Below are 114,586 nucleotides of genomic sequence, written 5' to 3' on the forward strand. Positions count from 1 at the left end.
ACCGCCATGCCGAGGACTACGACCTCTGGTTGCGCCTGTCCGAAGCCGGATCGATGGCCAACCTGCCCGATCGCCTTGTCGACTACCGCATCTATCCGGATCAGGTCAGCAGCCGCCATGTTGTCGAACAGATGCGCAATACCGCGATCGCGTGGCTTGCGCACCGTGCCCGCTCCGCCGGCCTGCCCGATCCCACCGAACACATCGCGACGATGCCACCGCTGGAAGAACTCGATGCGTGGTTCGGCGAAGGCGCGGCGCGCTATGTCCGCCGCCGCATCCTCGACCGCGTGATCTATTCGCCCGAAGCTCTCTCCGGAGACGGATGGACGGCGCTGCGCGATCATGTGCGCCGCGACGGCGCGCGCGGTTCCCGCCTGTGGCGGGCGGCGGCGCGGCTTGTTCGTGCCGGGCATCCGATCAAGGCATCGACCATCGCCGCCGGCCTGATCGGCGTGCCTCGCATGAGCAGCGGTGCATGAGCACGGCCGCCGACACCCCGCCGCAGGTGCCCCAACCGCAGATGCCCCCGCCTCAGATGTCCGTGCGCACCGCCGCCGCCTGGGCGCTGGTATCGCAATATACCTCGTTCGCGATCCAGTTCCTGACCAGCGTGGTGCTGGCGCGCTGGTTCATCACGCCGGCGGAACTCGGGCTGTTCTCGATCGCCTTCGCGGCGGTCACCATCGTCGCCTTCCTCCAGGATTTCGGCGTGACCCGCTATGTCAACGGCGAACGCGACCTGACACCCGAAAAGCTCCACATGGCGTTCACCGTCTCGGTGGCTTTCGCCTGGGGCATCGCGATCCTGACGATCCTTTCGGCCAAGCCGATCGCCCTGTTCTACGGCGATCCGCGCCTGCTGCCCATCACGCTGGTGATCGCCTGTTCCTATCTGGCGGTGCCGCTGGCCATCGTGCCGCAGGCAACCTGCCAGCGGCGCATGGACTACAAGTCCAACACGATGATCGAGGTCGGCTCCTCCATCGCCAACGCCGCCACGGCAGTCACCCTGGCGGTGCTGGGCTATGGCGCGCTAGCGCTGGCCTGGGGCGCGTTCGCGCAACAAGCGGCGCGGCTCGTGGTCAGCCAGTGGCGTGCGGGGCTGATGCTGCCCTGGCCGATGCGCCTGAAGGGCGCCGCGCCAGTGCTCAAGCTGGGCGGCACCAATTCCGTGCTGGCAACGTGCTATTCGATCACGGGTCGCGCGCCCGAGCTGGTCATCGGCCGGCTGATCGACAACACCGCCGTCGGCCTGTTCACCCGTGCCTCGGGGCTGGCGCTGCAACTGCGTCTGCTGGTGGCCGGCGCGGTGACCGGCGTGTTCTACCCGGCCTTCCGCCAGGTGCGCGACAGTGGCCAGCCGCTCGGCCCGCCCTATCTGCGCGTCGTCGCCGCCTATACCGGTGTCACCTGGCCCGCGATGGCGGGCATCGCCGTGCTGTCGGAACCGCTGGTCAACCTGCTGTACGGGCCGAGATGGCTGGCGGCGGCCCCCTTGCTGGGCTGGGTCGCGCTGTCGCAGCTGTGCTATGTCTCGCTGCCGCTGAACGGCGATCTGCCGCTGCTGCTCGATCGCATGAAGGGCCTGATCCACCGCAACATCGTGGAAACGGTGATGTCGGTCCTGCTGATCGCGCTCACCGCGCCGTTCGGCCTGATCTGGGTTGCCATCTCGCGTTTCGCCCACGGGCTGTTCTGGGTAATGATCTACGCACCGTTCATGCGCGGGATGCTCGATTTCCGCTGGCGCGACCTTTTCCAGATTTACGCGCGCAGCCTGCTGGCCACGCTGGCGGCGGTCGGCCCGCTGCTTGCCAGCTATGTCTTGTGGCACGGTCCGGCGGAAACCGGCTTCGGGCAGGCGGCGAGCATGGTGAGCGCCGGCATCGCACTATGGCTGGCGACGCTGTGGGCGATCGGTCATCCCCTGTTCGCGGAAATGACGGCGATGCTGGGCGAGATTCTGGCGGCGCTGCCGCTTCGACGGAAGACGCCCCTTCCCCGATAAACACCATGGCTCCGGCGCCCGAACAGGCGTATGCTGCCAGGCGGAGAGAGAAGCCATGGCACTATATCCGCTATTCGCGGCGGGCGCGTTGCTGCCCCTGTTCACCGCCTACCCCATCGCCGTAGCGCAGGACGGCACGGCCCAGGCCGGTTCGGTCGACATCGTGACGATCACGCCCGATCTGCAGGCCCGCATGACCGTGCCGGTGCATATCGGCGTCGAGAACGCGCAAACGGGCAGCAAACGGGCTGGTCCCTACCGCTTCATGATCGATACCGGCGCGGAACGCACGATCCTGTCGCGCGATATAGCCCGGCAGCTTGGCCTGGCCAGCGCCGGACAGGCGCTGCTGGTGGGCGTGGCGGGCACGCAGGAAGTGGATCTGGTGGAAGTGGAGGAGATCAACCTCGGCCGCCGCAGCTTCTATGGCCTCACCGCCCCGCTGCTCGACGGGCGCTGGATCGGCGCGGACGGGATCATCGGGCTGGACAGCCTGCAGGACCAGCGCGTCCTGCTCGATTTCGACAAGAAGGTCATGGCGATCGGCGATGCCCGGCAACTGGGCGGCAACAGCGGCTTCGAAATCACGGTGCAGGCGCGGCGCCGGTCGGGCCAGCTGATCATGACCAACGCCATGGTCGATGGCGTCCGTACCGATATCATCATCGATACCGGCTCGGATACTTCGATCGGCAATCCCCCGCTGCAAAGGGCCTTGGCACGCCGTCATGCGCAGGAACAGACCTCGCTCATATCGGTGACCGGGCAATCGATCTCCGCCGACGTGGGGCTGGCGCGCACGCTGGTGCTGGGCGGGTTGACGATGTCGAACACCCCGCTCGTGTTCGCCGATGCGCCGCCGTTCAAGGCGCTCAAGCTGGACAAGCGCCCGGCGATGCTGCTCGGCATGGACCAGTTGCGCCTGTTCCGCCGCGTGGCGATCGACTTTTCGAGCCGGAGCATCCTGTTCGACATGCCACGGGGCCTGCCGATGCAGTTCGGGATGAACTGAACGCAAGGGACGCCAGCAGCGACACGGGCGCGGATAATCCACCCGATCGGGCAACGGGGCTGGCGGATCGGCGCAAAGCGCCTATGTGAAGGCCCATGCCGCCCGAAACCGCCACCGACCGCAACGCCCGCCACGATGGATGGCACACGCTCCGGCGCTTCCTTCCCTATCTCTGGCCCGCCGACAACAAGGCGCTGCGCTGGCGCATCGTTTTCGCCAGCCTGTTCATCCTGGCCTCCACCGGCACACAGCTTGTCCTGCCCTATCTGCTGAAGTGGGCGGTGGACGCGATGAACGTGTCCGGCCCCCGCCTGATGCGGTTCGCCATGCTGATGGTGCTGGGCTACGCGGCCGGGCGCTTCGCCGGCGTCGCCTTCGACAACTTGCGCAATATCGTGTTCGAACGGGTGGGGCAGGATGCGACGCGCGCGCTGGCCGAAAACGTGTTCGCGCGCCTGCACCGCCTGTCGCTGCGCTTCCACCTCGCCCGCCGCACGGGCGAAGTAACCAAGGTGATCGAACGCGGCACCAAGAGCATCGACACGATGCTCTACTTCATGCTGTTCAACATCGCGCCCACCGTGCTGCAGCTCGCGATCGTGGCGGTGATCTTCTACTTCACCTTCGGCTGGGGCCTTGTCGCGGCGACGGCGGTGGCGATCGCGGGCTATATCTGGGTTACGCGCACCATCACCGAATGGCGCACCCATCTGCGGGAAAAGATGAACCGGCTCGATGGGCAGGCGCTTTCCCGCGCGGTCGATTCGCTGCTCAACTACGAGACGGTGAAATACTTCGGCGCGGAGGCGCGCGAGGAAGCCCGCTATGCGCAGGCGACGCGTGCCTATGCCGATGCCGCGGTAAAAAGCGAGAACAGCCTGGGCCTGCTCAACATCGCGCAGGCGGTCGTGGTCAACCTGCTGATGGCCGGGGCGATGGCGTGGACGGTCGTCGGCTGGGCCAAGGGCCAGTACACCGCTGGCCAGCTGGTGTTCGTGCAGACCTACCTCACCCAGCTTTTCCGCCCGCTCGACATGCTCGGCATGGTCTATCGCACGATCCGGCAGGGGCTGATCGACATGGCGGAAATGTTCCGCCTGATCGATACGCACGTGGAAGTCGCCGATGCACCCGGCGCGCCGGCGCTGATCGTGCGGCGGCCCTCGGTGGTCTTCGACAACGTGGTGTTCGGCTACGATCCCGACCGCACGATCCTGCACGGCCTTTCGTTCGATGTGCCGGCCGGCAGCCGCGTCGCCATCGTCGGCCCTTCGGGCGCGGGCAAGTCCACCATCGCGCGCCTGCTGTTCCGCTTCTACGATCCGGGATCGGGCCGCATTCTGATCGACGGGCAGGACATCGCCGGCGTCACGCAGGCGTCCCTGCGCGCCGCGATCGGCATCGTGCCGCAGGATTCGGTGCTGTTCAACGACACCATCGGCTACAACATCGCCTATGGCCGCGAAGGCGCGACACAGGCCGACGTGGACGCCGCCGCGCGCGGGGCCGCCATTTCCGATTTCATTGCCCGCCTGCCGCAAGGCCTCGATACCGAAGTCGGCGAACGCGGCCTCAAGCTTTCGGGCGGCGAAAAGCAGCGCGTGGCCATCGCCCGCACGCTGGTCAAGAACCCGCCGATCCTGCTGTTCGACGAAGCGACCAGCGCGCTCGACACCCGGACCGAGCAGGACATCCTGGGCACGCTGCGCATGGTCGCCGCCAACCGGACCACGATCTCGATCGCGCACCGCCTGTCGACGATCGCGGACTCAGACCGCATCCTCGTGCTGGATCAGGGACGGCTGGCGGAAAGCGGCAGCCACCTGGAACTGCTGCGCCGCGACGGTCTCTACGCCGAGATGTGGGCGCGCCAGGCGGCGGAAAGCGAAGAGGTGAGCGAGGCGGCAGAGTAATCCGCCGGCCTGCTCCGGCGTTCACTTCACCACATCGGCTTCATGCCACACGACCGCCTGCGCCGCCTTCATGCAGCTATTCTCGATATCCCACGCGAGCGAGGGCGAGCCATAGAGCCGCCAGCCCTGCGCCAGCGCCTCTGACACGCGCTCGCAGAAGGCACGGTCGTCCTGGCCGGTGAGCAGGCGGTAGATCGGACGGTCTTCGGGGGTCTGGTAGTTCATCGCATGGCCCTACCAGATCCTCCCCAGGATGGGGAGGGGGACCACCCGAAGGGTGGTGGAGGGGGCTTGGCCTTGCGGCCCATCCTCACCGAGACTGCCACCCAGCCGAGAAGCCCCCTCCACCGTCCTGCGCACGGTCCCCCTCCCCGCATCGGGGAGGATTTTTACAGGATATACTTCGACAGGTCCGCGTTGCCGGCAAGGCTCGCCAGCTTGTCCGCCACATAGGCTTCGTCGATCGTCACTGTGGAGCCCACGCGGTCCTCGGCGTCGAAGCTCACTTCCTCCAGCAGCTTTTCCATCACCGTCTGCAGCCGCCGCGCGCCGATGTTCTCGACGCTTTCGTTGACTTGCGCGGCGGTGCGGGCGATCGCCCGAACGGCTTCCGGCGTGAAGTCCAAAGTCACCTGTTCGGTCCCCAGCAGGGCGCGGTACTGTTCGACCAGATTGGCACGCGTTTCCGACAGGATGCGCACGAAATCGTCCTCGCTCAGCGCCTTCAGCTCCACACGGATCGGCAGGCGGCCCTGCAGTTCGGGCAGCATGTCGCTGGGCTTGGCCACATGGAACGCGCCGCTGGCGATGAACAGCACGTGGTCGGTCTTCATCGGGCCGTACTTGGTGGCGACGGTCGTACCCTCGATCAGCGGCAGCAGATCGCGCTGGACGCCTTCGCGGCTGACCGAGCCGCCGCGCACATCACTGACCGCGATCTTGTCGATCTCGTCGAGGAAGACGATGCCGTTGGTCTCCGCGTTCTGCAGCGCGACGCGGGCCACGTCGTCCTGGTCCATGCGCTTTTCGGATTCCTCGTCCACCAGCTTGTCCCAGGCATCGGCGACGCGCAGCTTGCGACGCTTCATGCGCTGACCGCCGAACGCCTTGCCCATCATGTCGGACAGGTTGATCATGCCGATGTTGCCGCCCATGCCCGGCAGCTCCATCGGCATCGAAGGCGCGTCCTCCACCTCGATCTCGACCTCGACATCGTTCATCGAGCCGTCCGCCAGGCGCTGCCGGAAGCTTTCGCGCGTCGCCTCGCTGGCGCCATCGCCGACCAGCGCCTTGAGCAGCCGATCCATCGCCGCCTTGCTCGCCGCATCGCGCACCGCGTCGCGCCGGCGGTCCTTCTCCAGCCGGATCGCCTCTTCCGCCAGATCGCGCGCGATCTGTTCCACGTCGCGGCCGACATAGCCGACCTCGGTGAACTTGGTCGCCTCCACCTTAACGAACGGCGCGTCGGCCAGCTTCGCCAGGCGACGGCTGATCTCGGTCTTGCCGCAGCCGGTCGGCCCGATCATCAGGATGTTCTTTGGGCTGACCTCGTCACGCAGGTCAGCCGAGAGATGCTGCCGCCGCCAACGGTTGCGCAGCGCCACGGCGACCGCGCGCTTGGCGTCCTGCTGCCCGACGATATGTTCGTCCAGCGCGCGGACGATGGCCTTGGGGGTAAGGTTGTCTTTCATTCTGAAGCTCCCCCCTCCCGCTTGCGGGAGGGGATGGGGGTGGGTCTTTGGGGTGTAGCGTCTTGGACCGCCCACCCCTGGCCCCTCCCGCAAGCGGGAGGGGGGATGATGCCTATATGGTTTCCACCGTCACGCGATCGTTGGTGAACACGCAGATATCGGCCGCCACCTGCATCGCGCGGCGGGCGATCGTCTCGGCGTCGTCCTCGTAGTCGGTGATCGCCCGCGCGGCGCTCAGCGCATAATTGCCGCCAGAGCCGATCGCGGCAATGATCGCGTCGTTCTTGGCTTCAGGCTCCAGCACATCGCCGTTGCCGGTCAGCACCAGCAGCGTCTCCGCGTCGGCCACGATCATCAGCGCTTCCAGATTGCGCAGGTACTTGTCGGTGCGCCAGTCCTTGGCGAGTTCCACCGCCGCGCGCATCAGCTGGCCGCGGTGCTGCTCCAGCTTGCGCTCCAGCCGTTCGAACAGGGTAAAGGCATCGGCGGTCGCTCCGGCGAAACCGGCGATCACGTTGCCGTCGCCGATCCTGCGGACCTTGCGGGCGTTCGGCTTCATCACCGTGTTGCCCATGGAAACCTGACCGTCGCCGGCAATCACCGTGCGCCCGTTCTTCTTCACCCCGATGATGGTGGTGCCGTGCCACTGGATCAGGCCGTGGCTCGCCCTGCTGTCGTCCATGACCGCGATATGGGGAATGCTCCCGGCTGTTCAAGCTGGCGCCGGTTCAAGTTGGCGGCGGTTCAAGCCGGCCGGGAACGACCGGAATCAGCTTCCGTTCGGACCGGACCCGCCCGGACGGCCGCTCTGGCCCGTCGCGCCCGGCACGGCGCCAACCGCGCCGATATTGCCGAACAGATCCTCGAAGAAGCTGCGGTCGCGGCCCAGTGTCGGCGTCTTGTCGCGATCGGGATTGATCCGCACGACCTTTTCCATGCCGCCCCGTTCGACGCTGGCGACATTGCCCGCCGCATCGAAGTTCACCTTCATGATGAACTCGGCATTGGTGCGCGGCCGGGTGAACGGCCTCTGCTTGGTGTCGATCGACACGTAGTACCAGGTCGGCTTGCCGAACTGGCTCTTGAAGGTCGGCTGCCCCAGCGCCTTTTCCACGGAAAGGCGGTTGTCCACGCCCGGCTGCACCGAATCGGTCAGCGCGGGATCGATCAGATAGCCGCGATGGTCGCGAATGCTCGAACATCCGCCGGCCAGCACCGCAAGCGTCACCGCCGCAACGCCCCGCACCATCAGCCGATTATCGCGCATTCCCGAACTCCGCTTCTCGATCCGGGCCTCAGGCCCGGCTATGGCAGGCATCCCGTTTGCCTTCGCGCCCGGGTTCCCTATATCGCGCAAGCCTTAGGGGCCAAACGGCGGAACCGCAATGGACAGCGCGATGCCACGTGGCCACAGGCGATTTAATCGGTCCTGAACGAATCCCGCAAGCCGTGCGGGCAGGACCGCAGGGAAGGAAGTTCCGATGTCGTTTCTAGCCCGGCTGTTCGGCCCCGGCCGCGATGACCGCGCCACCGTGCGGCCGTTGTGGCATGCCGTGGTCGCCGCCTCGCGCGGGAAGGCGTGGTACGCGGAATACGGGATCGCCGATACGCTGCCCGGGCGGTTCGACGCGATCACGCTGGTGCTCAGCCTGGTGCTGCTGCGCATGGAACGCGAACCGGCGCTGGTGGAACCGTCGGTGCGGCTGACCGAACTGTTCGTCGATGACATGGACGGGCAGCTGCGCGAAAGCGGCGTGGGCGACATGGTGGTGGGCAAGCACATGGGGCGGCTGATGAGCACGCTGGGCGGCCGGCTGGGCGCCTATCGCGATGCGCTGGCGACGGCGGACGACAGCGCGCTGAGCGAGGCGATCACCCGCAATGTCACGCTGGTCGAAGGTCTGGTGGGCGAAGGCCAGGCGGACGAAGGTACGGGGCCGCAGGCGCTCGTCGGCCGGGTCCGCGCGCTCGCTGGCGCGCTGGACGCCGTCCCGGCCGAACGCCTGCTTGCCGGGGAGATCCCCGCATGACCGGCACCCCCGAACTCAGCCGGATGATCGACATCCGCCAGATCACCGGCGCCCCCGTGGTGGTCGAACCCGGTGCGGACGAGCGCCGCCGCCTGGCCGGCCGCTTTGGCATCAGCGCGATCGACGCGATGCGCGCGGACATCCGGCTTTCGGTCGAAGGCGAAACCGTGCTGGCGCGAGGCCGGCTGACCGCGTCAATCATCCAGCCCTGCGCCATTTCAGGCGAGGATTTCCCGGTAGCGATCGACGAGCCGGTCCTGCTCCGTTTCGTGCATCCCGGAGCGGAAGGGGCGTCCGAAGACGAAATCGAGATCACCGCGGACGATTGCGACGAGATCGAATACGAGGGGATGACGTTCGATCTGGGCGAGGCCGTGGCGCAAAGCCTCGGTCTGGCGATCGATCCTTTCGCGGAAGGCCCCGAAGCGGACGCCGCGCGCCAGAAGCACGGCCTTGCCGGAGAGGAAGCCTCCGGCCCCTTTGCCGCCTTGGCCGCGTTGAAGGCCGGAAAATCCGACCGGAACGATTGAGGAAAGCACTGGTGACCGATCCCGCCGCTTCACCGCCAGCGATGGCGCAGCCCTCAGCTTCGCGCCCGGCAGCACCCGGCGGCCATCGTGATCTGACCAAGGGTCCGATCCTGCGCACGCTGCTGCTGTTTTCCGCGCCAACGCTGGCCGCCAACATTCTCCAGTCGCTCAACGGATCGGTCAATTCGGTCTGGGTCGGGCGGCTGCTGGGCGAAAGCGCGCTGGCGGCAACGGCCAACGCCAACGTGGTGATGTTCCTGGTCTTCGCCGCGGTGTTCGGCTTCGGCATGGCGGCGACGGTAAAGGTCGGCCAGGCGTTCGGCGCGCGGAACATCGACGCGGCACGGCGCACCTTCGGCACGGCGCTCGGGTTCTGCCTCGGGCTTTCGCTGTGCGTCGCCACGGCCGGCTGGATATTCGCGCCGGCGCTGCTGCACGCGATGGCCACGCCCGGCGAAACCTATCATTTCGCGCTGACCTATCTGCGCGTGATCTTCGTGGCCATGCCGGCCTCGATGATCACGGTCATGCTGGGCATGGGCCTGCGCGGATCGGGCGATGCGCAGACGCCGCTCAAGTTCATGATCCTGTCGGTCGTGCTCGACATCGCGCTGAACCCGCTGCTGATCGCGGGCATCGGCCCGTTTCCCCGCCTGGGCATCGCCGGGGCGGCCACGGCCACGGCTACGGCGTCCTACGTCTCGATGCTGGCCATGGTGACCTGGGTCTATGCCCGTGACCTGCCGCTGCGGTTGCGCGGAGCGGAGCTGGCCTATCTGATCCCGCAACGATCCGAACTGGGCTATATCGTGCGCAAGGGCCTGCCGATGGGCGCGCAGATGCTGCTGATCTCGGCCGCCGGGATCATTATGATCGGGCTGGTCAACCGCGAAGGCGTGCTGATCAGCGCGGCTTATGGCGCGTCGCTACAACTGTGGACCTACCTGCAGATGCCGGCGATGGCGATCTCGGCGGCGGTCAGCGCCATGGCCGCGCAGGCCATCGGCGCCGGGCTGCTGCACCGGCTGGGGCAGATCACCCGTTCGGGCGTGCTGCTGAACTTCGCGATGACCGGGGCGATGACGGTGATTCTGCTGCTGTTCGATCGCGGTTCGCTGGAACTGTTCCTCGGCCCGAACAGCCCGGCGGTGGACGCCGCGCGGCACATCCAGTTCCTGGCGAGCTGGAGCTATGTGCTGTTCGGCGTCACCATCGTCCTGTTCGGCACGATGCGCGCCGGCGGCGTGGTGATCGCGCCACTGATCGTGCTGGCCATCGCGATGTATCCGGGACGCCTGGGCTTCTACTACCTGGCCTATCCCCACATCGGGGCGGACGCGCTGTGGCTGGCCATGCCGTTCGGATCGGTCATCGCTACTTCGCTGGCCCTCTACGTGTACAGCCGCTCTGGCTGGCGCACGCGCAGCCGCGCAATTTCCGAACTGGAAGCGGAGGAGGAAACCTGCGTCGATGGCGATGTGGCAGGCCGGATGACGCCCACGCTGTAGGCGCTGCCGCGCTTCGACTTAGGGTCAGGACCCATTACTGGCGCGGTCGAGGCGTCCAAATGGCGAACATATCGGGCCGAAAGGCGCGCCGCGAAGGCTGGTTGCCTTTGCAAGCGCCTTTAGGTTCGAGATGGAAGCCATTTGGACGTCCCGCAGGGATTTGACGCAAAATGGCCCAGCGCTGCGTCGGAGCGGCTTGAAATATCGACATATTCCTGCGCCCCTCCTCCTTGCGCCGGGCCATTTTGCCTCAAACCTCGACCGCGCCAGTAATGGGTCCTGACCCTAGCGGCTTTGCGATCGCCAACGCTGCACCGTGCGCTGCACGGCCATATCCTCGCCGCCCGAACGCGCCCAGAGTTCGGAGAACGAAGGGTCGGCGGAAGCAGGACGCCGCGCCTCTTCGAGATCGTCGAACGACAGCCGCACCGGGATCGAAACGCCTTCGCCGCAGATGATGCATTCGCGATTGCGCAGCGCCGGGATGGCATCGAGGAAGCCCCGCGCGCCTTCGGGCATGGCCGCGCGCACGAACGCTTGGTCGCGCTCGTTGTTGAGGCGCATCGAGATGATCGTGCCGCACTGCGACAGCACGCCTTCGGCAAGGTCGGACGGACGCTGCGTGATCAGCCCCAGCGAGACGCCGTACTTTCGCCCTTCCTTGGCGATCCGCGACAGCACTTTCGCCGCCGACGAATTGCTCGCCACGCGTTCGTTGGGCACGTAGCGGTGCGCTTCCTCGCAGACCAGGAGGATCGGCTGCGTCTCTTCGTCGCGCGACCATATCGCATAGTCGAACACCAGCCGGCTCAGCACCGCGACCACGGTCGAGGTGATTTCCGAGGGGATGCCCGAAACGTCGATGATGGTGATCGGCTTGCCGCTGGCCGGCAGGCGGAACACCTTGGACAGGAAGTCGACCATCGTATCGCCGACCAGCATCCCCGAGAACATGAACTGGTAGCGCGGATCGCCCTTGATCTCGTCGACCTTGGCCTTGATCCGCATGTAGGGGATCGCTCCGTGGCCCTTGTCGAGCTTGCCCATCTCGTTCTGGAGCACCAGCAGCAGGTCCGAGAGCAAATAGGGTATCGGCGAATCCACGGTGATCCGGCCGACCTGTTCGGCCAGGCGGTTCTTCATCCGGGCCTGCAACAGGCACTTGGCGAGGATGTCGGCATCCAGTTGCCGCTCGGCGCCCTGCGTGGTCAGGAACACCTCGCAATGTTCCTCGAAATTCATCAGCCAGTACGGCATCTGCAGGTTCGTCACGTCCAGCAATTGCCCGGTGTGGCGGAACGCCTGTGCATATTCGCCATGCGGATCGATCATCACGATATGGCCATCGGGCGCCATCTCGCAGATGCGGTGCAGGATCAGCGCGGCGCTGGTCGACTTACCGGTGCCGGTCGATCCCAGCAGCGCGAAGTGCTTGCCCAGCAGCGCGTCGATGTAGACACCCGCGCGGATGTCGCGCGTGGGGAACACGGTGCCGATGACGATGCTGGACCGGCCATCGCTGGCATAGACCTGCCGCAAGTCTGCGCTGGTCGCCGGATAGACCAGCGCGCCCGGCACCGGAAAGCGCGTCACGCCACGCCGGAAGCCGTAAAGCCGCCCGGTCAGGCGTTCCTCGTCGCCTTCGCCCAGGAAATCGATCTGCGCGATCACGCCGCCTTCGAACGCCGCATCCTGCCGCTGGTTGCGCACCGTGGCCAGAAGCCACGAATTGCCCACGCGGATCTTCACCGGACAGCCGACCTGGCCCGACAGCGCGACGGAAGCGTCGTCATCGCCCATGCATTCCTTCAGCCGCGCCAGATCGATGCCGATCACGCCACCGGACCCCGAGACATCGGCGACGAAGCCGATCGGCTTGCGCGCATTTTCGTGGCTGTTCGCACGAAGATCGGCGGGCTGGGCGGGCGACCCGGTTTCGAAACCCTGCATGCTCATTTCCGACATCACCCAATACCTCGAGCCGATCACGCGTGACCGTCGGGAGGTAATCCAGCTCGGTTAAAATGAGGCTAATGAAGGAGATGGCGCGGTTCTTGACACCGCCAACGCCCGCCTAGGGTCCTGACCCTAGACCAGTGCGAACAGGCGGCCGGCGATCCAGCCCATCGCCACCGACACCAGCACCGCGAACAGGCCATAGAGCAGCCCGTTGCGCTGGGCATTGACCGCCACGAACCGCTCGAACCCCTCCTTGGTCACCTCGACCCGGGTAATGGCCGACGCGACGACCCTGCCGTCACGCACCGCGAAGGTTTCGGCGGTGTAGGTTCCGGTCAGAACGCTCGAAGGCAGGGCGATGCGGGCCTGGTACAGCACCTGCCCGCTGATCTTCACCGCGCCTTCGTCCTGCCGGTACAGCCCCTGCCGCTGCATCAGGTCCACAAGCCCCGCGGAAAAGCGCTTCTGTTCGGCGGGATCGATCACCCCGATCGGCGAAAGCTGCAACCACTTGAGCCCCAGTTCGTAGATAGCCGCCGTCTTGTCGTCCACGATCCGCGCGATCGGGCGAGACGAGGCGATCGCGTAATAGCTGGGGGCGGAGCGGAACTCGGTGCTGGCGGCATTGATCCACATGCCGGCGACCTTCTGCTTCTCGCGCAGCACGATCGACCGCACCGGCCCTTCCAGCACCACGATGATATCGTAATCCTGCGCCGCGCGCGTGCCTTCCGGGCTGAGGATCGCACCGAACAGCAGCAAGTCGGCCCCGGTAAAGCCCTGCCGCACCTGCACTTCGTGCTGCGAGATTTCCGGCACCAGAATCGGATCACGCGCACCGCCGAGCAGAAGCAGGCAAAGTACCAACAGGGCGGACCGCAGCGCGATCACAACGGGATCACCGTGTAGATTTCGTCCGGCCGGTAGCCGAGCCCTAGCGCCATCCGCAGCGCCACCCCCAACACGATCACCGCCAGGATCAGGCGGAGTTGTTCGGGCTTCGCCTTCTGCGCGAACTGCGCGCCGATCTGCGCGCCCGACACCGATCCCACCAGCAGCAGCACCGCCAGCACGATATCGACGGCGCGCGTCGTCAGGGCGTGCATCATCGTCGTCGCCATGGTCACGAACAGGATCTGGAACAGCGATGTGCCGACCACCACGCCCACGCTCATGCCCAGGATGTAGAGCATCGCGGGCACGAGGATGAACCCGCCACCGATCCCCATCAGCATGGTGAGAATGCCCGTGGCCATGCCGAGCAGCAGCGGCGCCAGCGGCGAGATGTACAGGCCCGAGCGGTAGAAGCGCCAGCGCCACGGCAGGCTGGCCACCAGCGGATGGTGCCGTCGCTTGCGCGCGGGAAGCGCGATGCCAGCCTTCTGCGCGCGCAACGCCGTGATGCTTTCGTGCGCCATCAGTCCGCCGATGCCGCCCAGCAGCAGCACGTAAAGGATGTTGATGACGGTATCGATCTGCCCCAGCGACTGGAGCAGACGGAACAGCAACGCGCCCAGCCCGGTGCCGATCACGCCCCCGGCCACGAGCACCGCGCCCATCTGATAATCGATGCCACCGCGCCGCGCGTGCGCGAACGCCCCCGAAACGCTGGCGCCCGTCACCTGGCTGGCGGCCGATGCGGCGGCGACCGTGGGCGGCACGCCATAGAAGATCAGCAAGGGTGTGGTCAGGAAACCGCCGCCCACCCCGAACATGCCGGACAGCAGGCCCGTCAGCGCGCCCAGCGCGACGATGACCAGACCGTTGACCGACAGGTTGGCGATCGGAAGATAGACGTCCATTACTGTCACGGCGTAGCGCAGCGCGACCGGCTTGGGAACGGCGGGCGCGCCTCTTTCCGAACAGTTTTCAGCCTTGTTCTGTCAGAACCCCGTGGCCAGGGTCAGCGCCGGTCCCGATCCCGGCGCCGCTTGGCCGGCCACGCGGAAGCGCCAGTCAGCGGAAAGACGCAGGGGAAACCGGCCACGTTGCACCACCAGGCCCGCGCGCGGGCCAAGGTCAAGCCGGACCGCGCCCTTCTGCCCCCCGCTCCACACTCCGCCGCCTGCGCGCAGATCGATCCCCCGCGCCAGCGGAACCAGGGCGCGGTCCACCACCGCCTGCGCGTCGAAGAAGGGTGTCGCCCCGGCACCGCCGACCCATCCCGCCTGGGCGTAGACATCGCTCCTCAAGCCCAGCGGAAGGGTGATCGGAGGCAGTTCGGTGACCGCCGCGATCGATGGCCGCAGCCGGGTGGCAAAGCTGCCCTGCTGCAATCTTCCCTCCACCAGCAGGGAAACCGGCATGGTCGGAACGGGTCGTGCCGAAAGCCCCAGCGCCAGTTGCCGGTCATCCACGTCGGACCGCACCGCCCCTGTAGCGCGAAGATAGGCCGTCAGCCGGTGCCGTTCCTGCGGCATGATGCGATAGCGCAGGACGCCGCCGGCCTGGCTGCCGCCATAGGCGGGCAGGCCGGCGGCAAGTGCTGTCCCGCTGCTGCCACGGCGCAGGAGGAACCATGCATCGCCAGACCAGCGCGCGGGCGGCGCGGGCGGCGCCCCGGCAGGCACCGCATAGGCTGCCGGCAAGGGTTCGGTCCGCGTCGCGACGGCGGGGGCCCGCCGGACGTCGTCGCGTCCGTGCGATGCCTCGCCCGGTGGCAAGGACCATCCCCAACCGCTTGCCCTGCTGGACCCTGCGAAGGCTGCATCGGCCGCGCCTGCCCCCTGGCCAACCAGCCATGGCCGCCGTTCCGCTTCCCGCACGGGAGCCATCCCGCCTGACGGCTGCAGCCACATCGAGACGAACGGAACCGACATCGGCGCAGACGACGCGACAGCCGCTTCCGTGGGAACCATCGGCGCCATCTTCCCCGGCGGCGCCAGCGTTTCGGGAGAGGGCAAGGCCAGCGCCATGGTGCGCAGCGCAATCCAGCCAGCCAGCACGAGGGCAAGCGACAGTACCGGCGATCCTCTCCTTCGCGATCCGGTTTCTGCGCCCCCGGTATGGACGCCTGCACCTGCCGGAGCCATCGTCATATCCGGGTTGCCAGCGCGGGATGGTCATGATGGCTGGTGTGATCCCACGCCGTCTGGCCGTGCCGGAGCGACGCCAGATAGGCCATCAACGCCCGCCGCCCGGCCATGATCGCGATCACGTTGGAAACCGGCGCTCTCAACACCGCCCTCACGCCTTCCGCCAGATCGTATTCGCGAGCCGTGAAAACGCCGCGTACCAGCAAACGCCAGCCGAGAAGAAACGCATTCACGCCGATCAGCCAGCGCAAGACATGCCCCAGCGGCACGGGCTCATAGTAGCCCAGAGCCCGCCCGATCATCAGGACCGGCGCCAACACGAGCAGAACATAGGCGGCAAGAAGCACCAGCGCATCCAGCGGCCCGCGCCGATCGCGCAAGCGCATCCACAGTTCGGCCGGCCGCAACCGCCAGCCCAGACGGTCCCACCCCTGAAACGCGATGCCATGCATCCAGCGCGTCTTCTGGCGCACGGCCTGGTCCAGCCGCGCCGGGAAGAATTCGCGCGTGGCGACAAGGTCCCCGCGCGCATCCCGGACCCGCAGGAAGCGGGAGCGTCCGCCTTCCTCCCCGATCAACAAGCCGCATTCATAGTCTTCGGTCAGGCATTCGGGCGCGAACGGCTGGCTCGCGCCGCGCCGCGCCGCCACGGTTTCCAGAGCCGTGCGGGAAAACGCGCACCCCACGCCGGCCGCCGGCAGCCCCGCGCCCAGCCAGTCGCGCACGACCATGACCTTGCCATGCGCCTCGGCGAATTCATCGCAGTAATGCCCTCCGATCCAGCGCGATGTGCGCTGCGGCTCCGGCCTCACGGGCAACTGGACGAAGTCCGCCTCGTCCAGCGCGCTATCCAGCAGCGAAAGCGCCGCCGGGTGCACCATGTCCTCGGCATCGTGCAGGATCACGCTGCGCACGCGGAAGCGGCCGCGCCGCTCGTCTTCGCACATCGCTTCGTAAAGCCGGTTGAGACAGTCTGCCTTGGTGGTGGGGCCATCGCGATCGTGGACGACGATCCGAAGGCGATCGTCGCGGGTGGAAGCGATCGCGGCGGCCAGCGTCGCCGGATCGTTGCGATAGCATCCGACGTAGAAGCGCATTTCCGCATGGGGCCATGCATCCAGGCTGTGCTGGATCATGGCTCCCACGACGTCCTGCTCACGCCAGGCCGGGACCAGCACCGCCGCAATTCCGCGCAAGGGCTGATCCGCCGGCCCTTCCAGCCTCCCCGTGCGGGCGCGGCCCGAGAGACGCAGCCACAGCCACAGCATGTCTATGCCAAGATCGTCGGCAGCGCCGATGACGAACCAAACCGCCGCGAACAGCAGCAATTCACGCTCGACAAGCCCGAGCGCGTACAGCGTTGCTTCCATCGGCATCCATCCCCCGCCTGCTGCATGGGCCAATGCGAAAAATTCGGAACAATATCGCTATGTGGCGATCAGACTAGGTCCACATGGCACCGCTGACAATGCATCCGAACCGGATGGATGCCTCGGATTTGGCGGAAATGCTGGACTTTTTAGAGGTGGCAATGCGCTTGCACGGTTTTTTCAACACGCTGAAATAATTACCAAAACCAAAATAACCTCAGGCTTTTATCGACGCGATCGATCATCGTTACGCGCATTTCCCGTGAAACAAACGGCGCTGGGAAGCGTATACGGATGCCATCAACATCCAACCGCAGGAAAGGGATTCCCATGCCGGGCGACAATGCGAAGAAGGCGCTGATCGACAGCCTGAACGGCCTTCTTGCCGATTACTTCACGCTCTATCTCAAGACCAAGAACTTCCACTGGCACGTCTCCGGCCCGCACTTCCGCGATCTGCACCTGCTGTTCGACGAACAGTCTGCCGAAATCTTCGCGCTGACCGACATCATCGCCGAACGGGTACGCAAGAACGGCGGGGCGACGCTGACCTCGATCGGCGCGATCGCCGGCAAAGCCTCGATCAAGGATGACGACCGCGCCAAGGTCGACGCCATGAACATGGTCAAGGTGCTGCGCGACGACAACGCCAAGCTGGTCGAGGCGATCCGTGGCGTGAAGGCGGCGGCCACCGAAGCCGGCGACAACGCAACCGAAGGCATGGCCGACGACTGGACCGACCAGGCCGAACGCCGCGTGTGGTTCCTGACCGAAGTGCTCGCCTGAAGAATACCGGCCTGAAGAATACTGGCCTGAAGAATACTGGCCTGAAGCAGGCGGTCAGAACGTTCCGCCGGTCCGGAAGCCGATGCCGCCGGGCCGGGCGGAAAAGCCCTCATCCACCAGAGGGCCGCTGATCTCCACGGGCAAGCCCGCGAGCGAGAGATCGGCGGTCCACCCGCCGGTGCCTGCCACCTTGAGCAGCAAGTGGGCCATGCCGCCACTATCGGCCATCGGCACGACCAGCGCGCCATCCTGGCAGCGTGCCTTACCCGTAAGCGGTAGCGGCCTGGGCATCAGCGCGCTCACCGGCGCCAGCGTCACCGTCAGCGTGCCGGATGCGGACCGGCACCGCCCGTCGGCGAAATCGACCGCGAACTGATCAAAGCCGATCGTGCTGGCTGGCAATTGGCCGAGGCCTTCGGGCAAGGGCAGGGAACCGGTGGCATCGGCCAAACGCAGCCCGCCCGCGCCGCCTCCGATCCGCGCGCGCAAGGGCGCTTGCCCGGTCCCCGCTGGCCGTTCAAGCCACGTCTCCGCCCGGCCGATCAGCAGCGGCAAGGGGCGCAAACCCGCATCGACGGTCCCCACCGGCACCGGGCCAATCCGCAGGTCATAAGCCCGGCCCCACCAGACCGGCCCGTCGACATAGCGCGCCGACAAGGCCCCGCCGGCCCACCCCAGCACGATCCGCAGAGGCATCAGCACGACCAGCGCGGCGAGGAACACCGCGATCAGCACCGGCACCGCGCGGCGCGGCATCGCAGACGTCTTGCTGACCACAGTCATATGCCACTCCGGCGCAAGGTGGCATTCACCGCTACCGATCCGTCGGGCGCGGGCGTGACGGTCAGCGTATCGACAATCACGCCCGTGCCCGCCAACGCATCAAGCCAGGCGAACACTGCGGCGGGCCGCGCCGAAGCGATGACGATCGCGGTCGTGTCGCTGCCGCGCGGCTGGTTGGATTGCAGCACAAACCCGGCCTGTTCGGCACTGGCGGCGACCGCCTGTTCGACCGGCCCCGTCCCTGTACGCGAGGCCGGACCGGCGGGCCGGGCATCGAGCAGCCGCAGCGCCGCCATCAGCCGTTCCGTGCGCTGCACCGACGCCACATGGCGCGCATCGGCAGCGTCGAAGGCGCGCCCCACGGGCAGCACGATGCCGTAGATCAGCACGATCAGGCCAGCGAGCGCGCCGGCAATCGTCACGAGCGTCCGTTCGCGCGTGGTCAGCCCCGTGTACCAGGCTTGCACCCGCGCGATCATGGCGCCCGCACCGTAATGGCAACCACCGTCGCCCCGGTCGGATCGGAGGCCAGCGACGGCGGCACGGTCACTTTCCAGCCCGCGTTCTGCAAGGCAATCAGCACGGCGTTGACATCCTCCGCGCGCGGCGCCGCCGCCGTGAACCGCAGCGTGCCATCCGCGCTGTAGCCCAGATCGCGCAGCCGGATCGACGGCACCGGCTGCATCGCCGCCAGCACCGCCGCCATCGGCGCGGTGAAGTTCGCCGCGCCCTGCCCGCGCTTTGCCATGTCCGCCGCCACCAGCCGCTCGGCGCTATCGAGATCGCTCGCAGCCGGAAACCGGCGTTGCACCAGCGCCAGTGCGTCGCGCTCGCGCGCCGACGCCGCCAGCTCCCACTTGGCGATCCACACCAGCATGAGCACCAGCACCAGCAGCGCCACGACCGCCGCCATCCGCGCCAACTGCCCCCCTTGCATCCCGCTCAGGAAACCCGGCCCGCGTGGCGCGTAAACACCCTGCCGCAAGTTCACCGGCGGCGCGCGATGGATAGCCAGCAAGCGCGCGTCGAGCGTTTCGGCAGCGAGCGCCACCGTTCCCGCGCCATCGGCAAGAAGGCCGATCAGGGCGGGTTCGCCGGCGAAAGCCGCAGCGGGCGTGCGCGCCAGCGGCTCGTCGCCCAGTTCCGCCACCACCATTCCGGCATCGGGGCGCGGCAGCACCAGCGCGGCCGGAACCAGCGCCGCCGCATCGAGCCCCGCTTCGGCCAGTTCCGCCAGCCAGCGGTCCATGTCATCCGCATCGACCGTCACGCACAACAGGCGGCCTTCCGCTCTGGCGGCGGCGGCATGGCGGCGCGCGGAACCGATCCCCTGCGCTTCGGCCTCTAGTCTGGCGGCGGCGATCGCCTGTGCCGGCGGCATGTCGGGCATCGGGTGATCGCGCACCGGCGCCCGCGCGGCCGGCACCAGCGCCGTCACCACGCTGCCTTCCGCCAGCCGCCCCCATGGCGCTGTTTCGGCATCGACCATGAACGACCGTTCGCGGCCCAGACCGCCCTGTTCCACGCGCCACCAGCGCCAGCCGCCGCCAGAGCGGGCCGGCAGCAGCACGATCAGGCCGTCCGGCGGCCCGTCGGGCACGGAAAAGGCGCTTGCCGCATCCATCGCGGATCAGGTCTTCCCCGCGTGGATATCGGCGTTCAGGTCGCTGCCGCCGGGCTGCCCGTCCGCGCCCAGCGAGAAGATATCGAAGGGCTTGCCGTCGTTCCCCGGCACCTGGAACTGATAGGGATGCCCCCACGGATCGTTCGGCAGATCCTTCACATAGCCGCCGCTGCGATAGTTCTGCGGCAGCGCAAGATTGGCGGGCGGGGTCTTCAGCGCGGCCAGCCCCTCGCCCGGTCCCGGATAAGTGCCCATGTCGAGCCGGTACATCTCCATCGCCTGATCCAGCGTGGCGATGTCGCTCTGCGCCTTCACCACGCGCGCCTTGTCGGTGCTGGGCAGAACGTTGATCAGCACCACCGTCGCCAGCAGGCCGATGATGAACAGCACCACCATCAGCTCCACGAGCGAGAAGCCGTTGGGCGCGGGCAAGCTGCGTTGGTTTCGCATCGTTCCTAAAGTCCGGTCAGGTTCTGAAGCTGCAGGATCGGCAGCAGGATCGCAAGAATGATGAGCGCGACCAGCGCGCCCATGACCACGATGATGGCGGGTTCCAGCAAGGCCATCGCCGCGCTGGTGAAGCTTTCGAACTCGCGCTCGAGATATTCCGCCGCGCGTTCCAGCATGGGGCCAAGTTGCCCGGCCGCCTCGCCGCTCGCCGCCAGATAGACCAGCAGCGGCGGGAACGTGTCCGCCTCGCGCAGCGCGGTGGACAGCGAACCGCCCGCGCGCACCTTTTCGGTGATCGCTTCCAGCGCCTGCCGGTGGACGGTGTTGCGCACCGTGCGCGTGGCCAGCTTCAGGCCATCGACCAGCGGCAGCTTGGCCTCGATCATCGTCGCCAGCGTGCGGGCGAGGCCCGCCGCGTGCACATCGCGCAGCAGCCGCCCGGCGAACGGCAGGCGCAGCAGCAGGCTGTCGCAGCGGTAGCGGAACGCCGGCCGCCGCAGCGCGCGGGCAAAGCCGAACGCCGCCAGCGCAACCACGATCAGCAAGGCCCACCACCACTGCGCCAGGAACTGCGAAACCGCGATGACCACGCGCGTCAGCAGGGGCAGTTGCCGGCTGGCGTTGTCGAACTGTTCGACCACGCGCGGCACCACCGAGATCATCAGCCCGGTCACCACCAGCAGCGCGACCAGCGACAGCACCACCGGATAGGCCAGCGCCGCCACGATTCTCCCCCGCACTTGCGCCTGCCGTTCCAGCAGGTCGGCCAGCCGGTTGGCGATGGCGGGCAGCGTGCCGGAGTTTTCCCCCGCCGCGACCATCGCGCGATAGACCGGGGGAAAGCTGGGCTCCTCGTGCCGCATCGCCTCGGCCAGCGGCAGCCCTTCCACCACTCCGGCATGGACGCTGGACAGGATCGCGCGGGCGCGCGGCTGCTCGGTCTGCCGGGCGATCGTGCGCAGCGCTTCCTCCAGCGGGCTGACCGTCATCAGCGAGGCGATCTGGCGGGTGAACAGCGCCAGTTGCTTGGCCGAGAGGCGCGGCGCGAACAGGGCGATGCCGCTGGTGGAAATCGCCGCGCGGCGGGCCGAGGCGGCGGCGTCCGGCCCGATCCGCACGACATGCCAGGATCGCGCGGCCAGCTTCTCCAGCGCCTGCCGTTCGCCCGCCGCTTCGATCGCGCCGCGCCGCTCGTGGCCCTTTGGGTCGATGGCGAGATAGGTGAAACGCGGCATCACCCGTCCTCGCGCCGCATGATCCGCGCCGCTTCTTCCGGACTGGTCACGCCGTCGCGCACCAGACGGCGCACCGCCTTGGCCAGACGCGGCGAATCCGCGAAGGCGTGCCGCGCGATCTCCGCCTCGTCGGCATTGTCGTGGATCATCCGGCGGATGGTCTCATCCACCCGCAGCGCCTCGAACACGCCGATCCGGCCGACGTAGCCGGTCTGCGCGCATTCCGCGCAACCGCGCGCGAGATAGACGGTGCGGCCCGGTTTCACCCCGATCAGCGCGTGCAGCGCCGCGTCGCTTTCGTGCGGTTCCCGGCAATGCGGGCACAGCCGCCGGACCAGCCGCTGTGCGATCACCGCGCGCAGCGTGGACGCGAGCAGGAACGGCTCCACGCCCATGTCGCGCATCCGCGTGATCGCGCCGGCGGCATCGTTGGTGTGGACGGTGGACAGCACGAGATGCCCGGTCAGCGAGGCCTGCACCGCGATGTCCGCCGTTTCGCGATCGCGGATTTCGCCGACCATGACCACGTCCGGGTCCTGCCGCAGAATGGCGCGCAGGCCGGCGGCGAAGGTCAGCCCCACGCGCGCGTTGACTTGCGTCTGCCCCACGCCGTCGACAGCGTATTCCACCGGGTCTTCCACCGTCAGGATGTTGCGCGCGCCGTCATTGAGCTGGCGCAGCGCGGCATAGAGCGTGGTGGTCTTGCCCGATCCGGTGGGGCCGGTGACCAGCACGATGCCGTTGGGTTCGGCCAGCGCGCGGCGCAGCACTTCTTCCGCCCGCTCGTCGAGCCCCAGATGGGCCAGATCCAGCCCGGCGTTCTCCTTGTCCAGCAGGCGCAGCACCACGCGTTCGCCCACGCGGCTGGGGAGCGTGGACACGCGCACGTCGACCAGCTTGCCGCCCAGGCTCAGGCTGATGCGCCCGTCCTGCGGCACGCGGCGTTCGGCGATGTCGAGCCGCGCCATGACCTTGATTCGGCTGACCAGCACCGGCGCGACATGCGGCGGCATCCGCAGCTTTTCCGCCAGCACGCCGTCCACGCGCATCCGCACGACCAGCGCCTGTTCGTAAGGTTCCACGTGGATGTCCGACACGCCCTGGCGCAGCCCTTCGGCGATCAGGCCGTTGATCAGCCGGATCGCCGGCGCATCGTCCGCGCTGTCGAGCAGGTCTTCCGCCGTGGGCAGGCCGAGCGCCAGCGGATCGAGCCCCTCGCCACCGATGCCCATGTCGCCCGCCACCGCCGCCGCGCCGTCCATGGCGTAGCGTTCGGCCAGCAGCTTCTCGTAGTCCGGCGGCGCGACCTTGCGCAGCGATACCGGCCGGCCGAGCGCGCGGCGCAAGTCCAGCAGCACGAACGGGTCCGCGCCCTCGCGCATCGCCACGGCAACGCCGTCCGCATCCTCGCGCTCCACCAGATAGCCGGCGTCGCGCGCGAAGCCATAAGGCAGCGCCGTCGGCGGGTTCGGGCTGGCGAGGACGGGCGGCTGGTCCATGGCTCAGGGCCGGGCGGGTTGCGCCGCGTCGGCCGGCAACGCTTCCGTCGACGGCAATTCGCCCGCCGCATTCGGGGCGATCACGGTATCCCCCGGCGCGACCGCGACGGCCTTGCCCGGCGCGACCGGCGGTGTGGCGCCGAGATAGTCCTCAACCAGGTCGTCGATGCCCGGCTCGCGCCCCGGCTCGAACGCGCGCTGCGCGTTGCGCACCACGCCATAGCGCCGCGCGGTCAATTCCTGCCGATCGTTGGCGTTGCGCATGATCGTGGGGCGGATGAAGACCATCAGGTTGGTCTTCACATGGCTGCGCCCGCGCGACTTGAACAGTTCGCCCAGCACCGGCACGTCACCCAGCAGCGGCACCTTCTGCAAGGTGCGCTGCTCGTTGTCGTCGAGCAGCCCGCCGAGCGCCACGATCTCGCGATCGCCCACGGTCACCGTGGTCTTGATCTCGCGCTTGTTGACGATGATGTCGTCCGACCGGCTGGAAACCGTGCCCGCGATCGAGCTGACTTCCTGCCGCAGGTCCAGCCGCACCTGGTCGCCCGCGTTGATCTGCGGCGTCACGTCCAGCTCGATGCCCACGTTCTGGCGCGAGATGGTGCGGAAGGTGTTGTTGAAATTGGCGGAAGACAACGCCTCGCCCGTCGCCACCGGGATTTCCTTGCCGAACAGGATCGAGGCGGGGACGTTGTTGTTGGTGGTGATGTGCGGCGTGGACAGGATGTTGGAATTCTTGTCGGTCGCGACCGCGTTGATCAGCGCGCCCAGATAGGTGTTGTTGCCCAGCTGGGTGAGAAAGCCCGAATAGCCGCCGGACGCCGCCAGGATCTTGCTTGCCGCGTTCTGCTTGAGCAGATCGCCCGCCGTGCTGTTGGTCGTGGTGGTGACGGTCGATCCGTTGACCACGGTGGTCGTCTGGTCGAGCTTGTTGGCCAGCAACCCGCCGGCGACATCGATGATGTTGGGCGAGGAATTGCCGAAATTGGTGACGGCGAACGGCTTGTCCTTGCCACCGAACAGGAACTGCACGCCCAGCTCGCGCGCCACGTCGTTGGAAATCTCCACGATGATCGCTTCCACCAGCACCTGTTCCTGCGGAATGTCGAGCTGGCGGACGAGCTCGGTCAGGCGGCGCTGGTCGTCGGCCGGCGCGGCGATGATGATCGCGTTGGCGCCGGGATAGCGCGTGATCGTGGCCGTGCCGCGCCCGTTGGCGAGCTTGATCGCGCCGCTGCCGAGGCCACCGGCGGTCGCCCCGGTGGGGTTGACGCTGGCCTTGCTGCCCGATCCCGCTCCGGTGCCCGCCGCCGCGCCGGCCCCGGGGGTGGTACCGCCCAGCGTGCTGGCGTTCGAGGTCTGGCTGCTGCCCACGCCCCCCAGCGAAACCGGGGCCTGCGATCCCGAGGCCACTTCCGTACCGCCCTGACCGCCCACCAGCCGTTCCAGCACCGGCACCAGCACCGCCGCATCGGCATAGTCGAGCCACAGCACCTTGATCTCGCCGCCCGTCGCCGCCTTGGCATCGAGCTGGCGCGCCATCGCCGCCAACCGCGCCAGCGTATCGCGCTCGCCGCGCATCAGCACGGCATTGGCGCTGTCCACCGCGACCACCGTGGCCAGCGCGCGGCCGCCCTCGCCGCCCGCCGGGATCAGCTGGGTCAGCGCCGTCGCGATTTCGCGCGCGCCGGCGTGTTCCAGCAGGATCGTCTGGGTAGAGGCGTTGTCGCGATCGATCTGCGCCACCAGCGCGCGAATGCGCGCCATGTTGTCGGCATAGTCGACGATCACCAGCGAATTGCCGGACTTGTTGGCAGTGATCGCGCCTTCCTTGCTGACCAGCGGGCGCAGCGTTTCCACCGCCTGCGCCGCGTCGATCGCGCGCAGGCGCACGATCTCGGTGATCATCTGGTTGCGCGCCGCACCCTTGCTGCCGATGCGCGTGGGCTGGCTGGCCGCGCCTTCGGCCGGCTGCACGCGAAACGCGCCGTTGCCGGTCGGCACCGCCACCAGCCCGTTGGCGCGCAGGGTGGACAGGAACACCTCGAAGTATTCGGAGCGCGACAGCGGCCGTTCCGACACGACGCTGACCTTCCCCTGCACGCGCGCATCGACGATGAACGTGCGGCCGGTCACTTCCGCCGCATCGGCCACGAAGGCGCGGATGTCCGCCTCGCGCACGTTGAGCGTGTATTGCGCCATCGCCACCTGCGGCACGGCAATCGCCAGCATGGCCGCAGCGGCGAGAAAAGACCTGAAACGGGATCGGCGGAATCGGGAGGATCGATGCTTCATGGTGCCAATGTTATCGCCAGCGGAAGTTGGCGGTCACCGCGACGCACGGTGACCGAAACGGAGGCGCCGGGGCGCAGCGCGCCGGCCAGCATCGCGCCGTCGCCGGCGCCGGTGATCGGCTTGCCATCCACGGCGGTCACGACATCGCCGGGCTGGAAACCGGCACCACGGAACGCGGAGCCGTCGCCGGTGGGAAGCACTTCGAGCCCTACGATGCGCCCGCTTTCCGCGCGCGGGCCGAAATTGATCCCGCGCCGCGCCGCATCGACGGTAAGGGCGCCTGCCCCTCCGGCCGGCGCGTTGAGGGCAGCTCCGCCAGGCGAGGGAACGGGATTGGCCGCGACCATCCCCTGCGCGCTCGGCGCCTTACCCGACTGGTCGATATAGAGCAGCTCCTTGGCGCCGTTGCGCAGCAGCGCGACGTGATCGAAGGCCACTTCGGCCAGGGTGACGCCAGGTACCACTTCATCGCCCGCGCGATAGACCTGCTGCACGCCGTCCTCGCCGGCGATGATCGCGCTGCCCCCGCCGCCGGGCAAGCCACGCGTTCCAAACAGCACCAGCGTCAGCGACGTCACCGTGCCGCCGGCCTGTGAGCCCGGCGCCGCCATGGCGGGGCCGCGATTGAAGGGATCGACCGCGGCATAGAGCGTCTTGCGCAACGGTGTGGGCAGCACCTTGGCGCTGTCCGGTCGCCAATCGCCCAGCGGAGATACCGGCGTGACGATCGCCCAGACGACCGCCGCCAGGAGCACGGCGATGGCGATCGCGAGCAGCCACCACACCGTGCGCTGCAGCCCCGCCCCGATGCTCCAAATCCCGCCGTTTGCCGCCACGAATCGCACCCCCGTGCGTCTCCACCCTAACCCCGCGCAGAACGGATGTGCCCGGTCGCGCCCACGTTGTCCACCAACGCCGGCCGATGCCATGATACGCGTCACACCTCCCGCGCAATTCTCCGTCCGATATCGGGACTTACGCTGGTTGTCCCGGCAGCGGGATAGCGCCCGGCGCCGCATCGGCCGGGGGTTGATCGGAAGGAGGAAGATCGAGCGGGGCGTCATCGCCGAACGGACTGTCGAGACGGTTGCACGCCTCGAGCGGCCCGCCCAGAATGCCCTCCAGCGCATCGTCCGCGCGGGAGGCGGCAATGCGGTCGGATATATCGCGCGACGCCCGGTTGAAGTCGGCAAAGGCGCCGTCTTCACCCGTGACGGACAGGCTCACCGCCTGCCCCAGCCAGGCCTCGGCAATCTGCTGGAAATCGTCGGCCTGCGCCTGCTCCTCCTCGGTGGGCGACCCCGACTGGAGAATGCCGGCCGCCACGGCGTTCGCCGCCGCGCAACCAATCGCCTCGTCATACCGCGCCGGCTGCGCCAGCGCAGCGCCCGGCCCCGTTGCTACCAGCAAGAGGGCCAACGGCCAGCACGGCATCATCCGGGTCGTCCGCCATCGCCTTGTCCGGACGCCGACGGCGATCCACGATCCCATATGCAAAGCCCCCGCGATCACGATCGATCGCCCCACCCTTGCCACCACGGCCCCATCGGGCGCAAGACGGAGGCCATGCTCTCCTTCCTGCCCGCTTCGCTTCATCGGCTGGCCCTGCGCTGCGCCCATGTGGTGCGGCTGCGCCTGTGGGGAGCGCTGCGTCTGGAAGTGCGCGGCTGCGCCGTGCTGGCGTTCGATCGCGACGGGCGGCTTCTGCTGGTGCGCCACAGCTACCAGCAGCCGGATCTGTGGATGCTGCCCGGCGGCGGTCTTGCGCGTGGCGAGGACGCGGCTGTGGCAGCCATGCGCGAGCTGGCGGAGGAGACCGGGTGTCGCCTTGTTCAGCCTGTCTGGTTCGGTTCCGACCGGATCGCCATGCCCGGCGGGTGGCGCAACCGCATCGAAATGGTGACTGGCCAGACCGACGACGCGCCCAGGGCGGACGGACGGGAAATCGCGGAAGCGCGCTTCTTCGCGCTCGAGACCCTTCCCGCCAGCATCAGCGCGGCGGTCCATCGCCGGGTCGCGCTCTGGCGCGAATGGCGCGAAACGTGAAGGCGGCGGGGTATTGAACTAACTCGCCGCGCGGTCTTCTCCGGGCCTAACACCCGTCATCCTGCGATAGAAGCGCGAGAAATACGAAGGATCGTCGAACCCCAGTTCCGCCGCCACCTGCACCGCGCTGGCGTTGGTGTAGCGAAGCAGGCGCCGGGCCTCGAGCGCGAGGCGCCGGTGGACGACTTCCATGGGCGAACAATCGAGGCCCGCGGCCGTCAACCGGGAGAGCGTGCGCCGCGTCATCCCCAGCGCACCGGCATAGAAATCCAGCGGACGGTGTTCGCGATAGTGCAGTTCCACCAGGTGCCGGAAACGGTGCAGCCGCCGGTCCGCCAGCGCCCCCGCATCCTGATCGCGATCGGCATGGGTCAGCGTCCGCACCAATGCCTCGGCCAGCGCCAGGAACAGCGGATCGCGCTCGCGCCATTCGCGCTGGAGTTCCAGTATCTCCTCCGCCAGCCAGAAGGCCCGCGTGGCCGGCCGCGCGTCCATCGTGCCGGCGCCGCCCTGCGCCAGCGCCGCCAGCAGGCCATCCGCCGGCCCCGTGGCGCGCGCGGCAAAATCGGTCGAAAGCGTCAGGACATAGCCCGACGTGCCGTGCCGGAAACGGAACCCGTGGACCATGCGCGGCGGCGCGATCACCCGGCATGGCCCGTCCAGCGACCGTTCCGTGCCATCCAGCGTCAGCAGCACATGCCCATCGAGCACCAGCAGCACCTGGACGAAATCGTCATGCCGATGCGGCGCGATTTCCCAATCATGCAACGCGCTGCGCGCCGCGATCGTCTCGATATGCGCGAAGCCGCCGGCAACGTGCGCGCCAGTCTCGCCGTAAAGCGCGTAGGTAGGGATGAGCGCAGGGTCAGCCATGTCCCGATAATACCAATTCTTTGTCCGCCCTCTCCCTTTCCTCCCGGCCGGGTTTTGTCAACCTTGGGCCGGCAGCCGTCCAGGGCTGCATGCGTGGGAGAAGTCGATGCGTACCCAGGTCGCCATCATTGGCGCCGGCCCGGCCGGCCTGTTGCTCGGACATCTGTTGAAGGCCGAAGGCATCGACTGCGTGGTTCTCGAACGGCAGACCCCCGACTATGTGCTGGGCCGCATCCGCGCCGGCGTGCTCGAACAGATCACCGTCTCGCTGATGGAACGCCTGGGCCTCGATGCCCGGCTCAAGGCGGAAGGGCTGGTCGAGGAAGGGTTCAACCTGGCCGATGGCGAACGGCTGATCCGTATCGACGTGGCCAACCTCACCGGCAAGACCGTGACGGTCTATGGCCAGACCGAAATCACGCGCGATCTGATGGATGCCGCACCCGATCGCGGGCTGCCGGTGATCTACGGCGCCGAGGACGTGGCGCTGCACGCGATCGAAAGCGACGCGCCCTATGTCACCTTCCGCAAGGATGGCGCGGACCAGCACATCAATGCACGCTTCATCGCCGGCTGCGATGGCTTCCACGGCCCGTCGCGCAAGGCAATCCCGGTCTCTGCCGCGCGCGAATTCGAGCGGGTCTATCCGTTCGGCTGGCTGGGCATCCTGGCCGACGTGCCGCCGTGCAACCACGAACTGATCTACGCCAACCACGAACGCGGCTTCGCGCTCGCCTCGATGCGCAGCCACACGCGCAGCCGCTATTACGTGGACGTGCCGCTGACCGAGAAGATCGAGGACTGGAGCGACGAACGCGTGTGGGACGAACTGGCGATCCGCCTCGGCCCCGATGCCGCGGCGAACATCACGCGCGGGCCGGCGATCGAGAAATCGATCGCGCCGCTGCGCTCCTACGTGTTCGAGCCGATGCGCCATGGCAGCCTGCTGCTGTGCGGCGACGCCGCCCATATCGTGCCGCCCACCGGTGCCAAGGGCCTGAACCTCGCCGCCAGCGACGTGCATTACGCGGCCGAAGCCCTGACCGGCTTCTTCCGGCGCGCCGATACCGATGCCATCGCCGGCTATTCGGCCAAGGCGCTGGCGCGGGTGTGGAAATCGGAACGGTTCAGCTGGTCTCTGACCAAGCTGATGCACCGCTTCCCCGATGACGGCCCGTTCGAGCGCGCGATGCAGGTGGCGGAACTGGACTACATTTCCTCCAGCACGGCGGCGCAGACCAGCATCGCGGAAAACTACGTCGGCCTGCCGGTGTGAGCGGCGCGACCCGGGCGGTGGCGCTGCGCCAATAAGGCGCCGGTTTTCGTCATATCGTCACTCAGCCGTCACATAGCTGCATCAGATAGGCGCCATCCATAGCGGATGGGGCCAATGCGTCAGATCGACATCCTCCTCACCGGCACGCTCGCCGGCGGACACGACAGCTTCCTGCACGACGATCTGCGGGTCGTTTTCCACGCGTGGAAATGGTCGTCCCCGCCGCCGCTGCTCGATGGGCGCCCGTGGGCCTTCGTGGACTGGGTGCTGCCCGAGATGTCGGGCCTGGAGCTGTGCCGCCGGCTGCGCGCCGATCCGCAGACCGAAGCCGCGCATGTCACGATGATCCTGGAGGAAGACGATGCCGAGGCCAAGCGCCGCGCGTTGCGCGCCGGCGCGGACGATTACATCGTCGCCCCGATCGACCGGAACACCGTGCTCGATCGCGTGCTGTCGGTCCAGTTGCCGGACCACGAGGCCCCGGCCCGCACGCTGAAGCTGGGCGACCTGACGCTGGACCTGGCGGCCTTGCAGGTGCGCTGGAAGGACAAGCCCGTCCAGCTCATGCCCAACGAGTTCCGCCTGCTGCGCTACCTGATGGAACAGCCTGGCCACGTCTTTTCCCGCACGCAGCTGATCGCCGCGCTGGGCAAGCATGGCCAGCCTATCGACGAACGCACCGTGGACGCCTGGGTCAGCCGCCTGCGCCGCGCCCTGCGCGAAGTGGGCGCGGGCTATCCGCTGCGGACCGTCCGTTCGATGGGCTACGTCCTCGACCGGCCGTGAGGCTCGTCTCCCCGTAAAAAAACGGGCCGCTCCCGAAGAAGCGGCCCGCCCTTTTTCCGGATCGTCAGGCCCGGTCAGGCCATCAGAACTTGGCCCCGGCGCGCAGACCGATGGTGCGCGGCGTGGTGGGGACGATGTAGGGGCGCTGCCCGCAGCTTCCGCAGGCCTCGAAGCGCGAGAGCTCGCCCCGCTCATCGAACACGTTGGAGACATAGATTTCGAGCGAGAATGCATCCCATTCGGCGCCCGCCGCCAGGTTCATCTGGCCATAAGCCTTCAACCGGCCAAGCTGCGCTGAGGGGTTGATGACATTGCCGGAAAAGGTCTCATAGGTCGCCGTCCGCAGGTCCGACGCCGCCGAACTCTGGTAGGTTCCGTTGACCTGGCCATAGACCTTTGCCGCCCCCATGGGCACCGTATACCGCAGCGTGCCGCTACCCTTGAACTGGGGGGTCACCGGCAGGCGCGTGCCTTTCGGTGCCGACACGAGGTTCGCCTGTCCATTGGGCCCCGACGCCGTACAGGTAAACGTGGGATCGTCGAAAAGGCAAAGATTCTGTCGCGTCTTCGCGTCGGCGTAAGCCGCAGCCATCGTCAACGTGAGCGGACCGCGACCAACCCCGACGTCGATATCGACGCCGCGGATACGGGCATTGGGGCCGTTGTGAATCTCCGTAAAGCTGTTCGCACCCAGATAGGCGAACTGGAACCGCTTCCAATCCTGCTGATAGATCGCGCCATTGAGACGGATCAGACCATCCGCCAGCGTCGTCTTGAAGCCGAGTTCGTAGTTGGTGAGGTAATCAGGCTCATAATTCGCCACATCAGCGCGGCGATTGATGCCGCCCGGACGGAACCCGCGTGACCAGGTGGCGTAAAACATCAGGTCCTTGCTCGGCTTCCACGTCGCATTGAAACGGTAGGTGCCGCCACTGCCCTTGGCATGGACGGGATTCACCGATCCCGTGCTGTAGTTGTAAACCCCGAGGTTGGTGCAGGGGCTGCCATCGACGGCGGCGGGCAGCAACGATGGCGTGGGATTGCCGGCAAGTTGCGCGTCACGCAGGCGCAGCCCGCCTGGCGTGAAGCAACCAGCGACGCCGGTCCGTGTCGAATATACCGCGTTCGGCGGCACCGAATTGCTGCTGGATGCCTGATCGAAGGCCGGGTTACGACCAAATCCGAAGAAGCCGATCAGCGAATTGTCGTACATGAATGCACGACCGCCCGCGGTCAGCGTAACGTTGGACGCGATATCATAGCTCAGTTCGCCAAACGCAGCGAGATCCCGATCCACGCGGTACTGCTGGGTCAGCCACAGAGTGCCCGGCATACCGTTGACCGACAGGTCCGGGGCAAGACCGTTGACCTGGTAGTCCTGGTGAATCTGGTTGGACTGCCGTTGATAGAAAAGCCCCGCCACCACGCGCACCGGCTCGCTACTGGGCGAGGCGAGGCGCAATTCATGGCTCATCTTCTTGAAGTGGTCGGTCCCCACAATCCGCTGACGTGGGTCGATGGTTTTCCCGGTGCTATCCTGGAAAAAGAAATAGCCCGCGTTGCCCCCTACCGAGGAGTAAAGCGAGTCATACGCTTCGGCGTAATCGGTGTAGTCGCTCGACTGGATATCCTTCCGGTCCAGATAGGCGCCAGCATAGGTCACATCCCAGTTGCCGAGCTTGCCTTCGATCGTCAGCGCGGCCTGGATGAATTTGTCGCTGCGATACTCCGGCAGAAAATGCTGCACCTGAAGATCGCCCACGCGCGGATCGAAGCCATACGAGCCGTGGCTCTTGGTTTCCTGGTACATGACGGCGGGCGTTACCGTCCAGTTGTCGTCCAGATCAACCTTCAACGCCGCGCGCCCACCATAGACCTCGGTATCGTTGTAGTTCTTTTTGACGAACTGCTTGTTGTCCACCGCAATGCCGCCATTCTTGGCGGGCGGGCAGCCAAACGGATTGGTTTCCGGCAGGAAAGAGCGGCAGCCTGCCACGTTATCGATGAAACCGGCATCGCGCTCGTAGAAGCCGACCACACGCAGCGCAGCGCGTTGCGAAAGCGGCAGGTTCAGCATGCCTTCGATCTTGCCGCCCTGGCCGCCCTTGTGAACGGTGTTCACCTCCCCATCGATGCTACCATAGAAGCCGCTGGTATCTGGCTTGTTGGTGATGATGCGGATCGTGCCCGCTTCCGACGAAGCACCATAGAGCGTGCCCTGGGGACCGGACAGGCTTTCAATACGGGCGATGTCATAGATGTGAACGTCGAGGTTGCCGCCGATCGTCGTCACCGGCTGTTCGTCGAGATAGACGCCGACCGAGGGCAGCGATCCCGAATGGTTGCCGTCCCCGCCCGAAGCCACGCCGCGCATGTATACCACGTTGGTGCCCGGCGTGCCGCCCAGCGCCTGGAACGTCACCGACGGCAATTGCTGCACATAATCGGTGAACTTGGTGACGTTGAGCTGCTCCAGCTTCTGCGTGCCCAGTGCCTGGATCGCGATCGGCACGTTCTGGAGATTTTCGCTGCGCTTCTGCGCGGTCACGATGATGACGTTGGGATCGCTGTTTTCGGCCGCGGACTGCGGTGTTTCCTGCGCAAAAACAGAGGAGGATGCGAGAGCCGATCCGGCCAGAAGCGCGAGCCGGGAGAAGCTACGAAAACCTGCACTCATGATGGAACCGCCCTGATCTGATGCGTTATGACTGCGGTTTGTGACGCGCAGCAACATAACGTCAAGATCGTTGCAATTCGCAACTATCGTTCGTTACCGACCGTGGCCAAATTGCAACGATGCCGGCACTTGCGGATAACGCGTGAGAACATCCCCCAGCGCGTCCCGCAACGGCGCCAGAAACGGCTCGAACGGCTTCCATGCCTCGGTGCCGTCACGATAGATGGGCTGGCGCACCTGCTCCGAACTGGCCGTCCGCACGGGGCGCGCGGTTTCGTGAAAGGCCAGGCAGGCTTCCTCGAAAGGCAGGCCGCAGGCCGCCAGAAGCGCACGCACCTCGGCTTCGGTATCGTCGACCATGCGTTCGTAGATCACGCGGTGGACATGCCCCGGCAGCACCCGATCGATATGCGCCATCAGCCGCACATAGTCGCGATAATAGCGCCCCATGTCGGCAAGATCGTAGCTGAAGCCCTGACCGCGCGCGAAATGCTGCTTGAAGTTGGAGAAGCAGCAACCGAGTGGATGCCGCCGCGCATCGATGATGCGGGCACGGGGCAATATCAGCCGTATCAGCGGCACATGCACCCAGTTGTTAGGCATCTTGTCGATGAAGATCGGCCGGGCCGTATGCCGCTGGACGCGCGTCCGCTCGATATACTGTTCGCCCATCTCGCGCAGTTGCGCGGCGGGCAGCGCGGACAGCCCTTCCGGATAATCCGCGACATCCCGCGCCAGCAGCGCAATATCGGGCAGCTCGCTGGTCCCCTCCACCTGGCTGTGGCTGGCGAGAATCTGCTCGACCAGCGTGGAGCCGGAACGCGGCATGCCCACGACGAAGATGGGATCGGCCGCTTCCGCCCCCGCGCCGTCAAATGCCGCGAACAGGGCCGGCGTGGCGGTCGCGATCATGGCGTCCACCTTTCGCTCGGTCTCGTCGGCGCGATAGGGAATACGCGCGCGCCGCCGCGCGTTTCCCGCAGCATAGCTTGCGAAGGCCGCTTCCACCTCACCCCGGTCTTCGAGAGCCTTGCCCAGCGCGAATTCGAGGTGCCACGCATCCTCCTCGGCGATGCCCGGCGTTTCACGCGCCGCCCGCATCGTGGCGATGTCCTGATCGGTGAAGCGTACGGTCTTGAGGTTGGCGAGGCTCCACCACGCTTCGCCGAGCGTGGGTGAAAAGTCGAGCGCACGCCGGTAGGCGGCGATACCGTCCGCCTGACGTCCTACCGTCTTGAGCATGTGGCCATAGCTCATCCATACGCGCGGCTGGTCGGGCGCCTGCTTCAGCACCAGTTCGTAAAGCGCCAGCGCCTCGTCGAATTCGCCGATGCGACCGAACGCCGCGGCCTGCAGATTGGCGTGCCCGGGATTGTCGGGGTCGTCCGCTGTCACGCGCTGCAGTTCGTCCAGCGCCTCGGCAGCGCGGTTGGTCCGGTACAGTACCAGCGCCAGATTTGCGCGCGCGGGCGTGAAATCCGGCGCCAGTTCAATCGCCCGGCGCAAGAGGTTTTCCGCGTCGGTGTAGCGTCCGATCCGCCCCGCCAGTTCCGCGAACATGCGGATGGCGCGGACGTCGAACGGATCTTCCTTCAGCAGCGCGCGCAACAGCGGTTCGGCTTCGTGCAGCCGGTTCTCGTTCATCGCGGCCGCCGCCGCGATCAGCCGCGGATCGTAAGGCGCGGCGGGCGCGCGGCGGGAAGAAATGCCAACATTCGTCATCGCCGCATCACAAACATGCTGACGCCGCGCAATCAAGCGATAGTCTGCATTGAAACGATCTTGAGGGAATCACGGATGGGCAAGCCCGCGCGGGGGTTGGGGTTCTGGATGACGCTGGCGCTGGTCGTCGGCAACATGATCGGATCGGGTATCTATCTGCTGCCGGCAACGCTCGCGCCGCTGGGCATGAACCAGCTGGCGGGCTGGGGCGTGACGCTGGCCGGCGCGCTGTGCCTGGCCGGGGCCTTCGCGCGGCTGGGCGCGCGGATGCCGCTGGCCGGCGGCCCCTATGCCTATGCCCAGGCCGCTTTCGGCCCGGCCACGGGCTTCATCACCGCCTGGAGCTACTGGACTATGATCTGGGCCGGAAACGGTGCGATCGCGGTGGCCGTGGTCAGCAATCTCAGCCTGATCTTTCCGTGGATCGGCCAGACGCCGGGCCTGCCCGCACTGCTCGCGGTCGGCTGTGTCTGGCTGCTCACGCTGGTCAACATCAGCAGCACGCGCGCCGTGGGCGATCTCTCGATCGTGACCACCACGCTGAAGCTGGTGCCGCTCGTCGCGCTGATTGGCCTGGCGCTGTGGTGGTTTGCCACCGGTGCCCCGCGCGCCGCGCAACCACCGGTGCCGATCTCGCCCGGCGCGATCGCCAGCGCGGCCGGCCTCACCTTCTGGGGTTTCCTGGGCCTCGAATCCGCCACCGTGCCGGCCGACAAGGTGGAAAACGCCGACCGCGTCGTCCCCCGCGCGACGCTGATCGGCGTGGCTCTGACCGGCCTTGTCTACATGGGCATTTCGCTGGCCTTCGCCGCCTATATGCCCGCGCCCGAAGCCGCCGCGTCTCCCGCGCCGGTGGCTGACCTGCTGCGCAAGGCGTTCGGCGGCGGGGTGGCCGAAGTGGTGGCGCTGTTCGCGGCGATCAGCGCCTTCGGCACGCTCAACGGCTTCATCCTGCTGCAAGGCGAAGTGCCCTGGGCGATGGCGCGCGGCGGCGTGTTCCCGCGCTGGTTCGCCAAGGAAAGCAGCCGGGGCACGCCGGTCCGCTCGCACGTGGTTTCCAGCGTGCTGCTCACCATCGTCGCCCTGCTCAACTACGGCAAGGGGATGGGCGACCTGTTCCAGTTCATCGCCTCGGTCAGCCTTGCCGCCGGGATGCTGTCCTACTTCCTGTCGATGGCGGCAGCGATCCGCCTGCTGCCGGGCGAACGGCCGATCATCGCGATCGCCGCCGTCGGCGCCGCGTTCATCGTCTGGGCGGCCTGGGGCCTCGGCGCCGAAGCACTGGGCTATGGCGCGCTGTTCGTGGTGGCGGGGGTGCCGGTGTACTGGGCGGTCAGCCGCGGTGGAGCATCTTCCACAGCACCGAACGGTCGCGGATGATCTCGTGCGCGGCGTTGTGGCCGGGGGCGCCGGTCACGCCGCCGCCGGGATGCGTGCCCGAACCGCACATGTAGAGCCCCTTGATCGGCGAACGGTAATCGCCATGCCCCAGCACGGGGCGCGCCGCCCACAATTGATCGAGGCTCATGTGGCCGTGGAAGATGTCGCCACCGATCAGCCCGAACTTGCGTTCCAGATCGAGCGGCGAATGGATCTGGCGCGCGATCACCGCCGCCTTGAAGTTCGGCGCGTGGTCGGTGACGGTATCGATGATGTGATCGGCCACCTGTTCGCGCACGTCGTCCCATGATTGCCCGTCGGGCAATTCGGGGGCGAACTGCTGGCAGAACAGGCTGGCGACGTGGGCGCCCTTGGGGGCGAGGCTGTCATCGACGGTCGACGGCAGCTTGATCTCAACGATCGGCTTCTTCGACCATCCGAACGTCTTCGCATCGTCGAACGCGGCGTCCATATAGTCCATGCCCGGCGCGATGATGATCCCGGCGGTGTGGTGTTCGGCCCGCTCCTTGCCCGGCAGCACGGTGAAGTCCGGCAGTTCGGACAGCGCGACGTTCATGCGGAACGTGCCCGAACCGGTCTTGAAGTTGGCGATGCGGCGCCGGAAGTCCTCGTCGAGATCCGAACCATCGACCATCTGGCGGTACAGCAGCGCCGGGCCGACATTGGCCGCGACGATGGGAGCGTAAAGTTCCTCCCCGCCCTCCAGCTTGACCCCGGCGGCCTTGCCATTGTTGACCAGCACTTTCGCGACCGGACTTTCGAGGCTGATCTCGACGCCAGCGTCCTCGCAGGCCCGCGCCATCGCCTGCGTGATCGATCCCATGCCGCCGACCGAATGGCCCCAGGCGCCGAACTTGCCGTTCACCTCGCCGAACACATGGTGAAGCAGCACATAGGCCGAACCGGGCGTCGAAACGCCCGCGTAGTTCCCAACCACCGCATCGAACGCGAAGGCGGACTTGACGTGATCGTCCTCGTACCAGCCATCGAGGAACTCGCGCGCGGACTTGACGAAGATATCCAGCAGATCGCGCTGCGTGGCGATGTCCATCTTCGCCAGCGGCCAGCCCTGCTGCGCCGCCGCCAGCAGCGCGCGCACACCACCGCCGACATTGGGCGGCGATTGCAGCGCGATGTCGCGCAGCACCTGCGCCACCTTTTCCAGCGCGACATCGTACTTGGGATAGGCTTCGGCATCCTTCTGCGAGAAGCGGGCGAACTCCGCCTCGGTCCGCCCCGGCGCGCCGCCCAGTTTGAGGTAGGTATCGGGGAAGGGAAAGAAGTTGCTGATCGTCCGCTCGATGATGCGGAAGCCGCGATCGTGCAGCTTCATGTCCGCGATCACCTTGGGGCGCAGCAGGCTGACCGTGTAGCTTGCGGTGGAATTGCGGAAGCCGGGATGGAATTCCTCGGTCACCGCCGCGCCGCCCACCACGTGCCGCCGTTCCAGTACGCGCACCTTCATGCCGGCCTTGGCGAGATAGAAAGCGCAGACGAGGCCGTTGTGGCCGCCGCCGATGATGATTGCGTCGTAGCGGTTGGTCATGGGCTGCTCTCCGTCGAAGGGCAGTGATGCCCCCCCCTAACCCCTCATCAAGCGGGAGGGGAACCTTGTTGCCCTTCTTTCTCCCCTCCCGCGTGCGGGAGGGGCCGGGGGTGGGCCTTGCTTACTTCCGGCTCCACCCTGCCGGCGGTGCCTTGTGCAGGCGCGCTTCGGGCACGATCGCGCGGATCTTGCGCGCGAAGCTGCGCAGGCAGACCTCGCTCGCGCCGATCGGACCGGCGCCATAGGTCTTCGAAGCCATGCCCTTCTGGATGCGCTCGATCAGCCAGGTATCCTCCTGGTTGACCACGCGGTTCACGCGCCAGTTGGCATAGCGCACCAGCTTCATCTCGCGCCGGTCATCGGGCAAGGCGAACGCCATTTCGCGCAGGACGGTCGTGGTCGGCGATACGGGCAGCCACTGCATGAAATCGATCTGGTCGGCATAGATATCGAACGCGATGTTCGGCCAGAGCTTGTAATAGAGCCAGCGCTGCCGGCTTTCGGGCGGCAGGTGCGGCACGTCCGGCAAGTGCGTCTGGTAGAACCGCTCCCAGAAGTTGGCGGACGGCTTTTCCACCAGATCGCCCTTCATGCGGTCAGCCCAGCCGTGGTCGGAAATCTCGTAGGAGCGGCCGAAGATGCGCGTCAGCCCGTCATGCGCGACCGGGATGTGCAGGTTGTCGGAATAGTTGTCGCCCACGTTCTTCCAGTTCACCGCGCGTTCGCGCAGGCGCACGTCGGAAATGCGCCGCATCTCCTCGAAACGATAGGGTGCAACCTCTTCCTCGAACGGCGCCATCATTTCCGCGACGGACGGGAAGCCCCGGTCCTCCAGCCGCACGAACACGAAGCCGCGCCATACCTCGACCGAAACCGGGGCCAGGCCGTTCTCTTCCAGCTTCAGCGCCGGATAGTCCGATTTCATCGGCACGCCCGAAAGGCGCCCGTCGGTTTCGAACACCCAGGCGTGATAGGGGCAGACGAACTTCTTCACGCACCCGGCATGGCCTTCGACCAGCCGCATCGCGCGGTGGCGGCAGACGTTGGTGAACGCGCGGATCTGCCCATCGTCGCCACGCACGGCGACCACGCTTTCGCCCAGGTATCCCAGCGTGCGGTATTCGCCGGGGAGCGCAATATCGCTTTCATGGCACACGATCTGCCAGGACGGGCGGAGCACCTTGTCCATTTCCAGCGCGAAATATTCGGGATCGGTGTAGAGCCAGCCGGGCAGGCTCCAATCGGCGTCGGGATCGACATCCGCGGACGAAATGCTTTCGAAGGCAGACGACAGGTCACCCATGATTCAATCTCCGCGTTTCCCACGACATCGCAGACGCCGGTGCTCCGAATTCACCACCGAATCCGTCTCGCCGACAGCTTGTTGAACGAACGTACAACAAAAGGTAGAATGCGCAAGATGAAAGAGCCGGCCTTCAAACGCGCCGAACCCGACGCCCGGCGGCAGAGCCTGATCGAAGCCTGCGCGCGTGTGCTGGGCCGCGTCGGCACCGCCGGTGCCAGCGTGCGCGCGATCGCGCAGGAGGCGGGCGTTTCGCCAGGCCTCGTCAACCATTACTTCGACGGTGTGGATGCGCTGGTCGCGGCGACTTACGCCCATGTCGACGGCATGGTGACCGGCGCGCTCGACGCTGCGGTGGGCGAGGCCGGACCGGATGCGCGCGACCGGCTCGACGCGTTCGTCACCGCCAGCTTCGCACCGGGCATCGCCGACCGGCAATTGCTGGCGACCTGGGTCGCGTTCTGGGGCCTCGTCACCGCGCGGCCCGACATCGCCCGCCAGCACGACGAACAGTACGCCGGTTTCCGCGAACGGCTGGAAGGCCTGCTGGCCGGCTGCGGCGTTCCCGCCAGCGAACTGCGCCGCGCCGCCATCGCGGTCACGGCGCTGGTCGACGGCCTGTGGCTCGAACTGTGCCTGTCACCCGGCTGCTTTGCGGTGGAGGAAGCGAGCGGGATCGCCCGCCGCTTCCTCGATACGATCGTGCCGCCCCGGCCAGCCTGATGCCAGACGCGGGAGCCTACTTGCTCAGGTCGGTCAGCACGCTCAGGTAATACGTCACGCCGGGGCGGATATTGCTGAGCCGGATGCGCTCGTTGAGCCCGTGCGAAAACTCGTCCGACACCTTCCCGAACACCGGGCTGGCGCCATAGCTGGGCACGCCGACATGGCGGAACCACATCGAATCCGATGCGCCCGACGATTGCGAGGGGAATACCGCCACGCCCGGATAGACCTTCGCCATCGCCTTCTCCACCGCCGCGGTGAAATCGGGCCGCATCGGCGATGCCGGGGTGGCCACCGATCCCTCGGTCACATCCGAGAACTTGACGGCGGGCGAAGCGGCGACCTTCTCCAGTTCCGCCATGATCTCGGGCAGCGGATGTCCGGGGAAGATGCGGCAGTTGATATTGGCGGTGGCGCGTTGCGGCAGGGCGTTCAGCGCGTGACCGCCGTTGACCATCGTGGGCACGCAGGTCGTGCCGATCATGCCCACGGTCGCCGGGTTGGCACGCAGCGTGGCGATGGCGGCTTCGTCCTTGGGGTTGGCGGCGAAGGCGCGCTTCGCGGCGGCGATCTTCGGATCGCTATCGAACTTCGCCGAGCTTTCGAAGAAGGCCTTGGTCAGCGGGTTGAGTTCCGGCGTGAAATGGTAGGCGCCGATCCGTTCCAGCGCGGTCGCCAGCTGGACGATCGCGTTTTCGGCGCGCGGCGCGGAGCTGTGCCCGCCGGGGTTGGTCACTTCCAGCTTGAAATCGCCGTAAGTCTTTTCGGCGCCGTCCCAGGTCCACAGCAACGGCTTGCCGGTCGCTTCGTCCAGCAGACCGCCCCCGCCGTCGATGTTGAGCACCAGTTCGGCGTCCTTGAGGCGTTCGGCGATGATGCCGCTGGTCTTCATCGTCGTTTCCTCGTCGCCCGAGAATTCGATGATGATCGTGCGCCTGGGCTTGTAGCCTTCGCGCCGCAGTTCGATCAGCGATGCCAGCGCCAGCGCGCCGCTGAACTTCATGTCGCTGGCGCCGCGGCCATAAAGGATGCCGTCTTCCACCACCGGCCCGAACGGATCGCGCACCCAGTCGGCGCGCTTGGCCTCGACCACGTCCATGTGCCCGGAAATGACCAGCGGCTTGAGCGCGGGATCACTGCCCTTCCAGGTGGCGATCAGGTAGGCGGTGTCGTCGACCGGCGTGATCTCGATATCGCCGTCCGCCCAGCCCGCCTTGACCAGCGTGTCCTTGTAAAGCCGTGCAACCTCTATGGTCTTGTTGCCCTCGCCGCGCACCGAACGGATCGCGATGGACTTCATTGACAGGTCAAGCGCCTGCGCTTCGGCCTGCGGATGCGTCGCCTCCTTGGCAGAGGTGGAAACCGAAGCCGCGGACAGCGCCATCACGGCGGACGCGGAAACGAGAGCGGTACGGATGATGGACATGAACAAGCGACTCCTTCGGGCGCGCACGCTGGCTTCAACCGGTTGCGGAAGCAACAATTTTTCTTGCGCCCAAAACGCAGGACGCCCCGGCCGCGCAAACGGCCGGGGCGTCCATCGCTTCCGCGGGAAAGCGGATCAGCGCTTGACCTTGCTCGCGTCGAACGTGCCGAGGCCGGGCTTGAAGCTCTTTTCGTCCAGGAACTGACGTGTCGCTTCCTTGCGCGCTTCCACGCCGCCGAAGTTGTGCAGCGCTTCCTGCGCGCGGATCAGGTAATCCTGCGCGTTGTCGTAGGTCATCTCGGTCATGCGGCGCACCGCCCACTTGGTGGCGCGCAGAGCATGCCCATCCTTCTTGCACAGCGTTTCGGCCACTTCGAGCACGCGCGCCTTGAGCTGGTCGGCGGGCACCGCCTCGGTCACCAGGCCCTGTTCGGCGGCCTGCTTGCCGGTCAGGTTCTCGCCCATCATCGCATGGTACATCGCCTTGCGCAGCGGCATGAGATCGGCTGCGACCTTCGACGCGCCGCCGCCCGGCAGGATGCCCCAGTTGATTTCCGAAAGGCCGAACTGCGCGTCTTCCGCGGCGATCGCGATGTCGCAGGCGAACAGCGGGCCATAGCCGCCGCCGAAGCACCAGCCGTTGATCATCGCGATCGTCGGCTTTTCGTACCAGCGCAAGCGTTCCCACCACGAATAGGCTTCGCGCTGCGACTTGCGGATCGCTCCGAGGCCCTGCGCCTCGGTCTCGCGGAAGTATTCCTTGAGGTCCATGCCCGCGGACCAGGCATCGCCCTCGCCGGTCAGCACCAGCACCTTCACGTCATCGCGGAATTCCAGATCGGCGATCACGCGGCCCATCTGGCGATTCAGCTTGGGGCTCATGCAATTGCGCTTTTCCGGGCGGTTGAACTTCACCCAGGCGATGCCGTTCTCGACGGTGAAGGCAACGGTATCTTCTTCGGCGCGCTCGACGGCGGGCTGGTCAGCCATGTTCTTGTCCTTTCGATGGGAATGTTCGGAAGAATGTTCGGGAAATCAGATCGGGAAGTGCCCCGGCTGGGTCTCGACCGTGATCCAGCGCAGCTCCGTGAAGCTGTCGATGCCGGCCTTGCCGCCGAAACGGCCGTATCCCGATGCGCCGACGCCGCCGAAGGGCATCTGCGCCTCGTCGTGGACCGTCGGGCCATTGACGTGGCAGATGCCCGAATGGATGCGGCGGGCGACGGACAGGCCCTTGGCGATGTCCCTGGTGAAGACGGCGGCGGACAGGCCATATTCGCTGTCGTTGGCCAGTTCGATCGCATGTTCGGTATCGCGCGCGTGGATGACGCCAACCACCGGCCCGAAGCTTTCATCGCGGAACAGCTTCATGTCCTGCGTCACGCCATCGACCACATGCGCGGGCATCAGCACGCCCTGTTCGGTTTCCCCGCCCACGAGCAGTTCGGCGCCCTGGGCCAGCGCGTCGTCGATCAGCGTGCGGCAATGCGCGACGGTCCTGGCATCGACCACCGCGCCCAGCGGCGTGGTGCCCTGGCGCGGATCGCCCACCGGCATGGCGGCGACCTTATCGCGGAAGCGGCGCGCGAATTCGTCCGCCACGGCATCGACCACGATGATCCGCTCCGTCGACATGCAGATCTGGCCCTGGTTCATGAACGCGCCGAACGCGGCCGCCTTCACCGCCTCGTCCAGATCGGCGTCTTCCAGCACCAGCAGGGGAGCCTTGCCACCCAGTTCGAGCAGGCAAGGCTTGAGATGTTCGGCCGCGCGCTTGGCGATGATCTTGCCGACCGCGGTAGAACCGGTGAAGTTGATGCGCTTCACTTCCGGCGCATCGATCAGCGCGCCCACCACCTCGGCCGCATCCGCCGGCGTGTTGGTCACCACGTTGACCACGCCATCGGGGAAGCCAGCCTCGGCAAAAGCCTCGATAATCAGCGCGTGCGTGCGCGGGCAGGTCTCGCTGGCCTTCAGGATCACGGCGTTGCCGCAGGCGAGCGGCACGGCGATGGCGCGCACGCCCAGGATGATCGGCGCATTCCACGGCGCGATGCCCAGGATCACGCCCACCGGCTCGCGCAGCGCCATCGACAGGCAGCCGGGCTTGTCCGACGGAATTACCTCGCCGGCGATCTGCGTGGTCAGCGCTGCCGCCTCGCGCACCATGCTGGCGGCAAGACCGAGGTTGAACATCGCCCAGCCGGCGGTGGCGCCGATCTCGCCCATCATCGCCTCGACGAACGCATCCTTGCGTGCCTCGAGCGCGGCGGCGGCTTTCATCAGCACCGCGCGCCGGGCATTCGGCCCCATCGCCGCCCATGCCGGGCAAGCCGCGCCGGCCTTCGCCGCTATGGCGGGAATATCGCCCGCTTTCATGGCTTCCGCAGTGGAGGCGACCGCGCCCGTCAGGGGGTTCAAACGTTCGAAGATCATGAGCGACTCTCCCAATATGTTATATTTCATAGCAATTGAGTCGGGGCATGGCAATGCCTCGCCGCATGTCGTGCCTGCAGGTGCGAAACCCCGCGCGAAAAGCCGCGAAGTGTTCCGTTTCAGAATTGCATCGGCCGCACCGGACCGCGTGGGCCACAATTGGCGCATACGAATGAACGCCATGTTTTAACGCTTTTTTCGCCGCGCCATTCCGGGAAATGCCTGCATTTCGGCGCCGATAAGTGCAAAAAACGCAATCGTTCCGTTAACTTTCGCACTTGCGCTGAAACGGTCTGAAACGCACATAGGGCGGGCCTTTCAGGCATCCTCTCCCAAACTATTCAGGGCCGCCCGGCAACGGAGCGGCCCTTTTTTTGCGCCCATTCCTGCCTCGCGGAATCAATCCGCGTGCGGCAACAGCACCGTGCGTCCGATGACCGTGCGGGTTTCCATCGCCTCGAAGGCCTCGCGCCAGCGCGACAGCGCAAGCGCAGCGTGAACATGCGGGCGAATGCGTCCTTCTCCGGCCAGCCTGACGATGGCCGCCACGTTTTCCTGCCCGAGATCGGGAAAGCGGCGTCCGAACTCCCCGGCGCGCACCCCCACCACCGAAAAGCCCTTGATCAGCGGAATGTTGGCACGGATGTCCGGAATCCGGCCACTGGCGAACCCGACCACCAGCAGGCGGCCGCCGAACGCAATGCAGCGCGTCGATTCGTCGAACGCATCGCCCCCGACCGGATCATAGACAAGGTCGGCGCCGCGTCCGCCGGTGATGTCGAGCACGGCCTCGCGAAAGCCGACCGGGCCGGCGAGCACATGCTCCGGCGCATAGAGGTCGGCGATGCGCCGGCGCTTTTCCTCGCTGGAGGCGACGGCGATCACCCGCAGCCCTAGCGCGCGCGCCAGATCGACCGCGGCCAGCCCCACCCCGCCGGCCGCGCCGTGGATCAGCACCCATTGCCCCGGCTGCGCCGCTCCGCACCGTACCAGGGCGACCCAGGCCGTAAGATAAGCCGCCCGCAACGCGGCCGCTTCGGGGAACGACAGCGCATCGGGCATCGGCACGATCGCATCGGTGGCGTGGACGCCGAATTGCGCGCACCCCCCGGTCAAACCGCCAACGATGACCCGTGCGCCCTCCTCCCATTCCGCGCCCGAGCCCACGGCCACCACCGTCCCCGCCGCCTCCATGCCCGGCACGAACGGCAACGGCGGCTTCGCCTGATAGCCGCCGCGCGTCATCAGCAGGTCGGGAAAACCCAGCGCCGCCGCCTCGATCCGGACCAGCACCTGCCCGTCGCCCGGTTCGGGAACGGGCCTGGCGACGATGCCAAGGCCGGTCAGATCAGGCGTCAGCGTGGATACCTCAAGGGCCTGCATGGTCATCATAGCGCGCTTCTCCCACGCCCCTGATGGACGAGCGTCGTTGCGCGGGCAAGGTTGGCGGAAACCGGCTATGACGGATTTTTGCACGCTCCCCTTGTCGATCCGGACATCGCTGCATAGCTTGGTTTTCTATCCCGCACAGGGTTGCCATCGCGGCCGGTTCGAGACCGGGCGCGATTGAAAAGCATAAAAGCGTTCGCAGGAATTGGTGTTGTGGAAAGCGCCGCTGCCCCAGGGGCGGATCGCCGCTTTCAGGTCTCGCGGACCGGCGCATGATCCGGCGCGACCACCACGCCAAGCCTGCCGGACGCGGGGATCACCCGCTGGACTGCCGCCGGACTACCCTGGGTCCCGACAGGCCGACGGGCAAGGCAGGGCCGGATCGCGATCGTGTTTTCCCTTGCGATCCGGCGCTGTTTCAAAAAGGCGTTTATGCTTTCTTGCAAACTCACCATCGTCATTGCGAGGAGACGCAGTCGACGAAGCAATCCAGAGCCACGCTCAAGCCGCTCCGGGTTGCTTCGCTACGCTCGCAATGACGAACGCGTAGAGTAAGAATTTGCAAGCGGCGCAATCGTCTTCAGAGCCGGGGCAAGGGCCGGCCCCCGGCTACTGGCCAATGCTCTTGATCGCGATCGCCGCCGCGGCCGCGCGGGTTTCCACGCCCAGCTTTTCGTAGATGCGCTCCAGATGCTTCTGCACCGTGCGCGGGCTGATCGACAGCACATCGCTGATCACGTTGTTGGACTTGCCATAGCTGATCCACAGCAGCACTTCCGCCTCGCGATCGGTCAGCCCCAGCCGCGCCTGCAACCGGGCCACATCGACCTGCGGGTTCAGTTCGTTCAGGCGGATCAGCACCTCGTTTTCGCGGTACTGGGCCACCAGCACCAGTTCCAGCGCGCTGTCACCCTGCTCCAAGCGGACCGAGGCGCCGCGCGCATCCTTGCGCGTCAGCAGCCGCTCCACCGTGCTGCGCAAGGCAACGGGCAATTGCGCGTCCTCCTTGCTCCAGCCGGGTTCGACACGGTTGATCGCCTGTTCCGCCATGGGCGTACACCACAGCAGGAAGCCACGCGTGTCGGTGGCCATCATCAGGCGGCCGGTGGCATCCAGTCCGGTCGTGCTGGCCTGGACCGCGCGCGCGTGGCCCATGTGGACGCGCACGCGCGCCAACAGTTCGTGCACGTTCACCGGCTTGCGGACATAGTCCACGCCGCCCACCTCGAACCCTTCGATGACGTGTTCACTCTCGGTCAGCCCGGTCATGAAGATCACGGGCACGTGCGCGGTTTTGGGATTGGCCTTGATGCGCGCGGTGGTCTCGAAACCATCCATGCCGGGCATCACCGCGTCCATCAGCACCAGATCGGGCACAACGTGGCCCAGCAGGTCCAGCGCCGCCGCGCCCGATGTCGCCACCAGCACGGTGATCCCGCCCGCTTCCAGCGTATCGGTCAGCAGGCGCAGCGAATCCGCTTCGTCATCGACGACGAGCACGGTGTCACGACGAATCGGCCGCTGATCCATGTCAGAGGCCCTCAAGGGTCTTGGCGAGACCCGACAAGTCGAACCGATCCAGACAGTTGTACAGCGCCTCGACCAGTTCGCGCGCGTCCGGCTGAGCCGCCTCAAGCTTCCTAATTTCGGCTTCCATGCCCCTTACATGCCCGATCCGCAGCAGTTCGCGCAACTTTTCAACATGTTCGCGCGCCGCTTCCGACAGCGGCAGCGCGGGAGAGCCGCCCACCTCCGCCGGGGCATCCCCCTCGTATATCCACTCCAGCTTCAGGCGCGCGCCGATCGCATCGACCAGCGCCCCGAACTCGATCGGCTTCACCAGAAACAGGTCGTGATCGCGCGCGCCGGTGTCTGGCCCGTGGCGTTCATGGGCGTTGGCCGAGAGCATGATGACGCCCATCGCGTGATCCCGCGTGCGCCGCAGACGCGCCGCCACTTCCCACCCGGACAGGCCGGGCATGGACACATCGAGCAGAACGAGATCGAACGCGCGCGCATCGCTCAGCGCCAGCGCGGTGGCCCCGTCGGGGGCCAATGTCACCTCGAACCCGATGCCTTCGAGAACCCGGCGCATCAATGCGCGCTGTTCCGGGTCGTCATCGGTCACCAGCACCGAACGGCGGTGCCCCTCGTAGCCGATCACCCGCCGCTCCGCTGCGGAGGTTTCGCGATAGCCGGCGACATGCCCCAGCATCAGCCGCACGCGGAAGCACGATCCCTGCCCCGGGGTGCTGTCAAGTTCCAGCGTCCCGCCCAGGATCTGGAGAATCGCGCGGGTGATCGCCAGGCCCAGACCCGCGCCATCCTGCGGCCGGCCGCTCTCGCCAGCGCGCTCGTAGCGGGTGAAGATGCGCTCGCGGTCCGCCTCGGCGATGCCCGGCCCGGTGTCGATCACCTCGAACACCGCCGTCTGCCCGGACCATGCCACGCGCAGGGTCACGGTCCCGGTCTCGGTGAACTTGATCGCGTTCGACAGCAGGTTGATCAGCACCTGCCGCAGGCGCTTCTGATCGGTCCGCACGAATTCCGGCAGCCGTTCGGGCAGTTCGCAGCGGAAGGCCAGGCCCTTCACCGCCGCCGACGGCCGGAACATCGACACGATCTGGTCGATCAGCGCCGGCAGCCGCACCACTTCGCTGTTCACCCGCAACACGCCGTTTTCGACCAGCGAGATGTCCAGCAGCCCCTCGACAAGATTGGTGAGGTGTTCGGCGCTGCGCCGGATGACGCGGGCCGCTTCCTGCGGGTCGACCCCCGCTTCATGCTCCACGAGCTGGGCGTAGCCATAGATCGCGTTCAGTGGAGAGCGGATTTCATGGCTGACATTGGCCAGATAGCGGCTCTTGGCCGCATTGGCGGCCTCGGCGGCTTCCTTGTCGCGCAGCAGGTCCACCAGTTCCGGAACGGTGTCGACCGGGCTGTTGACGGGCGCGGAAACCCTGCCGCTGCGCCAGCCCAGAACCGCAACGCCGGCAAGGCACAGCACGGCCAGCGCCGCGAGGACGTGAAACAGCGTCGAACCGTTCTCGAAAAGCTCGGCCCCGACGATGAGCGCGACCGCGGCCAGCGCGCAAACCGCCAGCGCCACAGCGCGGGGTGCGGGGAAGTGTCCGCCCTGCAGGAATGACCAAGCGCTCGCGCGTGACCGCGGCCCACGCCAAGCAGCGTCAGCTCCGGACGGCAGGCGATGCGGCATCGCGTTCAAAGGTCCCTCACCCTGAACGGCGGTATGGCAGTTCCTGATCTGTCAGGGGACACGGCATTATGCGCCGGCCCCCTCCCCAACGCATCGGACATTGTACTTTATCGACCCCAGGCGCCGGGCATTGTGTGTTGCGCCATTTTGGATTGTGCATCGCAAACGCGATGAACTCAACCCCTCCCGAACAGATTCAGGACGATTGTACGAAATCGGGAACGGGCACAAAAATGCCCGATCGCGCGGAGATTCAGATCAGATGATCACGCTGCAGGCGCTGGAGCAGCCGGATCGCGACGGAATGGCGAATCGCCTTTCCTTCCCGCAGCTTAACCCACGTATTCAGGCCGATTCCGAAGTTCGCTTGGATCACTTCGGGCTTCTGGCAGTGGATCACCGACGCCATCCGAGCAACGACATCGGGCTCGACATGGGTTAGCCTTTGAGCGGACATATTTCCTCGCACAGTGTTACGATCTGGCAAAAGAGTATTATGAGATAGAGCATTCAACATACGTCATTTGCCGAATGCTCAACCGCCGCGACTCGCCCTAGTGAGTGGAAGTTTCCGCACCGCACCATGCCAGAGCGGGCCGCAGGCGCCCGCAAAATGCCCTCCGCAGCGCGAATCCGGCTGGCGAAACGCCCGCATTCGGCTAGGCGTGCCGACGCGCCTTTCCCGGTGCCCCGGGAGGCCTTCGTCCGGCCGGTTCCCGGAACCAAGAGGAGTTGAGTTCGCCCATGCGGCCGTTTGCCCGCCCTGCCCTTGCCTTGCCGCTTGCCGCACTCCTGCCAACCATCGCCCAGGCGCAGGAGGCACCCGCCGATGCGTCGCAAGGTCCGGCGCAGGCGATCGTCGTCACCGGTCGCGGACTGATCGATGCGCCCGCCACCGCAGCCTACGACGTCCAGCAGATCGACCGCGAGAAGCTGCTGCTCGCGGCATCGGGCCGGATCGAGGACGCGCTGTCCTCGGCTGCGGGCTTCCAGCAGTTCCGCCGCTCCGACAGCCGCTCGTCCAACCCGTCATCGCAAGGGGTCACGCTGCGCGCGCTCGGCGGCAACGCCACCAGCCGCACGCTCGTCCTGCTCGATGGCGTACCGATGGCGGACCCGTTTTTCGGCTATATCCCGTTGAGCGCCATCGCGCCCGAGCGGCTGGCCTCGGCGCGTGTCACACGCGGGGGCGGCGCGGGCGCGTTCGGTGCGGGCGCGGTGGCGGGCACGATCGAACTGAGCAGCGCGAATGCCGATCAGCTCGGCCTCGTCAGCGCCAGCGCGCTGGCCAACGATCGGGGCGAGACGGAAACATCCGGCACCTTCGCGCCGAAGCTGGGTCAGGGCTTCGTCGTCGTCAGCGGTCGCTGGGATCGCGGCCAGGGCTTCTGGACCACCCCGGTGGCGCAGCGCGTGCCCGCCAGCGTGCGGGCGCGGTACGAAAGCTGGTCGGCCGGCATCCGCGGCGTCGCGCCGGTCGGTCCCGATACCGAGCTTCAAGTCCGCCTGCTGGCCTTCGAGGACAACCGCACCCTCCGCTTCGCTGGCGCGGACACGGGATCGAGCGGGCAGGACGCCAGCCTGCGCCTGATCGGGCGGGGGCGCTGGCAGTTCGATGTCCTCACCTACGTTCAGGCGCGCGATTTCAACAATATCGCCATCAGCTCCACCAGCTATCGCAAGACGCTGGACCAGCGCCGCACCCCCACAACCGGATGGGGCGGCAAGGCCGAACTGCGCCCGCCGGTGGGCGGCGCGCACGTGCTGCGGCTGGGCACGGACTGGCGCGTGGCATCGGGCGAAGGGATCGAGGATGCTTATAACGCCACGACCGGCGCGGTCACCGCGCGTCGCCGCGCCGGCGGGCGCAACAGCGATGTCGGGCTGTTCGCCGAAGACGACTGGACGCTTGGCCCGGTGATCCTCACCGCCGGGGCACGGGCGGACCGCTGGACCATTGCCGACGGGCATCTCGTCACCAGCAACGCGGCGGGCGTGGTCACCGGCACTGCGACGTATGCCGACCGCGCGGGATGGACCGGCAGTTTCCGGGGCGGCGCGGTGATCCATGCGGGCCATGGCCTTGCCCTGCGCGCCGCTGCCTACACCGGGCTGCGCCAGCCGACGCTGAACGAACTCTATCGCACCTTCACCGTGTTTCCCATCGTGACACAGGCCAACCCCGGCCTGCGCAACGAACGGCTGGTCGGCTATCAGGCCGGCTTCGATTTCAACCCGATTCCGGCCGTGACCTTCACGTTTACCGCCTTCCAGGACCGGGTGGAGCACGCCATCGCCAACGTCACGGTCGCCACCAACACCCGCCAGCGCCAGAACGTCGATGCCATCCGCGCGCGCGGGCTGGAGCTGGGCACGTCGGTCAAGCTGGGGCAGTTCGCGTTCGACGGATCGCTGGCACTCACCGACGCCAAGGTCGAAGCTAGCGGCGCGGCATTCGCGCTCAATGGGCTGCGCCCCGCGCAGACGCCGAAGATCGCCGCCAGCGGCACGCTGTCATGGCAGCCCGCCCCGCGCTGGACGCTGGCGATGACGCTGCGCCATGTCGGCGCGCAATACGAGGACGATCTCCAGACCGACACGCTGAAAGCCGCGACGACACTGGACGCCTTCGTCCGCGTGCCACTGGCGGGGCCGTTCAGCCTGATCCTGCGCGGGGAGAACCTGACCGATGCCGAGATCGTGACCCGCAAAGCCGCCGGTTCGATCGATCTTGGCACGCCGCGCACGGTCTGGGCGGGGCTGCGCGTCGACATCCGCTGAACGCGCGCAGACGTATTTCCCGCGCCGCATGGGCAGACATCGCCCATGCGGCCGCGTAGGGGGATCATGACGACAAGATCCGCGCCGGCATCGCCGCCGGCCCGAACGGGAGTGGGGGCATGAAAGCGAAGCGCTGCGCCACGGCCGGACCCGGTCTTGCACGCGCCACAATGGCTCAATTTTTTGCACCGCAGCATTATCGCGCCTTGTCGAACCGCGCTCCTCTGTCATACCCATCGATTCGGGAGAGCCTCCTGCGGGGGAGGCACCCCGGGCGGCACGGCGAAAACCGGAGGCAATCCGGAACGGGCGTGCTCCGGCGCAAGTCGGTCGGGGGGCCGGTGTCAGAGAAAGGCCAGGATAACATGCCCGGTCGGACGGACGTTTGCGTCATGCCGGTCGGCCGGGCCTTCAGGGTGGAGCTTGTTCCATGAGCCTCGAGATCACTTCCACGGCTGCCGAGATCGACGCCCATATCATCGATGTGCTGCGCCATCGCGTCGGCAAGGACGAACGCGCCGCCAAGCCGCACGACTGGTTCACCGCCACCGTGCTCACGCTGCGCGACCACGTGATCGACCGCTGGATGGAATCGACCCGCAAGACCTATGCCGAAAGCGGCAAGCGGGTCTATTATCTCAGCCTCGAATTCCTGATCGGCCGCTTGCTGCGTGACGCGCTGTCCAACATGGGCATGACGCGCGACATGGAAAAGGCGCTGCGCGAACACGGTCTGGACCTGGCCGCGCTGGAAGATCTGGAGCCGGACGCGGCGCTGGGCAACGGTGGCCTTGGCCGGCTGGCCGCGTGCTTCATGGAAAGCCTCGCCAGCCTCGACATCCCGGCCTACGGCTACGGCATCCGCTACAAGAACGGCATGTTCCGCCAGCGCATCGACGATGGCTGGCAGGTCGAGCTGCCGGAAACCTGGCTGAGCCACGGCAACCCCTGGGAGTTCGACCGGCGCGAAAGCTCGTACCGCATCGGCTTCGGCGGCGAGGTCGTCGACGATGGCGAGGGCGTGGTGTGGAAACCGGCCGAACAGATCGAAGCCTATGCCATCGACACGCCGGTGGTGGGGTACAAGGGCAAGCGCGTGAACACCCTGCGCCTGTGGACCGCCGCCGCGCTCGATCCGATCCGGCTGGACCGGTTCAACGCCGGCGACCACGTCGGTGCGCTGGTGGAAGAAGCCCGCGCCGATGCGCTGGTGCGCGTGCTGTACCCCGCCGATTCCACCGCCGCCGGGCAGGAACTGCGGCTGCGGCAGGAGTTCTTCTTCACCTCCGCCTCGATCCAGGACATCGTGCGCCGCCACGCGCAATACAACGGCGACGTGCGCACCCTGCCCGACAAGGCGGCGATCCAGCTCAACGATACGCACCCCGCCGTTGCGGTCGCGGAAATCATGCGCCTGCTACTCGACGAACACGGGCTTGAATTCAACGAGGCGTGGGACGTCACCAAGCGTACGGTCGGCTACACCAACCACACGCTGCTGCCCGAAGCGCTCGAATCCTGGCCGCTGCCGCTGTTCGAACGGTTGCTGCCGCGCCACATGCAGATCATCTACGCCATCAATTCGCGCGTGCTGCGCGAAGCGCGCAAGGCCGGGCTGGACGATGGCGCGATTTCGGCGATCAGCCTGATCGACGAAGGCGGCGAACGGCGCGTGCGCATGGCGAACCTTGCCTTCAGCGGCGCGCACAGCGTCAACGGCGTGGCCGCGCTGCACACCGAACTGATGAAGAGCACGGTCTTTTCCGACCTGCACAAGCTCTATCCCGATCGCATCAACAACAAGACCAACGGCGTCACCCCGCGCCGCTGGCTGCAGCAATGCAACCCCGGCCTGGTCTCCGTGCTGAAGGACGCCATCGGCGACGGCTTCCTCGATGACGCGGAAAAGCTGGTCGAACTGAACGCGCTGGCGGACGACAAGCTGCTGGGCGAGCGCATCGCGGAAGTGAAACGGTCGAACAAGGTGGCGCTGGCCACGCACATCAAGGCGATCACCGGCGTCCGGCTCGATCCCGATGCACTGTTCGACGTCCACATCAAGCGCATCCACGAATACAAGCGCCAGTTGCTGAACCTGATCGAGACGGTGGCGCTCTACGACGAAATCCGCAGCCACCCGGAACGCGACTGGGTTCCGCGCGTAAAGATCTTCGGCGGCAAGGCGGCGTCGAGCTATCACAATGCGAAGCTGATCATCAAACTGGCCAACGACATCGCCCGGCGCGTCAATTCCGATCCGGCCGTGGGCGGGCTGCTCAAGGTGGTGTTCGTGCCCAACTACAACGTTTCGCTGGCGGAACGGCTGATTCCGGCGGCGGACCTTTCCGAACAGATCTCCACCGCCGGCATGGAAGCATCGGGCACCGGCAACATGAAGTTCGCGCTGAACGGCGCGCTGACCATCGGCACACTCGATGGTGCGAACATCGAGATCAAGGATCGCGTCGGCGACGACAACATCGTCATCTTCGGCCTGACGGCGGAGGAAGTGCTGGCCAAGCGCGCGCAGGGCTACAACCCGCGCGAGGTGATCGAGGGTTCGCGCGAATTGCAGCAGGCGGTGTCTGCCATCGCCACCGGCGTGTTCTCCCCCGACGATCCGGAGCGCTACGCCGGCCTGATGGGCGGCCTCTACGACAGCGACTGGTTCATGGTCGCGGCCGATTTCGACAGCTACGCCGCTGCGCAGCGCGCGGTGGATCGACGCTGGGAAGACCCGGCCGGCTGGCGGGCGGCGGCAATCCGCAACATTGCCAACGTAGGCTGGTTCTCGTCCGACCGGACGATCGCCGAATATGCCCGCGAGATCTGGGGAGTCTGAGGAGCATCATGAAGCCATCGGCGCGCGCCATCGAAGCCCTGCTCAGCGGGACGCACGCCGATCCGTTTTCGCTTCTGGGAGTGCATCAGGGTCCGGAAGGCGCGTTCGCCCGCGCCTTCCTGCCCGGTGCGGAAGAGGTGACCGCCTGTTCGCTGAAAGGCCGCAAGCTCGGCACGCTGGAACGCGTGGACGGGCGCGGTCTGTTCGAAGGCGCGGTGACGGGCAAGGCGCAGCCGGTCAAGTACCGCTGCAAGGCCGGCACGCACGAATGGTGGGTGACCGATGCGTTCTCGTTCGGCCCGGTGCTGGGGCCGCTGGACGATTTCCTGATCAACGAAGGCACCCATTTCCGCCTGTTCGACAAGATGGGCGCGCACTGCATCGAGCACGAAGGCGTGCCCGGCGTGCATTTCGCGGTCTGGGCGCCCAATGCCCGGCATGTTGCCGTAGTCGGCGATTTCAACGACTGGGATCACCGCCGCCACCCCATGCGCAAGCGCGCGGACATCGGCGTGTGGGAGATCTTCGTGCCCGATGTGGGGCCGGGCCAGGCCTACAAGTACCGCATCGTCGGCCCGACCGGAAAGGTCCAGCCGCTGAAGGCCGACCCCTTCGCCTTCGCGTCGGAAATGCGGCCGAAAACGGCCTCGCTTACCGCGCGTCCGGCCAAGCCTGATTGGGGCGATGCCGCGCACCGCGCGCACTGGGCCTCGGTCGATGCCCGGCGCGAACCGATGTCGATCTACGAGGTTCATCCCGGATCGTGGCGCAAGCCCGGCGAGGACGCGTTCCACACCTGGGATGAACTGGCCGACCTGCTGATCCCCTATGTCGTCGACATGGGCTTTACCCACATCGAGTTCCTGCCGGTCAGCGAACATCCCTATGACCCGAGCTGGGGCTACCAGACGACCGGCCTCTACGCGCCATCCGCGCGCTTCGGCGGGCCGGACGGCTTCGCCCGCTTCGTCGATGGCGCGCACCGCGCGGGCGTGTCCGTGCTGATCGACTGGGTGCCGGCGCACTTCCCCACCGACGAGCACGGCCTTGCCCGGTTCGACGGCACCGCGCTGTACGAGCACGAAGACCCGCGGCTGGGTTTCCATCCCGACTGGAACACCGCGATCTACAACTTCGGGCGGCGCGAAGTGTCCAGCTTCCTGGTCAACAACGCGCTGTTCTGGGCGGAACAGTACCATGTCGACGGGCTGCGCGTGGATGCGGTCGCCTCGATGCTCTACCGCGATTATTCGCGCGAGGCCGGGGAATGGATTCCCAACGAGCAGGGCGGGCGCGAGAACTGGGAAGCGGTGGCCTTCCTCCAGAAGATGAACAAGGCGGTCTATGGCAGCCATCCCGGCTTCGTGACCGTGGCCGAGGAATCGACCGCCTGGCCGGGGGTGACGCTGCCGGTGGGCGATGGCGGCCTCGGCGCCACCAGCCTGGGCTTCGGGTTCAAGTGGAACATGGGCTTCATGCACGATACACTGCAGTACATGGCGCGCGAGCCGGTCCACCGCCGCTACCATCACGACGAGATCACCTTCGGCCTGGTCTATGCCTTCAGCGAGAATTTCGTGCTGCCGCTGAGCCATGACGAGGTGGTCCACGGCAAGGGATCGCTGCTGACCAAGATGAGCGGGGACGACTGGCAGAAGTTCGCCTCGCTGCGCGCCTACTACGGAATGATGTGGGGCTATCCCGGCAAGAAGCTGCTGTTCATGGGGCAGGAATTCGCCCAGCGCCGCGAATGGAGCGAGGCGCGTTCGCTCGACTGGGAGCTGCTGGAAGCGCCCGCGCACGAGGGCGTCCGCCGCTGGGTGCGCGACATCAACCGTGCCTACACGTCCACCCCGGCCCTGCACGCGCGCGATTGCGAAGCGGAAGGCTTTTCCTGGCTGGTCGTGGACGATGCGCTCGCCTCGGTCTTCGCCTGGCTGCGCAAGGCGCCGGGGCAGAAGCCGGTGGCCGTGGTCTGCAACATGACGCCCGCCGTCCACGATCACTACCGCCTGCCGCTGCCGCACGATGGCGCCTGGCGCGAGGTGCTGAACAGCGACGCCGCCGTCTATGGCGGCAGCGGCCGGGGCAACATGGGCCACATCACCGCGCACGACGGCGCGGCGCTGGTGGTGCTGCCGCCGCTGGCGACACTCTATTTCGAATACGAAGGCTGAACAGAAAGGGGCAGAGGACATGGCACGGGAAACATACGGGCAGCCGCTGGCGCGCGATGCGATGGCCTATGTGCTGGCCGGGGGGCGCGGCAGCCGCCTTCGCGAACTGACCGATAACCGCGCCAAGCCGGCGGTCTATTTCGGCGGGATGAGCCGCATCATCGATTTCGCCCTGTCCAACGCGATCAATTCAGGCATCCGCCGCATCGGCGTGGCCACGCAGTACAAGGCGCATTCGCTGATCCGCCACATGCAGCGCGCGTGGAACTTCATGCGCCCCGAACGCAACGAAAGCTTCGACATCCTGCCCGCTTCGCAGCGCATCTCGGAAATGCTGTGGTACGAAGGCACCGCCGACGCGGTTTACCAGAACATCGACATCATCCAGGCGCACGCGCCGAAATACATGGTCATCCTGGCCGGCGACCACATCTACAAGATGGACTACGAGATGATGCTGCGCCAGCACGTCAACTCGGGCGCGGACGTCACGATCGGCTGCCTTGTCGTGCCGCGCAAGGACGCCACCGGTTTCGGCGTGATGGCGGTGGACGAAAACGACGCGATCACCGCCTTCGTCGAAAAGCCGAAGGACCCGCCCGGCATTCCCGGCAACCCCGGTTTCTCGCTCGCCTCCATGGGCATCTACGTGTTCGAGACGAAGTTCCTGTTCGACCAGTTGCGCCGCGATGCCGAAACCCCGGATTCGCAGCGCGATTTCGGCAACGACATCATCCCCTACATCGTGAAGCACGGGAAGGCCGTGGCTCACCGCTTCACCGCCAGCTGCATCCGCGCGGCGGAGGAGATCGAGGAATACTGGCGCGACGTGGGCACGCTGGACGCCTATTTCGAAGCCAATCTCGACCTGACCGACACCGTGCCCAAGCTGAACATGTACGATCGCGACTGGCCGATCTGGACCGACCAGATCATCGCCGCGCCCGCCAAGTTCGTGCACGACGAGGAAGGGCGGCGCGGCATGGCGATCTCCTCGCTGATCTCGCAGGACTGCATCGTTTCGGGCGCGCTGGCGCGGCGCAGCCTGCTGTTCACGGGCGTGAAGATGGGGAGCTTCTCGTCGTGCGAGGAAGCGGTGATCCTGCCCTATTGCAACATCGGGCGCGGTGCGCGGCTCAGCCGCGTGATCCTCGATTCGGGCGTGCGCATTCCCGAAGGACTGGTCGTCGGCGAGGATCCCGAACTCGACGCACGCCGCTTCCGCCGCACCGACAACGGCGTCTGCCTGATCACCAAGGACATGATAGAGCGCCTCGCATGACGATTCGCGTCCTGTCCGTCACCTCCGAAGCCGTGCCGCTGGTGAAGACCGGCGGTCTGGCCGATGTGGCCGGCGCGCTACCCGATGCATTGGCCCCGCATGGCGTGGAGATGACCACGCTGCTGCCGGGCTATCCGGCGGTGTTGAAGGCGCTTGGCAAGGCAAAGGCCATCCACACCTGGGATTCCCTGCTGGGGGAGCCGGCGCGGCTGCTGGCCGGCAAGCTGGGCGATCATCCGCTGCTGGTGCTGGACGCGCCGCGCCTCTTCCAGCGCGAAGGCGGCCCCTATGTCGATCCCTTCGGCTACGACTGGGGCGACAACTGGCGGCGCTATGCCGCGTTCGGGCGCGCGGCGGCCGACATCGCCGGCGGCGCGGTGAAGAGGCACGGCTTCGACCTGGTTCACGCGCATGACTGGCAGGCCGGCATGGCGCTTGCCTACCTGCGGTTCGCGCCGTTCGGCGGCAAGGCCCTGCCTTCGGTGATGACCATTCACAACATGGCGTTCCAGGGCTATTTCGCCGGCGATCTGTTCCCGCTGCTCGGCCTGCCGCACCAGGCCTGGGCGGTGGACGGCGTGGAGTATCACGGCGGCGTCGGCTTCCTAAAGGCCGGGATGGAAGCGGCCAGCGCGGTCACCACCGTCAGCCCCACATACGCGCGCGAAATCCGCCTGCCCGAATTCGGCATGGGTCTGGAAGGGCTGATCGTCAGCCGGGGCGATCGGGTGCGCGGCATCGTCAACGGCATCGATACGGACCAATGGAACCCGCAGGCAGATCCCGCGCTCAAGGCGAATTTCAGCGCTCGCACGCTGGCAAAGCGCGCCGCCAACAAACGGGCGCTGGAGCAGGAGTTCGCGCTGGAACCCGGCGATGGTCCGCTGTTCGTGGTGATCAGCCGGCTCACCTGGCAGAAGGGCATGGACGTCCTGCTCCAAGCGATCGACCATCTCGTCGGCATCGGCGGGCGCCTCGCCCTGCTGGGGTCGGGCGATGCGGCGCTGGAAACGGGCTTCCACCAGGCCGCCGCGCGCCATCCCGGCCGCGTCGCCGTGCGCATCGGCTATGACGAGGCGTTGTCGCACCGGATGCAGGCGGGGGGCGACGCGATTCTCGTGCCCAGCCGCTTCGAGCCGTGCGGCCTGACCCAGCTCTATGGCCTCGCCTATGGCTGCGTGCCGGTGGTGGCGCGCACCGGCGGGCTGGCCGATACGGTGATCGACGCCAACCTTGCCGCCACCAATGCCGGCGTCGCCACGGGCATCCAGTTCACCGGCGTCCACTGGCAGGCGCTGACCGAGGCGATCAGCCGCGCCGCCGCGCTGCACCGCCAGCCAGACCTGTGGCAGAGCCTGCAACGCAATGGCATGAAAGCGGATTTCTCATGGAGCCGCAGCGGCAAGGCCTATGCCGACCTCTATTCCGAACTGATCGCGGAGGACCGATGACCGTTACCGTTCCGAGTTCGCCCTATGCCGGACAGAAGCCGGGAACGTCCGGCCTGCGCAAGAAAGTGAAGGTCTTCGCCCAGCCCAACTATGCGGAAAACTTCATCCAGGCGGTGTTCGACGTGGTGCAGCCCGCGCCCGGCGCCACGCTGGTGATCGGCGGGGACGGGCGCTACCACAACCGCACCGTGATCCAGCAGGCGATCCGCATCGCCGCCGCCAACGGCTATGGCCGCGTGCTGGTGGGCAAGGGCGGGATCCTTTCGACCCCCGCCGCCAGCCACGTCATCCGCAAGTACGAGGCATCGGGCGGCCTGATCCTGTCGGCCAGCCACAACCCCGGCGGCCCGGACGAGGATTTCGGGATCAAGTACAACACCGCCAACGGCGGCCCCGCGCCCGAAAGCGTGACCGAGGCGGTCTATGCCCGCACGCAAGTGATCGACCGCTGGCTGACGGTGGATGCCGAAGACGTTGATCTCGACACCTGCGGTTCCAGCGCGGTGGCCGATACGATCGTGTCGATCATCGATCCCGTGGCCGATTATGCCGATCTCATGGAAACGCTGTTCGATTTCGGCGCGATCCGGCAGGCCGTGGCCAGCGGCTTTACCATGGCGTTCGACGCGATGAGCGCGGTGACCGGCCCCTATGCGATCGAAATCCTCGAAAACCGGCTGGGCTTTCCGGCCGGCACCGTGCGCAACGGCACGCCGCTACCCGATTTCGGCGGGCATCATCCCGATCCGAACATGGTCCACGCCAAGGCGCTGTTCGATCAGATGTTCGCCCCCGATGCGCCCGATTTCGGCGCGGCGTCGGACGGCGATGGCGATCGCAACCTGATCGTGGGGCGCGGACGCTTCGTCACGCCGTCGGATTCGCTGGCGATGCTGGCGGCCAACGCACATCTGGCGCCGGGCTACAGCGCGGGGCTGAAAGGCATCGCCCGCTCCATGCCCACCAGCGCGGCGGCAGACCGCGTGGCGGAAGCGCTGGGCGTGCCCTGCTTCGAGACGCCCACCGGCTGGAAGTTCTTCGGCAACCTGCTCGATGCCGGCATGGCGACGATCTGTGGCGAGGAAAGCGCCGGCACCGGATCGGACCATGTGCGCGAAAAGGACGGGCTGTGGGCGGTGCTGCTCTGGCTCAACATCCTGGCCGTGCGCGGCATCAGCGTGGACCAGCTGGCGCGCGAACACTGGGCGCACTATGGCCGCAACTATTACGCGCGGCACGATTACGAAGCCTTGCCGACCGATATCGCCGACGCGCTGATCGCGGAATTGCAGGGCAAGCTGGCGACGCTGCCGGGCCACCATTTCGGCCCGCTCACCGTCGCGCAGGCCGACAGCTTCTCGTACCTCGATCCGGTCGATGGCTCGACCAGCGCCAACCAGGGGTTGCGCGTGCTGTTCGAAGGCGGTTCGCGCATCGTGTTCCGCCTGTCCGGCACCGGCACCGAAGGCGCGACGCTGCGCGTCTATCTGGAACGCTACGAGCCCGCCGGCGGTGATCTAGACCGCGAAACGCCCGCCATGCTGGCCGACCTGATCGCGGCGGCTGACGCCGTGGCCGGCATCGTGCGCCACACCGGCCGGACGGCGCCCGACGTGGTGACGTGAGGGGGGTGACGTGAGCGGCGCGGCCGGCGTCAGCATCGGATCGGGCGCCACGCGCTTCGCGGTGCGCGCACCACTGGCCGAGGCGGTGTGGCTGTGCCTGTTCGACGAGGGCGGCGAACGGCGCGAACCCATGGCGCGCTTCGGCGAGACGTGGATCGCGGAACTGCCCGGCGATCTTGCCGGCGCGCGCTATGGCTATCGCGCCGCAGGCCCGTGGGCGCCCGAACGCGGGCTGTGGTTCGATCCGGCCAAGCTGCTGGTCGATCCCCAAGCCGTGGAGCTGGACCACCGCTTCGCCTACGATCCGCGCCTGTCGCAATTCGGGGTGGACACGGCACCGCTCGTGCCCAAGGCGATCGTTCCCGGCGCGCTCCCGGCCTGCCCCCATGAAGCCCCGCGTTTCACCCGCGGCGGGCTGATCTACGAAGTGAATGTGCGCGCCTTCACCATGCTGCACCCCGATGTGCCGGAGGCGCTGCGCGGGACGGTGGCGGCGCTGGCGCATCCCGCGGTACTCGCCCACCTGCAGAAGCTGCACGTCGGGGCGGTGGAGCTGATGCCGATCGTGGCGTGGATCGACGAACGCCACCTGCCGCCGCTGGGGCTGTGCAACGCCTGGGGCTACAACCCGGTGGCACCGATGGCGCTCGATCCCGGCCTGTGCCCCGGCGGCGTGGCCGAACTGCGCGATACCGTGGCCGCGCTTCATGCGGCAGGAATCGGCGTGCTGCTCGATCTGGTGTTCAACCACACCGGCGAAAGCGACGTGTTCGGCCCCATCCTGTCGCTGCGCGGGCTGGACAACGCCGCCTATGCCCACGCGCCCGACGGCAGCCTGATCAACGATACCGGCTGCGGCAACACGCTCGATTTCGGCAATCCCGCGGTGCGGCGGCTGACGCTCGACACGCTGCGCCATTTCGTGCGCCATGCCGGCGTGGACGGTTTCCGCTTCGATCTTGCCCCGATTCTGGCGCGCAGCCCCGGCTTTGCCGCCGATGCCCCGATCTTCGCCGAGATCGCCGCCGATCCGCTGCTGGCCGACCGGGTGATGATCGCCGAGCCGTGGGATATCGGCCCCGGCGGATACCAGCTTGGCCGGTTTCCCGACACCTGGCTGGAATGGAACGACCGCTACCGCGACGATGTGCGGCGCTTCTGGCGTGGCGATGCTGGCGTGGGCGTGCTGGCGACGCGCGTGGCCGGATCGTCCGACGTGTTCGGCCAGGAAAGCTGCCGCAGCGTGAACTTCCTCGCCGCGCACGACGGGTTCACGCTGGCCGACAGCGTATCCTACGAACACCGCCACAACTGGGCCAATGGCGAGGACAACCGCGACGGCCATGGCGAGAACTTCTCGTGGAACAACGGCGTGGAGGGCCAGACCGACGATCCCGCCGTGCTCGCGCGCCGCGCGGGGGACCTGCGCGCGCTGCTGGGCACGCTGTTCGGCTCGACCGGCACGATCATGCTGACCGCCGGCGACGAGTTCGGCCGCACGCAGCAGGGCAACAACAACGCCTATGCGCAGGACAACGCGATCGGCTGGGTTGACTGGGCCGGCCGCGACCGCGCGCTGGAAGACTGGGTCGCCAGCCTCGCCGCCTGGCGCACCGCTCGGGCGGACTGGTTCACCCGCTTCCCGGAGGACGGAGAGTGGTCATCGCTCGATGGCCGGCCGATGGATGCGGCGCTGTGGGAAGCCCCCGGGACCGAAGGCTTCCGCTATGCCTCGCACGATCCGGCCCGCCCCTTCACGCTGACGATCGACCGGGCCGCCCGGGTCGCCCTGCCCGCCGATGCCGCACCCGCCGATAATCAGGGATGAATCCCCGATTTGCCCGGTGAGAGGATGCCGTTGGGATCGATCGCGCGCTTGAGCGTGCGGTTGAAGTCGCGGTTCACCTCGCCGTATTGCTGCGCCACGAGGTCCATCGAATTGACCCCGGTGCGGTAGCTGGCCCAGCCCTGCGCGCCGAAGCGCGTGACCAGTTCGCGATAGCAGGCATCGGCCTTCTGCTCCTGCGCCGGATCGGCCTTGTCGAACAGCAACGCGATGATGTGGTGCAGATCGCGCCAGCCGATCGCATAGGCGGCGGTGTAATCGAAGCCGTGCTTTTCGACGATTTTCTTCGCCAGCACGGTCTGCCGCTCCGCTTCCACGCCGCGCGCCGCCGCCACGGGGGCGAACCAGGCAAGGCCACCGCCCGCCCCGCGCCAGCGCAGCAGGCCCACTTCGTCCAGGTTGAGGCCGCCCTGCATCAGCGTCTGGTGGTGGTGGAACCACGGGTTCCCTTCCATCTCCGCCGCCGTCAGCACTTCGCCGCCGCTGGCGGTCAGCGTCGCCCGGATAATCGGCTCCACCCCCGCCACCGTCTGTTCGGTGCCATAGAGCGCGAAATAGGTGTTCCACATGCCAAGGCCGTTGGCGCTGGCCGCCTTCTTCAGCGAGGCCTCGTCCAGCGGCGCGCCATCGGGCACGATCTCGTTGCGCCGCTTGAACATGGCGAGCTGGTACGATGCGCTCATCATCAGATTGCAGTTGGCGACAAGGTTGGACACGCGCAGCGGTCGCATCGCCTCAATGATCTTCGGCACGTCCTCCATATTGGCATGGCGCACCATGAAGGGCTTGTAGACCGGGGGCTTGGGCATCAGCCACAGGCCCATCTTGGTAACGATGCCGAAGTTCGACTGGGTGAACAGGCCATCGAGATAAGGCCCGTAGCCCCACTTGAACGCCTGCCACGCCGTGCTGCCCTTGATGCTGCCCATGCCGGTGCGCATCAGCCGTCCGTCGGGCAGGCACACTTCCATGCCGCACTGGAACATGAAGTGTTCGCCATAGGGTGTGTAGCCCACTCCGCGATCAAGCGTGTTGCCCACCGGCGAGGCGATCGGGCCAACGGTAGGCACGTCGATCCACAGCGGGATTTTGTGCTCCTCCAGGTAATCCTTGAGCTGCTGGTAGGTGACGCCCGGTTCGAGCAGGCAGGTGCCCAGATCGGCGTCCACTTCCAGGATGCGGTTCATCCGCTTGAGATCGAGCACCACCTGCCCCGGCGTGGCCGGCGCGGTCATGCCATAGCCCATGTTCTTGCCGGTCGAGACGGTCCACAGCGGCTGCTTGAAAGTATTGGCGATGCGGACGATCTCCTGCACCTCCTCCACCGACTGCGGGCAGACCGCGCCCACCGGCTTGTACTGGTGCGCGGGATCGGGAATGTAGGTCTTCGACCAGGGCGCCACCGCCTCCTCGTCGCCGAACACCCATTCCGCGCCGACCAGGCCCCGGAACGCCTTCATCGCGCCGGCGAAGTCCGCCTTGGTGCGCCCCGGCGCCAGCGGCGCGGGGTTGGCCGCGCTCGCCCCCGTACCCAGCCCCGCCGCCAGCGAAGCCCCCAGCCCGGTGCCGAGCAGGCTGCGACGATCGATCGAAAAGCCGCTCATTGTCCGTGCTCCTCCTTGCGCGCGGGCGCCGCCGCGATCCATGCCGCCAGCGCGTCAAGCTCCGCCGGCGTCACTTCGGTCGGGCGGAACGCGGGCATCCCGTTCTGGCCATGCCGCGCCACGTATTTCACGGTTTCGGCGGGCAGGTGACGGCCCAGCAGGATCGGGCCGACGTTGCGGCCGTGGCAGTACCCGCACACTTTCGCATAGACCTGCTCGGGCGCGCGCGGCGCCTGCGCCTCTCCCAGCCGCTGCTGTGCGGCCACCGGGCCAGCCAGCGCCAGCACGATCATGCCTCCATACAAGCGAAGCATCCCACAACTCCCGTCCGGGGGCTGTGCGCCCCCTTTTTCATATCTTACTATATGTAAAATTTGAACGCGGGAGTGGACGGTAGTCAAGCGCTGGAAACACCGCGCGTGTCACGCTGCGAAATGCGGTCCGGTGCGTCGAAAACCGAGGATCAGAGATCGGCGAGCGGGGTGCGCGCCAGCACCGCCGCCTGGGCCGGCGCCATGCCCAGCCCAACGAGCACGGATTCGGCGATCTGCGCCGGGTAATCCGCGCCCGTCTCCTCGCGCAGCAAAGTCACCAGCGCCGAGAGCGTCGCGCCGAGCACGATGTCACGCCCGATGCGCGCGTCGGTGATGCGGAAGGCGCCGGATGCCATGCCCTGTTCCACCGTGCGCTGCGCCTGCTGGTGCGTCTCCGCGCCGAAGATGATCCCGCACGCGCTGATGTTGACGATCGACCAGGCCCAGCGCGTATCCTGCTGCCCGCGCCGCAGATAGTACCGGATCGCGGTGGCGGTGCGCTGCGCGGCATCCGGCAGCGTGCCGATCGCCTGCACCACCGCCGCCAGGAAATCGTGCGTCACTTCCCAGGACAGCGCCTCGCGCAAGTCCTCCATCCCGGTGAAGTGATTGTAGAACGTGGGGCGGGTGATCCGGGCGGCGTCGCAGATTTCCTCGACGCGGGTGAACAGGCCGTTCTGCCGCCCGAACAGATCGAACGTCGCCGCCAGAATCCGCGCCCGGGTGCGTGCCTTGCGCTCGCGGCCGATTTCGGCACGGCGTTCGCCATCGATCCTGCGCTCGCCCGCGCGGCCCGCGCGCACTGTCCCGGCAACGTCCATTGCGGGGGATTAACGCGCGGGGCGTGGTGCAGGCAATGGCCCGTGGATCAGCGTTCCGCCAGATGCTGCGCGCGGCCTTCGCCGATCGAACCGAACCTTGGCAGGGGTCGCTTGCCCGATTCCGCCGAGCGCAGCCCGTCCGGCAGCAATTGCGATAGCAGCAACTGGCCGAATGCCCATTCGCCCAACCCCGATTCCGCGTTGATATGCCCGGCGGGGCCGGCATCGGCGAAGCGGCTGCCCCATGTCGTGGCCAGGCGCCGCGCCGCGCCAAAGCGCAAGTAGGGATCGTTCCGGCTGGCGACGAGGATCGAAGGGAACGGGAGTTCGGCGGGCGGGAACGGTGCGAACCGCGTCAGCCGGCGATCGAGCGCGCGCTCCTCCACGTCGGGCGGAGCCACCAGCAGCGCGCCCACCACCGGTCCGTCACGGCCGGGCTGTTCGTATTCGGCCCACCATGCCACGGCAAGGCAGCCCAGGCTGTGCGCGACGAGCACCACGGGGCGGTCGGCCCGCTGGATCGCCAGGTTCAGCTTGTTGACCCAGGTGTTGCGAAGTGGATCGTCCCACAGGCCAAGGTCGACCCGGTGGCAATTGTCGAATTCCTGTTCCCAGATGGTCTGCCAGTGGCCGGGGCCGCTGTTGTTCAGCCCGGGAACAGTGAGCACAAGGGGTTCGCGATCGGTGTTGGTGCCGGAAGGCAGCCCCGAAAGCAGCGTATGGGTGGCCATGATTGCATCTCCTGAAGGATTGCCGGCCGGTCGACTCGGAATACGTCCCGACGCCCTCAAGATAACTCAACTCATAAAGTAGACAATGCCCAGGCGGTGGAATGATTTCTTTTCAGGCCCAAGCGCGGGCTTGGCATCTGGCGTGCCGGATCCGATCCGCGCGGCGGAGAATTAACGATCTGTAATTGCCCTGACACATCGCGGGAAGAAGCGAACGGCTAGATGCGGTATCGGCCTTGAATTCCAACTTCAGCGGATAGGGGCCGAAGTGCGCAGCAATCCCGGGACAGACGGCCGGCTTTCGGGCCAGCCGCCTGTCCTTGGAGCCAGGCGCCGGCACCGGCGTCACAATAATGGCACACTCGCGGTGCCACGAGCCGGAAGGATGTTTCGCTTGCTGGAATACACGATCGGCGACGTCTATCGGGCATGGGCTTGCGCTCCGCAGGCCTTTTTCTGACGCCAGATCACACCAAGCGCCAAACCGCCGTTGATGACCGCAAGCTCCTCTTCCTCCCGCCGTCTGCTCGTGTCGATCCACGATGTCTCGCCGCGTTTCGAGCGGCAGGTCGATGCACTGGCCGAACGGCTTGCCGCGCATCTGGGCGGACCGCGATTTGCCATGCTGGTCATTCCCGATCACTGGCACGGCGCGCCGCTGGCCGAAGCGCAGGCATTCCAGCGCCGCTTGCGGGACTGGGCCGATGCGGGCGTGGAAATGTTCCTGCACGGCTGGTCGCACATCGACGAAACGCCACCCCAGGGTAGCGTGGCCGGCTTCAAGGCGAAGCGCATGACCGCTGGTGAAGGCGAGTTCCTGAGCCTTTCCCGCGCCGAGGCCCTGGCGCGCATGACGCGAGGGCGGGCGCTGGTGGAAGAGGCGATCGGCCGTCCGGTCGCCGGCTTCATCGCACCGGCCTGGCTTTACAGCGATGGCGCGCTGGAGGCCGCGCGCGACGCCGGCTTCGCGTTGGCGGAAGATCACATGAAGGTCTGGGAGCCGGCCACCGGCGCGGTCCTCGCCCGTGGCCCCGTGGTCACCTGGGCCAGCCGCAGCCGCCCCCGCATCGCCAGTTCGATCGCCTTCGCGGCGCTGGCCCGCACGGCCTTGCCGCACGTGCTGCCAACGCTGCGTCTCGCGGTCCATCCCGGCGATTGCGGCGTACCGGCCCTGCTTGCCAGCATCGACAGCACGCTGCGCTGCTTCCTGCGCACGCACCGGGCCAGCCGCTACGATTCGGTCGCCACCGCGCCAAAGGCACTGGCCGCGTGACGCCCCGCTTGCCGCCTCCGCCGCTGACCGTTCATCCGGCCGCAAGGTTTGCCGCCCTAGGCGCGGCTCGATCCTGCTACCGGCCCGCCACCGAGTTGCGGCCATGCTGTTTCTCTCAAGGTTTTCGCGATGACTAGCGCGTCCGATGTCTCCGCACCCGGGATGAGCCTGCCCGATCCGATCGCCGCCGGCGCCGGGCTGCGCAAGTGGAGCCCCCTGCTCGGCCCCGCCATTTCGCTGGCGATTCTCGGCGCGGTCCTGCTGCAGCTGCGCGAACTGAACTGGTCGATGATCTGGTCGATCATCCCCCGATCGCCGCTGGTATGGCTGGTGCTTGCGGCCAGCTATTTCGCCGCGCCGGCCGCGGACTGGCTGATCTTCCGCCGCCTGTGGAACATCCCGGCGGCGGGCTTCATCCCGCTGGTCAAGAAGATGATCGGCAACGAGCTGCTGCTGGGTTACGTCGGCGAGGTCTACTTCTACGACTGGGCGCGCAAGCATGTGAAGATGGAAGGTTCGCCCTTCGGCGCGGTGAAGGACGTGGCCATCCTCTCGGCACTGGCGGGCAACATCCTCACGCTGGCCATGCTGGCGCTGGCCTGGCCGCTGATCGGGCTGCTGGGCTTCGGCAAGGACGGCAACCTCATGGCGATGTCGATCGGCATCGTCCTGCTGACCTCGCTGGTCATCATGTTCTTTCCGCAACGGGCTGCTCAGCCTGCCGCGCGACGAACTCATCTACACCTTCGTCGTCCACTGCCTGCGCGTGATCGCCAACACCGGCTTCGCCGCGCTCGCCTGGCACCTGATCCTGCCGGGCGTGAGCCTGGGATCGTGGCTGCTGCTCGCCACGATGCGCCTGCTGATCTCGCGCCTGCCGCTGATTCCCAACAAGGACATCGCCTTTGCCGGCGTCGCCACCCTGCTGGTGGGCGAACACCTCAAGATCGGGGTGATGATCGCGATGGTCTCGATGCTGATCCTGGCCACGCACGTCATCCTGTTCCTGGCGCTGACGGTGCTGGACGCGGTGCGCAAGGAAAAGGCGGCGTAGATGAAGATCGTCGACGTCTGCGCCTTCTATGCTCCCAAGGGCGGCGGCGTGCGGACCTATATCGACCGCAAGCTCAAGGCCGGCGCCGCGCTGGGGCATGAAGTGGTGGTCATCGCCCCTGGCGCCCACGATCATGTCGAACAGCGCGGCCCCAATGCCCGGATCGTGTGGCTGAAATCGCAGCTGTTCCCGCTCGATTTCAACTATCGCTATTTCAACGATACCGAAGCGCTCTATGCCGCGCTCGATCGCGAGGCGCCCGATTTCGTCGAAGTCTCTTCCCCCTGGCGCAGCGCCAGCACGATCGCCGACTGGCCGGGCAATGCCCCGCGCGCGCTGATCATGCATGCCGATCCGCTGTCGGCCTATGCCTATCGCTGGCTCGATCCCGTGGCCAAGCGCCCCACGATCGATCGCGCGTTCGACCGTTACTGGCGGCACCTGCGCCGGCTTGACGGGAAATACGACATGGTGGTCAGCGCCAGTCCCGGGCTGTCCGCGCGGCTGGTCGAAGGCGGTTTGCGCCACGTGGTGACCAACCCGATGGGCGTCGATCCGGGCGTGTTTTCACCGCGCCTGCGCGATGAAGACCTGCGCCGCCGCCTGCTGGCGATGTGCGAGCTGCCCGAAAGCGCCACGTTGCTGCTCGGCGTCGGCCGCTTCGCGCCCGAAAAGCGTTGGCCGATGCTGGTCGAGGCGGTCGAGGCCGCCGGCTCGCGCCATCCGGTCGCGCTGGTGCTGGTGGGACAGGGGCGGGACCGCAAGGCGATCGTCCGCCGCGTTTCGGCCAATCCGCATATCCGCATCCTGAAGCCGATCACCGATCGCGGCGAACTTGCCCGCGTGATGGCCAGCGCCGACGCGCTGGTCCACGGGTGCGAGGCGGAAACGTTCTGCATGGTCGCCGCCGAAGCGCGCGCCAGCGGCCTGCCGCTGATCGCGCCCGACGAAGGCGGCGCGGCGGATCAGGCCCGCGCCTCCGGCGGCTGGACCTATGCTTCGGCCAGCGCCGCCGCCGCTGCGGATGCCATCGCCGACTATGCCGCGCGGCGCGAACGCGGCGAAACCGGCCCGCACGCGATCATCCCGCCGCCGCGCACGATGGACGATCACTTCGCAGAGCTGTTCGCCTCTTACGAACGCCTGGTTACTCCGCACCGCCGCGCGGCCTGAAGGCTGCCCCCCATTTCACGCGAAAGCCGCCGGCCAGTGCCGACGCGTACAAAAAAGCGGCGGCAAGGCACAGGCCCGCCGCCGCAAAGGGTGGTCAGAAGTAAGCCGGGGCAGGCCAGCAGCCCGTCCCGGCCTTATTCGTCATGCGTCAGAACTGAACCGTCGCATCGATACCGAAGGTGCGCGGCGCGTTGTAGTTCGCGTAGTCGCCCAGCGAGGTGTTGGCGCCCGAACGACGATAGATGTGTTCTTCGTTGAACAGGTTGCGCGCCCAGGCCGAAACGGTCAGCTTCTGGCCGCCATCGCTCATCGGGATGTCCGCCAGCGACAGGCGGGCGTTCACGATGAAGCTCTTGTCGGTCATCAGCTTTTCGCCGGCGAACGAGTGGACAGGATCGCTGTAGTTGCCATCGACGTGGAAGCGCAGTTCGGTACCGGCGCCGCCGACCGGCAGTTCATAATCCATCGAGCCCGACAGCGCGTTCTTCGGCGTGTACAGGATATAGACCGTTTCGAAGACCGGCGTGGTCACCGGCGGATTGAGCGAGGCGTTCAGCGCTTCCTGCACCGTGTTCCGCGCCGGCGGCACGTGGGTGTAGGTATAGGCGTAGGACAGGCCCATCGACAGCCCGTCGACCGGACGCACGGTCAGGTCCGCTTCAACGCCGCGAATCTTGGTGGTGCCAAGCGCGTTGACGGTTTCCAGCGTGTTCCGGACGGTGCCGTTCTGCTGCAGGATGAAGTAGTTGAAGTCCACCTGCGTGTTGTCGCGGTCCATGATGTAACCGGCCACGTTGAAGCGCACCTTGCGGTCGAAGAACTCGGTCTTCAGGCCCACTTCGTAGGACTTCACCGATTCCGGCCCGAACGAGCGATAGTTCAGCGAGCGCGAGCTGGCGCCGCCAGCGCGGTAGCCGGTGGCATACTTGGCGTATACGTTGATGTCGGGGTTGACCTCGTAGGCCAGCACCACCAGCGGATCGAACCGGCTGTTCGACTGGTCGAACGTGAAGTTCGTTGCCGCGCCGTTGACGGTGTAGAGCAGACCGTTCTTGTCGTCCTTGGTATAGCGGCCGCCGACCGTGATGTGCAGCGGATCGAACGGGTTGTAAGTCACCTGGCCGTAAGCGGCATAGCTCTTGGCATAGGCCGTGCTGGCACGCGCCAGCGTAGCGCTGAGGTACGTCGACGGATCGTTGATGGTGTAGCCGTTGAGCGCCGCGTTCCACTTGTTGGTGTTCGGCGTGCGCGCCCAGTCGCTGGCGCGTTCGTTGAAGTAGTACAGGCCGAACACGTAGTCGAACTTGCCGGCCGAACCGACCGCCTGGAGTTCCTGGCTGAACTGGCGCTGCTGCAACCCGGCCAGCGAATAGCGGCTGAAGTTGACGTTCGGCCCCCAGATCGGCGTGCGGTGCGCGCCGCCCGAGTTGTCCCACTGTTCGTCGCTGACCGTGCGCCAAGACGTGATCGAGCGCAGTTCCAGGCCCGGCGACACCTTGTAGCTGATGTGCCCGGTGAAGCCCTTGGTGATGTCGATGCTCGGCTGCTGCGGCACACCGATATCGGCCGAGGTGGCACGGCCATAGCCGTACTGGATCAGCGGCGTGCCGTTGGCATCCTTGGGGATGTTGGCAAGCGCGGACGGCGTGATCGTCACGAGCTGGCTGTAGAACGGCGTGTTCTCGTCGCGCGACTTGTCGAACGCGAGGTCGATGGTCAGATCGCTTGTGGGCTTCCAGCGCGCCGCGATGCGGCCACCGTAGCGGTGATACTGGTTCCAGCCGGCCTGGCCCGCCAGCGGGTTCTTGATCGTCGGATCCTGGTGCTGAAGCACACCATCGAGCTTGATCGAGATATTGTGGTATTCGGGCAGATCGAGGTGCAACTGGGCGTTGTACGAACCATAGTTGCCCACGCCAGCCTGCAGGCGGCCACCGAATTCGCCGGTGGGCGCCTTGAGCACCATCGACAGCGCGCCGCCTTCGGTGTTCCGGCCGAACAGGGTGCCCTGCGGCCCCTTGAGCACTTCGACGCGCTCGACGTCATAGAGGCTGGCGTTCAGGCCATGCTGACGGCCGAGGTAGACACCATCGAGGTAGACGCCGACGCCCTGTTCGCGCGCGGGCTGGTTGGCGTCGTCGGGAACGATGCCGCGAATACCGATCGTCAGCGCCGACTGGCGCGCTTCGAAGGTGGAGATGCGCAGCGACGGAACCGAGCCGTCGGCAAGGTCCATCAGACTCTGGACGTGGCGCTTCTTGAGATCGTCCGCGCCCATCACCGAGATCGAGATCGGCGTCTGCTGGAGGTTCGTCTCGCGCTTGGTGGCGGTGACGACGATTTCGGTCAGGCCGGTGCTGTCGGTTTCGGGCGAAGCGGCATCGGCGGCGGGTGCGGCGGCTTCAGCGGCGAAGGCGGGGCTGACGGCAAGCGCAAGCGCTCCCGTTCCGGCCAGCAGGCCGGCACGCAGACAGGTCTGGAAGTTCATGTTTCCCTCACTTGTGAGGACTTGTGTCCTCGGGCGAGGCCGCGTCTAGCCGCCTTCCAATGCAGTTTTGTTACGGTCCCGCCGATTCTCTCGGGAAATGTTCGCGCACTGCGACGGACATGTGACGAAACCCAGGAATTTCAGAACGTTTCCAGATATTTACCGCGGGGGAAAAATGCGGATGCCAATCCGCGAATCGCCCGTTCCCTGCGGCACGATCGGCGGTGCAGCGGCCCGTCGTCTGAAACAAAACGCCCCCCATCCCGAAGGATGGAAGGCGCTCCGCATTTGTTTTGATCGGAGCCGATACCCGGCTCCGAAATGGTGGCAAGTGTCAGAAGGCGGTCTTCAGCGTCACGAACACCTGCCGCGGCGCGCCGGCCAGCAGGGTCTGGTTATCGCCGCTGAAGCCGAAGCCGTTCGAACCGATCGTGGCGACATAGCGTTTGTCGAACAGGTTGGTGGCGTTGACCTGCAGTTCCACCGGCTTGCGCCAGCCCACGTTGAAGCGATAGCCCAGCGAGGCATCGATCAGCGTGCGCGCGGGCACCTCCTGATCGTTGAGATAGGTGAAATAGCGCTTCGACATGTAATTGGCCGAGATGCGGCCGAAGAACCCGTCGCTGTCATACGAGATTTCGCCGCGCAGCAGATGCTTGGGCGCGTCGACCACGGTCTTGCCCTTGGTCGCATAGAAGTTGCCCTTCGCGTCGGTGATGTCGTCGCGATACGTCGTGTCGTTGTAGCTGTAGGAGGCGAACGCGCCGAAGCCCATCGGCAGCTTCACGTCGAGCGCCGCCTCGATGCCCACCGCGCGCACGCTGCCCACGTTCTGCAGCGCGTTGGCCGCGCCGACGATGCCGACCGAGGTGGGAATGGTCAGCAGGCGGTTGCGGAAGTCGACATAGTAGCCGGCCAGCACCGCGTTCACCACGCCGGTGTTGTAGCGCAGGCCGCCTTCATAGGTATCGGACTGCTCGGGCTTCAGCTTGCCCTTGATCGCGTCGAACCCGGCCTGGGTGGACGAGAACGGCCCCGTCGTCGCCGACGAGACGAAGGCCCGCGTCACCGAGGTGAAGCCGGCGAACGCTTCCAGCCCCCGCCCGAACTTGTAGTTCACGCCCACGTGCGGCTGGAACCAGTCGCGCGCGGACAGGCGGCCGATCGTCCGGTCCCCCAGCACCAGCGGGTTGGCGTTGTTGTTGACCTGGAACCCCTTCCAGCCCAGGTTGATGTGCGCGTCGCCCAGCGTGATCTGGTCCTCGACATAATACTGCACCGTGGCGGTGTTGTACTTGATGTCCCACTGGGTGAAGAACGGGTTGCGCATGAAATCCAGGTGGTTGCGGCCCGGATTGGTACGGCTTTCATAGGCGTAGAAGCGCCGCGCCTGCTCGAAATTGTTGTTTTCGTACCACGCGCCGATGGCCACCTGGTTCGCGCCGAGATCGAGGTTCACGCTGCCGAACATGCCGGCGCGGTCGATCGTGTACTCGGTCGTGCGCACCGCCATCGGCACGCCGGTCGGGCTGTTGACATAGGGCGTGCCCCAGGTGCCCTGCCCCGAGTTGTGGTGGTAATAGGTCTTGAACTTGAAGGTCACCTTGTCACCGGCGGGGGCGGTGAGGCCCACCGCGCCCAGCCAGTCGCGGCGCAGGCCCGATGCGTCATAATAGGCATCGTCGAGCGTCTGGATCGGCGCCGGATAGACCGTGCCCGCCGTCGGGTTGAGCGGCGTGGTGCCGCTGTCGCCGCGATTGGCGCCGATATCCGCCACCCGCACCGCCAGCGCGTATTGCGAAGGGCCGAAATTGTCCCAGTCGTAGCCAAGCCGCTTGATCATGCCGAGCGAGAGATCCTGATAGTCCTGCTCGGCCCGGTCGGAATAGCTGAGATAGGCATCGACCGTGGCATCGCCCAGCGGCGCCACCACCTTGGCGTTGGCCATCAGCGTGCGCTGCTGCCCATCACCCTTCCACTTGTCGAGGTTCTGGTATTGCACGGAAGCAAAGGCGCGCAGCCCGTCGGCGGTGCCCAGGCCGACCCTGCCGAAAACGCGCACGGTGTTCGAGGAACCGTAGGTCACGTTGCCGTCCACGCCCAGCACGCGCGCGGGATCGATCGATTCGAACTCCAGCGTGCCGCCCAGGTTGTTGGTCGATTGCGTGTCGATCGAGCCCGACCCCTGCGACACGCGGGTCACGCCGATGTTTTCGGACGTGATCGCGCGGCTGATGTGCAGTCCGTTGACGTTGCCATAGGTCATGTCGCCCAGCGGAATGCCATCCAGCGTGAAACCAAGCTGGTTCTGGTTGAACCCGCGAATGGTGATGCGGGTCGACCATTCGTAGTTTCCGAAAGGATCGGCCGACTGGAAGTTGACGCTGGGCAGTTTCTCGATGGCCTTCAGCGGGCTGGTGCCCGCCGCCAGCAGCGTCAGATCGGCGTTGGAGATTTCCTGGACCTGCCGCGTCTGGCCGGCACCGAACACGACGATTTCCGCACCGGCGGACGCATCGGCGGGAGCGGGCGCGGCTTCGTCGGCCGGGGCTTCGGCGGCAAAGGCGGGAGCGGCGACGGCCATGGCGGTCGTCACGAACAAGGCAGTCACACAGCGCATCTCTTTTCCCCTCATGGGCCTGGACTCGAGATGCGCCGCTAGACGGCCCGTGTTGCATGATCGTGCAGTTTTCCTTTCATTTCAAAGGCGGATTTGTGCGCGCTATATGACGATGGGGCCGGCGTGATCGCCACCACACCCCGCTTTCAGCGCCTCGATCAGCCAGGAACGCGCCGGCCCCGGCGGGCAATCCCGCCGCCACTGCGCGTTAAACGGATAGGCCACGCCGGGCGCTTCCTGCATCGGCAGCCGCACGAGTCGCCCGGCGTCGAGATCGTCTTGCACCAGATGCAGCGGCATGTTGCCCCAGCCGATCCCTTCCAGCAGCAAGGCGTGCTTGGCGCCGAGATCGCCCAGCCGCCACGTGCGCGCGCTGAGCACAGAGAAATCGCGGCCCTCGGTCAGGCTGGAACGGTCGGTCAGGACCAGTTGCAGATGCTGCCGCCCGGCCCCCGGGGGGATCTCTGTCAGGCGCGCCAGCGGGTGCGAAGGCGCGGCCACCGGCAGCAGTTCCACCTCGCCGATCCGCATCCGGTCGAGCACGGGGTCCTCGATCACCACCGGCCCCGTCACGCCCACATGCGCCCGCCCCTCCAGCAGCATTCCGGCGATCGCGCCCAGGGCTTCCACGTGCAGGCGCAGGTCCACCGTCGGGAAATAGGCCTGGAACTGCCGGCAAAGCCGCGCCAGCCACGCGGTGGGATACATCACGTCCACGGCCAGCGTCAGTTCCGCCTCCAGCCCCTGGTTATAGCCGCGCACCGAGGCCATCAGCGCGTCAATATCGTCCGCCACCGCCCGTGCCGTCGCCAGCACCGCGCGGCCCGCTTCGGTCAGCGTCGGCCGGCGCGATCCCTCGCGCTCGAACAGGGTGACACCGAACTGCGCCTCCAGGTTGGCGATGCCATAGCTGATGACCGAGATGGCCCGGCCCAGCTTGCGCGCGGCGCCGTTGAAACTGCCTTCATCGACCACGGCGAGGAAGATGCGGATCTGGTCGATGGTTGGCTGGCCGACGTCCACGTTCGATACTCCTGAACATTCCCATCAATTTTATCGGAATTTTCAGATTGCCTTTCAAGGGCCATACCAAGGTCATTCGCTGCAACGCGATTTTTGGAGACATCCCGTGATCGAAGTTCGCCCCTTCCATTCGCTTGGCGCCGCCAACCACGGCTGGCTCGATGCGCACCACCATTTCTCGTTCGCCGACTATTACGACCCGCAGCGCGTGCAGTGGGGCGCCCTGCGCGTGTGGAACGATGATACCATCGCGGCGCAGAGCGGTTTCCCGCCGCATCCGCACAGCGACATGGAAATCGTCACCTATGTCCGCACCGGCGCGATCTCGCACCGCGACAACCTGGGCAACGCCGGCCGCACCGTGGCGGGAGACGTGCAGGTCATGTCCGCCGGCACCGGCATCCAGCATGCCGAATACAATCTGGAAGACGAGGAAACGACGCTGTTCCAGATCTGGATCATGCCCGACCGGCGCGGCCATGCGCCAAGCTGGGGCACGCGGCCCTTCCCGCGCGACAGCCGCACCGGCCGCTTCGACGTGCTGGCTTCGGGCGTCGCCGGTGACGAGGACGCGTTGCGCATCAACGCCAATGCCCGCGTACTGGGCGCGACGTTGCCGGCAGGCCAGAGCCTGCGTTACGAAATCGATCCCGACCGCCATGCCTATCTGGTTCCGGCCACCGGCCGCATCCGCATTGGCGATGCAGAAGCACAGGCCCGCGATGGCGTGGCCATCACCGGCATCGATACCATCGAGATTACCGCGCTCGATGACAGCGAGATCGTCCTCGTCGACGCGGCCTGACTACCCCCCTTCTCCCCCCTTCGAACAGAAAGAATCCCATCCCATGACCATTCAGACCACTACCGCCCGCCCCGGCACTTCCGCCAGCGATGTCGCCGCTCTTGCCGGTCGCATCCTCCTTGCCGCCATCTTCGTGCTGAGCGGCCTGTCCAAGGTCGCCGCGCCCGCCGGAACGATCGGCTATATCGCCAGCGCGGGCCTGCCCTTGCCGCAAATCGGCCTGGCCATCGCCGTTATCGTGGAACTGGGCGGCGGTCTGGCACTTGTGGCCGGCTTCCGCGCCCGGTTCGTCGCAGCGGTGCTGGCGTTGTTCAGCCTGGCAACCGCGCTCGCCTTCCACAACCACCTTGCGGACCAGAACCAGTTCATCCACTTCTTCAAGAACGTGGCGATGGCTGGCGGCCTGTTGCAGGTCGTCGCTTTCGGCGCCGGCCGCTTCGCGCTCGACCGCCGTTGAGACCACGCATCCGGGCGGCCTCACCAGCCGCCCGCCCCTTTGCTGTCATCCCCGAAACTCGTTCCGGAAGGCCACGCCATGGAAAGCCGAACCACCAATCCCCGCCTTGTTCCGCTGCTGATCGACCGCTGGTCGCCGCGCGCCTTCGATGGCAGCGCCCTGCCGCAGGAAGACCTCGAGGTGATCCTGGAGGCTGCCGGCCTCGCCCCTTCGGCCTTCAATTACCAGCCTTGGCGCTTTCTCTATGCCGTGAACGGCGATGCGCACTGGGATCTGTTCCTTTCGCTGCTGATTCCGTTCAACGCCAGCTGGGCGAAGCAAGCCGGCGCGCTGGTCTTCATCCTCTCGGAAACGCACATGGGCAGCGGTGACGAAGCGCGGCCATCGCACAGCCACAGCTTCGACGCGGGCGCCGCCTGGGCGCAGCTGGCCCTGCAAGCCACGGCGATGGGCTACCACGCCCACGGCATGACCGGAATCGACTTCGACCGCATCCGTTCGGAACTCGGCATTCCCGAAAGCTTCCGCGTCGAAGCCGCCGCCGCGATCGGCCGCAAGGCTTCGCTGGACGTGCTGCCCGAAGGCCTGCGCGCCAAGGAAGCGCCGAGCGGTCGCAAGGCCGTGGGTACGATTGCCGCCCCAGGAGCCTTCGACGCCCTGCCCTGAAAACCGGGCAGGCGAAGCGAGCCGCGGCGGCAAAAGTTCCCGCCCCGCGGCTCGCCCCACGCGATCCCTGGCACCGCTCGCCGCACTTTCCTCCGTTGCGGTTTGAAATTCGCCGGGCTGCTCCGTACATCCCGGACAAGAGCAAAATCGGGGTCTCGGAATAGCATGTACCTGGGCAGGCGCCATTTTCTGGGCGCCATTGCCGGGTCGGCAGCCAGCCTGTTCATGCCGCGCGATCTTGCGCAGGCGATCGCCCCCCAGCCGGAACACCTTCCGGCGGGCGCAGACAGGTCCGTGCTGTTGTCTCGCGCATTGGCGGCCTTGCAGCAGCATCACGATCGCGTCGCCAGCCGCGACGTGATCGGCATCGTCGACTTTTCGGCGCCTTCGCTTCTGCCGCGCTTCCAGCTGGTCGATGTGGCGGCAGGAAAGGTCATTTCCGACCATCTCGTCGCGCACGGCAGCGGTTCCGATCCCGGCAACAGCGGCTGGGTCCAGCGTCTGTCGAACCGGCCCGGCTCCAACGCCTCGTGCAGCGGGGCCTTCCTGACCGGCGAAATCTACAGCGGCAAGCATGGCCGGTCCCGCCGGCTTCAAGGTCTGGATACCGAAAACAGCATGGCCTCCAGCCGTGGCATCGTGATCCACGCCGCGCGCTATGTCGCGCCCGATCTGGCGGAAAGCCAGGGGCGCGTGGGCCGCAGCCAGGGCTGCTTCGCGGTCTCCGCAGACGACATCTCCCATGTGCTCGAACGGCTCGGCCCCGGCCGCCTGCTGTTCGCCGCGCGCTGACTGCGCCGTCCGCCGGCTTCCCGCGACCGACGGCTCACCGCCTCCTTTTTTGACAAACGTCCAAAAAGGAGGTGTGCAGAATCTCCATTTGTATCATTGTGTCGCATCGATGCGGCAACGCAGCATAGGCAGGCGCACGCGCCGCGCGATGTGCTAGCAAGCTGCGAATCACGCGTTGAAAGCCATGGGGGCTTTCGGGGGAGACCATGTCGGAACATGACCTTGCCGCTGTCCGCACGGGGCGGTCGTTCTGATCTGCGGGAAATGCCATCGCCGATGCTGCCGTTGCTCCCTTGTCCGCATGGTCCGATGAAAGATTGCGAGCCGAAATTGCGTTTCCTTCTACCCTTGGCCTGCACCGCTCTCCTGCTTGCCGGATGCGGCGACAAGAAGGGAGACAAACAGTCGCCGACGCCCACCGTGGGCGTGATTGCCGCCCGCGCGGGACCGGTCGCGCTGACCGCGGACCTGGCCGGACGGACGCAGGCGTCGGAAGTGGCCGAAGTGCGGCCACAGGTGTCGGGCATCGTCATGGCTCGGCTGTTCGAGGAAGGCAGCAACGTCCGCGCGGGCCAGCCGCTCTATCAGATCGATTCGCGCCTCTATGCGGCGTCCCAGCAGCAGGCGAGCGCCGCGCTGACCAACGCGCAGGCATCGGTCGAAGCCAGCCGCCTGAAAGCGGAGCGCTATCGCGTACTGGCCGAGGAAGGCGGGATCAGCAAGCAGGACGCGGCGGATGCCATCGCGGCTTACAACCAGGCCCGCGCCCAAGTGGCGCTCAACCGCGCGTCGCTGGCTTCCGCCAACGTCAACCTGGGCTTCACCCGGATCACCTCTCCGATCAGCGGCCGGATCGGCCGGTCGGCCGTGACCAAGGGCGCGCTGGTGACGTCCAATCAGGCCGATGCGCTGGCCAAGGTGCAGCGGCTCGATCCGATCTGGGTCAACATCCAGCAATCGAGCACCGATTTCATGGCGCTGCGCCGCTCGATGGACGCCGGACGCATCGCGGCGGGATCGACGCCGGTGCGCATCATCCTGTCGGACGGCAGCGAATTTCCGGTCGAGGGCAAGCTGAACTTCGCGGATATCGACGTGAACGAGCAGACCGGCACGGTCACGCTGCGCGCCACCGTGCCCAATCCGCGTGGCGATCTGCTGCCCGGCCTGTTCGTGCGCGCGCGCGTGGGCCAGGGCACCGTGCCTGACGGCATCCTCGTCCCGCAAACGGCCGTCACGCGGTCTCCACGCGGCACCGCCACCGTGCTGGTCGTCAACGCCAAAAGCATGATCGAAACGCGGAACGTAACCGCGGATACCGCCGTCGGCACGAACTGGCTGATCACCAGTGGCCTCAAGCCCGGCGAGAAGATCGTGGTCGAAGGGCTGCTCAAGGCCCGCCCCGGCGCGAAGGTGAAGGCAGTGCCGGCGGGCAGCAAGGCAGCGGAAGAGGGTGGCGGGAAAGGTGCCGGCGCGCCGGCCGCCGCTGGCAAGTAAACGCCGTGCTGTCGAAATTCTTCGCGCATCGCCCGATCTTCGCCTGGGTCATCGCCATCGTGGTGATGGCCGCGGGCGGGTTCTCGATCACCACGATGGCGGTGGAGCAATATCCCGACATCGCGCCGCCGACCGTCTCGATCAACGCCAGTTACAACGGCGCGGACGCGCAGACGATCGAAAACAGCGTGACCCAGGTGCTGGAACAGCAGCTCAAGGGCATCGACGGGCTGCTCTATTTCACGTCCAGCAGCAGCAACGGTTCGGCGCAGATCACGGTGACCTTCGAAAAGGGCATCAATCCCGATACCGCGCAGGTCCAGGTGCAGAACGCGATCGCGCGCGGCGTCACGCGGCTGCCGCAGATCGTGCAGCAACTGGGCGTGAACGTGAACAAGGCGCAGGCCGACCAGTTGATGGTCGTCTCGCTCTACGATTCCACCGGCCGCAGCGACAACGCGGACATCGCCGACTATCTCGCCACGCACTTCCAGGACCCGATCTCGCGCGTGGAAGGTGTGGGCAGCGCCGACATCTTCGGCTCGCAATACGCCATGCGCATCTGGCTCGATCCCAACCGGCTCAACGCGGTGAAGCTGATGCCGGCGGACGTGATTTCGGCGCTGCAGGCCCAGAACACGCAGGTTTCGGCGGGCGAGATCGGCGCCCTGCCGTCGCAGCCGGGGCAGCGCCTCAACGCCACGGTAACGGCCCGGTCGCGCCTGGAAACGATCGACCAGTTCAAGGCGGTCGTACTCAAGACCCAGGCCGATGGCTCCACCGTCACGCTGGGCGATGTCGCCCGCGTCGAAATGGGGCTGGAGAATTACGGCTCGATCAACAAGTTCAACGGCGCGCCCGCCACCGGCCTCGCCATCAATCTGGCATCCGGCGCCAACGCCATGGCCACCGCGCGGCTGGTCAAGGAAAAGGTCGCCGAACTGTCGACCGAGCTGCCCGAAGGCTACGCGGTCGCTTATCCGCGCGACAGCAGCACGTTCGTGAAGATTTCGATCGAGGAAGTCGTCTGGACGCTGATCGAGGCGATCGGGCTGGTCGTGGTGGTGATGTTCGTGTTCCTGCAGAACTGGCGCGCCACGCTGATTCCCGCGATCGCCGTGCCGGTGGTGCTGCTGGGCACCTTCGGCATCCTCGCCGCCGTGGGCTATTCGGTCAACACGCTGACCATGTTCGGCCTCGTCCTTGCCATCGGCCTGCTGGTCGACGATGCCATCGTGGTGGTCGAGAATGTCGAGCGCGTGATGCACGAGGAACACCTGCCCCCGCTGGAGGCGACGGTGAAATCCATGGGCGAGATCACCTCGGCGCTCATCGGCATCACCTTGGTTCTGACCGCCGTGTTCATCCCCATGGCCTTCTTCGGCGGATCGACCGGCGTGATCTATCGCCAGTTCTCGGTCACCATCGTGTCCGCCATGGCGCTGTCGGTGATGGTCGCGCTGACGCTGACGCCGGCGCTGTGCGCCACGCTGCTGAAGGAGCACGAGAAGCCGCGAGGCTGGTTCTTCGCCAAATTCAACCGCAGCTATGAGCGGCTGGAAGGCGGCTATCGCAACCGGCTGCTGCGGGTGGTGAGCCGGCCGCTTCCGGGCATGCTGGTGTTCGGCGGCGTTTGCCTGGGCATGGCGCTGCTCTATGCGCGGCTGCCCACCAGCTTCCTGCCGGACGAGGATCAGGGCAACCTTTCGCTCAGCTACACGCTGCCCGCCGGATCGACCATCGAACAGACGCAAGCCGTGGCCGACCAGCTTTCGGACTACATCAACCGCACGGAAAGCCACAACATCCAGGCCGTGTTCACCGTGGTGGGCCGCGGACAGGGCGGCAGCGGGCAGAACACCGGCCAGGGCTTCATCCTGCTCAAGCCGTGGGACGAACGGGTGGGCAGCGCGAACAGCGCCTCCGCCATCGCGCAACGCATCAACAAGCATTTCGCCTCCTCGCGCGATGGGCAGATTCTCGTCCTTTCGCCGCCCGCAATCCGCGGGTTGGGCAACGCATCGGGCTTCGAGATGTGGCTGCAGGATGCCGAAGGACAGGGCACCGCCGCGCTGACCGCCGCGCGCAAGGACCTGCTGGCGCAGGCGGCCGACGAGCCCCGGCTGGGCCAGGTGCGCTTCAACGGCCTTGAGGACACGCCGCAGCTGAAGGTGAAAGTGGATGACGCCGCGCTCACCGCGTTCCAGATCACGCCAGCCAACGTCAATTCCACGCTCTCGACCGCGTGGGGCGGCACGTATGTGAACGACTTCATCGACCGCGGCCGCGTCAAGCGCGTCTATGTCCAGGGCGATGCGCCGTTCCGCAGCCGGCCATCGGACCTGAGCCAGTGGTTCGTGCGCACCGCCGATGGCGACATGGCGCCCTTCTCGGCCTTTGCCGAAACGAGCTGGACGATCGGCGCGCCGATCCTGCGGCGCTTCAACGGCATTTCCGCGCAACAAGTGCAAGGCGCGCCGGGGCCGGGCACCAGTTCCGGCGATGCCATGAACGTGATCGAGAAAATGGCCAGCCAGCTCGATGGTGGCTTCACCGTGGCGTGGAGCGGGCTATCCTATCAGGAACGCCGGTCGAGCAGCCAGGCGCCGGTGCTCTATGCCGTGTCGATCTTCTTCATCTTCCTGTGCCTTGCCGCGCTCTACGAAAGCTGGTCGGTGCCGTTCTCGGTCCTGCTGGTCATTCCGCTGGGCGTGGTCGGCGCGGTGCTGGCGGTGACGCTGCGCGGGTTCGACAACGACATCTATTTCCAGGTGGCGCTGCTCACCACGATCGGCCTTTCCGCCAAGAACGCGATCCTGATCGTCGAATTCGCCGAAGCCGCGCTGCGCAGCGGCGTGCCGCCGCTCGAAGCCGCGCTAGAGGCCGCGCGGTTGCGCTTCCGCCCGATCATCATGACCAGCGTGGCCTTTATCGCCGGCGTGGTTCCGCTGGTGATCGCCAGCGGCGCGGGCGCGAACGGGCGGCGCGCGATCGGCACCGGGGTGATGGGCGGGATGCTTTCGGCCACCGCGCTCGCCATCTTCCTCGTCCCGCTGTTCTTCGTGCTGGTGATGCGCTGGTTCGCGCGCAAGGCGGCAACCACGCCCGCGCCCGCAACCGGGCAGGAGGCCGAAGCATGAACCGCCGCCTTCTGTTCGCCACGCTGCCGCTCGCCGCACCGATGGCGATCCTGGCCGGGTGCAACATGGCACCGAAATACATCCGCCCCGAAGCGCCCGTCGCCCCCGCGCTGCCGCAGGGAGAATCCTATCCCGTGCTGGCCGCCGGTGAGACGCGCATCGACGAGATCGGCTGGCGCGATTTCTTCCTCGACGACCGGCTGCGGCAGGTTATCGCCCTGTCGCTCGCCAACAACCGCGATCTGCGCGTGGCCGTGGCCAACGTGGAACAGGCGCAGGCGCTCTATCGCGTGCAGCGCGCCGCCCTGTTCCCCACCATCGCCGCCACCGCGACCGGATCGGAAGCGCGCACCAACGGCCTCACGGTCGATACCCTGTCCACCGGCATCGGCATCTCCTCGTTCACGCTCGATCTGTTCGGCCGGCAGCGCAATCTCACGCAGGCGCAGTTCCAGACCTTTCTCGCCACCGACGAAGGGCGCAAGGCCACGCAGATCACGCTTGTCGCCGAAGTGGCGACCGCGTGGCTGACCTATGCCGCCAATGCCGATCTGCTGCGCGTGGCGGAAGAAACGCTGCAATCGCGCGAACAGAGCCTGGCGCTCACGCAGCGGCGCGAGGCCATGGGCATCGGCACCCGGCTCGACATCGCGCAGGCGCAGACCGCGCTCCAGACCGCGCGATCGGACGTTGCCGACTACAAGACGCGGCTGGCGCAGGCGCGCAACGCACTGGAACTGCTGGCCGGCGCGCCCGTAAGCGAGGCCATGCTGGCGGACACGCTGGGCAACGGCGGGCAAACGCTCGCCACCCTGCCGGTAAACCTGTCCTCCGCCGTGCTGCTGAAACGGCCGGACGTGCTGGGCGCCGAACATCGGCTGCACGCGGCCTATGCCAATATCGGCGCGGCGCGCGCGGCATGGTTCCCCACGATCTCGCTGACGGCCGCGCTCGGCGTCGCCTCGGGCAGCCTTTCCGGCCTGTTCAACAGTGGCGATTTCCGCTGGAACGCATCGGGCAACGCCAGCGAAACCGTGTTCGATGCCGGCGCGCGCAGCGGCAACCTCGCCTCGGCCAAGGCCGCGCGCACCGCAGCCGTCGCCACCTACGAAAAGGCGATCCAGACCGCGTTCAGCGAAGTGGCCAACGCGCTCGCCCGGCGCGGCACGATCGACGACAAGCTGGCCGCGCAACTCGCGCTAACGGACAACGCCGGTCGCGCGCTCACCCTGTCGCAATCGCGCTATCGCAACGGGATCGACACCTACCTGACCACGCTGGACGCGCAGCGCACGCTCTACACCGCGCGCCTCAGCCTGGTGAACACGCGGCTGGCGGCGGCGAGCAACATGGTGGAGCTATACCGCAGCCTGGGCGGCGGCCTGAACGCGGAGCCCGCGCGCCCCTGAACCGCCTTACGCCGGCCGCTTCCTGAGCAAGGCGCTGCGCAGGCAGCGGCACACCACCTCGTCGCGCTGGTTGATCAGTTCATGCGTGAAGGTGACGATTCCCGCGCCCGGCCGGCTTTTCGATTCCTTCAGCTCGGCCACCTCGCTCGTCGCGCGCATGGTATCGCCGATGAACACCGGCTTGGGCATCACCAGCTTGTCATAGCCGAGGTTGGCGACCAGCGTGCCCAGCGTGGTATCGCCCACGGACAGGCCGACCATCAGCGCGAAGGTGAAGGTGCCGTTGACCAGGATCTGGCCGAACTCGCTCGCCCTGGCCGATTCCAGATCGATGTGCAGCGGCTGCGGATTGTGCGTCATGGTCGAGAACAGCAGGTTGTCGGTTTCGGTCACGGTGCGGCGGATGTCGTGATCGATCCGATCACCCACCTGCCATTCGTCGAAAAAGCGCCCGGCCATCAGCCTTCCTCCTGCTCCACGCGCGCCAGCAGCGCCTCGACCTGCACTTGCGCGCCGGGGGTGACGGTCAGCTCCGCCACGGTGCCGTCGAACGGCGCGGTCAGCGCGTGTTCCATCTTCATCGCTTCCAGCACCAGCAGCTTCTGGCCCTTGGCCACCGTGTCGCCCGCCGCGACATCGACCGAGATCACCTTGCCGGGCATGGGGGCGAGGATGGCGCCATCACCGGCGTGATGGGTGTTCGTGCCCCGCGATTGGCGGACCGTGATTCGGTGCGTGTGACCTCCGCATGAGGCGAAGACAACATCGTTCACCCGCTCCGATGGACCGTAGATGTCGTGCATCTCGGGCACCTCACAAGCCATGTCGCCTTCGACAGCTTTCCCATCGGCGTCGAGGTAAACCCGGCTTTCACGCGGTGCGTTAAGGCGGAAACCTTGAAGGCGCTGTGGCAAATCGGAGGAAACAAGCAATTCGGCCGCACGGGTCAGTGCGTACTGACCCGGCCCTTCATCCTCATGGATCACATCAGGGTGATCATCGATGAAGGCGGTGGATAGCCGGACCCTATGGAAGTCCGGCTCGACAAGCAGTCCGTGCAGCATCGATGCGTTCGTCTTGACGGGCCAACAACGAACTGCACCAGCCGCGCTCGTGAGTCCAATCGTTGCGTTCAAGCGATCCGGCGCATGGGCAATCAGCTTGGCGACCATGGGATCATAGAAGGGCGTGACCTCGTCGCCTTCTTCATAGCCGGTATCGATGCGCAACCGGGCGTCTTGCACATTCCAGTGCCAACAGTTGTCGACACCGCGATATTCATACGGCTCAAGCTTTTCGGGAAGCTGGAAGTATTCCAGTTTGCCAATGCTCGGCAGGGAACCCTTGGCCGGATCTTCCGCGTAGAGCCGCGCCTCGATGGCGTGACCGTCGATCCTTAGCTGATCCTGCCGTTTGGGTAGCGGTTCGCCGCTCGCCACGCGCAACTGCCATTCGACCAGATCGACGCCAGTGATCATCTCCGTCACCGGATGTTCGACCTGGAGCCGCGTGTTCATTTCCATGAACCAGATGCGGTCGGCGCGCAGGCCTTCGCTGGCATCCGCGATGAATTCGATCGTGCCCGCGCCCTCGTAGTCCACCGCCTTGGCCGCGCGGACGGCGGCGCTGCACACGGCCTGGCGCGTCGCTTCGTCCATGCCCGGCGCGGGGGCTTCCTCGATCACCTTCTGGTGGCGGCGCTGGAGCGAGCAATCGCGCTCGAACAGGTGGACCACGTTGCCGTGGCTATCCCCGAACACCTGCACCTCGATGTGGCGGGGGGAGAGGATGTACTTCTCGATCAGCACGCGATCGTCGCCGAAGCTCGCGGCCGCCTCGCGGCGGCAGGAGGCCAGCGCTTCGGCAAAGTCCGCCGCCGTCTCCACCCGGCGCATACCCTTGCCGCCCCCGCCCGCGACGGCCTTGATCAGGACGGGATAGCCGATGGCATCCGCCTCGGCCTGAAGCCGCGCCTCGGACTGGTCTTCGCCAAGATAGCCGGGGGTCACCGGCACGCCGGCGGCGATCATGCGCGCCTTGGCCGCGTCCTTGAGGCCCATCGCGGTGATCGAGGCCGGCTTGGGACCAACCCATACGAGGCCCGCATCCAGCACCGCCTGGGCAAATTCGGCGTTTTCGGAAAGGAAGCCGTAGCCGGGATGGATCGCCTGCGCTCCGGTGGCCCTGGCGGCGGCGATGATCTTTTCCCCCACAAGGTAGCTTTCGCGCGCCGGCGACGGGCCGATATGCACCGCCTCATCCGCCGAGCGGACATGCAGCGCCTTCGCATCGGCGTCGGAATAGACCGCCACCGTGCGAATACCCATGCCCCGAGCGGTGCGGATGACACGGCAGGCGATTTCGCCGCGATTGGCGATGAGAAGGGACTGGATCATGGCCATTACATCCTGAACACCCCGAAGCGGGGCACCTCCGCAACCGGGGCTTCGAGCGTTGCCGCCAGCGCCAGCCCGAGCACGTCGCGCGTCTGGGCGGGATCGATCACGCCATCGTCCCACAGGCGGGCGGTGGCGTACCAGGGGTTGCCCTCGTCCTCGTACTTCTGGCGGACCGGGGCCTTGAACGCTTCGGCCTCCTCCGCGGTCCAGGTGGCGGCATCGCGATGGACCGTGGCGAGCACCGCGGCAGCCTGTTCGCCGCCCATCACGCTGATCCGGCTGTTGGGCCAGGAAAACAGGAAGCGCGGCTCATAGGCGCGGCCGCACATGCCGTAATTGCCGGCGCCGAAGCTGCCGCCGATCAGCACGGTGATCTTGGGCACGCTGGCGGTGGCCACAGCCGTCACCAGCTTCGCGCCGTGCTTGGCGATGCCTTCAGCCTCGTACTTGCCGCCGACCATGAAGCCCGAGATGTTCTGGAGGAACAGCAGCGGAATGCGGCGCTGGCACGCCAGTTCGATGAAATGCGCGCCCTTCTGCGCGCTTTCGGAAAAGAGCACGCCGTTGTTGGCAAGGATCGCCACCGGCATGCCCCAGATATGCGCGAAGCCGCAGACCAGCGTGGTGCCGTAATGGGCCTTGAACTCGTGAAACTCGCTGCCATCGACCAGCCGTGCGATCACTTCCCGGACATCGTAGGGCGCGCGCACGTCCTCGGGCACGATCGCGTAGAGCTCTTCCGCATCGTACTTCGGCGGGCGCGGTTCGCGACGGGCGATGCCAGCATCCCCCGCCGATCCCAGATGCGAAACGATGTCGCGCACGATGGTCAGCGCGTGCTCGTCGTTCTCGGCCAGATGATCGACCACGCCGGACTTGCGCGCGTGGAGATCGCCGCCGCCCAGATCCTCGGCGCTGATCTCCTCGCCGGTGGCGGCCTTCACCAGCGGCGGGCCGGCCAGGAAGATCGTGCCCTGCTTGCGCACGATCACCGTCTCGTCCGACATCGCCGGGACATAGGCACCGCCCGCCGTGCAGCTGCCCATCACGCAGGCGATCTGCGGCACGCCCTCGGCGCTCATGTTGGCCTGGTTGAAGAAGATGCGGCCGAAGTGATCGCGATCGGGAAAGACCTCGGCCTGGTGTGGCAGGTTGGCCCCGCCGCTATCGACCAGATAGATGCACGGCAGCCGGTTCTGGCGCGCGATGTCCTGCGCGCGCAGGTGCTTCTTGACCGTCAGCGGATAGTACGTGCCGCCCTTCACCGTGGCATCGTTGGCCACGATCACGCACTGGCGGCCCGATACGCGGCCGATCGCGGTAATCACGCCGGCGCCCGGCACCTCGTCGCCATAGAGGCCGCCGGCGGCAAGCTGGCTCAGTTCCAGCAGCGGCGATCCGGGATCGAGCAGCCGCTCCACCCGATCGCGCGGCAGCAGCTTGCCCCGCGCGACATGCCGCTCGCGCGATCGCGCATCGCCGCCCAGCGCCGTGCGGGCCACGCGATCGCGCAAGTCCCGCGCCAGCGCGCGGTTGTGCGCCGCGCGGGCCTGCGCCTCGGGGCTGGACAGATCAAGATTGCTGGAAAGGATCGGTGCGGTCACAAGCCTTCGATCTCCGGTCCGATCACCGATACGCGTTCGCCGTATCGGCTGTTGGGGAAGTAATCCCACACCGCGTGGTGCTGGGTGGCGATATTGTCCCAGATGACCAGCGTGTTCGTTTCCCACCGCACGCGGCACTGCGCGGTCAGCGTGGTCTCGATATGCTGGAAGAACATTTCCATCAGCGCGCGGTTTTCGAGGTGCCCCAGCCCCTCGATCCGCGTGGTGAAGCCGCGATTGATCCACAGCGTCGGCCGCCCGGTCACGGGATGGCGGATCACCAGGGGATGCACGGTCTTGTTGTAATGCGTGCCGGCGGCCGGCTCGATCCCGTAGATCGTGCGATAGGGGAACGCGCCATCGTGCGTCGCGCGCAGCGAGCGGGCGAGCGCCTGCACCGGCGCGGACAACCGCGCATAGCATTCGGCCATGCTGGAATAATAGGTATCGCCACCGCCGCCTTCGGGCATCTCGTGCATGTAGAGCAGCGAGGCGGCGATCGGCGCGGGATCGCAGCTTACGTCGGTATGCCAGCCTTCGCCCGCCGTCGTTTTCGACTGCGCGTTGGTGCGCACCGGATAGACCGCCGGGTCTGCCGCCCCGCGCGCCGCGCTCAGGGCGTGGACGTGTAGTTCCCCGGTCCCGAACAGCCGCGCGATCGCCTTGTGCGCCTCCCGATCGAGCCGCTGGTCGCGCACCACCAGCACCATGCGTTCCGCCAGCAGCGCGCGCAGCCATTCCTCGCCCGCGGCGTCCAGCCGGGTCAGGTCCAGCCCGGTGATCTCGGTGCCGATCACGGGATTGAGCCGGTCGAGCTTGGCGCCGGCGGGCGCGCCTCCGGCCAGTACAATTCCGTCAGGGGCCTCGGTCAGGGTATTCATGGGTATTCCTCCACCTGCGTTGTAGGGTCAGAACCCTAGGCGATCAGGCGGCCCCGATAAGTTCCCGCCCGATCAGCATCCGGCGAACTTCGTTCGTGCCGGCGCCAATGTCGAGCAGCTTCGCATCGCGCAGGTAGCGTTCGACCGGCCAGTCCTTGGTATAGCCCGCCCCGCCCAGCGCCTGCACCGCCTCGCCCGCCGCGCGGAAGGCGTTCTCGCTGGCCAGCAGGATCGCGCCGGCCGCGTCGAAGCGGGTGGTCTGCCCGGCATCGCAGGCGCGCGCCACGGCATAGACATAGGCCCGCGCCGATTGCAGCGCGACGTACATGTCCGCGATCTTGGCCTGCATCAGCTGGAACGCGCCGATCGGCTTGCCGAACTGCTTGCGTTCGCGGACATAGGGGATGACCGTATCGAGGCAGGCCTGCATGATGCCGAGCTGGAGGCCCGACAGCACGACGCGCTCGTAATCGAGGCCCGACATCAGCACGCCCACGCCGCCGTGCAGCGGCCCCATCACGTTCTCTTCGGGCACGAAGCAGTCGTTGAACACCAGCTCCGCCGTGGGCGAGCCGCGCATCCCCATCTTGTCGATCTTCTGACCGATCGAGAAGCCATCGAAGTCCTTCTCGATCAGGAAGGCGGTGATCCCGCGTGATCCCGATTCCGGCGCGGTCTTGGCATAGACCACCAGCGTATCGGCATAGGTCGCGTTGGTGATCCAGAACTTGGTGCCGTTGAGCACATAGCCGCCCGAGGTGGCATCGGCACGCAGCTTCATGCCGACGACGTCCGACCCGGCGCCCGCTTCCGACATGGCTAGGCTGCCGACATGTTCGCCCGAGATCAGGCCCGGCAGGTACTTCGCCTTCTGCTCATCCGTGCCCCAGCGGCGGATCTGGTTGACGCAAAGGTTGGAATGCGCGCCATAGGACAGGCCGATCGAGGCCGATGCCCGGCTCACTTCCTCCACCGCGATCACGTGATCGAGATAGCCGAGGCCCAGGCCGCCCCATTCCTCTTCCACGGTGATGCCGTGCAGGCCCAGCTCGCCCATCGCCGGCCACAGCTCGCGCGCGAACCAGTCCTCCGCGTCGATCCTCGCCGCCAGTGGCGCGATCTTCTCGTCGGCGAAGCGCGCGGCGCTTTCGCGGATCATCAGGGCGGTTTCAGGCAGGCCGAAATCGAAATCAGGCGTCGCGCGCACGGCATCCTCCCAAGACTTGCCCGGATACGCCCGAGACAGCGCACCCCGCAGCCATCAGCAATCGACGGGACGAGGCGCGGCCGGTCAAGGCCGGAGGCATCCTGTCCCACGCCCCTTGATACCATCGATGATATCGTCGGCGAAATTGAAACATCGCGCGAAGTTCGATAGATAAAATCTATGATGAAACGCACCCATCTGCGCCAGTTCCTGGCGGTCGTGGAAACCGGCGGCTTCACCGCCGCCGCGCGGCGCGTCAACGTGACGCAGCCCACCTTGTCAGTGGGCATTGCCGAGCTGGAGCGGCTGGTCGGCGCGCCGCTGTTCGTGCGCGACCGGCGCAACGTGCGATTGACCGAGGCCGGCAACCGCCTGCTGGCCCATGCCCGCGCCATCGAGCGGGAGTTCCGGCTGGCCGAGGCCAGCCTGCGCAGCGAGGCCGACCTCGCCCCGCCGCTGCGACTGGGCATCCTCGCATCGTTGCCGACAGCCTTCCTGACCCGGTTGAGCGCGCGCTTCGCCGGGCCGGAACCGCTGGTGCTGACCGAAGGGAGCGATGCCGAACTGCGGCGCAAGCTGGGCGAAGGGCAGATCGACGCCGCGCTGACCCTGCTGCGCGAAGGCGAGGATGCCCGGCCGATCATCGACGAAGGCTATCGCATGATGCTGCCGGCAAGCCACCGCCTGGCGGGGCGCGCGACGCTCGATCCGGCCGAACTGGCGAGCGAAACCATGATCGCGCGCCGGTCCTGCGAACTGCTTGCCGAGACCAGCCGCTTCTTCACGCAGCGCGGGGTGCGGCCCCGCTTCCTGCTGCGCAGCGCCAACGACGACCGCTGCATGGCAATGGTGCGCGCCGGCATGGGCGTGACCACGGCGCCGGAATCGCTCCGCTGCGAAGGCGTCGTCGCCGTGCCGCTCGACGGATACGACTTCCGCCGGCGCATCGGCCTGATAGACGGCAAGACGCAGCGCGATGATGCCCGGTCCGCCCTGCGGCTGGCCTGCGCGAACGCGGTTGGCTGAAGCGCCGGATAACGGCGCACCGGACGGGTCAGCTGCCTTTCCAGACCGCCCAGCCGACAATGGCCCAGAGCGTGACCGACAGCATCAGCGGCGCGGTCATGCGCAGCGCCGCAAGCGCAGGGCGCACGCCGTCCGGACGCCTCGCCACAGCTTCGATCTCCGGCCCTCCTCCACGATCGGTCGCAGCGAGGGATATGTCGAACGGGTGCTGGCATTCGGCTGGCATAGGGTGGTCTCCGGCCAACACTGTGCCGGATAGATGCGCTCATCTGCCTACCCACGCCACCCGCGCGGTGCCTTAGGAAAAATACGGAGAGGAAGCCGCTAACCGCGCATCGCGCTGTCGATCGGCTCCGCGTGGACCGGATACCCCGCATCCTCGGGGATGGTCAGCCATCTCGCCCCATCGCGCACGGCGACCGCCGGCGTGATCGTGACCACCGGTGTCGCCCGCGCGTGTTCGAGGCACGCCGCAAAGTCGTCGAACTGGGCCAGCCGTTCCAGATTGCGCCGCGTCGGGAAGATCACCTGAATTTCGCCCAGATCCGCCAGCCGCAGCGCCTCGCGCGCGCTGGCCCAGAACAGGTGCGTATTTTCCGTGGCATCGACCGCCACGTCCACCGCCCCGGTTCCCAGGTCGGCAATATAGAAGCGCGTGTCGAAGATGCGGGGCGCGCGGTGCTTCGGCAACCAACGCGCGAACGGGGTCAGCCGGTCGAGCGCGAGCTGCCAGCCGAACGCCTCCAGCACCGGCGCCAGCGCGCCCCGTTCGATCAGCATCCGGCGTGCGGCCACCGCCGTCTCCGCGGTCACGTTTCCGACAACGCCGATGGCCAGCCCGGATTCCTCCAGCGTCTCGCGGATCGCCGCCACGCGTGCGGCGGCATCGTCCAGATCGAGATCGCTGCGAACACGCTCCGCCAGATCGTAGTCCGCCCGGTCGATCCTTCCACCGGGAAAGACCGTGGCGCCACCCGCGAACCGCATCGCGCCGGAGCGTTCGAGCAGCAGCACCTGCGCCGCGCCGCCGGCCGGGTCGCGGCGGAACACCACCAGCGTTGCCGCCGGAATGGCGAGAGGCAAATTATCGGCGTCGTCGAAATCTTCCATGCAATCCCAGCCATCCCGCGCGTGTTTTGCAGCATCATGCTCGTGCCACCGCGGCTTGCCAAGCTGCCCCTTTTCCCGGGGGTGTCGGAAACCTTGACAATGGAGCGAAATGGGAGACGGCGCATCGTGCCAAAACCTCCATTTTCAAGGGAATTTGAAAACTGGCACGGGTCGTGCTTATGGAGAGATGTCCCGAGAATAGTCTTCTTGAGGGGCGGAACCCGACCTGGTCTCCCAAGGGTTCCGCCTCTTCCCGGGGCTCCCGCACCGACGACATCGGCATAAAAAAACGCGGTCCATCCGGAGATGGAGCCGCGTTCATTCGATTGCCAACCGATGTAAAACGATCTGTCGGAGAATTTTACATTTGCCGCGCAAACGCCCGATCGGATTGGCGAAACCGCGTTACTGCGCGGAAACGCCCGAATCCTGCAGAAGCTGCTGCAACTCACCGTCCTGGAACATTTCCATCATGATGTCCGAGCCGCCAACGAACTCGCCCTTGACGTAAAGCTGGGGAATCGTCGGCCAATCCGAAAACTCCTTGATGCCCTGGCGGACTTCCATGTCCTGCAACACATCGACGCTGGCGTACTCCACGCCCAGGTGATCGAGGATGGCGATGGCCTTGCTGGAAAATCCGCATTGCGGAAACAGCGGCGTGCCCTTCATGAAAAGGACGACGTCATTGCCGTTCACGATCTCGGCGATACGGGCCTGTGTGGCATTCTGGGTCGACATGGCGGAGGAATTCCTTTCTCGCCGCTCAAACTGGGAACTGCGGACGCCAGTTACAAGCGCCTTTGCGCAGGTTCTGCGTTCAGGCGGCGGCCGTGGTCAATTGCAAGGCGTGCAGCACACCGCCCATGCGGCCACCCAGCGCGGCATAGACCGCCTTGTGCTGGGCCACGCGCGACAACCCCTGGAACGAGGGCGACACGACATGGGCGGCATAGTGATCGCCATCGCCGGCAAGATCGGTAATGGTCACGTCCGCGTCCGGCAGCGCGGCGCGGATCATCGCCTCGATCTCGGCCGCCGCCATCGCCATCAGGCTTCGCCCATCAGCTGTCGGCGCGCATCCACCGCCTTGGCGTCCATCGCCGCGCGGATTTCGGCCTCGTCGGTTTCGACTCCGGCCGATACCAGATCGCCCAGCAGCTTGCGGATCACGTCCTCGTCACCGGCTTCCTCGAAATCCGCCTGGACGACGGACTTGGCATAGGCTTCGGTTTCGGCGGCATCGAGACCCATGCGTTCGGCCGCCCACTGCCCCAGCAGGCGGTTGCGCCGCGCATGAATGCGAAACAGCGTTTCCTCGTCACGCGCGAACTTCGTTTCTTCGGCGCGCTCGCGATCGTCAAACATCGTCATGGCCAGTAAGTCCCTTCGGTCTTTCCCGAAGCGGATAATGAGCCTGCGCCCAGCCCGCAAGGGCGCATCGCGGTTTTCGCCACCGCTGGCGGCTATTCCACCTTCAGTCCCGTCCAGTAGGCCAGGAACGAAAGCACGTCCGCGCCCGACGTGATGATCTTCTCCACCGGCTTGCCCGATCCGTGGCCGGCCCGGCTTTCCACCCGCAGCAGATGCGGCTTGTCGCCGGTCTCGCTGGCCTGCAGCGCGGCGACGTACTTGAAGCTGTGCGCCGGCACGACCCGGTCGTCGGTGTCCGCCGTGGTCACCAGCACCGCCGGGTAAGCCGCACTATGCACGTTGTGGTAGGGCGAATAGGCGCGCAGCACGCGCCAGTCCGCTTCCTTTTCAGGGCTGCCATAGTCGTCCACCCAGAACCGGCCCGACGTGAACCGGTCGAACCGCAGCATGTCCATCACCCCCACATCGGGGTTGGCCGCCGCGAACAGGTCGGGCCGCTGGTTGACCACCGCGCCCACCAGCAACCCGCCGTTGGAGCCGCCCTGCACCGCCAGCCCGTCACGCGGGGTGATGCCCTGGCGGATCAGGTATTCGCCCGCGGCGATGAAATCGTCGAAGCTGTTCTGCTTCCGGTCCAGCCGTCCTGCGTCATGCCAGGCCTTGCCGAACTCCCCGCCCACGCGGATGTTGGCCAGCGCGAACACCCCGCCCGATTGCAGCCACGCCATCCGCACCGCCGAAAAGCCCGGCGTCAGCGAAATGTCAAAGCCGCCATAGCCGTAGAGCAGCGTGGGCGCGGCCTTGTTGGCCTGCGCCAGCGCCTTGCTGCGCACGATGTACATCGGCACCATCGTCCCGTCCTTCGACGGATAGGTGCGCTGCTCCACCACGTAATCCGCCGGGTTGAACGCCAGGCGCGGCATGATGAACGGCGTCGCCTTGCCCGAACGCATGTCGAAGCGGAAGATCGCCGGGGGCTGGTTGAAGCTGGAGAACTGGTAGAACGTCTCGGGATCGCCCGGTCGACCCACGAACCCGCTGGCCGATCCGATCGTGTCGAGCGTGATCGCGCGCGAGGGACGCCCGGCGAAATCGGTAACCATCGCCGTCCGCGCACCGTCATGCAGGTAGGACAGGATCAGGCGGTTGCCGATGATGGCCCCGCTGTCGAGCGTGTCGGTCCGCTCCGGGATCACCTCCTGCCAGGCGGGGGTCTCGCGCGACAGATCCAGCCGCGTCATGCGGTAATGCGGGGCGCCGGCGTTGGTGATGAACCACAGCCGGTCCCCCATGCCTTCCACGAACTTCCAGTCGTGTTCGAAATCGGGGACGATCGCGCGGACCGGCCATTCGCCCTTCACGTGATGGCGCAGGTCGATCACATGGACGGCGTGGCGCGGCAGCGTGCTGATCTCGCTGGTGATGACCGCCCAGCGCCCGTCCGAACTCACCATGGCCTTGTGCGACCACTCGGGATGATCGGGGGTGGCATAGACCAGCTGGTCCTCGGCCTGCGGCGTGCCCACGCGATGATACCAGATCGCCTTGTTGTAGGTGGGCGCGCGGTATTCTTCCCCGGCAGGCGGCTGCGGGAACCGGGAATAGAGGAAGCCCTCGTCGCCGATCCAGCCGATCTGCGTGTCGTTGGCCCAGTCCAGCCTGTCGTCCAGCACCTTGCCGTTCTGGACATCGACAACGCGCACCGTGCGCCAGTCGCTGCCGTCTTCCTGCACCGTGTAGGCCAGCAGGCGCCCGCCGCGCGACGGCACCCAGGCATCGAGCGCCACCGCTCCGTCCTTCGACCAGCCGTTGGGATCGATCAGCAAGCGCCCCTGCTTGTCCTCCGCACCCTGCACATAGAGGGCGGACTGGTTCTGCAAGCCACCGTTGCGCAGATAGAAATAGTTGCGCCCCGCCTTGCGCGGCAAGCTGAAGCGCTCGAAGTTGAACAGCGCGCGGATGCGGGCTTCCATCGCGCCGCGCCCCGGCAGTTGCGCCAGGTAGGCCGCGCTCGTCGCGTTCTGGCGCTTTACCCAATCGGCCACATCGCCGTTGCTGCGCAAGTCCCCTTCCAGCCAGCGATAGGGATCGGCCACGTCCTGCCCGAAGACATGCTCGACCAGCGGATCGCGCCGGGTGACGGGGTAGGCGGCCTTGGGCAGAACCAGCCGCGCGGGCGGCACGGGCGCATGCTCGGCATGGACGGGCGCAACGTCCATATCGATACCGTCGCTGGCGCTGCCGCCGGCGGCCCATGCCGCCGGGGAAAGAAGCGCCAACACGGCACCCAGCCAGAGGCGTGGCACGCGCGGCATGATCCTGTGTCCTGCTCCCAAACCTATTGCGCAGAATGTCTATCTGCTTGTTTCAACAACCTAGCACCGACCACGGCGCCAAGGCGAGCGCGATTTGCACCGGTTATGGCCGGGGTGACAGGCCCGTCCAGTGCGCCAGGAAGGCATAGACGTCCGCGGTTTCCTCGATCTGCTTGGCCACCGGCTTGCCCGATCCGTGCCCGGCGCGCGTTTCGATGCGGATCAGGTGCGGCTTCGGCCCGATGTCCGACGCCTGCAACGCCGCAGCATATTTGAAGCTGTGCCCCGGCACCACGCGATCGTCGGTATCGGCGGTGGTCACCAGAATCGCCGGATAGGCCGCGCCCGCGCGGATATTGTGGTAGGGGGAATAGGCGCGCAGCACGCGCCAGTCGGCTTCCTTTTCCGGATAGCCATAGTCATCCACCCAATAGCGCCCAGCGGTGAACTGGTCGAAGCGCAGCATGTCCATCACGCCCACCGCCGGATGGGCCGCGGCGAACAGGTCGGGCCGCTGATTGACCACCGCCCCCACCAGCAACCCACCGTTGGAGCCGCCCTCGATGGCCAGGCCGTTCTTGGGCGTCACCCCGTTGGCGATCAACCATTCGCCGGCCGCGATGAAATCGTCGAACACGTTCTGCTTCCTCGCGCGCCGGCCGGCATCGTGCCAGGCATCGCCATATTCGCCGCCGCCGCGCAGGTTCGCCACGGCATAGGCCCCGCCGCTTTCGAGCCACGCCATGCGCGCGGCGGAATAGGCGGGCGGCAGGCCGATGTTGAAGCCGCCATAGCCGTAGAGGATCGTCGGCACCGGCCCGCTGGCATCCTTGCGCCGCACCACGAACATCGGCACTTTCGTGCCGTCCTTCGACGGGTAGAACACCTGGTCGATGCGGTAGTCTTCCGGCCGGAACGTGAGCTTGACCGGCTGCCACACCGCCGTCTTGCCGCTCGCGCTGTCGAACGCATGGACCGTGCCCGGCGTGGTAAAGCTGGTAAAGGCGAGGTAACCGTTGGCCCGCCCCGGCTTGCCGCTCAACCCCGCCACCGTGCCCGGCCCCGGCAGCGTCGCCGTGCCCAGCGGCTTGCCGTCGAGCGTGAACAGCCGCAATTCGGACTTCACGTCCTTGAGATAGGCCGCGACGATGCGGTCGCCCACGATATGCGCCCATTCGAGATTGCTGTCGCTTTCGGGCACCACGGTCGTGAACACCGGCTCCGGCCCGGACAGGTCCACCCGCACGATCTTCTTGAGCGGCGCGCCATCGCCCGAAACGAACCACAGCCGGTCGCCCACGCCATCGATCAGGTCCCACTGCGCCTTCAGGTCCGGCACCAGCGGCTTCACGGTCCAGTCGCCCCAGCCGATCGGCGCGACATGCACGATCGCCAGCGGGTCGGTGCCTTCATGGCTGGACACGACCATCCAGCGCCCGTCGCTGGTCACGCTGGCGCCGTGCCCCAGCTTGGGGCGGTCCGGCGTCGCGTAGACCGCCCGGTCCTGCGACTGGGGCGTGCCCAGCTTGTGGTAATAGATCGTCTGGTCGTAGTTCAGCGCCTGGAAGGCCGCGCCCTGCTTCGGTTCGGGAAAGCGTGAATAGAGCACGCCGTCGTCGCCCGCCCAGGCGATCCCGCTGAACTTCACCCAGCGCAGCTCATCGGCCAGCGATGACCCGTCCGCCGCCCGCACGAATTTCAGCGTGCGCCAGTCCGAACCGCCGTCCTGCACCGTATAGGCCAGCAGGTTGCCATCCGGCGAAGGCTTCCACGCATCGAGCGCGGTCGCCCCGTCCTTGGCCCAGGTGTTCGGATCGAGCAGCACGCGGGCGGTGTCCGCCGGCGCATCTTTGTCGCGCACCAGCAGCTGCGCCTGGTTCATCAACCCGCTGTTATAGGCATAGAACAGCCGGCCGCCCTCTTCCACCGGCACGCCATAGCGCTGGTAATCGAACAGGGCGTGCAGCCGCGTCTCGAACGCCGCACGCTCGGGCAATTGCGCGAGATAGGCGGCGGTGAACGCGCTTTGCGCGGCCACCCACTGCTCCACCGCCGCATCAGTGCGAACATCCGCCTCGAGCCAGCGATAGGGATCGGGCACCTTCTCGCCGAAGGCTTCGTCGACGACGGGGCCGCGTGCCGTGGCGGGATAGGCGGGAAGCGAAGGAGTCTGGGATGTCACGGAAGCAGCCTGTGCGGTGAAGAGTGGTACGGTCCCGAGCGCGAGCGCGGTCGCCGATACGAAAAGCCCTGCTGTGCCAATCTTCGCCATGCGCCCTCGTTGTCTCTGTCCGGAACCGGACCTCCAACGTAATTTGCCGCGCCCTTGCGGCAAGGCCGGCCGGGCCGCGGCAACAAAAGAAAACGGGCGGAAGCCACCTGGCCCCGCCCGTTTTCTTTTGTTGCGATGACGCGAAGCGCGATCAGGCGGCTTCGTATTCGTCCTCGTCGGCCGTGATGACCGGACCGGAATCCTGGCCCTTGGCCGAGGTGTCACGGTCGATCAGTTCGATCACGGCGATCGGCGCGGCGTCCGAAGCGCGGTAACCGGCCTTGATGATGCGGGTATAGCCGCCGTTGCGATCAGCATAGCGGGTGGCCAGCACGTCGAACAGCTTCACCAGCTGCGCATCGTCCAGCAGACGGGCGTGGGCCAGACGGCGGTTGGAAAGGCCGCCCTTCTTGGCCAGCGTGATCAGCTTTTCGATATAGGGACGCAGTTCGCGCGCCTTCGGCAGCGTGGTGGTGATCTGCTCGTGCTTGATCAGCGAGGCAGACAGGTTGCGCAGCAGCGCGATGCGGTGGGACGAGGTACGACCCAGCTTCCGCTGGCCCAGCTTATGACGCATGTTTCTTTCTCCGTTCGTAGGGGGGCCGTATCAGGTACCCCGATCCAGGCGGCCATTGCGGGGCGCCGCCCATTGCCCCATGCAACGAAGCCCCGGCGTGGTGCCGGGGCGACGTGCTTAGCCCAGCAGCTCCTGTTCGAGCTTCTTGGCCATTTCCTCGATGTTTTCCGGCGGCCAGCCGGGGATGTCCATGCCAAGGCGCAGGCCCATCGACGACAGGACTTCCTTGATCTCGTTGAGCGACTTGCGGCCGAAGTTCGGCGTGCGCAGCATCTCGGCCTCGGTCTTCTGGACCAGATCGCCGATGTAGATGATGTTGTCGTTCTTGAGGCAGTTGGCCGAACGCACCGACAGCTCTAGTTCGTCCACCTTCTTGAGCAGGTAGCGGTTGAGCTGGTTGGCGTCGTTCTCTTCCGGCGTGTGCGCGGCAAGGCCGGCCATCGCGGGCACGTGGCCGGTCGGCACCTGATCGTCGAAGTGGACGAACAGCGCCAGCTGGTCCTGGAGGATGCGCGCGGCATAGGCCACGGCGTCTTCCGGCGTCACGGTGCCGTCGGTTTCGACCGTCAGGCTCAGCTTGTCGAAGTCAAGCTCCTGGCCGATACGGGCGTTGTCGACCTTGTAGGAAACCTGGCGCACCGGCGAATAGAGCGAGTCGATCGGGATCAGCCCGATCGGCGCGTCGGCCGGACGGTTCGACACGGCGGGGACATAGCCCTTGCCGGTATCGCAGGTCAGTTCCATGTTGAAGGTCGCGCCTTCGTCGAGATGACAGATCACGAGATCCTTGTTCATCACCTCGATGTCGCCGGTCACGGCGATGTCGCCGGCCTTCACTTCGCCCGGCCCGGTCGCCGAAAGCTGGAGACGCTTCGGGCCTTCGCCCTGCATCTTCAGGGCGATCTGCTTCACGTTGAGCACGATGTCGGTCACGTCCTCGCGCACCCCGGCGAGCGACGAGAACTCGTGCAGCACGTTCTCGATCTTGATCGAGGTGACGGCAGCACCCTGCAACGACGAGAGCAGCACGCGGCGAAGCGCATTGCCGAGCGTCAGGCCGAAGCCACGCTCGAGCGGCTCGGCGACGAACGTCGCACGGCGCTTCGGATCAGAGCCGGGCTTGATCTCGAGATTGTTGGGCTTCTTCAGTTCCTGCCAGTTCTTGATGTTGACAGTCATGGAATTCCCCTGGGGTTTGTCGGGACGCCGGCCGTCGACTGAGGGAGCCGCGGACCGATCGGAATTGGGCGGGCGCGTCAGGTACCGTGACGCGCCGCCAAGGGCAGGATCAGACGCGACGGCGCTTCGACGGACGAACGCCGTTGTGCGGGATCGGCGTCACATCGCGGATCGCGGTGATCGTGAAGCCGACCGCCTGCAGCGCGCGCAGCGCGCTTTCGCGACCCGAACCCGGGCCCTTCACTTCGACTTCGAGCGTGCGGACGCCGTGTTCGGCGGCCTTCTTGCCCGCGTCGTCCGCCGCAACCTGCGCGGCATAGGGCGTCGACTTGCGGCTGCCCTTGAAGCCCATCATGCCGGCCGAGGACCAGCTGATGGCGTTGCCCTGGGCGTCGGTGATGGTGATCATGGTGTTATTGAAGCTGGCATTGACGTGCGCGACACCACTGGTGATGTTCTTGCGCTCCCGCCGCTTGATACGCTGAGGTTCGCGAGCCATTTCTTGAAATCCTGTCGAGAAACCGTTGGAAGATCTGCCTTGTAAGGCGCGATCTTACTTCTTCTTGCCGGCGATCGGCTTGGCCTTGCCCTTGCGGGTGCGGGCGTTCGTGTGCGTGCGCTGGCCGCGGACCGGCAGGCCCTTGCGGTGACGCAGGCCGCGATAGCAGGCCAGGTCCATCAGGCGCTTGATGTTCATCGCGGTTTCGCGACGGAGATCGCCTTCCACGGTGTGTTCAGCGTCGATCGTTTCACGGATCTGGAGCACTTCGGCGTCCGACAGATCCTGTACGCGGCGGCTGTGATCAATGCCCAGCTTGTCGGCGATCTGCTTCGCCTTGAACGGGCCGATACCGTGAATGTAAGTCAGCGCAACGATAACACGCTTGTTGGTGGGGATGTTGACCCCGGCAATACGAGCCACTTGTTTCTCCTGCTCCACAGGGGAGGAGCCGATCCGGCCGCAACCCCCATCTCATCGCGTTTCACCCGCTCAACGGCAAAAAGCCCGGACAGCGCAGTCTTGTTCGCGCTTGCCGGACGTCTCCCTGAAATCGAGTGAAAGGCGCGCTTAGGCGGATTCGCAAGCCGCGTCAACAGAAAGCTGCGCGCGCGGAACAGGGCATGACACGATCATGCCACCACGCGAAGATGCTGTGACAAGCATCATAGCCAAGACCGGGTCCGAGGTCAAAGGAAGCCGATCACCCTGCGGTCGCGCACCTCCGGTTCGGCCATGTGAGATCCCAATTTACAAGCTTTTACAATCACAAGGTCCGTTCCGGTTTATGATCCGGCCACCGTTCCCCGGGCGCGATTCGGAAGGCTGCACCGCTTCCGGCACGGCCCTTTCGCGTCGGAATGCGGTTTCGCGACGGCGCCCGTGACGGGGAACGGGAAAACGGAATACCGGTGGGAGGCATGACTTGATACGCGTTATCCTTATAGCCACCGCGCTGCTGCTCGCCGCCTGCAGCCTGTTCGGCGGGCCGGCTTCGGCCGATGTCGAGAAGGTAGCGCGTGAACAGATGGTCGCAGGCCTGCCGCCGTCGCTGGAAGCCCATGCCCGCGAAGCGCTGATCACGGCGGCCGCGCGCGCGACTGTCGCCTCCAGCGGCCCATGCAACGCCGCCAACAGCCCGGACGGCGCCTATGCCTGCACCGTGCAGGTGACCTCCACCCCGCCGGGATCGAGCGCGCCGATCACGCAGCAGTTCGTGGTGGTGCTCAAGAAGGAGCAGAGCGGCTGGGTTTCGGCTTCCTGACCACCACGCCCGTTTGGCGCACCCATGGAAAGGCGGCATCGCCCGGCGACGCCGCCCGCTCCGCTTCAGACGACGCCGAACGCCAGCATCGCATCCGCCACTTTCTTGAAGCCGGCGATGTTCGCGCCCTTCACATAGTCGATATAGCCGCCGCCCTGATCGCCATAGGCAAGGCACGAGCTGTGGATGCCGGCCATGATGTCCTTCAGCATCTGCTGCAGCTCGTCTTCCTTCCACGCGCGGCGTTCGGAATTCTGGCTCATTTCCAGCCCCGAAACCGCCACGCCCCCCGCGTTGGACGCCTTGCCGGGGGCGTAGAGGATCTTCGCCGCCTTGAACACGTGCACGCCGTCAAGGTCGGTCGGCATGTTGGCGCCTTCCGACACGGCGCGGCACCCGTTGGCGATCAGCGTCTTCGCGTCCTCACCCAGCAGTTCGTTCTGCGTGGCGCAGGGCAGCGCGACGTCACACGGCACGCCCCACGGCGTCTTGCCTTCGTGGAACGTCGCGGCCGGGAACGCCTCCACATAGTCCTGGATGCGGCCCCGGCGGTGGGTCTTGTGCGTCTTGACCCAGTTGATCTTTTCCTGGGTGATCCCGTCCGGATCGTGGATGAAGCCGCCCGAATCGGACAGCGTCAGCACCTTGCCGCCCAGCTGGACGATCTTTTCCGCCGCATGGGTGGCGACATTGCCCGATCCCGAGATCACCGCCGTCTTGCCGACAAGGTCTTCGCCTTTCGTCGCCAGCATATTGGCCAGGAAATAGACCGCGCCATAGCCCGTCGCCTCGGTGCGGATCAGCGATCCGCCCCATTCCAGCCCCTTGCCGGTCAGCACGCCGGTAAAGTTGTTGGTGATCCGCTTGTACTGGCCGAACATGAAACCGATCTCGCGGCCGCCCACGCCGATGTCGCCCGCCGGCACGTCCACGTCGGCGCCAATGTGGCGATAGAGCTCGGTCATGAAGCTCTGGCAGAAGCGCATGATCTCGCGCACGCTCTTGCCCTTGGGGTTGAAGTTCGATCCGCCCTTGCCGCCGCCCATCGGCAGCCCGGTCAGGGCATTCTTGAAGGTCTGCTCGAACGCCAGGAACTTCAGCACGGATTCGGTCACCGAAGGGTGAAAGCGGATGCCGCCCTTATAGGGGCCGATCGCGTTGTTGTTCTGCACGCGCCAGCCACGCTGGACGCGGATGTTGCCGTTGTCGTCCTCCCAGCAGACCCGGAACGAGACCACCCGGTCCGGCTCGGCGATCCGCCGCAGGATCTGCTGCGCGTGGTATTCTTCCTTGTCGGCGATGAAATCGAAAATGTCCTCGGCAACCTCCTGCACCGCCTGGACGAACTCCGGCTGGTACGGGTTGCGCTTCTTGACGCCTTCCATGAAGGTCGGCAGGTCAACATGATCGGAAACGGCCACGGTCTTCTCCCCTTGCGCCATGCCTGGTTGGCTGGCTTCGGAACACGCCTGCGGCCCGTGTCGCGCCTGCCCCGGTTCAGTCCGAGTCGCGCTTTTGTTTCCGGGACATTAGCCGTTTTTCGCGCGGGCAAAAGAGAGCGCGCGCACAGGCGGGTCAGTGCCGTGGCGGCGTGCCCTGCCGCTTCGGCGGTGCCTTCTTCAACGCGGCATCGAACGCCGCCCGGGCGGCATCGTTGGCCGCATCGTCTCCGCCCGGCGCTGCTGGCGCAGGCGCCGCGGACGCAGGCGCCGCAGCTGCCTTCGCGGGTTGCGCGGCGGGCGCCTTGCCGGGCTTGGGCGCAGCAGCAGCGGCAGGAGGAGCAGCAGCCGGGGCCGTCGATTTGGCAATATGCGCGGCCAGCAGCGAAATCTGCTCCGCCAGCATCCGGTCCACCGCCGGCGCGATCTGATCGACCTTGTAGCGCATGTACCCGCCGACAACGTATTCCCAGGTGATGTGCGTGCCCGTGTCGGTCGCGCGCAAGGCCAGGGTCAGCGTGCCGGTCAGCGCTTCCGACTGGAGCGGCCCCAGCGCGCCGCTCAGCCGCAGCACGCGGTTCGGCTCGACGTAGATCACGCGCATGTGCTGCACGCCGCCGGCCTGCTGCGTGGCCGGTGCGCCCTTGGGCGGAGGAAAACGCTCGCAGAAGCAGCCGCCCACGGTCGGGCTGAGCGAAAGGTTGGCCCCGCTGCCGGAAAAGGTGTGGGCCGAAGACCACCAGGCGCCGGGCGTGGTCATGGCGCGCCACGTTTCGGCCGGCGTGGCGGCGACGTCGGCCACTTCGCGGACCACGAAGCCGACATCGGACTGCGCCGTCACTTCGGCTGATGCGGGCGTGGCGATCGCACCCGCCAGCAAGGCGCCTACCAGAACCGTATTCCGCACAGGCGCCCCCTTGGCTTGACTCTCAGCCTAGTCCCGTCAGCGCCAGTCTATCCGTTCTTGAGAATCGCCTCAATAGCGGCGGTCACGGCGTCCATTTCGGCCATGCCGTCCACGCGCGAAACGATGCCGCGCGCCTCGTAGATCGGCAGGATCGGCGCGGTCTTGGCGCGGTATTCGGCCATGCGCGTGCGGACGGTTTCCTCGTTGTCGTCGGGGCGGCGCTTGAACTCGTGTCCGCCGCACTTGTCGCAGGTGCCGGCGACCTTGGGCTGCTCGAATTTGTCGTGATAGCCTTTGCCGCACGTCGCGCAGGTGTAGCGGCCGGTGATGCGCTCGACCAGCGCGTCCTCGTTCACTTCCAGTTCGATGACGTGATCCAGCGCGCGGCCCCGGCTGGCGAGAATGGCGTCCAGCGATTCCGCCTGCGGCGCGGTGCGCGGATAGCCGTCGAAGATGGCGCCCTGCCCCGCCGGCATCGCGTCCAGCTCGTCCCCGATCAGTGCGGAGACGATCTCGTCCGACACCAGCTCGCCCGCTTCCATCACGGCCTTGGCCTTCAGCCCCACCGGCGTGCCGGCCTTGACCGCGGCGCGCAGCATGTCGCCGGTCGAAAGCTGCTTCATGCCATGGCGTTCGACCAGGCGCTGCGCTTGCGTGCCCTTGCCCGCTCCCGGCGGCCCCAGCAGGATGATGTTCACTTCGGCATTCCCCCTTTTCTGCACCTCTCCGAGCAGCCGAGGCTGCTCAGCGCAGGCGTCCCTTCAGCTTGGCCTTCTTGATCAGGTCGCCATACTGGTGCGCCAGCAGGTGCGACTGGATCTGCGTGATCGTGTCCACGGTCACGTTGACCACGATCAGCAGGCTCGTGCCGCCAAAGAACAACGTGCCCATGCCCGTTTCGGCCATGATGTATTCGGGCACAACACAGACGATAGTAATATAGGCAGCGCCCAGCACAGTGATGCGGGTCAGCACGTAATCGAGGTAGTTCGCGGTGTTCTTGCCCGGACGGATGCCGGGGATGAAGCCGCCGTTGCGCTTCAGGTTGTCGGCGGTTTCCTCGGGGTTGAACACCACGGCGGTGTAGAAGAAGCTGAAGAAGATGATGCCCAGCGCATAGAGCAGCATGTACAGCGGCTTGCCGTGGCCCAGATACTGGTTCAGCGCGATCACCACCTTGCCCATCACCGAATCCGGCTTCAGCGCGTTGCCGGCGAACTGCGTGATGGTCAGCGGCAGCAGCAGCAGCGAGCTGGCGAAGATCGGCGGGATGACGCCGGCGGTGTTGATCTTCAGCGGCAGGTGGCTGCGATCGGCATTCATCATGCCGCGCTGCGTCGCGCGCTTGGGATACTGGATCAGCAGGCGCCGCGTGGCGCGCTCCATGAAGCAGATCATCACCACGAGCGCGAGGATCATCACGGTGACGCCCGCGATCACGAAGGGCGAGATCGAGCCGGTGCGCCCGCCTTCGAACAGGTTCGAGATGAACTTGGGCATCTGCGCGACGATGCCGGCCATGATGATCAGCGAAACGCCGTTGCCGATCCCGCGGCTGGTGATCTGTTCGCCCAGCCACAGCAGGAACATCGTGCCGCCGATCAGGCTGACCACCGCGCCCACGCGGAACAGGTAGCCGGGGTTGACCACCGCCTGCAACCCGCTCGACGCGCCATAGGCTTCGAGGCCCGATGCGAGGAACCAGCCCTGCACCGCCGTCAGGAACACCGCGCCATAGCGGGTGTACTGGTTCAGCTTCTTGCGCCCGCTTTCGCCTTCCTTCTTCAGCGCGGCCAGCGCCGGATGGAGCGAGGCAGCAAGCTGCACCACGATCGAGGCGGTGATATAGGGCATCACCCCCAGCGCGATCAGGCTCATGCGCTGCAGCGAACCGCCCGAGAAGGCGTTGAAGATATCGAGGATGCCGCCCCGCGTCTGGTCGTAAAGCGATTCCAGGATCAGCGGGTTCACCCCCGGCAGCGGCACGAAGCTGAGGAAGCGGAAGACGATCAGCGCGCCGATCGTGAACCAGATGCGGTTCTTGAGCTCGGTCGCCTTCGAGAAGTTGGCCAGGTTGAGGTTGCTGGCAATGTTATCGGCGCGTGATGCCATTTCGGGTTTCAAGCCTCGCTGTGGCGCCGGACTGAAAAACCGGCCCGCTTCACCTTATGAGCAAGCCCATATAGTGCGGGCGCGGGGATGCAAGAACCCCCGCGCCCGAAACAAGCGATAAAATCAGGCGGCCGGAGCGGCCTTGACGATCACTTCGACCGAACCGCCGGCCTTTTCAACGGCTTCCTTGGCGCCCTTGCTGACACCGGCGACCTTGAAGCTGACCTTGGCCGAGAACTCGCCCTTGCCCAGCAGGCGCACGCCGTCCTTGCCGCCACGGGCGAGGCCCGCGCCCTTGAGCGCGGCGTGATCGACCACCGAACCGGCATCGAGCTTGCCCGCCTCGATCGCCTTCTGGATCAGGCCCAGGTTCACCTCGGCATAATCCTTGGCGAAGATGTTGTTGAAGCCACGCTTCGGCAGGCGCATGTGCAGCGGCATCTGGCCGCCTTCGAAGCCGGCGATCGAAACGCCCGAACGCGCCTTGGCGCCCTTCTGGCCGCGGCCGGCGGTCTTGCCCTTGCCCGAACCGATGCCGCGCCCGACGCGCATCCGGCCCTTGCGGGCGCCATTGTTGTCACGAAGATCGTTCAGCTTGGTCATGTCTTGCACTCGCTTTCGCTTTGAGTCGCGCTTGATGGAATGGGCGCGCATAGGCGAAGCGGCGGGGCTTGTCACCCCCGCAAATCTGGCCCCGGCTTGGCGCTGCAAACCATCAAGCGCGGAAAGCCCACCCCGCTGCGACAAGATCGCCAAACAAAAAGCCCCGGCGTTTCCACCGGGGCTTCCTGATTGCGTTCGCCTGAACCCTTGGCTCAATCGACCACTGCCACCATGTGCGGCAGCTTGGCCAGCGCGCCACGGACTTCGGCGGTGTCTTCCACCTCGACCACGCGGTGCATCTTGCCGAGACCCAGACCGACCAGAATCTTCTTCTGGCTTTCCGGGCGGCGGATCGGCGAACCGATCTGCTTGATCTTGATCTTCGCCATGTCTCTTACTCCACGATGGCTTCGGCGGCGGCTTCCGCCTCCACCGCGCTGGCGCCACCGCGACCGAGCAGGTCGGCGACCTTCTTGCCACGACGCTGCGCGACCGACTTCGGCGAAGTCTGGTCGGTCAGCGCGTCGAAGGTGGCGCGGATCATGTTGTAGGGGTTCGAGGTGCCGACCGACTTGGTCACCACGTCGTGAACGCCCAGGCTTTCGAAGACAGCGCGCATCGGGCCGCCGGCGATGATGCCGGTACCGGCCGGAGCCGAACGGACGTTGACCTTGCCCGCGCCGAAACGGCCCTTGCCGTCATGGTGCAGGGTGCGGCCTTCCTTCAGCGGAACGCGGACCATCTTCTTCTTGGCGGAAGCGGTGGCCTTGGTGATGGCTTCGGGCACTTCGCGCGCCTTGCCATGACCGAAGCCGACACGGCCCTTGCCGTCGCCGACCACGACCAGCGCGGCGAAGCCGAAGCGCTTGCCGCCCTTCACGGTCTTGGAAACGCGGTTGATGTGGACGAGCTTTTCGATCAGCTCCTCGCCACCTTCTTCCTCGTTGTTGCCACGACCGCGACGGTCGTCGCGACGGCCACGGCCGCCACGATCGCCGCGTTCGCCACGCTCACCGCCACGACCACGGCCGCGACGACCTTCACGCTGCTCACCGGCGCCAGCGCCGGCTTCGACGGCGACGGCTGCGCCTTCCAGGTTGGTTTCGTCAGCCATGCTCAGAACTCCAGGCCGCCTTCGCGGGCAGCGTCAGCCAGCGCCTTGACGCGGCCATGGAACAGGAAGCCGCCGCGATCGAACACGACGGTGGTGATGCCGGCGGCCTTCGCCTTCTCGGCGATTTCCTTGCCGACCTTGGCTGCGGCATCGACGTTGGCGCCGATCGACTTCTCGCCCTTCACCAGCGTCGAAGCGGCGGCCAGCGTGCGGCCGGCGGCATCGTCGATGATCTGGGCGTAGATGTGGCGACCCGAGCGGTGCACCGAAAGGCGCGGACGCCCACCGGAGCGCGCCTTGAGCGCGGTGCGGACGCGGCGACGGCGGCGATCGAAGAGAGACAGCTTGGCCATTACTTCTTCTTCCCTTCCTTGCGGAAGATGTACTCGCCGCGGTACTTGATGCCCTTGCCCTTGTACGGCTCGGGCTTGCGCCAGCGGCGGATCTCGGCGGCTACCTGGCCGACCTTCTGCTTGTCGATGCCCGAGATTTCGACCGTGGTGTTATCCGGGGTCTTGATCTCGATGCCTTCCGGCACGGCGAAATCGACATCGTGGCTGTAGCCGAGCTGCAGCTTCAGGTTCTTGCCCTGCGAGTTGGCGCGATAGCCGACACCGGTGATTTCCAGAACCTTGGTATAGCCCTGGGTCACACCCGTGACGAGGTTATCGACCAGCGTGCGCTGCATGCCCCAGAAGGCGCGCGCGTGCTTGGTGTCGTTCGCCGGCTTCACGATGATGGCGTCGCCTTCCACCGTGTAGCTGATTTCGTCGCGCAGCGAGAGCGTGAGCGTGCCCTTGGGGCCTTTCACGGTCAGCACGCCGTCCGCGATGTTCGCGGTGACGCCACTCGGGATCGTCACCGGCCTTTTGCCGATGCGGCTCATCAGAACACCTCCGCCAGCACTTCGCCACCGACGTTGGCAGCGCGCGCCTCGGCATCCGAGAGCACGCCACGCGGCGTCGAGACGATGGTGATGCCAAGGCCGTTGCGCACCACCGGAAGTTCCTTGGAACCCGAATAGACGCGGCGGCCAGGCTTGGAGACACGGGCCACGTGCTTGATCGCGGGCTGGCCCTCGAAATACTTCAGCTCGATGCGAAGCTGCGGGTGCAGACCCGTGTTGTCTTCGCTGAAGCCACGGATGTAGCCTTCGCGCTGAAGAACCTCGAGCACGTGGGCGCGCAGCTTCGACGCGGGCGAAAGGACGGAATCCTTCTTCGCCTGCTGGCCGTTGCGGATGCGGGTGAGCATATCACCCAGGGGGTCGGTCAATGCCATCGGATGATCCTTACCAGCTCGACTTGGTCACGCCGGGGATAAGCCCCTTGTTGGCGAGGTCGCGCAGCTCGACGCGGCACAGGCCGAACTTGCGGTAGTAGCCACGCGGGCGGCCGGTGGTGTTGCAGCGGTTGCGCACCCGGGTCGGGTTCGCGTTGCGCGGCAGTTCCGCCATCTTGAGGCGCGCGATCAGGCGCTCGGTTTCGTCGAGCGCTTCGTCGTCGGCCTGGGCCTTCAGCGCGGCATACTTGGCCGCATACTTCTGAACGAGCTTCTTGCGCTTCTCGTTCTTGTTGATCGAACTCAGTTTCGCCATGGACTTAAGCTCTTCCTAAATTCTGGCTCAGGCGGCCTGCTGCTGTTCAGCAGCTTCCTGCGGGAACGGGAAACCGAAAAGACGCAGCAGTTCGCGCGCTTCTTCGTCCGTCTTGGCGGTGGTGGTGACGATGATGTCCATGCCACGCACCTTCTCAATCTGATCGTAGCTGATCTCGGGGAAGATGATCTGCTCTTTCAGACCCATCGCGTAGTTGCCGCGACCGTCGAACGACTTCGGGTTCAGACCACGGAAGTCGCGGATACGGGGCATCGCGATGGTGACCAGGCGGTCGAGAAATTCGTACATGCGTTCGCGGCGCAGGGTAACCTTGCAACCGATCGGCATGCCTTCACGCAGCTTGAACTGCGCGATCGACTTCTTCGCCTTGGTAATCACGGGCTTCTGGCCGGCGATCAGCTCCATTTCCGCGGCGGCGGTCTGGACCTTCTTCTTGTCCTGGCTCGCTTCGCCGACGCCCATGTTGAGCGTGATCTTCTCGATCTTCGGGATTTCGAGCGCGTTCTTGTAGCCGAACTTCGCCTGCATCGCCTTGGCGATCTCGTCGGCGTACTTCGTCTTCAGGCGCGGAACGTACTTGTCAGCCATCGATCGTCTCCCCGGACTTCACGGCGACGCGGACCTTCTTGCCGTCCTTCGTTTCGAAACGAACGCGGGTCGGCTTGCCGTCCTTGTCGGCGATGGCAACCTTCGAGATGTGCATCGGCGCTTCACGGCGATCGATGCCACCCTGCGGGTTCTGCTGGCTCGGCTTGCGGTGACGCGCGGCGATGTTCACGCCGGCAACGACAATCTTGTCTTCCTTCGGGAGAACCTGGAGCACCGTGCCGGTGCGGCCCTTGTCCTTGCCCGAGCGGACGACGACGCTGTCACCCTTCTTGATCTTGGCGGCAGCCATTACAGCACCTCCGGAGCGAGCGAGATGATCTTCATGAAACCGCGGCCACGCAGTTCGCGCACCACGGGGCCGAAGATACGCGTGCCGATCGGCTCTTCGTTCTTGCCGACGAGCACGGCGGCGTTGCTGTCGAAGCGGATCACGCTGCCGTCGGGACGGCGCACGTCCTTCTTCGTGCGAACGATAACGGCGCGGTGCACGTCACCCTTCTTCACGCGGGCGCGCGGCTGCGCTTCCTTCACCGACACCACGATGATGTCGCCGACGCCGGCAAAACGGCGCTTCGACCCGCCCAGCACCTTGATGCACTGGACGCGCTTCGCGCCGCTGTTGTCCGCGACGTCGAGATTGGATTGCATCTGGATCATTGATCCGGTTCCTTCTCACTGGCTTGCCGGAACCAGTCCGGCAGTTCCAAAATTGTCGCTGCTCTTAGACGTCCGCTTCGACGGCGGTGCCCTTGCCGGCCTGGACCCGTTCGATAACCTTCCAGGTCTTCAGCTTGGAAACCGGCGCGGTCTCTTCGATCCGCACCGTTTCACCGGTCTTGTAGGCATTCGCCTCGTCATGGGCGTGATACTTCTTCGAGCGGCGGATGATCTTCCCGTAGAGCGGGTGCTTCACCTTGCGCTCGACCTTCACGACCACAGTCTTGTCGGTCTTGTCGGAGACCACGGTCCCGATAAGGATACGCTTGGGCATCGTGTGACTCCTTACGCCTTGGCAGCCTGAGAACGCTCAGTCTGCAGCGTCTTGATGCGAGCGATGTCGCGGCGCACTTCCTTGATGCGCGCCGGACGTTCGAGCTGGTTGGTCGCAGCCTGGAAGCGCAGGTTGAACTGCTCGCGCTTCAGTTCGGCAAGATCGGCCGAAAGCTGGTCATCGCTCTTGACGCGCAGGTCTTCGAACTTGGCCATTATTCGCCTCCCAGGTGCGAGGTGTCGCCGAGACGGGCGACGACCTTGGTCTTGATGGGCAGCTTCATCGCGGCGCGGCTGAACGCTTCCGCGGCGAGCGGACCGGCAACGCCGTCCAGTTCGAACAGGATGCGGCCCGGCTTGACGCGGGCTGCCCAGTATTCGACCGAACCCTTGCCCTTGCCCTGACGGACTTCGGCAGGCTTCTTCGAAACCGGCACGTCGGGGAACACGCGGATCCACAGGCGTCCCTGACGCTTGATGTGGCGCGTGATCGCACGGCGGGCGGCTTCGATCTGGCGCGCGGTGACACGCTCCGGCTCCAGCGCCTTCAGGCCATAGGAGCCGAAGTTCAGGTCCGTACCGCCCTTGGCGTCGCCCTTGATCCGGCCCTTGAAGGCCTTGCGGAACTTGGTCTTCTTCGGTTGCAGCATGGTGCTTCTCTATCCTGAGCCTCAGCGCGCCGGGCGGACGCCGGAGGTTTGAGCCTCCATCATCAGCCGGTCCTGCGCCATCGGGTCGTGCCCCAGGATCTCGCCCTTGAAGATCCAGCACTTGATGCCGATCACGCCATAGGCGGTCAGGGCTTCGGCTTCGGCGTAGTCGATGTTCGCGCGCAGCGTGTGCAGCGGAACGCGACCTTCGCGGTACCATTCGACGCGGGCGATTTCCGCGCCGCCGAGACGGCCGCCACACGTGATCTTGATGCCTTCGGCGCCAAGACGGAGGGCGGACTGCACGGCGCGCTTCATCGCGCGGCGGAAGGCGACGCGGCGGATGAGCTGGTCGGCAACACCCTGGGCGACGAGCTTGGCGTCGATTTCCGGCTTGCGGATTTCAACGATGTTAAGCTTCACGTCGCTGCCGGTCATCGTGGCCAGCTTCGAGCGCAGCTTCTCGATGTCCGCGCCCTTCTTGCCGATGATCACACCGGGACGGGCCGCATAGATCGACACGCGGCACAGCTTGGCCGGACGCTCGATCACCACCTTCGAAATCGCGGCCTGCGGCAGCGTTTCGACGATGAACTTGCGGATCTGAAGGTCTTCCTTGAGCAGCTGCTCGTAGTTGCGCCCTTCGGCGTACCAGCGGCTGTCCCAGGTGCGGTTGATCTGCAGGCGCAGACCGATGGGGTTGGTCTTGTGACCCATGATCAGGCCTCCTCGACTTCGCGGACAACGATCCGCAGCCGCGAGAACGGCTTGAGGATCCGGGTCGACTTGCCACGACCACGCGTGTGGAAGCGCTTCATCGTGATCGACTTGCCGACCGAGGCTTCCGCCACGACCAGCGCGTCAACGTCCAAGTTGTGGTTGTTTTCCGCGTTGGCGATCGCCGAAGCGAGAACCTTGCGCGCGTCAACCGCCATCGCCTTCTTCGAGAAGGCAAGGATGTTCATGGCCTCTTCGGCCTTGCGGCCGCGGATCAGGCCCGCAACGAGGTTCAGCTTCTGGGCCGAACCGCGGATCTGCGTGCCGACCGACAGCGCTTCCTTGTCGCCGACGCGACGGGGTGCCTTAGGCTTGCTCATCAGCGCTTGCCCTTCTTGTCAGCGGCGTGGCCGGGGAAGTTGCGCGTGGGCGCGAACTCGCCAAGCTTGTGGCCGACCATCTCTTCCGAGACGGAGACGGGGATGAACTTCTGGCCGTTGTAGACGTTGAACGTCAGGCCAACGAACTGCGGCAGGATCGTCGAACGCCGCGACCAGGTCTTGATCGGGCCGGCGCGGGTACCAGCGTCCTGAGCGGCTTCCGCCTTCTTCAGGAGATGCAGGTCGACGAAGGGGCCCTTCCAGACGGAACGTGCCATGGTCGATTACCTCTTCTTCTTCGCGTGGCGCGAACGGATGATGAACTTGTCCGTCTGCTTGTTGTGACGGGTGCGGGCGCCCTTGGTCGGCTTGCCCCACGGCGTCACGGGATGGCGGCCGCCCGAAGTCCGGCCCTCACCACCACCATGCGGGTGGTCGACCGGGTTCTTGGCGACACCGCGCGTCAGCGGACGCTTGCCCAGCCAGCGGTTGCGGCCGGCCTTGGCAAGGTTCTGGTTCGAGTTGTCGGGGTTCGACACCGCACCCACGGTGCCCATGCAGTCACCGCGCAGGTAGCGCTGCTCGCCCGAGTTCAGGCGGACGATGACCATGCCGCGGTCACGGCCGACGAGCTGCACATAGGTGCCCGCCGAACGCGCGATCTGGCCACCCTTGCCCGGCTTCATCTCCACGTTGTGGATGATGGTGCCGACCGGCATCTGCGACAGCAGCATGGCGTTGCCCGGCTTCACGTCGGTCTTTTCGCCGGCGACGACGACGTCACCAACGGCCAGACGCTGCGGCGCCAGGATATAAGCCTGCTCGCCGTCCTCGTACTTGACGAGAGCGATGAACGCGGTGCGGTTGGGGTCGTATTCCAGACGCTCGACGGTGGCCGGCATGTCCCACTTGCGACGCTTGAAGTCGATGTAGCGGTACTTCTGCTTGTGGCCGCCCGCGATGCCGCGCGAGGTCACATGACCCTTGTTGTTGCGGCCGCCGGTCTTGTTCTTGCCTTCGGTCAGCGCCTTGACGGGCTTGCCCTTCCACAGCGACGACTTGTCGACGAGGATCAGGCCGCGGCGCGCGGGGCTGGTCGGATTGTAGTTCTTGAGTGCCATGGTCGTGCGCGCCTCAGATACCGCTGGTCACGTCGATCGACTGGCCAGCAGCCAGCGTCACGACGGCCTTCTTGACGTCCGAACGGCGATAGGGCTTGCCCTTCCACCGCTTGGTCTTGCCCTTCTGGGTCAGGGTGTTCACACCCGTGACCTTCACGTTGAAGAGGGCTTCGACCGCCGCCTTGATCTC

General features: G+C 66.5%; 107 protein-coding genes (2 of these 107 running past the window's edge). 33 read left to right on the forward strand and 74 right to left on the reverse strand.

Annotated features, from left to right (window positions below; genetic code table 11):
* The 4 genes from F1640_RS07505 to F1640_RS07520 all read left to right on the forward strand — a co-directional run.
* Positions 1–482 carry the final stretch of a glycosyltransferase gene (locus F1640_RS07505; RefSeq protein WP_194918514.1) on the forward strand. Its footprint begins 550 nt before the window's first position, so only the last 482 of its 1,032 coding nucleotides appear in the window; its start codon lies beyond the left edge, outside the window; its stop codon occupies positions 480–482.
* Positions 479–2,011, forward strand: coding sequence for an oligosaccharide flippase family protein (locus tag F1640_RS07510; protein WP_194918516.1), 1,533 nt, complete (start codon positions 479–481; stop codon positions 2,009–2,011). Before F1640_RS07505 ends, F1640_RS07510 begins: the two co-directional genes overlap by 4 nt.
* Positions 2,012–2,066: 55 nt before the next feature.
* Positions 2,067–3,023, forward strand: coding sequence for a retroviral-like aspartic protease family protein (locus tag F1640_RS07515; protein ID WP_194918518.1), 957 nt, complete (start codon positions 2,067–2,069; stop codon positions 3,021–3,023).
* A 95-nt stretch (positions 3,024–3,118) separates the two neighbouring features.
* Entirely contained in the window at positions 3,119–4,936 is a 1,818-nt protein-coding gene (locus tag F1640_RS07520; protein WP_194918520.1) for an ABC transporter ATP-binding protein/permease, read from the forward strand.
* 21 nt (positions 4,937–4,957) lie between these two features.
* Here the strand turns inward: F1640_RS07520 and F1640_RS07525 are convergent, their stop codons facing one another.
* From F1640_RS07525 to F1640_RS07540, 4 genes are all read right to left on the reverse strand, one after another.
* The gene (locus tag F1640_RS07525) at positions 4,958–5,161 is read right to left on the reverse strand and encodes a DUF1737 domain-containing protein (protein ID WP_194918522.1); all 204 of its coding nucleotides are present in this window, start codon (positions 5,159–5,161) and stop codon (positions 4,958–4,960) included.
* A 164-nt stretch (positions 5,162–5,325) separates the two neighbouring features.
* Positions 5,326–6,627 (reverse strand): ATP-dependent protease ATPase subunit HslU, encoded by a 1,302-nt coding sequence (hslU, locus tag F1640_RS07530; protein ID WP_125953934.1) that lies wholly within the window; start codon positions 6,625–6,627, stop codon positions 5,326–5,328.
* Between the two features lie 112 nt (positions 6,628–6,739).
* Entirely contained in the window at positions 6,740–7,309 is a 570-nt protein-coding gene (gene hslV / locus F1640_RS07535; RefSeq protein WP_124811318.1) for an ATP-dependent protease subunit HslV, read from the reverse strand.
* 87 nt (positions 7,310–7,396) lie between these two features.
* The gene (locus F1640_RS07540; RefSeq protein ID WP_124811319.1) at positions 7,397–7,894 is read right to left on the reverse strand and encodes an outer membrane protein assembly factor BamE; all 498 of its coding nucleotides are present in this window, start codon (positions 7,892–7,894) and stop codon (positions 7,397–7,399) included.
* Between the two features lie 214 nt (positions 7,895–8,108).
* Between F1640_RS07540 and F1640_RS07545 the strand changes: the two genes are divergently transcribed.
* From F1640_RS07545 to F1640_RS07555, 3 genes are read left to right on the forward strand one after another with little or no spacing between them, the layout of a single operon-like run.
* Positions 8,109–8,657 carry a ubiquinol-cytochrome C chaperone family protein gene (locus F1640_RS07545; protein WP_124811320.1) on the forward strand — a complete coding sequence of 183 codons (549 nt, stop codon included), beginning with the start codon at positions 8,109–8,111 and terminating at the stop codon, positions 8,655–8,657.
* Positions 8,654–9,187 (forward strand): DUF177 domain-containing protein, encoded by a 534-nt coding sequence (locus F1640_RS07550; RefSeq protein ID WP_194918523.1) that lies wholly within the window; start codon positions 8,654–8,656, stop codon positions 9,185–9,187. Before F1640_RS07545 ends, F1640_RS07550 begins: the two co-directional genes overlap by 4 nt.
* Positions 9,188–9,228: 41 nt before the next feature.
* Positions 9,229–10,695 (forward strand): MATE family efflux transporter, encoded by a 1,467-nt coding sequence (locus F1640_RS07555; RefSeq protein ID WP_194921257.1) that lies wholly within the window; start codon positions 9,229–9,231, stop codon positions 10,693–10,695.
* A 285-nt stretch (positions 10,696–10,980) separates the two neighbouring features.
* On the opposite strand, the gene F1640_RS07560 is transcribed toward F1640_RS07555, so the two are convergent.
* From F1640_RS07560 to F1640_RS07580, 5 genes are all read right to left on the reverse strand, one after another.
* The gene (locus F1640_RS07560) at positions 10,981–12,645 is read right to left on the reverse strand and encodes an ATP-binding protein (RefSeq protein WP_223806864.1); all 1,665 of its coding nucleotides are present in this window, start codon (positions 12,643–12,645) and stop codon (positions 10,981–10,983) included.
* Positions 12,646–12,783: 138 nt separating this feature from the next.
* A complete protein-coding gene (locus F1640_RS07565) occupies positions 12,784–13,545 on the reverse strand; it encodes a TIGR02186 family protein (protein ID WP_125953938.1) in 762 nt (253 codons plus the stop codon).
* A complete protein-coding gene (locus F1640_RS07570; protein WP_124809314.1) occupies positions 13,542–14,456 on the reverse strand; it encodes a sulfite exporter TauE/SafE family protein in 915 nt (304 codons plus the stop codon). The genes F1640_RS07565 and F1640_RS07570 overlap by 4 nt, the downstream gene beginning before the upstream one ends.
* Before the next feature lie 81 nt (positions 14,457–14,537).
* Positions 14,538–15,686: a hypothetical protein gene (locus F1640_RS07575; RefSeq protein ID WP_194918525.1), complete on the reverse strand. Its 1,149-nt coding sequence runs from the start codon at positions 15,684–15,686 to the stop codon at positions 14,538–14,540.
* 2 nt (positions 15,687–15,688) lie between these two features.
* Complete coding sequence (locus F1640_RS07580; protein ID WP_255530303.1) at positions 15,689–17,059, reverse strand: glycosyl transferase family protein; 1,371 nt, start codon at positions 17,057–17,059, stop codon at positions 15,689–15,691.
* A 330-nt stretch (positions 17,060–17,389) separates the two neighbouring features.
* Between F1640_RS07580 and F1640_RS07585 the strand changes: the two genes are divergently transcribed.
* Entirely contained in the window at positions 17,390–17,845 is a 456-nt protein-coding gene (locus F1640_RS07585; protein ID WP_124809317.1) for a Dps family protein, read from the forward strand.
* Positions 17,846–17,899: 54 nt separating this feature from the next.
* On the opposite strand, the gene gspN is transcribed toward F1640_RS07585, so the two are convergent.
* From gspN to F1640_RS07630, 9 genes are all read right to left on the reverse strand, one after another.
* On the reverse strand, positions 17,900–18,628 hold the full coding sequence (gspN, locus tag F1640_RS07590; RefSeq protein ID WP_194918530.1) for a type II secretion system protein N: 729 nt from the start codon (positions 18,626–18,628) through the stop codon (positions 17,900–17,902).
* Positions 18,625–19,107, reverse strand: coding sequence for a type II secretion system protein GspM (gene gspM / locus F1640_RS07595; protein WP_124809319.1), 483 nt, complete (start codon positions 19,105–19,107; stop codon positions 18,625–18,627). The genes gspN and gspM overlap by 4 nt, the downstream gene beginning before the upstream one ends.
* A complete protein-coding gene (gspL, locus tag F1640_RS07600; protein ID WP_194918532.1) occupies positions 19,104–20,252 on the reverse strand; it encodes a type II secretion system protein GspL in 1,149 nt (382 codons plus the stop codon). Before gspL ends, gspM begins: the two co-directional genes overlap by 4 nt.
* Before the next feature lie 6 nt (positions 20,253–20,258).
* Complete coding sequence (gene gspG / locus F1640_RS07605; protein WP_194918534.1) at positions 20,259–20,702, reverse strand: type II secretion system major pseudopilin GspG; 444 nt, start codon at positions 20,700–20,702, stop codon at positions 20,259–20,261.
* A 5-nt stretch (positions 20,703–20,707) separates the two neighbouring features.
* A complete protein-coding gene (gene gspF, locus F1640_RS07610; protein ID WP_194918536.1) occupies positions 20,708–21,937 on the reverse strand; it encodes a type II secretion system inner membrane protein GspF in 1,230 nt (409 codons plus the stop codon).
* Positions 21,937–23,436 carry a type II secretion system ATPase GspE gene (gene gspE, locus F1640_RS07615; RefSeq protein WP_194918537.1) on the reverse strand — a complete coding sequence of 500 codons (1,500 nt, stop codon included), beginning with the start codon at positions 23,434–23,436 and terminating at the stop codon, positions 21,937–21,939. The genes gspF and gspE overlap by 1 nt, the downstream gene beginning before the upstream one ends.
* Positions 23,437–23,439: 3 nt before the next feature.
* Positions 23,440–25,671 (reverse strand): type II secretion system secretin GspD, encoded by a 2,232-nt coding sequence (gene gspD, locus F1640_RS07620; RefSeq protein WP_255530304.1) that lies wholly within the window; start codon positions 25,669–25,671, stop codon positions 23,440–23,442.
* A 59-nt stretch (positions 25,672–25,730) separates the two neighbouring features.
* Positions 25,731–26,570, reverse strand: coding sequence for a type II secretion system protein N (locus tag F1640_RS07625; protein WP_194918541.1), 840 nt, complete (start codon positions 26,568–26,570; stop codon positions 25,731–25,733).
* A 139-nt stretch (positions 26,571–26,709) separates the two neighbouring features.
* On the reverse strand, positions 26,710–27,144 hold the full coding sequence (locus F1640_RS07630; RefSeq protein WP_206694652.1) for a hypothetical protein: 435 nt from the start codon (positions 27,142–27,144) through the stop codon (positions 26,710–26,712).
* 81 nt (positions 27,145–27,225) lie between these two features.
* On the opposite strand from F1640_RS07630, the gene F1640_RS07635 reads away from it, so the two are divergent.
* Positions 27,226–27,780: an NUDIX domain-containing protein gene (locus F1640_RS07635; RefSeq protein WP_255530306.1), complete on the forward strand. Its 555-nt coding sequence runs from the start codon at positions 27,226–27,228 to the stop codon at positions 27,778–27,780.
* An 18-nt stretch (positions 27,781–27,798) separates the two neighbouring features.
* On the opposite strand, the gene F1640_RS07640 is transcribed toward F1640_RS07635, so the two are convergent.
* Complete coding sequence (locus F1640_RS07640; protein WP_194918545.1) at positions 27,799–28,653, reverse strand: helix-turn-helix domain-containing protein; 855 nt, start codon at positions 28,651–28,653, stop codon at positions 27,799–27,801.
* 106 nt (positions 28,654–28,759) lie between these two features.
* Here F1640_RS07640 and pobA point away from each other — a divergent pair, with 106 nt between their 5' ends.
* Together pobA and F1640_RS07650 are read left to right on the forward strand one after the other, a co-directional pair.
* Positions 28,760–29,929, forward strand: a complete 1,170-nt coding sequence (gene pobA, locus F1640_RS07645) for a 4-hydroxybenzoate 3-monooxygenase (RefSeq protein ID WP_194918546.1) — start codon at positions 28,760–28,762, stop codon at positions 29,927–29,929.
* A 114-nt stretch (positions 29,930–30,043) separates the two neighbouring features.
* Complete coding sequence (locus F1640_RS07650) at positions 30,044–30,715, forward strand: response regulator transcription factor (RefSeq protein WP_124809329.1); 672 nt, start codon at positions 30,044–30,046, stop codon at positions 30,713–30,715.
* Positions 30,716–30,797: 82 nt separating this feature from the next.
* Here the strand turns inward: F1640_RS07650 and F1640_RS07655 are convergent, their stop codons facing one another.
* Both F1640_RS07655 and F1640_RS07660 read right to left on the reverse strand, forming a co-directional pair.
* Positions 30,798–33,392, reverse strand: a complete 2,595-nt coding sequence (locus F1640_RS07655) for a TonB-dependent receptor (RefSeq protein ID WP_194918547.1) — start codon at positions 33,390–33,392, stop codon at positions 30,798–30,800.
* Between the two features lie 93 nt (positions 33,393–33,485).
* The gene (locus F1640_RS07660) at positions 33,486–35,114 is read right to left on the reverse strand and encodes a sulfotransferase (RefSeq protein ID WP_194918548.1); all 1,629 of its coding nucleotides are present in this window, start codon (positions 35,112–35,114) and stop codon (positions 33,486–33,488) included.
* 75 nt (positions 35,115–35,189) lie between these two features.
* On the opposite strand from F1640_RS07660, the gene F1640_RS07665 reads away from it, so the two are divergent.
* Positions 35,190–36,494, forward strand: coding sequence for an APC family permease (locus tag F1640_RS07665; protein ID WP_194918549.1), 1,305 nt, complete (start codon positions 35,190–35,192; stop codon positions 36,492–36,494).
* Here the strand turns inward: F1640_RS07665 and F1640_RS07670 are convergent.
* Positions 36,448–38,061 carry an NAD(P)/FAD-dependent oxidoreductase gene (locus F1640_RS07670; protein WP_194918551.1) on the reverse strand — a complete coding sequence of 538 codons (1,614 nt, stop codon included), beginning with the start codon at positions 38,059–38,061 and terminating at the stop codon, positions 36,448–36,450. The genes F1640_RS07665 and F1640_RS07670 overlap by 47 nt on opposite strands.
* A 121-nt stretch (positions 38,062–38,182) precedes the next feature.
* Complete coding sequence (locus F1640_RS07675) at positions 38,183–39,364, reverse strand: aromatic ring-hydroxylating dioxygenase subunit alpha (protein ID WP_194918553.1); 1,182 nt, start codon at positions 39,362–39,364, stop codon at positions 38,183–38,185.
* A 117-nt stretch (positions 39,365–39,481) separates the two neighbouring features.
* Between F1640_RS07675 and F1640_RS07680 the strand changes: the two genes are divergently transcribed.
* Positions 39,482–40,087, forward strand: a complete 606-nt coding sequence (locus F1640_RS07680; protein WP_125954150.1) for a TetR family transcriptional regulator C-terminal domain-containing protein — start codon at positions 39,482–39,484, stop codon at positions 40,085–40,087.
* A 16-nt stretch (positions 40,088–40,103) separates the two neighbouring features.
* Here the strand turns inward: F1640_RS07680 and F1640_RS07685 are convergent, their stop codons facing one another.
* The 6 genes from F1640_RS07685 to F1640_RS07710 form a co-directional block, all read right to left on the reverse strand.
* On the reverse strand, positions 40,104–41,516 hold the full coding sequence (locus F1640_RS07685) for a M20/M25/M40 family metallo-hydrolase (protein ID WP_194918554.1): 1,413 nt from the start codon (positions 41,514–41,516) through the stop codon (positions 40,104–40,106).
* Positions 41,517–41,651: 135 nt separating this feature from the next.
* Positions 41,652–42,506: a p-hydroxycinnamoyl CoA hydratase/lyase gene (locus tag F1640_RS07690; protein ID WP_194918555.1), complete on the reverse strand. Its 855-nt coding sequence runs from the start codon at positions 42,504–42,506 to the stop codon at positions 41,652–41,654.
* Between the two features lie 45 nt (positions 42,507–42,551).
* Positions 42,552–43,952: an aldehyde dehydrogenase gene (locus F1640_RS07695; RefSeq protein WP_194918557.1), complete on the reverse strand. Its 1,401-nt coding sequence runs from the start codon at positions 43,950–43,952 to the stop codon at positions 42,552–42,554.
* Positions 43,953–44,351: 399 nt separating this feature from the next.
* Positions 44,352–45,335: an NADPH:quinone oxidoreductase family protein gene (locus F1640_RS07700; protein ID WP_194921259.1), complete on the reverse strand. Its 984-nt coding sequence runs from the start codon at positions 45,333–45,335 to the stop codon at positions 44,352–44,354.
* Between the two features lie 615 nt (positions 45,336–45,950).
* Positions 45,951–46,871, reverse strand: coding sequence for a response regulator (locus tag F1640_RS07705; protein ID WP_194918559.1), 921 nt, complete (start codon positions 46,869–46,871; stop codon positions 45,951–45,953).
* A gap of 1 nt (position 46,872) precedes the next feature.
* A complete protein-coding gene (locus F1640_RS07710; RefSeq protein WP_309229217.1) occupies positions 46,873–48,450 on the reverse strand; it encodes an ATP-binding protein in 1,578 nt (525 codons plus the stop codon).
* Positions 48,451–48,820: 370 nt separating this feature from the next.
* Between F1640_RS07710 and F1640_RS07715 the strand changes: the two genes are divergently transcribed.
* The 8 genes from F1640_RS07715 to glgX all read left to right on the forward strand — a co-directional run bounded on the left by F1640_RS07715 (position 48,821) and on the right by glgX (position 62,544).
* Positions 48,821–49,000, forward strand: a complete 180-nt coding sequence (locus F1640_RS07715; RefSeq protein ID WP_194918562.1) for a hypothetical protein — start codon at positions 48,821–48,823, stop codon at positions 48,998–49,000.
* Between the two features lie 302 nt (positions 49,001–49,302).
* Positions 49,303–51,339, forward strand: coding sequence for a TonB-dependent siderophore receptor (locus tag F1640_RS07720; protein ID WP_194918564.1), 2,037 nt, complete (start codon positions 49,303–49,305; stop codon positions 51,337–51,339).
* A gap of 430 nt (positions 51,340–51,769) precedes the next feature.
* Positions 51,770–54,181, forward strand: coding sequence for a glycogen/starch/alpha-glucan phosphorylase (locus F1640_RS07725; protein WP_194918566.1), 2,412 nt, complete (start codon positions 51,770–51,772; stop codon positions 54,179–54,181).
* A gap of 8 nt (positions 54,182–54,189) precedes the next feature.
* Positions 54,190–56,358, forward strand: a complete 2,169-nt coding sequence (glgB, locus tag F1640_RS07730; RefSeq protein ID WP_194918568.1) for a 1,4-alpha-glucan branching protein GlgB — start codon at positions 54,190–54,192, stop codon at positions 56,356–56,358.
* Positions 56,359–56,377: 19 nt separating this feature from the next.
* The gene (gene glgC / locus F1640_RS07735) at positions 56,378–57,640 is read left to right on the forward strand and encodes a glucose-1-phosphate adenylyltransferase (RefSeq protein WP_124809345.1); all 1,263 of its coding nucleotides are present in this window, start codon (positions 56,378–56,380) and stop codon (positions 57,638–57,640) included.
* On the forward strand, positions 57,637–59,091 hold the full coding sequence (gene glgA, locus F1640_RS07740) for a glycogen synthase GlgA (protein ID WP_194918570.1): 1,455 nt from the start codon (positions 57,637–57,639) through the stop codon (positions 59,089–59,091). Before glgC ends, glgA begins: the two co-directional genes overlap by 4 nt.
* Entirely contained in the window at positions 59,088–60,716 is a 1,629-nt protein-coding gene (locus tag F1640_RS07745; RefSeq protein WP_194918572.1) for an alpha-D-glucose phosphate-specific phosphoglucomutase, read from the forward strand. The genes glgA and F1640_RS07745 overlap by 4 nt, the downstream gene beginning before the upstream one ends.
* Positions 60,717–60,726: 10 nt before the next feature.
* Positions 60,727–62,544, forward strand: coding sequence for a glycogen debranching protein GlgX (gene glgX, locus F1640_RS07750; RefSeq protein WP_309229218.1), 1,818 nt, complete (start codon positions 60,727–60,729; stop codon positions 62,542–62,544).
* On the opposite strand, the gene F1640_RS07755 is transcribed toward glgX, so the two are convergent.
* The 4 genes from F1640_RS07755 to F1640_RS07770 all read right to left on the reverse strand — a co-directional run bounded on the left by F1640_RS07755 (position 62,535) and on the right by F1640_RS07770 (position 66,032).
* The gene (locus F1640_RS07755) at positions 62,535–64,166 is read right to left on the reverse strand and encodes an FAD-binding oxidoreductase (RefSeq protein WP_194918574.1); all 1,632 of its coding nucleotides are present in this window, start codon (positions 64,164–64,166) and stop codon (positions 62,535–62,537) included. The genes glgX and F1640_RS07755 overlap by 10 nt on opposite strands.
* Positions 64,163–64,480 (reverse strand): cytochrome c, encoded by a 318-nt coding sequence (locus tag F1640_RS07760; protein ID WP_194918576.1) that lies wholly within the window; start codon positions 64,478–64,480, stop codon positions 64,163–64,165. Before F1640_RS07760 ends, F1640_RS07755 begins: the two co-directional genes overlap by 4 nt.
* Positions 64,481–64,629: 149 nt before the next feature.
* On the reverse strand, positions 64,630–65,283 hold the full coding sequence (locus F1640_RS07765; protein ID WP_194918577.1) for a TetR/AcrR family transcriptional regulator: 654 nt from the start codon (positions 65,281–65,283) through the stop codon (positions 64,630–64,632).
* A gap of 65 nt (positions 65,284–65,348) precedes the next feature.
* Positions 65,349–66,032 (reverse strand): alpha/beta hydrolase, encoded by a 684-nt coding sequence (locus F1640_RS07770; protein WP_194918579.1) that lies wholly within the window; start codon positions 66,030–66,032, stop codon positions 65,349–65,351.
* Positions 66,033–66,525: 493 nt separating this feature from the next.
* Here F1640_RS07770 and F1640_RS07775 point away from each other — a divergent pair, with 493 nt between their 5' ends.
* The 3 genes from F1640_RS07775 to F1640_RS07785 all read left to right on the forward strand — a co-directional run bounded on the left by F1640_RS07775 (position 66,526) and on the right by F1640_RS07785 (position 69,532).
* A complete protein-coding gene (locus F1640_RS07775; protein WP_124809352.1) occupies positions 66,526–67,305 on the forward strand; it encodes a DUF2334 domain-containing protein in 780 nt (259 codons plus the stop codon).
* 162 nt (positions 67,306–67,467) lie between these two features.
* Positions 67,468–68,460 (forward strand): hypothetical protein, encoded by a 993-nt coding sequence (locus F1640_RS07780; protein ID WP_255530308.1) that lies wholly within the window; start codon positions 67,468–67,470, stop codon positions 68,458–68,460.
* Positions 68,360–69,532, forward strand: a complete 1,173-nt coding sequence (locus tag F1640_RS07785) for a glycosyltransferase (protein ID WP_194918581.1) — start codon at positions 68,360–68,362, stop codon at positions 69,530–69,532. Before F1640_RS07780 ends, F1640_RS07785 begins: the two co-directional genes overlap by 101 nt.
* A gap of 148 nt (positions 69,533–69,680) precedes the next feature.
* Here F1640_RS07785 and F1640_RS07790 read toward each other — a convergent pair whose 3' ends face one another.
* The 3 genes from F1640_RS07790 to F1640_RS07800 form a co-directional block, all read right to left on the reverse strand.
* Entirely contained in the window at positions 69,681–72,020 is a 2,340-nt protein-coding gene (locus F1640_RS07790; RefSeq protein ID WP_124809354.1) for a TonB-dependent receptor, read from the reverse strand.
* Positions 72,021–72,354: 334 nt separating this feature from the next.
* The gene (locus F1640_RS07795) at positions 72,355–74,640 is read right to left on the reverse strand and encodes a TonB-dependent receptor (RefSeq protein ID WP_194918583.1); all 2,286 of its coding nucleotides are present in this window, start codon (positions 74,638–74,640) and stop codon (positions 72,355–72,357) included.
* A gap of 102 nt (positions 74,641–74,742) precedes the next feature.
* Positions 74,743–75,663: a LysR family transcriptional regulator gene (locus F1640_RS07800; protein ID WP_124809356.1), complete on the reverse strand. Its 921-nt coding sequence runs from the start codon at positions 75,661–75,663 to the stop codon at positions 74,743–74,745.
* Between the two features lie 106 nt (positions 75,664–75,769).
* Here F1640_RS07800 and F1640_RS07805 point away from each other — a divergent pair, with 106 nt between their 5' ends.
* The 7 genes from F1640_RS07805 (at position 75,770) to F1640_RS07835 (ending at position 84,429) form a co-directional block, all read left to right on the forward strand.
* Positions 75,770–76,468: a pirin family protein gene (locus F1640_RS07805; RefSeq protein WP_194918585.1), complete on the forward strand. Its 699-nt coding sequence runs from the start codon at positions 75,770–75,772 to the stop codon at positions 76,466–76,468.
* Positions 76,469–76,511: 43 nt separating this feature from the next.
* Positions 76,512–76,925, forward strand: a complete 414-nt coding sequence (locus F1640_RS07810; RefSeq protein ID WP_194918587.1) for a DoxX family protein — start codon at positions 76,512–76,514, stop codon at positions 76,923–76,925.
* Between the two features lie 78 nt (positions 76,926–77,003).
* Positions 77,004–77,591, forward strand: coding sequence for a nitroreductase family protein (locus tag F1640_RS07815; protein WP_194918589.1), 588 nt, complete (start codon positions 77,004–77,006; stop codon positions 77,589–77,591).
* 165 nt (positions 77,592–77,756) lie between these two features.
* On the forward strand, positions 77,757–78,383 hold the full coding sequence (locus F1640_RS07820) for a murein L,D-transpeptidase catalytic domain family protein (protein WP_194918591.1): 627 nt from the start codon (positions 77,757–77,759) through the stop codon (positions 78,381–78,383).
* Positions 78,384–78,713: 330 nt separating this feature from the next.
* Positions 78,714–79,880 (forward strand): efflux RND transporter periplasmic adaptor subunit, encoded by a 1,167-nt coding sequence (locus F1640_RS07825; protein ID WP_233497370.1) that lies wholly within the window; start codon positions 78,714–78,716, stop codon positions 79,878–79,880.
* A gap of 5 nt (positions 79,881–79,885) precedes the next feature.
* The gene (locus tag F1640_RS07830; RefSeq protein ID WP_309229219.1) at positions 79,886–83,020 is read left to right on the forward strand and encodes an efflux RND transporter permease subunit; all 3,135 of its coding nucleotides are present in this window, start codon (positions 79,886–79,888) and stop codon (positions 83,018–83,020) included.
* Positions 83,017–84,429, forward strand: coding sequence for an efflux transporter outer membrane subunit (locus F1640_RS07835; protein WP_194918592.1), 1,413 nt, complete (start codon positions 83,017–83,019; stop codon positions 84,427–84,429). Before F1640_RS07830 ends, F1640_RS07835 begins: the two co-directional genes overlap by 4 nt.
* Positions 84,430–84,435: 6 nt before the next feature.
* Here the strand turns inward: F1640_RS07835 and F1640_RS07840 are convergent, their stop codons facing one another.
* Genes F1640_RS07840 through F1640_RS07860 form a run of 5 tightly spaced genes read right to left on the reverse strand, consistent with a single transcriptional unit; the run spans position 84,436 to position 90,520 of the window.
* Positions 84,436–84,888 (reverse strand): MaoC family dehydratase, encoded by a 453-nt coding sequence (locus tag F1640_RS07840; protein WP_194918594.1) that lies wholly within the window; start codon positions 84,886–84,888, stop codon positions 84,436–84,438.
* The gene (locus tag F1640_RS07845; protein ID WP_194918596.1) at positions 84,888–86,825 is read right to left on the reverse strand and encodes an acetyl/propionyl/methylcrotonyl-CoA carboxylase subunit alpha; all 1,938 of its coding nucleotides are present in this window, start codon (positions 86,823–86,825) and stop codon (positions 84,888–84,890) included. The genes F1640_RS07840 and F1640_RS07845 overlap by 1 nt, the downstream gene beginning before the upstream one ends.
* A gap of 5 nt (positions 86,826–86,830) precedes the next feature.
* Positions 86,831–88,432, reverse strand: a complete 1,602-nt coding sequence (locus F1640_RS07850) for a carboxyl transferase domain-containing protein (RefSeq protein WP_194918598.1) — start codon at positions 88,430–88,432, stop codon at positions 86,831–86,833.
* Positions 88,429–89,313, reverse strand: coding sequence for a TauD/TfdA family dioxygenase (locus F1640_RS07855; protein ID WP_194918600.1), 885 nt, complete (start codon positions 89,311–89,313; stop codon positions 88,429–88,431). The genes F1640_RS07850 and F1640_RS07855 overlap by 4 nt, the downstream gene beginning before the upstream one ends.
* A gap of 43 nt (positions 89,314–89,356) precedes the next feature.
* A complete protein-coding gene (locus F1640_RS07860; protein WP_309229220.1) occupies positions 89,357–90,520 on the reverse strand; it encodes an isovaleryl-CoA dehydrogenase in 1,164 nt (387 codons plus the stop codon).
* A 180-nt stretch (positions 90,521–90,700) separates the two neighbouring features.
* On the opposite strand from F1640_RS07860, the gene F1640_RS07865 reads away from it, so the two are divergent.
* Positions 90,701–91,546, forward strand: coding sequence for a LysR family transcriptional regulator (locus F1640_RS07865; RefSeq protein ID WP_194918602.1), 846 nt, complete (start codon positions 90,701–90,703; stop codon positions 91,544–91,546).
* A gap of 28 nt (positions 91,547–91,574) precedes the next feature.
* Here the strand turns inward: F1640_RS07865 and F1640_RS07870 are convergent, their stop codons facing one another.
* The 11 genes from F1640_RS07870 to rpsM form a co-directional block, all read right to left on the reverse strand.
* On the reverse strand, positions 91,575–91,772 hold the full coding sequence (locus F1640_RS07870) for a hypothetical protein (protein ID WP_194918604.1): 198 nt from the start codon (positions 91,770–91,772) through the stop codon (positions 91,575–91,577).
* 98 nt (positions 91,773–91,870) lie between these two features.
* Positions 91,871–92,656, reverse strand: coding sequence for an NUDIX domain-containing protein (locus tag F1640_RS07875; protein WP_190287234.1), 786 nt, complete (start codon positions 92,654–92,656; stop codon positions 91,871–91,873).
* Between the two features lie 405 nt (positions 92,657–93,061).
* Positions 93,062–93,397 carry a Grx4 family monothiol glutaredoxin gene (gene grxD, locus F1640_RS07880; protein WP_124809371.1) on the reverse strand — a complete coding sequence of 112 codons (336 nt, stop codon included), beginning with the start codon at positions 93,395–93,397 and terminating at the stop codon, positions 93,062–93,064.
* Positions 93,398–93,476: 79 nt separating this feature from the next.
* Positions 93,477–93,707, reverse strand: a complete 231-nt coding sequence (locus F1640_RS07885; protein ID WP_194918606.1) for a BolA/IbaG family iron-sulfur metabolism protein — start codon at positions 93,705–93,707, stop codon at positions 93,477–93,479.
* Positions 93,707–94,030 carry a DUF1476 domain-containing protein gene (locus tag F1640_RS07890; RefSeq protein WP_194918608.1) on the reverse strand — a complete coding sequence of 108 codons (324 nt, stop codon included), beginning with the start codon at positions 94,028–94,030 and terminating at the stop codon, positions 93,707–93,709. Before F1640_RS07890 ends, F1640_RS07885 begins: the two co-directional genes overlap by 1 nt.
* 92 nt (positions 94,031–94,122) lie before the next feature.
* Positions 94,123–96,345 carry a prolyl oligopeptidase family protein gene (locus F1640_RS07895; RefSeq protein WP_194918610.1) on the reverse strand — a complete coding sequence of 741 codons (2,223 nt, stop codon included), beginning with the start codon at positions 96,343–96,345 and terminating at the stop codon, positions 94,123–94,125.
* A gap of 103 nt (positions 96,346–96,448) precedes the next feature.
* Entirely contained in the window at positions 96,449–98,617 is a 2,169-nt protein-coding gene (locus tag F1640_RS07900; protein ID WP_194918612.1) for a prolyl oligopeptidase family serine peptidase, read from the reverse strand.
* A gap of 151 nt (positions 98,618–98,768) precedes the next feature.
* Positions 98,769–99,194, reverse strand: coding sequence for a 50S ribosomal protein L17 (gene rplQ / locus F1640_RS07905; protein WP_124809376.1), 426 nt, complete (start codon positions 99,192–99,194; stop codon positions 98,769–98,771).
* A gap of 117 nt (positions 99,195–99,311) precedes the next feature.
* Entirely contained in the window at positions 99,312–100,373 is a 1,062-nt protein-coding gene (locus tag F1640_RS07910) for a DNA-directed RNA polymerase subunit alpha (protein ID WP_124809377.1), read from the reverse strand.
* Between the two features lie 109 nt (positions 100,374–100,482).
* Positions 100,483–100,872, reverse strand: coding sequence for a 30S ribosomal protein S11 (rpsK, locus tag F1640_RS07915; RefSeq protein ID WP_008065643.1), 390 nt, complete (start codon positions 100,870–100,872; stop codon positions 100,483–100,485).
* Between the two features lie 54 nt (positions 100,873–100,926).
* Positions 100,927–101,295, reverse strand: coding sequence for a 30S ribosomal protein S13 (gene rpsM / locus F1640_RS07920; protein ID WP_124809378.1), 369 nt, complete (start codon positions 101,293–101,295; stop codon positions 100,927–100,929).
* A gap of 502 nt (positions 101,296–101,797) precedes the next feature.
* Here rpsM and F1640_RS07925 point away from each other — a divergent pair.
* Entirely contained in the window at positions 101,798–102,136 is a 339-nt protein-coding gene (locus F1640_RS07925; protein WP_194918614.1) for a hypothetical protein, read from the forward strand.
* Between the two features lie 65 nt (positions 102,137–102,201).
* On the opposite strand, the gene gdhA is transcribed toward F1640_RS07925, so the two are convergent.
* The 22 genes from gdhA to F1640_RS08035 form a co-directional block, all read right to left on the reverse strand.
* Complete coding sequence (gene gdhA, locus F1640_RS07930) at positions 102,202–103,557, reverse strand: NADP-specific glutamate dehydrogenase (protein ID WP_124809380.1); 1,356 nt, start codon at positions 103,555–103,557, stop codon at positions 102,202–102,204.
* Positions 103,558–103,711: 154 nt separating this feature from the next.
* On the reverse strand, positions 103,712–104,482 hold the full coding sequence (locus F1640_RS07935) for an SRPBCC family protein (RefSeq protein WP_194918616.1): 771 nt from the start codon (positions 104,480–104,482) through the stop codon (positions 103,712–103,714).
* Positions 104,483–104,529: 47 nt separating this feature from the next.
* Positions 104,530–105,180 carry an adenylate kinase gene (locus tag F1640_RS07940; RefSeq protein ID WP_124809382.1) on the reverse strand — a complete coding sequence of 217 codons (651 nt, stop codon included), beginning with the start codon at positions 105,178–105,180 and terminating at the stop codon, positions 104,530–104,532.
* Between the two features lie 46 nt (positions 105,181–105,226).
* A complete protein-coding gene (secY, locus tag F1640_RS07945) occupies positions 105,227–106,594 on the reverse strand; it encodes a preprotein translocase subunit SecY (RefSeq protein ID WP_124809383.1) in 1,368 nt (455 codons plus the stop codon).
* A gap of 123 nt (positions 106,595–106,717) precedes the next feature.
* On the reverse strand, positions 106,718–107,197 hold the full coding sequence (gene rplO, locus F1640_RS07950; RefSeq protein WP_124809384.1) for a 50S ribosomal protein L15: 480 nt from the start codon (positions 107,195–107,197) through the stop codon (positions 106,718–106,720).
* A 212-nt stretch (positions 107,198–107,409) separates the two neighbouring features.
* Positions 107,410–107,586, reverse strand: a complete 177-nt coding sequence (gene rpmD, locus F1640_RS07955; RefSeq protein WP_124809385.1) for a 50S ribosomal protein L30 — start codon at positions 107,584–107,586, stop codon at positions 107,410–107,412.
* A 5-nt stretch (positions 107,587–107,591) separates the two neighbouring features.
* The gene (gene rpsE / locus F1640_RS07960) at positions 107,592–108,311 is read right to left on the reverse strand and encodes a 30S ribosomal protein S5 (RefSeq protein ID WP_124809386.1); all 720 of its coding nucleotides are present in this window, start codon (positions 108,309–108,311) and stop codon (positions 107,592–107,594) included.
* A gap of 2 nt (positions 108,312–108,313) precedes the next feature.
* Complete coding sequence (gene rplR / locus F1640_RS07965) at positions 108,314–108,664, reverse strand: 50S ribosomal protein L18 (RefSeq protein WP_124809387.1); 351 nt, start codon at positions 108,662–108,664, stop codon at positions 108,314–108,316.
* Positions 108,664–109,197: a 50S ribosomal protein L6 gene (rplF, locus tag F1640_RS07970; RefSeq protein ID WP_124809388.1), complete on the reverse strand. Its 534-nt coding sequence runs from the start codon at positions 109,195–109,197 to the stop codon at positions 108,664–108,666. Before rplF ends, rplR begins: the two co-directional genes overlap by 1 nt.
* Positions 109,197–109,592: a 30S ribosomal protein S8 gene (rpsH, locus tag F1640_RS07975; protein WP_124809389.1), complete on the reverse strand. Its 396-nt coding sequence runs from the start codon at positions 109,590–109,592 to the stop codon at positions 109,197–109,199. Before rpsH ends, rplF begins: the two co-directional genes overlap by 1 nt.
* Positions 109,593–109,602: 10 nt before the next feature.
* Positions 109,603–109,908, reverse strand: a complete 306-nt coding sequence (rpsN, locus tag F1640_RS07980; RefSeq protein ID WP_124809390.1) for a 30S ribosomal protein S14 — start codon at positions 109,906–109,908, stop codon at positions 109,603–109,605.
* Between the two features lie 27 nt (positions 109,909–109,935).
* Positions 109,936–110,517: a 50S ribosomal protein L5 gene (rplE, locus tag F1640_RS07985; RefSeq protein WP_124809391.1), complete on the reverse strand. Its 582-nt coding sequence runs from the start codon at positions 110,515–110,517 to the stop codon at positions 109,936–109,938.
* Positions 110,510–110,827, reverse strand: a complete 318-nt coding sequence (gene rplX / locus F1640_RS07990) for a 50S ribosomal protein L24 (RefSeq protein ID WP_124809392.1) — start codon at positions 110,825–110,827, stop codon at positions 110,510–110,512. The genes rplE and rplX overlap by 8 nt, the downstream gene beginning before the upstream one ends.
* On the reverse strand, positions 110,827–111,195 hold the full coding sequence (gene rplN / locus F1640_RS07995) for a 50S ribosomal protein L14 (protein WP_124809393.1): 369 nt from the start codon (positions 111,193–111,195) through the stop codon (positions 110,827–110,829). Before rplN ends, rplX begins: the two co-directional genes overlap by 1 nt.
* Before the next feature lie 64 nt (positions 111,196–111,259).
* Positions 111,260–111,529 (reverse strand): 30S ribosomal protein S17, encoded by a 270-nt coding sequence (rpsQ, locus tag F1640_RS08000; protein WP_124809394.1) that lies wholly within the window; start codon positions 111,527–111,529, stop codon positions 111,260–111,262.
* 11 nt (positions 111,530–111,540) lie between these two features.
* Positions 111,541–111,744, reverse strand: a complete 204-nt coding sequence (gene rpmC, locus F1640_RS08005) for a 50S ribosomal protein L29 (RefSeq protein ID WP_223806627.1) — start codon at positions 111,742–111,744, stop codon at positions 111,541–111,543.
* On the reverse strand, positions 111,744–112,178 hold the full coding sequence (gene rplP / locus F1640_RS08010; RefSeq protein WP_103728308.1) for a 50S ribosomal protein L16: 435 nt from the start codon (positions 112,176–112,178) through the stop codon (positions 111,744–111,746). The genes rpmC and rplP overlap by 1 nt, the downstream gene beginning before the upstream one ends.
* A 21-nt stretch (positions 112,179–112,199) precedes the next feature.
* Complete coding sequence (gene rpsC, locus F1640_RS08015) at positions 112,200–112,895, reverse strand: 30S ribosomal protein S3 (RefSeq protein WP_124809395.1); 696 nt, start codon at positions 112,893–112,895, stop codon at positions 112,200–112,202.
* Between the two features lie 2 nt (positions 112,896–112,897).
* Entirely contained in the window at positions 112,898–113,275 is a 378-nt protein-coding gene (gene rplV, locus F1640_RS08020; protein WP_124809396.1) for a 50S ribosomal protein L22, read from the reverse strand.
* A complete protein-coding gene (gene rpsS / locus F1640_RS08025) occupies positions 113,275–113,553 on the reverse strand; it encodes a 30S ribosomal protein S19 (protein WP_124809397.1) in 279 nt (92 codons plus the stop codon). Before rpsS ends, rplV begins: the two co-directional genes overlap by 1 nt.
* A 6-nt stretch (positions 113,554–113,559) precedes the next feature.
* Positions 113,560–114,396 (reverse strand): 50S ribosomal protein L2, encoded by an 837-nt coding sequence (gene rplB / locus F1640_RS08030; protein WP_124809398.1) that lies wholly within the window; start codon positions 114,394–114,396, stop codon positions 113,560–113,562.
* A gap of 13 nt (positions 114,397–114,409) precedes the next feature.
* A protein-coding gene (locus F1640_RS08035) for a 50S ribosomal protein L23 (protein WP_124809399.1) crosses the window boundary here: on the reverse strand, positions 114,410–114,586 show its 3' portion. It continues 129 nt past the right edge of the window; 177 of the gene's 306 nt are visible here — the last part of the coding sequence; the start codon falls outside the window, past its right edge; it ends in the stop codon at positions 114,410–114,412.

This window comes from Novosphingobium sp. NBM11 (assembly GCF_015390225.1).
Taxonomy (GTDB): domain Bacteria; phylum Pseudomonadota; class Alphaproteobacteria; order Sphingomonadales; family Sphingomonadaceae; genus Novosphingobium.

Bases quoted from the DNA above. Each gene is read 5' to 3' on its own strand.
- F1640_RS07720 (WP_194918564.1), top strand. From the start codon at position 49,303: ATGCGGCCGTTTGCCCGCCCTGCCCTTGCCTTGCCGCTTGCCGCACTC.
- F1640_RS07840 (WP_194918594.1), bottom strand. From the start codon at position 84,888: ATGGCCGGGCGCTTTTTCGACGAATGGCAGGTGGGTGATCGGATCGAT.
- rplB (WP_124809398.1), bottom strand. From the start codon at position 114,396: ATGGCACTCAAGAACTACAATCCGACCAGCCCCGCGCGCCGCGGCCTG.
- hslU (WP_125953934.1), bottom strand. From the start codon at position 6,627: ATGAAAGACAACCTTACCCCCAAGGCCATCGTCCGCGCGCTGGACGAA.
- F1640_RS07835 (WP_194918592.1), top strand. From the start codon at position 83,017: ATGAACCGCCGCCTTCTGTTCGCCACGCTGCCGCTCGCCGCACCGATG.
- F1640_RS07790 (WP_124809354.1), bottom strand. From the start codon at position 72,020: ATGAACTTCCAGACCTGTCTGCGTGCCGGCCTGCTGGCCGGAACGGGA.
- rplV (WP_124809396.1), bottom strand. From the start codon at position 113,275: ATGAGCAAGCCTAAGGCACCCCGTCGCGTCGGCGACAAGGAAGCGCTG.
- F1640_RS07755 (WP_194918574.1), bottom strand. From the start codon at position 64,166: ATGAGCGGCTTTTCGATCGATCGTCGCAGCCTGCTCGGCACCGGGCTG.
- F1640_RS07560 (WP_223806864.1), bottom strand. From the start codon at position 12,645: ATGCAGGGTTTCGAAACCGGGTCGCCCGCCCAGCCCGCCGATCTTCGT.
- F1640_RS07870 (WP_194918604.1), bottom strand. From the start codon at position 91,772: ATGCCAGCCGAATGCCAGCACCCGTTCGACATATCCCTCGCTGCGACC.
- F1640_RS07890 (WP_194918608.1), bottom strand. From the start codon at position 94,030: ATGACGATGTTTGACGATCGCGAGCGCGCCGAAGAAACGAAGTTCGCG.
- F1640_RS07760 (WP_194918576.1), bottom strand. From the start codon at position 64,480: ATGCTTCGCTTGTATGGAGGCATGATCGTGCTGGCGCTGGCTGGCCCG.
- glgA (WP_194918570.1), top strand. From the start codon at position 57,637: ATGACGATTCGCGTCCTGTCCGTCACCTCCGAAGCCGTGCCGCTGGTG.
- F1640_RS07725 (WP_194918566.1), top strand. From the start codon at position 51,770: ATGAGCCTCGAGATCACTTCCACGGCTGCCGAGATCGACGCCCATATC.
- F1640_RS07555 (WP_194921257.1), top strand. From the start codon at position 9,229: ATGGCGCAGCCCTCAGCTTCGCGCCCGGCAGCACCCGGCGGCCATCGT.
- rplO (WP_124809384.1), bottom strand. From the start codon at position 107,197: ATGACCAAGCTGAACGATCTTCGTGACAACAATGGCGCCCGCAAGGGC.
- F1640_RS07865 (WP_194918602.1), top strand. From the start codon at position 90,701: ATGATGAAACGCACCCATCTGCGCCAGTTCCTGGCGGTCGTGGAAACC.
- F1640_RS07795 (WP_194918583.1), bottom strand. From the start codon at position 74,640: ATGCGCTGTGTGACTGCCTTGTTCGTGACGACCGCCATGGCCGTCGCC.
- rplR (WP_124809387.1), bottom strand. From the start codon at position 108,664: ATGGCCAAGCTGTCTCTCTTCGATCGCCGCCGTCGCCGCGTCCGCACC.
- F1640_RS07510 (WP_194918516.1), top strand. From the start codon at position 479: ATGAGCACGGCCGCCGACACCCCGCCGCAGGTGCCCCAACCGCAGATG.
- F1640_RS07690 (WP_194918555.1), bottom strand. From the start codon at position 42,506: ATGGCTGACCAGCCCGCCGTCGAGCGCGCCGAAGAAGATACCGTTGCC.
- rplF (WP_124809388.1), bottom strand. From the start codon at position 109,197: ATGAGCCGCATCGGCAAAAGGCCGGTGACGATCCCGAGTGGCGTCACC.
- rplX (WP_124809392.1), bottom strand. From the start codon at position 110,827: ATGGCTGCCGCCAAGATCAAGAAGGGTGACAGCGTCGTCGTCCGCTCG.
- gspN (WP_194918530.1), bottom strand. From the start codon at position 18,628: ATGACTGTGGTCAGCAAGACGTCTGCGATGCCGCGCCGCGCGGTGCCG.
- rpsK (WP_008065643.1), bottom strand. From the start codon at position 100,872: ATGGCTCGCGAACCTCAGCGTATCAAGCGGCGGGAGCGCAAGAACATC.
- F1640_RS07520 (WP_194918520.1), top strand. From the start codon at position 3,119: ATGCCGCCCGAAACCGCCACCGACCGCAACGCCCGCCACGATGGATGG.
- F1640_RS07815 (WP_194918589.1), top strand. From the start codon at position 77,004: ATGGAAAGCCGAACCACCAATCCCCGCCTTGTTCCGCTGCTGATCGAC.
- F1640_RS07570 (WP_124809314.1), bottom strand. From the start codon at position 14,456: ATGGACGTCTATCTTCCGATCGCCAACCTGTCGGTCAACGGTCTGGTC.
- F1640_RS07875 (WP_190287234.1), bottom strand. From the start codon at position 92,656: ATGGAAGATTTCGACGACGCCGATAATTTGCCTCTCGCCATTCCGGCG.
- F1640_RS07635 (WP_255530306.1), top strand. From the start codon at position 27,226: ATGCAAAGCCCCCGCGATCACGATCGATCGCCCCACCCTTGCCACCAC.
- rpsE (WP_124809386.1), bottom strand. From the start codon at position 108,311: ATGGCTGACGAAACCAACCTGGAAGGCGCAGCCGTCGCCGTCGAAGCC.
- F1640_RS07780 (WP_255530308.1), top strand. From the start codon at position 67,468: ATGAGCCTGCCCGATCCGATCGCCGCCGGCGCCGGGCTGCGCAAGTGG.
- rplN (WP_124809393.1), bottom strand. From the start codon at position 111,195: ATGATCCAGATGCAATCCAATCTCGACGTCGCGGACAACAGCGGCGCG.
- F1640_RS07715 (WP_194918562.1), top strand. From the start codon at position 48,821: ATGATCACGCTGCAGGCGCTGGAGCAGCCGGATCGCGACGGAATGGCG.
- F1640_RS07545 (WP_124811320.1), top strand. From the start codon at position 8,109: ATGTCGTTTCTAGCCCGGCTGTTCGGCCCCGGCCGCGATGACCGCGCC.
- F1640_RS07855 (WP_194918600.1), bottom strand. From the start codon at position 89,313: ATGAATACCCTGACCGAGGCCCCTGACGGAATTGTACTGGCCGGAGGC.
- F1640_RS07525 (WP_194918522.1), bottom strand. From the start codon at position 5,161: ATGAACTACCAGACCCCCGAAGACCGTCCGATCTACCGCCTGCTCACC.
- glgC (WP_124809345.1), top strand. From the start codon at position 56,378: ATGGCACGGGAAACATACGGGCAGCCGCTGGCGCGCGATGCGATGGCC.
- gspE (WP_194918537.1), bottom strand. From the start codon at position 23,436: ATGGACCAGCCGCCCGTCCTCGCCAGCCCGAACCCGCCGACGGCGCTG.
- F1640_RS07695 (WP_194918557.1), bottom strand. From the start codon at position 43,952: ATGATCTTCGAACGTTTGAACCCCCTGACGGGCGCGGTCGCCTCCACT.
- F1640_RS07700 (WP_194921259.1), bottom strand. From the start codon at position 45,335: ATGCAGGCCCTTGAGGTATCCACGCTGACGCCTGATCTGACCGGCCTT.
- F1640_RS07585 (WP_124809317.1), top strand. From the start codon at position 17,390: ATGCCGGGCGACAATGCGAAGAAGGCGCTGATCGACAGCCTGAACGGC.
- gspD (WP_255530304.1), bottom strand. From the start codon at position 25,671: ATGCTGGCGATTGCCGTGCCGCAGGTGGCGATGGCGCAATACACGCTC.
- F1640_RS07575 (WP_194918525.1), bottom strand. From the start codon at position 15,686: ATGGCTCCGGCAGGTGCAGGCGTCCATACCGGGGGCGCAGAAACCGGA.
- F1640_RS07845 (WP_194918596.1), bottom strand. From the start codon at position 86,825: ATGATCCAGTCCCTTCTCATCGCCAATCGCGGCGAAATCGCCTGCCGT.
- rpmC (WP_223806627.1), bottom strand. From the start codon at position 111,744: ATGGCCAAGTTCGAAGACCTGCGCGTCAAGAGCGATGACCAGCTTTCG.
- F1640_RS07895 (WP_194918610.1), bottom strand. From the start codon at position 96,345: ATGCCGCGCGTGCCACGCCTCTGGCTGGGTGCCGTGTTGGCGCTTCTT.
- gspM (WP_124809319.1), bottom strand. From the start codon at position 19,107: ATGATCGCGCGGGTGCAAGCCTGGTACACGGGGCTGACCACGCGCGAA.
- F1640_RS07680 (WP_125954150.1), top strand. From the start codon at position 39,482: ATGAAAGAGCCGGCCTTCAAACGCGCCGAACCCGACGCCCGGCGGCAG.
- F1640_RS07820 (WP_194918591.1), top strand. From the start codon at position 77,757: ATGTACCTGGGCAGGCGCCATTTTCTGGGCGCCATTGCCGGGTCGGCA.
- F1640_RS07660 (WP_194918548.1), bottom strand. From the start codon at position 35,114: ATGACGAATGTTGGCATTTCTTCCCGCCGCGCGCCCGCCGCGCCTTAC.
- pobA (WP_194918546.1), top strand. From the start codon at position 28,760: ATGCGTACCCAGGTCGCCATCATTGGCGCCGGCCCGGCCGGCCTGTTG.
- F1640_RS07665 (WP_194918549.1), top strand. From the start codon at position 35,190: ATGGGCAAGCCCGCGCGGGGGTTGGGGTTCTGGATGACGCTGGCGCTG.
- F1640_RS07550 (WP_194918523.1), top strand. From the start codon at position 8,654: ATGACCGGCACCCCCGAACTCAGCCGGATGATCGACATCCGCCAGATC.
- rpsH (WP_124809389.1), bottom strand. From the start codon at position 109,592: ATGGCATTGACCGACCCCCTGGGTGATATGCTCACCCGCATCCGCAAC.
- rpsQ (WP_124809394.1), bottom strand. From the start codon at position 111,529: ATGCCCAAGCGTATCCTTATCGGGACCGTGGTCTCCGACAAGACCGAC.
- F1640_RS07745 (WP_194918572.1), top strand. From the start codon at position 59,088: ATGACCGTTACCGTTCCGAGTTCGCCCTATGCCGGACAGAAGCCGGGA.
- F1640_RS07580 (WP_255530303.1), bottom strand. From the start codon at position 17,059: ATGGAAGCAACGCTGTACGCGCTCGGGCTTGTCGAGCGTGAATTGCTG.
- hslV (WP_124811318.1), bottom strand. From the start codon at position 7,309: ATGGACGACAGCAGGGCGAGCCACGGCCTGATCCAGTGGCACGGCACC.
- F1640_RS07650 (WP_124809329.1), top strand. From the start codon at position 30,044: ATGCGTCAGATCGACATCCTCCTCACCGGCACGCTCGCCGGCGGACAC.
- rpsC (WP_124809395.1), bottom strand. From the start codon at position 112,895: ATGGGTCACAAGACCAACCCCATCGGTCTGCGCCTGCAGATCAACCGC.
- F1640_RS07675 (WP_194918553.1), bottom strand. From the start codon at position 39,364: ATGGGTGACCTGTCGTCTGCCTTCGAAAGCATTTCGTCCGCGGATGTC.
- glgB (WP_194918568.1), top strand. From the start codon at position 54,190: ATGAAGCCATCGGCGCGCGCCATCGAAGCCCTGCTCAGCGGGACGCAC.
- F1640_RS07685 (WP_194918554.1), bottom strand. From the start codon at position 41,516: ATGTCCATCATCCGTACCGCTCTCGTTTCCGCGTCCGCCGTGATGGCG.
- rplQ (WP_124809376.1), bottom strand. From the start codon at position 99,194: ATGCGTCATAAGCTGGGCCAGCGGAAGCTGGGTCGTACCTCGTCCCAC.
- F1640_RS07655 (WP_194918547.1), bottom strand. From the start codon at position 33,392: ATGAGTGCAGGTTTTCGTAGCTTCTCCCGGCTCGCGCTTCTGGCCGGA.
- F1640_RS07810 (WP_194918587.1), top strand. From the start codon at position 76,512: ATGACCATTCAGACCACTACCGCCCGCCCCGGCACTTCCGCCAGCGAT.
- F1640_RS07900 (WP_194918612.1), bottom strand. From the start codon at position 98,617: ATGGCGAAGATTGGCACAGCAGGGCTTTTCGTATCGGCGACCGCGCTC.
- gspF (WP_194918536.1), bottom strand. From the start codon at position 21,937: ATGCCGCGTTTCACCTATCTCGCCATCGACCCAAAGGGCCACGAGCGG.
- F1640_RS07770 (WP_194918579.1), bottom strand. From the start codon at position 66,032: ATGGCCACCCATACGCTGCTTTCGGGGCTGCCTTCCGGCACCAACACC.
- rplP (WP_103728308.1), bottom strand. From the start codon at position 112,178: ATGCTGCAACCGAAGAAGACCAAGTTCCGCAAGGCCTTCAAGGGCCGG.
- rpsS (WP_124809397.1), bottom strand. From the start codon at position 113,553: ATGGCACGTTCCGTCTGGAAGGGCCCCTTCGTCGACCTGCATCTCCTG.
- rplE (WP_124809391.1), bottom strand. From the start codon at position 110,517: ATGGCTGACAAGTACGTTCCGCGCCTGAAGACGAAGTACGCCGACGAG.
- secY (WP_124809383.1), bottom strand. From the start codon at position 106,594: ATGGCATCACGCGCCGATAACATTGCCAGCAACCTCAACCTGGCCAAC.
- F1640_RS07885 (WP_194918606.1), bottom strand. From the start codon at position 93,707: ATGGCGATGGCGGCGGCCGAGATCGAGGCGATGATCCGCGCCGCGCTG.
- F1640_RS07785 (WP_194918581.1), top strand. From the start codon at position 68,360: ATGAAGATCGTCGACGTCTGCGCCTTCTATGCTCCCAAGGGCGGCGGC.
- F1640_RS07670 (WP_194918551.1), bottom strand. From the start codon at position 38,061: ATGACCAACCGCTACGACGCAATCATCATCGGCGGCGGCCACAACGGC.
- grxD (WP_124809371.1), bottom strand. From the start codon at position 93,397: ATGTCGACCCAGAATGCCACACAGGCCCGTATCGCCGAGATCGTGAAC.
- gspL (WP_194918532.1), bottom strand. From the start codon at position 20,252: ATGGATGCGGCAAGCGCCTTTTCCGTGCCCGACGGGCCGCCGGACGGC.
- gspG (WP_194918534.1), bottom strand. From the start codon at position 20,702: ATGCGAAACCAACGCAGCTTGCCCGCGCCCAACGGCTTCTCGCTCGTG.
- F1640_RS07640 (WP_194918545.1), bottom strand. From the start codon at position 28,653: ATGGCTGACCCTGCGCTCATCCCTACCTACGCGCTTTACGGCGAGACT.
- rpsN (WP_124809390.1), bottom strand. From the start codon at position 109,908: ATGGCGAAACTGAGTTCGATCAACAAGAACGAGAAGCGCAAGAAGCTC.
- rpmD (WP_124809385.1), bottom strand. From the start codon at position 107,586: ATGGCGAAGATCAAGATCAAGCAGATCGGTTCGCCGATCCGCCGCCCG.
- F1640_RS07515 (WP_194918518.1), top strand. From the start codon at position 2,067: ATGGCACTATATCCGCTATTCGCGGCGGGCGCGTTGCTGCCCCTGTTC.
- F1640_RS07705 (WP_194918559.1), bottom strand. From the start codon at position 46,871: ATGGATCAGCGGCCGATTCGTCGTGACACCGTGCTCGTCGTCGATGAC.
- F1640_RS07775 (WP_124809352.1), top strand. From the start codon at position 66,526: ATGACCGCAAGCTCCTCTTCCTCCCGCCGTCTGCTCGTGTCGATCCAC.
- F1640_RS07910 (WP_124809377.1), bottom strand. From the start codon at position 100,373: ATGACTGTCAACATCAAGAACTGGCAGGAACTGAAGAAGCCCAACAAT.
- F1640_RS07540 (WP_124811319.1), bottom strand. From the start codon at position 7,894: ATGCGCGATAATCGGCTGATGGTGCGGGGCGTTGCGGCGGTGACGCTT.